The sequence below is a fragment of the Alphaproteobacteria bacterium genome (assembly GCA_033762625.1).
In the GTDB taxonomy this organism is placed as follows: Bacteria; Pseudomonadota; Alphaproteobacteria; order UBA9219; family RGZA01; genus RGZA01.
In genome coordinates, this window is record JANRLI010000016.1 from 57,672 (window position 1) to 151,749 (window position 94,078).

80 protein-coding genes and 2 tRNA genes (1 of these 82 running past the window's edge) are annotated in these 94,078 nt (G+C 50.8%); 37 read left to right on the plus strand and 45 right to left on the minus strand.

Going from position 1 to position 94,078, the window contains the following annotated elements:
- Positions 1-573 carry the start of an adenylosuccinate synthase gene (locus SFW65_07960; protein MDX1923046.1) on the minus strand. The gene continues 720 nt to the left of window position 1, outside the view, so only the first 573 of its 1,293 coding nucleotides appear in the window; its start codon is at positions 571-573; the stop codon falls past the left edge of the window.
- A 145-nt stretch (positions 574-718) separates the two neighbouring features.
- Here SFW65_07960 and SFW65_07965 point away from each other — a divergent pair, with 145 nt between their 5' ends.
- The gene (locus SFW65_07965; protein MDX1923047.1) at positions 719-1,138 is read left to right on the plus strand and encodes a hypothetical protein; all 420 of its coding nucleotides are present in this window, start codon (positions 719-721) and stop codon (positions 1,136-1,138) included.
- A gap of 64 nt (positions 1,139-1,202) precedes the next feature.
- Complete coding sequence (locus tag SFW65_07970) at positions 1,203-2,102, plus strand: hypothetical protein (GenBank protein ID MDX1923048.1); 900 nt, start codon at positions 1,203-1,205, stop codon at positions 2,100-2,102.
- Positions 2,103-2,233: 131 nt separating this feature from the next.
- Here SFW65_07970 and SFW65_07975 read toward each other — a convergent pair whose 3' ends face one another.
- Entirely contained in the window at positions 2,234-3,364 is a 1,131-nt protein-coding gene (locus SFW65_07975; protein MDX1923049.1) for an ATP phosphoribosyltransferase regulatory subunit, read from the minus strand.
- Between the two features lie 116 nt (positions 3,365-3,480).
- Here SFW65_07975 and hemB point away from each other — a divergent pair, with 116 nt between their 5' ends.
- A complete protein-coding gene (hemB, locus tag SFW65_07980) occupies positions 3,481-4,473 on the plus strand; it encodes a porphobilinogen synthase (GenBank protein MDX1923050.1) in 993 nt (330 codons plus the stop codon).
- Here the strand turns inward: hemB and SFW65_07985 are convergent.
- The 3 genes from SFW65_07985 to SFW65_07995 all read right to left on the minus strand — a co-directional run bounded on the left by SFW65_07985 (position 4,470) and on the right by SFW65_07995 (position 7,400).
- The gene (locus tag SFW65_07985) at positions 4,470-5,306 is read right to left on the minus strand and encodes a hypothetical protein (GenBank protein ID MDX1923051.1); all 837 of its coding nucleotides are present in this window, start codon (positions 5,304-5,306) and stop codon (positions 4,470-4,472) included. The genes hemB and SFW65_07985 overlap by 4 nt on opposite strands.
- A 67-nt stretch (positions 5,307-5,373) precedes the next feature.
- Complete coding sequence (locus SFW65_07990) at positions 5,374-6,138, minus strand: PIG-L family deacetylase (GenBank protein ID MDX1923052.1); 765 nt, start codon at positions 6,136-6,138, stop codon at positions 5,374-5,376.
- The gene (locus tag SFW65_07995) at positions 6,138-7,400 is read right to left on the minus strand and encodes a glycosyltransferase (protein ID MDX1923053.1); all 1,263 of its coding nucleotides are present in this window, start codon (positions 7,398-7,400) and stop codon (positions 6,138-6,140) included. Before SFW65_07995 ends, SFW65_07990 begins: the two co-directional genes overlap by 1 nt.
- Positions 7,401-7,507: 107 nt before the next feature.
- On the opposite strand from SFW65_07995, the gene SFW65_08000 reads away from it, so the two are divergent.
- The gene (locus SFW65_08000; protein ID MDX1923054.1) at positions 7,508-8,911 is read left to right on the plus strand and encodes a hypothetical protein; all 1,404 of its coding nucleotides are present in this window, start codon (positions 7,508-7,510) and stop codon (positions 8,909-8,911) included.
- 23 nt (positions 8,912-8,934) lie between these two features.
- Here SFW65_08000 and SFW65_08005 read toward each other — a convergent pair whose 3' ends face one another.
- Complete coding sequence (locus SFW65_08005; protein MDX1923055.1) at positions 8,935-9,834, minus strand: alpha/beta hydrolase; 900 nt, start codon at positions 9,832-9,834, stop codon at positions 8,935-8,937.
- Between the two features lie 88 nt (positions 9,835-9,922).
- Between SFW65_08005 and SFW65_08010 the strand changes: the two genes are divergently transcribed.
- A complete protein-coding gene (locus tag SFW65_08010; GenBank protein MDX1923056.1) occupies positions 9,923-10,783 on the plus strand; it encodes a DMT family transporter in 861 nt (286 codons plus the stop codon).
- A gap of 51 nt (positions 10,784-10,834) precedes the next feature.
- On the plus strand, positions 10,835-12,058 hold the full coding sequence (gene mnmA, locus SFW65_08015) for a tRNA 2-thiouridine(34) synthase MnmA (GenBank protein MDX1923057.1): 1,224 nt from the start codon (positions 10,835-10,837) through the stop codon (positions 12,056-12,058).
- Between the two features lie 28 nt (positions 12,059-12,086).
- Here the strand turns inward: mnmA and SFW65_08020 are convergent, their stop codons facing one another.
- Positions 12,087-12,698, minus strand: a complete 612-nt coding sequence (locus SFW65_08020; protein ID MDX1923058.1) for a hypothetical protein — start codon at positions 12,696-12,698, stop codon at positions 12,087-12,089.
- Between the two features lie 181 nt (positions 12,699-12,879).
- On the opposite strand from SFW65_08020, the gene SFW65_08025 reads away from it, so the two are divergent.
- Positions 12,880-12,954: transfer RNA gene (locus SFW65_08025), tRNA-Met, on the plus strand.
- Positions 12,955-13,046: 92 nt separating this feature from the next.
- The gene (locus tag SFW65_08030) at positions 13,047-13,931 is read left to right on the plus strand and encodes a hypothetical protein (GenBank protein ID MDX1923059.1); all 885 of its coding nucleotides are present in this window, start codon (positions 13,047-13,049) and stop codon (positions 13,929-13,931) included.
- Between the two features lie 89 nt (positions 13,932-14,020).
- Here SFW65_08030 and SFW65_08035 read toward each other — a convergent pair whose 3' ends face one another.
- The 6 genes from SFW65_08035 to SFW65_08060 form a co-directional block, all read right to left on the minus strand.
- Positions 14,021-14,512: a GNAT family N-acetyltransferase gene (locus tag SFW65_08035; GenBank protein MDX1923060.1), complete on the minus strand. Its 492-nt coding sequence runs from the start codon at positions 14,510-14,512 to the stop codon at positions 14,021-14,023.
- Positions 14,513-14,532: 20 nt separating this feature from the next.
- Positions 14,533-14,829 (minus strand): DUF1778 domain-containing protein, encoded by a 297-nt coding sequence (locus SFW65_08040; GenBank protein MDX1923061.1) that lies wholly within the window; start codon positions 14,827-14,829, stop codon positions 14,533-14,535.
- Between the two features lie 139 nt (positions 14,830-14,968).
- Positions 14,969-15,178, minus strand: a complete 210-nt coding sequence (locus SFW65_08045; GenBank protein ID MDX1923062.1) for a hypothetical protein — start codon at positions 15,176-15,178, stop codon at positions 14,969-14,971.
- A 342-nt stretch (positions 15,179-15,520) separates the two neighbouring features.
- Positions 15,521-15,778: a GlsB/YeaQ/YmgE family stress response membrane protein gene (locus tag SFW65_08050; protein ID MDX1923063.1), complete on the minus strand. Its 258-nt coding sequence runs from the start codon at positions 15,776-15,778 to the stop codon at positions 15,521-15,523.
- A gap of 42 nt (positions 15,779-15,820) precedes the next feature.
- The gene (locus SFW65_08055; protein MDX1923064.1) at positions 15,821-16,423 is read right to left on the minus strand and encodes a hypothetical protein; all 603 of its coding nucleotides are present in this window, start codon (positions 16,421-16,423) and stop codon (positions 15,821-15,823) included.
- Between the two features lie 32 nt (positions 16,424-16,455).
- A complete protein-coding gene (locus SFW65_08060) occupies positions 16,456-17,187 on the minus strand; it encodes a SprT family zinc-dependent metalloprotease (GenBank protein MDX1923065.1) in 732 nt (243 codons plus the stop codon).
- Between the two features lie 81 nt (positions 17,188-17,268).
- Here SFW65_08060 and ybaL point away from each other — a divergent pair, with 81 nt between their 5' ends.
- From ybaL to SFW65_08080, 4 genes are all read left to right on the plus strand, one after another.
- The gene (ybaL, locus tag SFW65_08065; GenBank protein MDX1923066.1) at positions 17,269-18,933 is read left to right on the plus strand and encodes a YbaL family putative K(+) efflux transporter; all 1,665 of its coding nucleotides are present in this window, start codon (positions 17,269-17,271) and stop codon (positions 18,931-18,933) included.
- A gap of 96 nt (positions 18,934-19,029) precedes the next feature.
- The gene (locus tag SFW65_08070) at positions 19,030-19,677 is read left to right on the plus strand and encodes a hypothetical protein (protein ID MDX1923067.1); all 648 of its coding nucleotides are present in this window, start codon (positions 19,030-19,032) and stop codon (positions 19,675-19,677) included.
- Between the two features lie 112 nt (positions 19,678-19,789).
- Positions 19,790-20,926, plus strand: coding sequence for a glycosyltransferase family 4 protein (locus SFW65_08075; protein MDX1923068.1), 1,137 nt, complete (start codon positions 19,790-19,792; stop codon positions 20,924-20,926).
- A gap of 148 nt (positions 20,927-21,074) precedes the next feature.
- Positions 21,075-22,520: a hypothetical protein gene (locus SFW65_08080; GenBank protein ID MDX1923069.1), complete on the plus strand. Its 1,446-nt coding sequence runs from the start codon at positions 21,075-21,077 to the stop codon at positions 22,518-22,520.
- A gap of 11 nt (positions 22,521-22,531) precedes the next feature.
- Here the strand turns inward: SFW65_08080 and msrA (SFW65_08085) are convergent, their stop codons facing one another.
- The 4 genes from msrA (SFW65_08085) to msrB (SFW65_08100) are packed head-to-tail and all read right to left on the minus strand — an operon-like array spanning position 22,532 to position 24,602.
- Positions 22,532-23,116, minus strand: coding sequence for a peptide-methionine (S)-S-oxide reductase MsrA (gene msrA / locus SFW65_08085; protein ID MDX1923070.1), 585 nt, complete (start codon positions 23,114-23,116; stop codon positions 22,532-22,534).
- 1 nt (position 23,117) lies between these two features.
- Positions 23,118-23,597 (minus strand): peptide-methionine (R)-S-oxide reductase MsrB, encoded by a 480-nt coding sequence (msrB, locus tag SFW65_08090; protein MDX1923071.1) that lies wholly within the window; start codon positions 23,595-23,597, stop codon positions 23,118-23,120.
- Between the two features lies 1 nt (position 23,598).
- On the minus strand, positions 23,599-24,102 hold the full coding sequence (gene msrA, locus SFW65_08095) for a peptide-methionine (S)-S-oxide reductase MsrA (GenBank protein MDX1923072.1): 504 nt from the start codon (positions 24,100-24,102) through the stop codon (positions 23,599-23,601).
- 8 nt (positions 24,103-24,110) lie between these two features.
- Positions 24,111-24,602: a peptide-methionine (R)-S-oxide reductase MsrB gene (gene msrB / locus SFW65_08100; GenBank protein MDX1923073.1), complete on the minus strand. Its 492-nt coding sequence runs from the start codon at positions 24,600-24,602 to the stop codon at positions 24,111-24,113.
- 87 nt (positions 24,603-24,689) lie between these two features.
- On the opposite strand from msrB (SFW65_08100), the gene SFW65_08105 reads away from it, so the two are divergent.
- Both SFW65_08105 and SFW65_08110 read left to right on the plus strand, forming a co-directional pair.
- Complete coding sequence (locus SFW65_08105; protein ID MDX1923074.1) at positions 24,690-25,259, plus strand: sigma-70 family RNA polymerase sigma factor; 570 nt, start codon at positions 24,690-24,692, stop codon at positions 25,257-25,259.
- Positions 25,256-25,915 carry a DUF1109 domain-containing protein gene (locus tag SFW65_08110; protein ID MDX1923075.1) on the plus strand — a complete coding sequence of 220 codons (660 nt, stop codon included), beginning with the start codon at positions 25,256-25,258 and terminating at the stop codon, positions 25,913-25,915. Before SFW65_08105 ends, SFW65_08110 begins: the two co-directional genes overlap by 4 nt.
- Positions 25,916-25,968: 53 nt before the next feature.
- On the opposite strand, the gene SFW65_08115 is transcribed toward SFW65_08110, so the two are convergent.
- Positions 25,969-26,226: a DUF2282 domain-containing protein gene (locus tag SFW65_08115; GenBank protein MDX1923076.1), complete on the minus strand. Its 258-nt coding sequence runs from the start codon at positions 26,224-26,226 to the stop codon at positions 25,969-25,971.
- A gap of 243 nt (positions 26,227-26,469) precedes the next feature.
- Here SFW65_08115 and SFW65_08120 point away from each other — a divergent pair, with 243 nt between their 5' ends.
- The 5 genes from SFW65_08120 (at position 26,470) to SFW65_08140 (ending at position 30,362) form a co-directional block, all read left to right on the plus strand.
- A complete protein-coding gene (locus tag SFW65_08120) occupies positions 26,470-26,784 on the plus strand; it encodes a hypothetical protein (protein MDX1923077.1) in 315 nt (104 codons plus the stop codon).
- Positions 26,785-26,951: 167 nt separating this feature from the next.
- Positions 26,952-27,209 (plus strand): hypothetical protein, encoded by a 258-nt coding sequence (locus tag SFW65_08125; GenBank protein ID MDX1923078.1) that lies wholly within the window; start codon positions 26,952-26,954, stop codon positions 27,207-27,209.
- 96 nt (positions 27,210-27,305) lie between these two features.
- Complete coding sequence (locus SFW65_08130) at positions 27,306-28,988, plus strand: DUF692 family protein (GenBank protein MDX1923079.1); 1,683 nt, start codon at positions 27,306-27,308, stop codon at positions 28,986-28,988.
- Between the two features lie 14 nt (positions 28,989-29,002).
- Positions 29,003-29,428, plus strand: coding sequence for a DoxX family protein (locus tag SFW65_08135; protein ID MDX1923080.1), 426 nt, complete (start codon positions 29,003-29,005; stop codon positions 29,426-29,428).
- A 160-nt stretch (positions 29,429-29,588) separates the two neighbouring features.
- Complete coding sequence (locus SFW65_08140) at positions 29,589-30,362, plus strand: hypothetical protein (GenBank protein MDX1923081.1); 774 nt, start codon at positions 29,589-29,591, stop codon at positions 30,360-30,362.
- 2 nt (positions 30,363-30,364) lie between these two features.
- Here the strand turns inward: SFW65_08140 and SFW65_08145 are convergent, their stop codons facing one another.
- The 7 genes from SFW65_08145 to SFW65_08175 form a co-directional block, all read right to left on the minus strand.
- Entirely contained in the window at positions 30,365-32,737 is a 2,373-nt protein-coding gene (locus SFW65_08145; protein ID MDX1923082.1) for an autotransporter domain-containing protein, read from the minus strand.
- An 85-nt stretch (positions 32,738-32,822) separates the two neighbouring features.
- The gene (locus SFW65_08150) at positions 32,823-33,242 is read right to left on the minus strand and encodes a hypothetical protein (protein ID MDX1923083.1); all 420 of its coding nucleotides are present in this window, start codon (positions 33,240-33,242) and stop codon (positions 32,823-32,825) included.
- A gap of 11 nt (positions 33,243-33,253) precedes the next feature.
- Positions 33,254-38,872 (minus strand): autotransporter-associated beta strand repeat-containing protein, encoded by a 5,619-nt coding sequence (locus SFW65_08155; protein ID MDX1923084.1) that lies wholly within the window; start codon positions 38,870-38,872, stop codon positions 33,254-33,256.
- 250 nt (positions 38,873-39,122) lie between these two features.
- Positions 39,123-41,606: a response regulator gene (locus tag SFW65_08160; protein MDX1923085.1), complete on the minus strand. Its 2,484-nt coding sequence runs from the start codon at positions 41,604-41,606 to the stop codon at positions 39,123-39,125.
- A 13-nt stretch (positions 41,607-41,619) separates the two neighbouring features.
- On the minus strand, positions 41,620-41,994 hold the full coding sequence (locus tag SFW65_08165) for a group 1 truncated hemoglobin (GenBank protein MDX1923086.1): 375 nt from the start codon (positions 41,992-41,994) through the stop codon (positions 41,620-41,622).
- Positions 41,995-42,006: 12 nt separating this feature from the next.
- On the minus strand, positions 42,007-42,888 hold the full coding sequence (locus SFW65_08170) for a response regulator (GenBank protein ID MDX1923087.1): 882 nt from the start codon (positions 42,886-42,888) through the stop codon (positions 42,007-42,009).
- 28 nt (positions 42,889-42,916) lie between these two features.
- Positions 42,917-43,780 (minus strand): response regulator, encoded by an 864-nt coding sequence (locus SFW65_08175; GenBank protein ID MDX1923088.1) that lies wholly within the window; start codon positions 43,778-43,780, stop codon positions 42,917-42,919.
- Positions 43,781-43,989: 209 nt separating this feature from the next.
- Here SFW65_08175 and SFW65_08180 point away from each other — a divergent pair, with 209 nt between their 5' ends.
- From SFW65_08180 to SFW65_08190, 3 genes are all read left to right on the plus strand, one after another.
- Complete coding sequence (locus SFW65_08180; GenBank protein ID MDX1923089.1) at positions 43,990-45,381, plus strand: sigma-54 dependent transcriptional regulator; 1,392 nt, start codon at positions 43,990-43,992, stop codon at positions 45,379-45,381.
- 382 nt (positions 45,382-45,763) lie between these two features.
- A complete protein-coding gene (locus SFW65_08185) occupies positions 45,764-47,425 on the plus strand; it encodes a POTRA domain-containing protein (GenBank protein ID MDX1923090.1) in 1,662 nt (553 codons plus the stop codon).
- Positions 47,426-47,592: 167 nt separating this feature from the next.
- Complete coding sequence (locus SFW65_08190; protein ID MDX1923091.1) at positions 47,593-54,723, plus strand: MBG domain-containing protein; 7,131 nt, start codon at positions 47,593-47,595, stop codon at positions 54,721-54,723.
- Between the two features lie 337 nt (positions 54,724-55,060).
- On the opposite strand, the gene SFW65_08195 is transcribed toward SFW65_08190, so the two are convergent.
- From SFW65_08195 to SFW65_08205, 3 genes are all read right to left on the minus strand, one after another.
- Positions 55,061-55,136 (minus strand) — tRNA-Lys (locus tag SFW65_08195).
- Positions 55,137-55,270: 134 nt separating this feature from the next.
- Positions 55,271-57,511 (minus strand): hypothetical protein, encoded by a 2,241-nt coding sequence (locus tag SFW65_08200; protein MDX1923092.1) that lies wholly within the window; start codon positions 57,509-57,511, stop codon positions 55,271-55,273.
- Positions 57,512-57,720: 209 nt separating this feature from the next.
- On the minus strand, positions 57,721-61,140 hold the full coding sequence (locus tag SFW65_08205; protein ID MDX1923093.1) for a phosphoenolpyruvate carboxylase: 3,420 nt from the start codon (positions 61,138-61,140) through the stop codon (positions 57,721-57,723).
- Positions 61,141-61,315: 175 nt separating this feature from the next.
- On the opposite strand from SFW65_08205, the gene SFW65_08210 reads away from it, so the two are divergent.
- Both SFW65_08210 and hemF read left to right on the plus strand, forming a co-directional pair.
- Positions 61,316-61,777: a tRNA (cytidine(34)-2'-O)-methyltransferase gene (locus tag SFW65_08210; GenBank protein ID MDX1923094.1), complete on the plus strand. Its 462-nt coding sequence runs from the start codon at positions 61,316-61,318 to the stop codon at positions 61,775-61,777.
- Complete coding sequence (gene hemF / locus SFW65_08215) at positions 61,777-62,718, plus strand: oxygen-dependent coproporphyrinogen oxidase (protein MDX1923095.1); 942 nt, start codon at positions 61,777-61,779, stop codon at positions 62,716-62,718. Before SFW65_08210 ends, hemF begins: the two co-directional genes overlap by 1 nt.
- On the opposite strand, the gene aguB is transcribed toward hemF, so the two are convergent.
- Entirely contained in the window at positions 62,719-63,573 is an 855-nt protein-coding gene (gene aguB / locus SFW65_08220; protein MDX1923096.1) for an N-carbamoylputrescine amidase, read from the minus strand.
- Positions 63,570-64,595, minus strand: coding sequence for an agmatine deiminase family protein (locus SFW65_08225; GenBank protein MDX1923097.1), 1,026 nt, complete (start codon positions 64,593-64,595; stop codon positions 63,570-63,572). Before SFW65_08225 ends, aguB begins: the two co-directional genes overlap by 4 nt.
- 77 nt (positions 64,596-64,672) lie before the next feature.
- Here SFW65_08225 and SFW65_08230 point away from each other — a divergent pair, with 77 nt between their 5' ends.
- Complete coding sequence (locus SFW65_08230; protein MDX1923098.1) at positions 64,673-65,923, plus strand: hypothetical protein; 1,251 nt, start codon at positions 64,673-64,675, stop codon at positions 65,921-65,923.
- A gap of 35 nt (positions 65,924-65,958) precedes the next feature.
- Here SFW65_08230 and SFW65_08235 read toward each other — a convergent pair whose 3' ends face one another.
- From SFW65_08235 to hslV, 7 genes are all read right to left on the minus strand, one after another.
- Positions 65,959-67,383, minus strand: coding sequence for a type III PLP-dependent enzyme (locus tag SFW65_08235; GenBank protein ID MDX1923099.1), 1,425 nt, complete (start codon positions 67,381-67,383; stop codon positions 65,959-65,961).
- Positions 67,384-67,856: 473 nt separating this feature from the next.
- Positions 67,857-70,211 (minus strand): NADP-dependent malic enzyme, encoded by a 2,355-nt coding sequence (locus SFW65_08240; protein ID MDX1923100.1) that lies wholly within the window; start codon positions 70,209-70,211, stop codon positions 67,857-67,859.
- A 172-nt stretch (positions 70,212-70,383) separates the two neighbouring features.
- Positions 70,384-71,940: a ribose-phosphate diphosphokinase gene (gene prs, locus SFW65_08245; GenBank protein ID MDX1923101.1), complete on the minus strand. Its 1,557-nt coding sequence runs from the start codon at positions 71,938-71,940 to the stop codon at positions 70,384-70,386.
- A gap of 133 nt (positions 71,941-72,073) precedes the next feature.
- The gene (locus tag SFW65_08250; GenBank protein MDX1923102.1) at positions 72,074-73,003 is read right to left on the minus strand and encodes a hypothetical protein; all 930 of its coding nucleotides are present in this window, start codon (positions 73,001-73,003) and stop codon (positions 72,074-72,076) included.
- A 93-nt stretch (positions 73,004-73,096) separates the two neighbouring features.
- Positions 73,097-74,191, minus strand: coding sequence for a hypothetical protein (locus tag SFW65_08255; protein ID MDX1923103.1), 1,095 nt, complete (start codon positions 74,189-74,191; stop codon positions 73,097-73,099).
- Positions 74,192-74,241: 50 nt separating this feature from the next.
- Positions 74,242-75,645: a vWA domain-containing protein gene (locus tag SFW65_08260; protein MDX1923104.1), complete on the minus strand. Its 1,404-nt coding sequence runs from the start codon at positions 75,643-75,645 to the stop codon at positions 74,242-74,244.
- Positions 75,646-75,905: 260 nt separating this feature from the next.
- On the minus strand, positions 75,906-76,469 hold the full coding sequence (hslV, locus tag SFW65_08265) for an ATP-dependent protease subunit HslV (protein ID MDX1923105.1): 564 nt from the start codon (positions 76,467-76,469) through the stop codon (positions 75,906-75,908).
- Positions 76,470-76,563: 94 nt separating this feature from the next.
- On the opposite strand from hslV, the gene hisD reads away from it, so the two are divergent.
- Positions 76,564-77,907, plus strand: a complete 1,344-nt coding sequence (hisD, locus tag SFW65_08270; protein ID MDX1923106.1) for a histidinol dehydrogenase — start codon at positions 76,564-76,566, stop codon at positions 77,905-77,907.
- A 218-nt stretch (positions 77,908-78,125) separates the two neighbouring features.
- The gene (gene hisC / locus SFW65_08275; GenBank protein ID MDX1923107.1) at positions 78,126-79,796 is read left to right on the plus strand and encodes a histidinol-phosphate transaminase; all 1,671 of its coding nucleotides are present in this window, start codon (positions 78,126-78,128) and stop codon (positions 79,794-79,796) included.
- A 17-nt stretch (positions 79,797-79,813) separates the two neighbouring features.
- Here hisC and SFW65_08280 read toward each other — a convergent pair whose 3' ends face one another.
- A complete protein-coding gene (locus tag SFW65_08280; protein MDX1923108.1) occupies positions 79,814-80,104 on the minus strand; it encodes a hypothetical protein in 291 nt (96 codons plus the stop codon).
- A gap of 400 nt (positions 80,105-80,504) precedes the next feature.
- Here SFW65_08280 and SFW65_08285 point away from each other — a divergent pair, with 400 nt between their 5' ends.
- The 4 genes from SFW65_08285 to hisA all read left to right on the plus strand — a co-directional run bounded on the left by SFW65_08285 (position 80,505) and on the right by hisA (position 83,462).
- Positions 80,505-81,056 carry a hypothetical protein gene (locus tag SFW65_08285; GenBank protein MDX1923109.1) on the plus strand — a complete coding sequence of 184 codons (552 nt, stop codon included), beginning with the start codon at positions 80,505-80,507 and terminating at the stop codon, positions 81,054-81,056.
- Between the two features lie 44 nt (positions 81,057-81,100).
- Positions 81,101-81,754: an imidazole glycerol phosphate synthase subunit HisH gene (gene hisH / locus SFW65_08290; GenBank protein ID MDX1923110.1), complete on the plus strand. Its 654-nt coding sequence runs from the start codon at positions 81,101-81,103 to the stop codon at positions 81,752-81,754.
- Between the two features lie 233 nt (positions 81,755-81,987).
- A complete protein-coding gene (locus SFW65_08295; GenBank protein ID MDX1923111.1) occupies positions 81,988-82,590 on the plus strand; it encodes a hypothetical protein in 603 nt (200 codons plus the stop codon).
- A gap of 140 nt (positions 82,591-82,730) precedes the next feature.
- On the plus strand, positions 82,731-83,462 hold the full coding sequence (hisA, locus tag SFW65_08300; protein MDX1923112.1) for a 1-(5-phosphoribosyl)-5-[(5-phosphoribosylamino)methylideneamino]imidazole-4-carboxamide isomerase: 732 nt from the start codon (positions 82,731-82,733) through the stop codon (positions 83,460-83,462).
- Between the two features lie 2 nt (positions 83,463-83,464).
- Here the strand turns inward: hisA and SFW65_08305 are convergent, their stop codons facing one another.
- Complete coding sequence (locus SFW65_08305; protein MDX1923113.1) at positions 83,465-83,821, minus strand: hypothetical protein; 357 nt, start codon at positions 83,819-83,821, stop codon at positions 83,465-83,467.
- 7 nt (positions 83,822-83,828) lie between these two features.
- Positions 83,829-84,275, minus strand: coding sequence for a hypothetical protein (locus tag SFW65_08310; protein ID MDX1923114.1), 447 nt, complete (start codon positions 84,273-84,275; stop codon positions 83,829-83,831).
- Positions 84,276-84,375: 100 nt separating this feature from the next.
- On the opposite strand from SFW65_08310, the gene hisF reads away from it, so the two are divergent.
- The 4 genes from hisF (at position 84,376) to rph (ending at position 86,755) form a co-directional block, all read left to right on the plus strand.
- On the plus strand, positions 84,376-85,137 hold the full coding sequence (gene hisF / locus SFW65_08315) for an imidazole glycerol phosphate synthase subunit HisF (protein ID MDX1923115.1): 762 nt from the start codon (positions 84,376-84,378) through the stop codon (positions 85,135-85,137).
- 88 nt (positions 85,138-85,225) lie between these two features.
- On the plus strand, positions 85,226-85,555 hold the full coding sequence (locus tag SFW65_08320) for a phosphoribosyl-ATP diphosphatase (protein MDX1923116.1): 330 nt from the start codon (positions 85,226-85,228) through the stop codon (positions 85,553-85,555).
- 94 nt (positions 85,556-85,649) lie between these two features.
- Positions 85,650-86,015: an HIT domain-containing protein gene (locus SFW65_08325; GenBank protein ID MDX1923117.1), complete on the plus strand. Its 366-nt coding sequence runs from the start codon at positions 85,650-85,652 to the stop codon at positions 86,013-86,015.
- Positions 86,016-86,038: 23 nt separating this feature from the next.
- A complete protein-coding gene (gene rph, locus SFW65_08330) occupies positions 86,039-86,755 on the plus strand; it encodes a ribonuclease PH (protein ID MDX1923118.1) in 717 nt (238 codons plus the stop codon).
- Here the strand turns inward: rph and SFW65_08335 are convergent.
- The 4 genes from SFW65_08335 to SFW65_08350 form a co-directional block, all read right to left on the minus strand.
- Positions 86,752-87,036 (minus strand): hypothetical protein, encoded by a 285-nt coding sequence (locus SFW65_08335; GenBank protein MDX1923119.1) that lies wholly within the window; start codon positions 87,034-87,036, stop codon positions 86,752-86,754. The genes rph and SFW65_08335 overlap by 4 nt on opposite strands.
- Positions 87,037-87,045: 9 nt before the next feature.
- Positions 87,046-87,282 carry a hypothetical protein gene (locus SFW65_08340; protein MDX1923120.1) on the minus strand — a complete coding sequence of 79 codons (237 nt, stop codon included), beginning with the start codon at positions 87,280-87,282 and terminating at the stop codon, positions 87,046-87,048.
- A gap of 241 nt (positions 87,283-87,523) precedes the next feature.
- Entirely contained in the window at positions 87,524-87,811 is a 288-nt protein-coding gene (locus SFW65_08345) for a hypothetical protein (GenBank protein ID MDX1923121.1), read from the minus strand.
- Between the two features lie 150 nt (positions 87,812-87,961).
- Positions 87,962-90,982: a hypothetical protein gene (locus SFW65_08350; GenBank protein ID MDX1923122.1), complete on the minus strand. Its 3,021-nt coding sequence runs from the start codon at positions 90,980-90,982 to the stop codon at positions 87,962-87,964.
- A 197-nt stretch (positions 90,983-91,179) separates the two neighbouring features.
- Here SFW65_08350 and rdgB point away from each other — a divergent pair, with 197 nt between their 5' ends.
- Both rdgB and hemW read left to right on the plus strand, forming a co-directional pair.
- Positions 91,180-91,866 carry an RdgB/HAM1 family non-canonical purine NTP pyrophosphatase gene (gene rdgB / locus SFW65_08355; GenBank protein MDX1923123.1) on the plus strand — a complete coding sequence of 229 codons (687 nt, stop codon included), beginning with the start codon at positions 91,180-91,182 and terminating at the stop codon, positions 91,864-91,866.
- The gene (gene hemW, locus SFW65_08360; GenBank protein MDX1923124.1) at positions 91,863-93,026 is read left to right on the plus strand and encodes a radical SAM family heme chaperone HemW; all 1,164 of its coding nucleotides are present in this window, start codon (positions 91,863-91,865) and stop codon (positions 93,024-93,026) included. Before rdgB ends, hemW begins: the two co-directional genes overlap by 4 nt.
- Here hemW and SFW65_08365 read toward each other — a convergent pair.
- A complete protein-coding gene (locus SFW65_08365) occupies positions 93,023-93,898 on the minus strand; it encodes a hypothetical protein (protein ID MDX1923125.1) in 876 nt (291 codons plus the stop codon). The two genes, hemW and SFW65_08365, sit on opposite strands and share 4 nt — an antisense overlap.
- Between the last annotated feature and the right edge of the window lie 180 nt (positions 93,899-94,078).

Below are 94,078 nucleotides of genomic sequence, written 5' to 3' on the forward strand. Positions count from 1 at the left end.
CATCAATTCGCCATACAATTGGTCAACGCTGACCGTTTCCGCGCCATAGCCTTTCAGCAACAGATTATGATGATCAAGCAATTCCGCAATCTTGGTCTTTAAATGCTCCGGGTGCTGCAAATCGCAAACCCTTATCGCGCGGCGTCCAACCTTGTCTTCATAGGCGGGGCCAATGCCGCGGCCAGTTGTGCCGATTTTTGAATTTCCTTTGGATGCTTCGCGTGCGCGGTCGAGCATGCCATGCACCGGCAAAATGAGCGCGGCATTTTCTGCCAGCAATAAATTCTTGGGTGTAATCGTTACGCCCTTTTCGGCAATGCCATCAATTTCTTTGAGCAAGGCAACCGGATCAACCACCACGCCATTGCCGATAATCGAAAGCTTGCCGCCGCGCACCACGCCCGATGGCAGCAATGATAATTTATAGGTTACGCCATCAATTACCAAGGTGTGCCCGGCGTTATGACCGCCTTGAAAACGCACCACGACATCTGCTCTGCTTGAAAGCCAATCAACGACTTTTCCTTTACCTTCATCGCCCCATTGGGCTCCGACGACGGCGACATTTGGCATGATTTTTCCTTAAGATAATTAACAGGCAGTTCAAAGAAGGGCTTAATAAACCAAAGCTAATCGTAAAGAACAAGCAAAAAGGGCTTTTTGGTTTCACATCATATGATTAAGCTTTGCGCGCTAACATTTTAAACCGAGAAAGATTATGTCTACCTATGCAAACCGTGGTGCCCGTGCCGGATGGTCATCCTTCAACCCCGTAACATTTTGGACCAATCAGATATTTGGTCACCAGATTGATGGCGTGTGGACTCCCTCCCTGAATGTCTCTGTCTCGGATATGGGCGGCTTTCCCGAGGTTACGTTTTCATATGTCGGTGATGCGGGGGATGAAGGCGGACCTTACGTTCCTGCCAAAGAGCAATTCATCACATTCATGTCCAACCCGAAAGTTGCTGAACAGGCGCTCGATTTAATTGGTCAGCACCTTGGCTGGAAAGCAAAGCATTATATCAGGCTGTTTATTGATTTAGAGACCACCGCATTACCGCCGCGCCCGCAAAGCCGCGAAACAGGAATTGAAAAATTACGTGCGATTGCAAAAGGCACACCGCCAAATCCTTAAACGATTTTGATAGTTATTATTCATGTTTGATTTTGAAACCCTAACCCAAGCGATCCTCGATCGCATGAATAAACGTCCCTCGCAGACGGTGATGGAAAGCAGCTGCATTCCATTTAACGTGGCATGGAATATGTTTTTAGAAAGCCCTGCCGATAATCCTTCCGATTTCACCGCGCGGTTTTATGCAACGCAGCGCGGGGTATCCCGCGCGCTGCCCGCGCTGCAAAGCATCGAAGGTACCATCCAGCATGCAACGCGCTATGCCTCCATGGGCTATATTACCTGCGGGATTATCAAAGCGATGCAGCACAACAGCAACGGCACAGCGTCTGATTTATTCGTTGCCACCGATATTGGCGCGACCGCAGTTCTGCTGATGGATTTGAATGAAAAGGTCAAATCCTTCATGAACAATCATCGTCCGGTGGACTCTGCACCACTTGACAAAAAATTGCTTGCCGCGCTCAGTGATTTTTATACCGTGTTGCTGATTGCGCTTAATGAAACCAAGCCCATCGCCAGCCGTAACAAGGATACCGCAAAACAAATTGATGATGCGATCGCCGATTGTCTTATGATTGCAGATACCAATGAACTCAGACTGCATATTCCGCGTGAGCTTGCGCGCCGTGTATCAGGCGATTTACTGGGCAAGCAACAAATGGGGGCAGACAGCGAATTTAAACTTCCGCTTGAAGATACCCCTTCTTATCAACCGGTTCCGCATGACCATGCGCTGGTTCCGCACCGCCCCGAACTGGCCCGCACGGGTTTTTATGGCCGCCCGCCCAAAGCCGCAGCAAAATCCGCAGCACCGCAGGGCAGTGGCGCGGTTATCTTGCAATTAGACGATGCTGCACGTGAACGAATTCGCAGAACGAAATTAGTCGAAGCGGCAAAGCGCAGAAATCCCGCCGATCCCGGAAAGCCGCCAAAGCCGGATGCACCACCTACACCAGTCTAATCAACCATAAGTTACGTCAGAATGAGACGAAAATGCGTGGTTCCGAGAACCGGAGCGCAGCGTACATTTAAGTACGTGAGCACCGGAAGCGGAGGAACAGCGCATTTGCAGTCCATTATCACGTAACTTTTTTAGATCATCTTGGCTTTATTGTTTTCGTAAATTACATGGCACGCCTGACGTTTTGCTTCTGCGGTCAAATCAGTGTCCTTGGAAAGATTGCGCAGCACGACATACCCTTCCTTCACCAAGGCCGCGGTTTGCGCGGGCGCGGTATCAAACGGCACCAGAATACGCGCGCGGGGTTTGGCGCGCGGCAACACCGGCATCAAACTTTCGGCATAGAATGTGAAACCGGTTGCAGGTTCATTGGTGGCGGTGCGATATCTGCCGCCGCGTCCCAATTCGGCGCGAATGGCCTTGGAAAAAAGCGCAAAGCTCAATCCGGTTTGGTATTCAAAGCCGCGATATTCCACAAGATCGACCGTCATGGTGCTGCGCAGATCATGCGGCAATAAATCATATACACGTTGCAAGCGTGTGCGGTCCAATGCCGCTTTTTCGGGTAAATCCATCGCGGCCAATGCGGCAAGCGCGTCTCCGGCATCACCGCTTGCACGCAATAATCCCACTGCAAGCGCGCATGCTTTTTCCATTCCTGCGGTTTTACCCAATCCCTGCACCAAGGCTTCATTCTTGCGGTCGAGTGCGGCGTGTAATTTTGCCCGTGCATCGCCTTCTACATGAAATGCTTCGCAAATACTTGGAATAAGCGTGGGCAAGGTAATGTCGAGCGCAACACCGGTCACGCCAATACGCGCCAAACTTTGCATCGCCAATAAAATAACTTCGGCATCCGCTTCGGCATCCAGACTACCGATGATTTCTGCGCCCACTTGCGTCACTTGGCGCGCGTGGTTTTGTTCATGGCCTGTGATGCGTAAAATGGGCCCCGCATAGGATAAGCGCAAAGGGCGCGGCGCGGTGGAAAGACGCGTTGCGGCAATGCGGCCGATTTGCAAGGTGTGATCGCTGCGGCATGCCAGCATGCGCTGCGAATTGGGGTCCATCACGCGGAAGGTGGTGCGGTTCAAACTGGCACCGGGGCCCGATAATAATGTTTCTTCAAATTCCATAATGGGCGGCGCAACGCGTCCATAACCGTTTTCGGCAAACACCGCTAACAGCGTTTGCGTGGCGGCGGCTTCGCTTTCCGCATCGGGGCTTAATACGTCATAAAATCCGGCAGGAAGAAGGTTCATGGCAAAAACATTCGCTAAAACGCTGATTATTAAACTCTGGTAGAAAATAAAGATATTCAGTAAAAATACCAGTGCTTAAAAGCCAAGCGCCAAAAATATAACAAAGCAGCATATTTATGAACCCGTCATTCCCCTCCACCCGCCTTCGCCGCACCCGCCAAACGCCATGGCTGCGCAACCTTGTTGCGGAAAATACCGTCACCGTGAACGACCTGATCTGGACGGGTTTTGTGATCGAAGGCAAAGCTGTGCGCGAACCCATTCATTCGCTTCCCGGTGTTGCGCGGCTTTCTATTGATGAATTGGTGGCCGAAGCACAAGAGCTTAAATCATTGGGCATTAATGCGATGGCGATATTCCCCGCGCTTGATGCCAAATTGAAAAACGCAAAAGGCAGCGAAGCGGTTAATCCTGACAATTTAATTTGCCGTGCGGTTGCTGCGGTGAAAAAAGCCGTGCCGGAAATGGGCATCATCTGCGATGTAGCATTGGATCCGTTCACCGATCACGCGCATGACGGATTATTGGTGGATGGAAAAATCCTCAATGATGAAACCGTTGAAATTCTATGCCAACAAGCCTTGGTGCAGGTAAAGGCGGGCTGCGATATCATCGCTCCATCCGATATGATGGATGGGCGCGTTGGTGCTATTCGCAAGGCATTAGACGCAGCGGGCTTTCAAGACAAACTTATTTTGTCCTATGCCGCCAAATACGCATCGGGTTTTTACGGCCCGTTCCGCGATGCCTTGAATAATAAGGGCAGTTTGAAGGGCGATAAAAAAACCTATCAGATGGATACCGCGAATAGCGATGAAGCCTTGCGCGAAGTGGCCATGGATATCAACGAAGGCGCGGATATGGTCATGGTGAAACCCGGCCTGCCATACCTTGATATCGTGTCGCGCGTGAAAACCACATTCAACATGCCCACCTTTGTGTATCAGGTGAGCGGTGAATACGCGATGATGAAAGCCGCAGCCGCCAATGGCTGGATCGATGGCGACCGCATTCTCATGGAAACCATGCTGTGCTTCAAACGCGCGGGAGCGGATGCTGTGTTGACCTACGCCGCAAAAGACGTGGCGAAGTTGCTAGGAAAAATCTAGGAAGAAAGTGTCCGGTCTTTGCGCCATGGCGCAACCCATGTGCGGGTGCGTTTTGGTGGCTCTTGAACATTGAGCGCGCCGGAAAGGCTGGCTGATTCAATCGCCAACACCCCATATAATCTACTTTTACTGCTAAAGGGGCTGCGCGTGACACTGCCATCAGGATTAAACGTGATAAAGCGTCCTTTTTGATGGAATAAAAGTGAAGTCGCGCCGCTGATGCGCACATTATGCTTCATCGCAGCTTCACTCACCACCGCGCATAAATCCTGCTGCTCATCACGGCCTCTGAAATGAATACTCGAAAACACGTCACATGCCGCCAACACAATATGCTCCGCAGGTTTTTTGCCATTTGCAAACAGCTGATCCAGTAATTCTTTGATGGTAAACGCCTCTTCAGCCCTCAGCGTAGTGCTCATCAGCCCATCCGTGCCATGCCCTGCAATAACCAATGTCTTGAACGGCGCTGCCCGCTTATTCCGCAATTCATCAATATGCGCGATTGCATCTTCAAGCTTGGTCACATGGTCTGGAACAACACTGATGCTGCTGCCATAAAGAAGCGGTAGATTGATAACGTGCTTCGTTGCGCCATCTTTTTTGAGGTGGCTCATGGCGTCCCCTGGCAACTTCACTTCCATAATATCGGGGTCGGGCCTGCGGAAGCGCGAATAGAACATATGGCGCGGTATTTGAACAGCATAGCGATTTAACATTGTGCTGTTATGCACGATTTCGGTACGCGCCCGGTGATACATGCTGGTGAACAGTCTTTCCAGCCGTCCTGTGAGCGATTTATCTTCAACGCCAAGAATTTTTGGTTTGCGCATACCGACTATTATACATGGCTAAACCGAAAGTAATGCGCCGCACCGGTTTTATATTAACCATACCACGCTATTTTTTTCCCAAAAATTCCGTGATCGCCTTACTCACGGTTGCCGATTTTGTGAAATCCACCCGCGGGTGGCGGAACGGCACCCATTGAAAGCGTTCATACCATAACGTGCCTTCATGCGGCGGTTTGGCATAATCATACTGCGCGATGGGCCGGAAGCTTTCATAGCGCACATCGATATCGCCCAGATTTTTTTGTTCCGATGCGTATAATGCTAACGCCGCGCGTTTCATGTTCTGTTCATCCGGCGACAGCGTCAGCGTGGTTTCATTGCCTTTAATTGCCAGAAATGCGTTAGAATGCGGAATACCGCTAATAAAATTATATTCGGCGACTTCATAAACGGGCACGTTTTTGATGGTCGATGCCAATGCATTTAATGCGTCATGGTCGGGGTTGCCACCTTCATAGGCTGGCACCCATATGCAATCGGGCGCGCAGTGCTGCATCGCTTGCATCACTTCGCCATACACGGTTTGCAAATCGGGCCAGATTTCACGCGCGGCGCGCGCATTATTTCCGCCCACCATTTTTATGCCCAGAAAATCCGCCACACGTGCAAATTCGCTTAGGCGTGTTTCAACATCGCGTTCGTAATTGCCGCGTTCCCACCACCACATGGTTTGTTTGGCCAAGCACCCATGCGATAGATTCACACCATACACCCGCGCGCCCTGCGCCCGTGCACGCGCGATTGCGGCAGCGCAGCCCACGACTTCATCATCCGGATGCGGGATTAAAATTAAAATGCGTTTGCCGAACATTATCTGCGCTTTCGTACAGCTTGCCAGACGGGAATTAAATCTTCCTGCAACGCCTCTAGCCAGGTGGGGAAATGCCTATCCGCCAGCAGCATCGCATTATCACGCAAATTGGTATTGCCGCGAAGGCCATCGGCCTGATGCAATGCCTGCGCCCATGCGCGCGCGGTATCTTCATGCACCAGCTCTCCCGCATGGCTATCGCCAATGAAACGGCCAACGCCGCTTTGCGCGGCGGCAATCACCGGCAATCCGCATGCCATCGCTTCGGCCGCGACCATGCTCCATGTCTCCACATGCGATGGCAGCACCATGAAATCCGCGCAACAATAAATATCGGCAAGTTCGTGCGGCGCAAGAAAGCCGACGCATGCCGCATTCTCGTGCAAGCGTTGTTCAATTACATTGGCCGCAGGGCCAATCCCCGCAGCAATCAGGAACACGGGTAACCCTTCGCGCAACGCCCGTTCAACGGCATCAATCAGCACATAAATATTTTTACCTTCATCAAGGCGCCCGACAAATACAACCACAAGCGAATCATCGGGAATATTATATCGTTCATTCAACTTGGCGCGGCTGCTGCGATTTGCTTTAAACACCGTGCGGTCAATGCCAAGACGCAGTGTGCCAAGCTTATCGGGTGAGACATTATGCATGGCGACCTGCCGGTCTTCCTCGCGCGATGTCAGCACGCGCGCACACAGGCTTTGATGCTTGTTCAAACGCATCTGCATCAATCCTGCCACGCGCTTTGGAACACGCAATTTATCAACCAACATGCGGTTTAAACCGAATATATTGAAGTTTTCTTCCAGCGTGGTTTTTGTAAATAATTCGGAATAGGCCACGCTATCGGTATGCACCGAATGGACCAGCGGAAGCAGCGTTTGCGACGCAATACGTTCCGCTGTTTTGGCAAATGCAAAAAACGCATCCGTGGTATGAATAACATCTGCCGTCATCAACTGGCGCGCAAGTTCCGGGTGAAATTGCCCCATATCGGTATGGTCTGGCACATGGCCCAGAAACGGAATACGCCGCGTGCTAAATACCGGTTCGTGAATTTCAAATTTGACATGCGACGATAATTGGCGGCGCTGCGCCTTTTCACCGGAAAAATGCACGGTTAAATCCAGATCCGGAACCTTGATGGCGGCTTCGGCAAATCGTTCCCAACATTTCACATGCCCGCCTGCCTGCGCAGACCATTCAAGATCAACGAGCACATGAACATTCACAGGTGATTGGGCAGTTTTACGCATGATTCAGGCGCATGAATTGTAGTGACTTTGGTTTGGAGCGAGGACATTATCAAATAATGAGACGCAATCCACCATCAAAACCTCTGCCTTTGCTTTGCGCCGCTTTAATGTTGGTTTTTGTGGGTTTTGTGTGGGTAAATCATGCGGGTGCGGAAGATATCCTGCCTTCCTTGCATCCTGCGCAACCCCAAGCACAACAACACGCACAACAACAAGCCGCACCTCAAAAACAGGGCGAGCTGTCGCTGGTCGATAAATTGCTCAACATTCTCACCAACCGCGAAATTCCGCGCATTGATATTCCTGCAAAAAAATTACCCGAAAAAAATGTGCGCGAGGTTATCGTCAATGATGTACCGCAACCGCCCGAACCTACCGGCACAAAACAATCCGTTCCATCCTCAGGCCTTGAAATCGGGCAAAGCTTTTTGCCGATTTATTCGTTTGATAGAAATGATGATGAAGAATCTCCGCCTGTCTTGCCGTTCTTCAGCACATCGCCCGTGAATGAAGTGCACCGGAAAATCCAGACCATTATCGTGTTCATTCACGACCAAAGCCGTGAAGCGGCGCGGGCTTTTGCCTTTGCCCGCAGCGCGCAAGAAGAAGCGATTGCACGTCATCCCGAATGGAATGCCGATTCCACTTATATCTTCGCGCCGCAATTTTTAAACAGCGAAGATGTGGAAGCGCACGCCAAAACCTGGCCCGATGGCGGGTCCGCCATGCTGCGCTGGGTCAACAACAACTGGATGTATGGCATGAACAGCGTTACGTCCGATAAAACCGGCATCTGGCAAGGCAAGAACGGCATGAGCAGTTTTACGGTACTGGATTTTGCTTTGCTGCTCATGGCGCGGCCAAAACTGTTTCCTGATTTGCAGAAAGTGGTGATTGCGGGAACCGCAAGCGGCGCGGATTTTGTGCAGCGTTATGCTGCGCTTGGCGTTGCACCGGCCGTGCTGATGGATGAAGGCATTGATGTGCGTTTTGTTGCCGCGCAAACGCGCACCTTCTTATATATGGATAACCAGCGCTTTGTGCCACGCCGCGATGATCCGTTATCCGCAAAAATCCAAAGCGATAGCTTTGCGCCCACTAAACCCGATGCATGCCGTGCCATGAACTCCTATCCCTACGGGCTTGACGAAATGATGCCCTATGGCCGCAAGAATGCCGTGAACGAAGTGCGGTTGAATTACACCGGCAAACGGATTGTGTATCTGGCGGGCGCTGGCGCAACGCTGCCGATCCATGAAACCACACCCGATGCCTGCGCGCTTATTGCGCAAGGGCCGAATACCGCCAAGCGCGCGGAGATATTTTTTGCCAGCCTGAAACGCCTTTACGGGGATGAAGTTGACCGTTTGCAAAAACTCTATCTCGTGCAAGGTGTCAATGAAGACGGCCTAAGCCTGTGGCGCAGCGCATGCGGTACCGCCGCATTATTTGGTGATGGCGTTTGTAATGCCAATGATGTTGGCGGCAAAGCCATGCAAATTGTAAGATAGGTAAATTGTAAGATAGGCGAATTTTACGATAAAAACTTCTCAACGACTGCAATTTGCTCTGGGTCAATCAGTGCCGGCGCATGGCCGCAGTTCTCGAACTCCACCAATTGTGCTTTTGGCCCGCGCTGCGTCATATCCACCGCCACCGCTTTGGTCAGCACATCGGAACGCACGCCGCGCAACAACAACGTGGGGCATGAAATACTCTCATACATCGGCCATACGCTGATGTCTTCTTTGATATTGCCAAATGCAATTGCGATTTTCGGATCGTAATGCAATTCAAACCCGCCGCCCTGTTTCGCACGCACAGTTTTTTCCGCAAAGAAACGCCAATCCTTATCGGCTTTAATTCCAAAATCGGCATAAATCGCGCGGCAATGACGTTCCGCTTCTTCCACACTCGCGAAATTCAGCGGGCGACCGGCATAAAGCGCAATCCGCTGCACCGCAGATAAGGGCAGGAACGGGCCGATATCATTCAATACCAAACGACGGATTAATTTAGGCGCATCTTTTGAAGCCGCATCAAGCGATGCCACCCACATGCCGATTAATCCGCCCATGCTGGTGCCCAGCCAATCAACCTGCGAAAGCTTCAACGCTTCCTTGATGATATAAATGCAGTCCGCTGCGTAATTGGGATAGGCATAATGCATCGGGTCGGTCAGCCAATCGCTTTCCCCGCGCCCGGCCATGCTGAAGGAATACACATCACGGTTTTGCGAAAGTTTTTGCGCGATATCGACAAAGTCATAAGCCATACGCGTCAGGCCATGCACGCAGACTAGCGCAGGGGCGGTTGCGCCATTTGGCGCAGAGCCTTCGCGCACATTACTATTCTTCCACTTCAGTACATGGATCTTATGCGGGGTGGGAATGGGGCATAAAACAAAAGAAGATTCAGGCTGCAAAGAAGTCATCTCCGGTTAAACTACTGATGCTGCACTACAGCATATTTTATTGGTAAATACAGCTTTGTTACGACTGAATCGCGCCTTATAAACGCGCATGCCCACACCTTCCCCCACCTCCATGCCGCTGGTTGTTTTTCTTGCTGTGCTCACGGCGGCACTGGGTCATGCGGTGTGGAATGCGCTTTTAAAAAGTAGCGGCAAGCCGTGGGATAATGTAACGGCGCTGTGCTACGCCACCGCCTTCACCTCCGCGATTGTTTTATTGTTCTTTCCTGCACCCGCACCGGAAAGCTGGCCCTACATGTTCGCATCCGGCGGCACGCAATTTTTTTACATGTATATGGTTTCCAAAGTTTACAAAAAAGGTGATTACGCGGTTGGCTATCCGCTAATGCGCGGGCTATCGCCGCCCTTTGTCGCGCTGTTCGGATTTTTGTTTTTGCACGAAACCATGACCGTCAATGAAATACTGGGGCTTGCCTGTATTTCGCTGGGCGTGCTGACCATCGGTTTTGGTGCCATTCACAATTTCCATTCGTTCAGAAAGCAGGGAATTCTTGCACTGTACTGCGGCCTGATGATTGCGTATTACGCGCTGGTCGATGGCACGGGCGCGCGGCTTTCCAACTCATCCATCGCCTATACCATGTGGGTATTTGTGCTTCAGGGCATTGGCGTATTTATCTTTCGTGCCTTTAAAAAACACGATTTATGGATACCGCTTGATACCTGGAAACCATGGGCGGGCGCGGTGCTTTCTTCGGCCGCTTATGCCGTCGCCTTATGGGCGATGACGCAGGCACCCATCGCCATGGTGGCGGCCTTGCGCGAAAGCTCGATTTTATTTTCAGCGCTGGTCGGCTTTCTGCTGCTTAAAGAAAAACCCAGTCTTTTCCGCATCATGGGCGCTGCCCTTGTTGCCGCAGGTGTCATCACCTTCCGCTTATCGTTCTAGGCAAGTAAAATAAGCCTTTCCCCGCAGCATCCTTCGCACTATTTTCTGCCCATGAATAGCTTGGGCTTTAACAAAGAACCGAAAGATACACGCGTTGTCGTCGCGATGAGCGGCGGCGTGGACTCGTCTGTTGTTGCCGCCATGCTCAAAGATCAAGGCTATGATGTGGTCGGCATCACGCTGCAACTATACGACCACGGCGCTGCTACGCAATCATCCTGTGATGTCACGCAGCCAGTTCAGTCGCGCTCAAAAACCTGCTGCGCAGGCGCAGATATATATGACGCAAAAACTGTCGCAGCCAAAATCAACATTCCGCATTATGTATTGGATTATGAATCCGCCTTCCGTCAAAGCGTGATGGATGATTTCGCCGATAGTTATCTAAAAGGCGAAACGCCAATCCCCTGCGTGCGCTGCAATCAGAAAGTAAAATTCCGTGATCTGCTCATCGCCGCAAAGGATCTGGGCGCGGATTGCCTTGCAACCGGCCACTACGTACAACGCATCGTTACGCCAAATGGCAGCGAGCTCACCCGCGCGGCTGATGCAAACCGCGACCAAAGCTATTTCCTGTTCGCGACCACGCAAGAGCAGTTGGATTACCTTCGCTTTCCCTTGGGCCATTTGCCGACCAAAGCGGAAACCCGCGCGCTTGCCGCGAAATACGAATTGGTGGTTGCCGAAAAACCGGACAGCCAGGATATTTGCTTTGTGCCGCAAGGCAAATATGTGGATGTCGTTGCCAAAATGCGCCCCGGCGCCATTGAACCCGGCGATATTGTGCTGGCCGACGGCACCGTGCTTGGCCGTCATGAAGGGATTATTCATTATACGATTGGCCAGCGCAAAGGGTTGAACTTGCAACAGCGCAGCGGCGAAAACCGCGAACCGTTATTTGTGATTGGCCTTAACGCTGCAAAGAAACAGGTGATTGTGGGCAACCATCATGCACTGGCAGTTACCGCGATTGATTTGAAGGAAACCAACTGGCTTGCCACAACGCCATCACAAAATTTACTGGTGCGTTACCGCTCCAGCATGGAGCCTGTGCCTGCGCAAATCATATTTAACGATAATGGCTCGGCAAAAATCGAATTCAATGATCCGCAATTTGGCGTCGCGCCGGGGCAGGCCTGCGTGGTCTATGATGGAAACCGCGTGATGGGCGGCGGATGGATTGCAAAAACCCATGCCATGGTAAATCCTAATGGGCCAAAACCAGCAAATACATTATTATCCGAGCGCGAGACGGGCGTTTTTGCCACCGCCTGATCGTTTTAGAATTATCCCAGTTTTAGGATTATCCCAATTGCAAATGGTTTGCCGGGTGCAGCAATTCATAGCCGGGGCGCAAGCGTGGCTGCCAGCGGCTGCGCAGCATCGCCAGACTGCTGGGGTTTAACCGCATTCGCATATCAGGTGAACGCGCATCGGTATGCGGGATGATAGTAAATCCGGAATGCTCCCACAATGTACGCGCGCGCGGCGATGCCACTTCCATCATCCGCAATTCCACATCACGCGCATTGGCGCTGCGATATAAACGCTCCACCACATCCAGCGTGATGCTGGCGGATAATCCCAATCCCTGAAACCCGTTATCAACCGCAACCAGTGCGATTTCAATGCGCGGCGCATGGCGGACAAGATTGACCGCATCCCATGTCACAACGCTGCCGCTGGCGCATGCGATAACGGGCGATGATATATCTTGCGCCGTGCCGTTGATAAACACGGATACAACTTCGTTGCTATCGGAATAAATCTCGCCAAACCCGCCTATTTCCATCACCAGCGTGTTGATGGATTCATTCCCCCAATCAAAATCATAGAGTGAATGCTGGCCGCGATTGAATGCGGTAGGGCCCGTGAGGATGATGGGCGCGTGGGTTGGGGAGGCAGGGCTGTGCATGGGGGAAAAATATAAGCGATGCCCCCACCCATCTGCCAAGAAGCATAATAGTTTCAACCATCGCCATTATCGCGCTGGCGCGGGCCGCGCGTAATCGGCGCACAAAGCCTTGACTCATTACCAATGAAACGCCTAAAACACTGCATCTTTTCAAGGGATAACCCTTAAAAGCAAATGGTGCGGCAGCGTAGCTCAGTGGTAGAGCAGAGGAATCATAATCCTTTGGTCGGGGGTTCAAATCTCTCCGCTGCTACCATTTCTTCCAATGATTTCAATGATGATGGTGCTACCATCACCTCACGCACATAGTAAGAGCGATTTGAAGTCCACAGACATGAAAGAAGCCGCATGAAACTACTCGATGACATCATCGAGATTGCAACCTCCAAAGAAGCATCAGTTGCGGATGTTTTAAGAAAACTACTTGTGCTGTCTTATAAGCTAAAGAATGAGCGCTTAAAAACTTGGGCACAAAATGAGTTAGATGGATACAGGAAGAATGAAGAAGTCATTCCTGATTATAGAAAAATTACGGCTCATGCCAAAGGCATTTTCCTGGGCCCATTCGGACAGCAACTTAATGACCAACCTATTCCAGCAGGCATACTAAAAAAAGAACATCGGCATTTTGCAGAAAGCGCCATCCTCAATCAACCTATTGCTGCGTACGAAGGCAATAACGACCCTAAAAACAAATGTATAATTGAATGGCCTGGAAATCTTGTAGTTTTATATCAGGCCAAGTTTTTTGACGGCGACCTCGCCTTAAATCGTGCGTGGCAAGAAATACCGAATAGCGTCATGATTTCTTTGGTTGAGACAGTCAGAAACAAGGTTCTAAAGTTTGCGCTCGAGCTTGCCGACGAAATCGGAGATCAGCCTGAAGAAGCCATACGTACAGTACCCGCCGAAAAAATTGATCGTTTGGTAACTCTTCAAATTTATGGTGGACAGGTAATTTTTGCTGCTAACACCGGCGATATCGTTTCAGATTCAAGTGTGAAGGTTATTTCGGGCGATTTAAAGTCTTTAAAAGCCGCTCTTAAGTTGGCGGGCGCCAGTGAGGAAGAGCTGGTCGCCTTAACCACTGCTATAGAAGAAGATAAAAAGCATCAAAACGCTGAAAAGCCATCAATTGGCTCAAAAACCCTCAAATGGCTAAGCGATGTGAGTGGTAAAGTTGCAGGAAAAATTGCCGAACGCTTAATTGCTCAATACTTAGGTCTTCCATAAAATGCTAGCTCTAGGGCTACAATCAATAGCAGCATATGATTACGAATTATTTTTTATCGAATAAAGTAATCGCCAAAAATAAATCAAGGTTATTGCAAGATAGCTTTCGCATCTTTAAGCGGGATCATGAGTAGATTTGGCTCTGCTGGAGACTCTTGAAATCCACAGTTTTCATAAAAGCGTTTTGCTTCTGGCGAAAGAGCATGCACGAACATACCACGCACACCAAAATTTTCTGAAGCTTGCACAGTGCGTAGAATTGCGTCGCGCAAAAGCCCTCTACCCAAACCTTGTTCTTGATGATTTATGTCAATGGCCAAGCGACCTAACAAAGCCATAGGAACAGGGCTAGGCATACCCCTGCTTAATCTACCTGTAGATTGCTCTCTAGTAACTGCGCCCATCGCGAGACAGTAAAAACCGATAACCTTGCCTTGCTCACATATTACAAATGTGCGCGATGCGCCTTCAGCTTGGTTCTTTAAAGCATGGCGACGCAACCAGTCATTGAGTGTGTCTTCGCCACAATCAAATGTTGAGATATCATGCTCATCAGATAGTTTTTCAGGTGCTGAAACCATTTTTTACGCATAGCATGGATTTATTCCCAAGGCGACTTGGATTCCATTAATTTGCGTAGTTTTGCATTTGGTTGCGGCGGCGCATCTAGTAAAGCCATGAATTGCTTATAGGCCTTACTACTGAACTGGAAGAGCCTCTGATCTAGCAAAGCATTTACGGCTGCATGGTATGAAGCTTCCAACATAAAGTCGGAGCGGTTCTTTCCTTGCGTTGCCGCCGCTTGATCTATCAGATTACGCTCAGCCGATTTCACTCTAATATTGATTATATCAGTTCGGCGTTCTGCCGAAATTTTTTGAGCTGCTGCGGTAGACATTTTATTCCTCTTCATGAATAATAGTATATGAAAAGTGTGTTTACAATGTGTATACAATGCTTTTTTAAAAAATTTATCATTTTTGATAAATATCAAACACTTAAGTGATTTGGTGCTATGTGCCATATTTCTAATATAGTTAAATTGATTGTCTTTTTAACCTCTTGAGCATTTTAGCTTTTTCTAGCTCATAGTCCTGTTTAGCCATCTGCTTGGCTAAAAAATCTATAATGACCTCTAGCTGTGGAAGTAATGGACCCTTGTTTGGAAAAGGGTTTGATTTTTTCTTAGGTCTTCTGCGTTTTCTTTTAGTGTTAACTGTCTCGCTAACAAATTTTTCTTCACTCATATCTCTCTCCCTCACAGTGAATGTTGAGGGTAACACTTTTGGAGCTATCGAGTCTGGGGAGTCAAATCACCTAGACGGCAATTTGGAAAACCATGTTTTGATTGGATATTTTATTATTGTGGGGTTGTTGGTAACGGCGGTATCTTTCCGCTGCTACCATTATATAAAGGGGCATTGCCCCTTTATATAATGGTAATAATGCGCGGGATTTGAATGACGTTCACAAAATGCCAACGGCATTTTGCGCGAGGCGCAGCCAAGGGTGAGCAAAGCGAACCCAAAAATATGCAATAAGCATATTTTTGCAAATCTCGAAGCTGCTACCATTTTCAAATGCTTGAATTAAACACCGATTTTTCTGGCAATCCACACAACCACCATCGCGCCGATGGCGGAGGTAATAATGGCATCAGCAAGCGGATTGCCCGGCATGATGCTGAGGCCCAGAACGCCCAGCATCCAATAGCCAACCACGCCGCCCAATAATCCAGCAATCAGATGACCGAGGATTCCGCTGCGCAGCCGGCCCATCACCAAACTGCCGAGCCAGCCGCCCGCTATGCCAATCCCCGCGGTGATAGCAAGATGCTGAAGGGTCATGGCACGCTCCTGATATATAAGTGATGGGATTATTTTTGGGGCTTATTCTTGGGGCGGGGCGACGGAAACCCGTTCAAAATTGGTTACAATCGCTTGGCCACCTGGCACCTGATTATCAGTGTTTTTCAAATCCACTTCCGTACCGTAAGGCACAATCAGCGTATCGACGCCGCCGCCGCCATCAATAACAATCGCATGCGCTTCATACACAATCGTGTCATCGCCGCCATTGCCGTAAATGCTGTCTGCCCCGCCTGCGCCGGCAATTTTATCCTCACCCGGCCCGCCAATGATCGTGTCATCGCCCGTGCCGCCAATCATCACCGTGCCGTTATTTCCGGCTTTGAGCGTAATGTGCGTTCCATTTGCAACCGATAATGCATCCTGACCATAGGGGCTGGCAACCAAGGTCTGCCCGTCATCCCCCGCGATCAGCGCATTGCGCGTGCTCACCGTGGCGATAATGGTGCTGTCGGGGCTTTCCTTATCGGTAAAATCATATACGCCGGCGGTTGTTCCTTGAATAATACTGCCCGGCGCGATTTTCTGGAAATTCGCGAATTGATCGGCGGTAAGCTTCACATCTGCATGTGCAGGCAACGAAGCACTCATCAGTACGAAAAGAAAGGCAGCAATTTTTTTCATGCTAAAATGGTATGTTAAGTCCGCCAGAAAAGTCAATTTATATGAGCGTTATTCAGCGCGGTTCGCAATTCGCGCCAGTTGGGGAGATATTTATCCATCACTTTTTTAAAGGCGGGGCCATGACCACGCTCGAAAAAATGACATAATTCATGCACCAGCACATATTCAAGATATTCGGGCGGATGCTTCAATAATTCAAGGTTGATGCGGATGCGCCGCTTACCGGGCGTGCAACTGCCCCAACGCGTCTTCATCTTCAGTACCGTCACGCGCGCAACCTCAATTCCCATCACTGGCTCCCACCGGTCAAGCAGCAACCGGATGGCACGCGTTAGCTGCGTTTTTTGCCATTTATTTATCAGGGCCAGCAGCCGTGCATTCTGCTTTTTCTTTTTTGCTTTCGGACGAAGCAACACCTTCAACGTGCCATCGGCAAAAAGAACGCGCGATGGGCCATGCGTTTCAGTAATCACCACCGGGCAAGCCTTACCCCACAACCATTGCACATCGGGATCCGGTTTTTCGCGCGCTGGAACGCGGATGCGACGCATGCGCGTCTGCTGCTTTAATATCCAGCCCAGTTTTGATAATGCAAATGCGCGGATGTTTTCAATCGTCATGCGCGCATTGTGTTGTAAATGCGGCGCCGCAATCCGGACGCGCCCTGTTTGCGCATAAATGCGCACATTGATATGCTTGATGCGTTTTCGCACCAGATCTGCCGTAATGCTGCCAATCGTCATCTTGGAATGCATATCAAACATGTCTTGAAGGTTGGAGGATTTATGCCAAAGTTCTATAGAATGATTCGATAGATAACAGCATATCCTTTTCGAAAGTCCACGATGTTTCACGAAACGCCGCTCATTGCCATGGTTATTATCGGCCTCACGCTGGCGGCGTTGTTTGGCACGATTGCGCATCGTTTAAAAATATCACCCATCGCCGGCTATTTGCTGGCGGGTATTCTTGTTGGGCCGCACACGCCCGGTTTTGTTGCCGACCAATCGCTGGCGCTGGAACTGGCGGAACTTGGCGTTATCCTGCTGATGTTCGGGGTGGGGTTGCATTTTTCCATCAAGGATTTGCTGTCGGTGCGCGCCACCGCCATTCCGGGCGCGATTGCGCAAATCCTGATTTCAACTACGCTCGGTATGGGCCTTGGCATGTTCTTTGGCTGGTCGCTGGCAACGGCGCTGATATTTGGCCTGTCATTGTCGGTTGCCAGTACGGTTGTGATGATGCGCACGCTGCGTGAACGCCGTTTGCTCAATTCCGATAACGGGAAAACCGCTATCGGCTGGCTGATTGTGCAAGATGTGATGATGGTGTTTTCGCTGGTGTTGTTGCCCACCATCCTGCCCTTGATGAACAACTCCACTATAGCCAGCGGCATTACCCCAGAAACTGTCAAGGATATTGCTATCACGCTTGCCATCACCTTTGGCAAGATTGTTGGCTTTGTCGCCTTCATGATGATCTTTGGCCGCAGGATTATTCCATTCGTGCTGCATTACGTGGCGCATACCGGCTCGCGCGAACTTTTCCGTCTCTGCGTCTTGGCGATTGCGCTAAGTGTTGCCTTCATGGCCACACAACTATTTGGCGTTTCGCTCGCACTTGGCGCATTTTTTGCCGGCATGATTTTAAGCGAATCCGAACTTAGCCAGCGCGCCGCTGAAGAAACCCTGCCGCTGCGTGATGCATTTGCGGTGCTGTTCTTTGTTTCCGTCGGCATGCTCTTTAACCCCGTCATCCTCTTGAACCAGACATGGCATGTAGTGGCGACGGTTTTCGTGATTATTCTGGGCCAGTCGTTGGCGGCCTTTGGCGTGATGCTGGCTTTGCGAAAACCATTGACCAGCGCGGTGTTTATGGCAGCAGCGCTTGGCCAAATAGGTGAATTTTCATTCATTCTCGCCGGGCTTGGCGTTCAGATGGATGTGCTCACGCAAGAGGGGCGCGACTTGATTTTAGCGGGCGCCATTTTCTCCATCCTGCTTAACCCTGTCTTTTTTGCTGTTCTTGAACGGCTCGTTCCGACGATAGGCAAGAAAGAACACCACCATCACAAAGCACACGCCGCTGAAATCACCACGCTTGAAAACCATGTGGTGCTGGTGGGCTATGGGCATGTGGGCGGTAAAATCGGCAAAGCGCTTATCGAACGCGGCGAAGCATTATATGTGATTGAAGAACGCAGCAAAACCATTCAGGAACTCGCCGCGCAACATATTGAAGGGGTGCATGGCAACGCGCTCACCCTTCTTCAAACCGCCAATTTGAAAAAAGCCAAGGCCTTGCTGGTTGCCATTCCTGACAGTTTTGAAGCAGGGCAAATTGTATCAAAGGCGCGCGCAATCAATAAGGATTTGTTCATCGTCGCGCGCGGGCACAGCATTGCGGAAGGTGAACATTTGCGCAATTGCGGCGCCAGCAAAACCATCATCGGCGCGATGGAAATCGCACACGCTATGGTCGATAACGCAAAATCGGTTATACGCAGCTAAACAAACCCCGTATCGTTTTCCATCATTTCACCTTCAACCCGGTGATTTTTTAAAAATTTACCATTCGCTTACTGCATGCGGTTATCATGCGGCGCGATGAAGCTCACAATCGCCCCTGCCCATATGACCATCATGCGTAATGCATGGGGAACCATTGCATTCGCCATGATTATCGGCACCTTATGCATTGCAATCAGCATTGTGTTTTTTAATGCACTTTACCTTGATCCAGATCCGGAACACCACGCGCCGGTTATCTTTGTGATACTGTTTTGCGGATTATTTTTTCTGGCCGGTACTGCCATCCTCCTTCGCTTGCCCAGGCAAGGTCGCACATGGCTGGCCAATGGCGGCGCACAAATCATCAAAGCCGAAGCACAGGGAATGATCATCACACCTACGCTTGGCGGTCCGTCGTATGCACTGCCATGGGAAGCCATTACCCAAATTGTTTTAGCAAAAACACTCAAATGCATTGAGCTTGATGAAACATCCTACGCATGGAATATGGTAATTGTGCATCTCTCCCCCGACTATAAAACGCTTTGCCCTGAACTGGGCAAACCTTTTGCCGGCGCATCCCTTACGGGCGACGGTGTTGCCTATATCAGCGCCAGCTATCCTTCACGGCAACAATCCGATACGCATTTTGCACTCCGTCAATTCGCGCCCACCCGCATCGCAATTCAGTCGTGCCGCACCCTGACCTTTGACTACAAATCCAGACACAGCGTCATGGATTAGCCACGGGTTCAACCCGCGAATTATGCATGTTTTATTGGGTTATATTGCTCTTTACCATTCCTTTGCAAAATCAGGGCTAATCTTATGGCCTCTTTTCTAAGGAACTTTCTCGATGCTTAAATCCCTTGAAGGTAAAACGATTTTGCAAATTGTTCCCTCGCTGGATGTCGGCGGGCCGGAACGCTCTACGCTCGACGTTGCCGCTGCCATTGTGCGCGCAGGCGGACGGGCATTTGTAATCTCGGCAGGCGGGCGCATGGTGGATGAGCTGGAAAAATCCGGGGCAACCCATTTCAGCTGGGAAGCGGGAAGCAAAGACCCGCGCATCATCTGGAAAAACCATTCGCTGCTGAAAGATTTCGTGAGGATGGAACGCGTCAACCTTGTGCATGTGCGCTCGCGCGCCCCCGCATGGTCGGCTTATTTGGCAACGCGCCAATCCAACGTGCCCATGGTCACCACCATGCATTCCAGTTATGATACGCCATTTCCATGGGAAAAATTCTATAACTCCATCATGACCAAGGGGGAACGCACCATTACCCTTTCGCGCGCCATGGCCTCGTATGTGGAAAAAAATTACAATGTCCCGCCCGAACGCATCACCGTCATTCCGCGCGGCATCGATTTAAACACCTATAACCGCGATAATGTCAGCGAGGAACGCAAAGAAAAGCTTGCACAGCAAATATTGTTGCCTGAGGGCGTTCCGTTCATTTTATTCCCTGGCCGTTTGATGAAAGCCAAAGGTCAGGAAATTGCGTTGCAGGCATTGGCAAAAATCCAGGAACCGTTTTTCTGCCTTATCGTCGGGCCCGACCATGAACATGTCGGCTACCGCGAACATTTAAAAGCGATGAAGCAAAAACTGTTTTTGCAAGATAAAGTCACCTTCCTTGATCATGTGGATTTGCCCGCTGCCTATATGCACGCGAATGTCGTCTTATGTCCTAGCCAGATTCCCGAAGCCTTCGGCCGCGTAGCAGCGGAAGCGCAAGCGATGGGCATGCCGGTGATTGCCAGCAATCTGGGCGCGATGTCAGAAACCATTTTGGATGGCCAAACCGGATGGCTGGTCGAGCCGGGCAATGTCGATGAATTGGCGGACGCCATTCGCAATGCGTTGCAGCTTTCGCATTCCAACCGTCTGGCCATGGCGGAAAAAGCGATTATGCATGCCCGTGCCAATTTCAATATGGAACGCATGTGCGCTACAACCCTTGCGGTTTACGCAGAATTGCTTAAATAACCCTGCCCCTGCCCCACACGAAAAACCCTTTAAATAGGCGTTTTTTTGCCTTGAAACTAATTTTGCCGTTTCTCCTGCCCGCACAAAAACGGTAAAAAATGCGCCATATCACTACGCTATTTTTTAAGATTTTTTGTAAAGGTTCACCATGGCCAAAGCTATTCGACGTGACAGCAAGCCCGAGCGCACCGCTATCGTTTACACCCATTGCGTTGATGTCTTATCCGCCATGCGATTTGGCAAGGGCAGCAATACCACTCGCCTGAGCGATGCGGATATTAAAAAAACCGCGCGGCAGATTTCCCGCGCCTTTGGTCATTTTCTGGGCGATAAAGCACTAACGCGCGAAAGCGAAGTGTACCAGTTCCAGCGCAAATACGATGCATTCATTGCCGGCCTTGAAAAACGCGGCCTGAATTTTTCTCCCGAAAAAATTGTACGCATCGCAGTGCTTGCGCCAAATCTCATCACCGGCGATCCGGAAACCACGCTTGGCAATCTATTTGGCACCCGCGACAAAAAAACCGGCTTGCGCATCAAAGGACTTATCGAACGCATTCGTGATAACGGCATCACCCTTACGAATGAAGATCTGGAACGTATTCTGGTGCGCGCGCCGCAATGGGCTTATTTAAGTCCCGATACCGTCATTGCCAAATTATTTGGCGGTAAAGACCGTGATGGCCATACGCATATCGGCGTTTTTCCTGCACTGGAAACACAGTTTGGAAAAACCAAACTGACCGAACGGCAAAAACACGATATGCTGGTGCGTAACCCGCAGCTTGCCTACCAAACGGGGATGATTACTAACCTCTTTGGTAAACGCAATGCCAAGGGCAGACGCACCCGGCTTGGCCTTTATGACAAGCTGGCAGCATTGGGCGCAAATCTGTCACCACAGGAAAAAGTCAAACTGCTTGCCGATTTTCCGCAGCTTGGCAGCCAGCGCCCCGAAAGCAGCATCAACCGTTTTCTTCTTAAACGTCACTTGAAATTTATCTCCGGCGTGCGCGCCCGCGCGCAAGCTCCCGTCAATGGTCAGGACATGACCAACGGCGTTGGCTATTATCTTTTCGGAATTGTTGCGTGCGAATTAATGGGAAATACCAGCAACACAATTGGCAGCGTCAATACCTATGAAGGAACGCGCAACGGTATTCTGCGCAGCTTTGGCTATCTCACTCGTGCGGGGCTTGATGCTGCGGTTGCAAAACATCTGGGGCTTGATGCAAAAACTGCAAAACGCATCCGGAATGCTGCCGCGAATGACAATCGTGAAGACAGTGTAAAAAGCAGATACGCCCTGTCTAACCGCCAACGAAACCGTCTTCTGGATGGCTTTGTACGCGCCGAGCGGCAGATCTGCGAATACAGCCGCGCCAATATCCAGCACCAATTACGTCACGGCGAAGATGCGATTTACGGCGAAGATAGACCCCATGCGGCAAAAATTATTTTTGGCGCCAGATTAGTCAACCTCGCGCAAAGCGGCGAAGACAGCGCGGCCGCACAAAAAGCGCGCGAGGAGCTGTATTACCGCATGCACATTATGATGAATACGCGCCGCCAAACCGCGCTGAATAACGGCTAAAAAAACAACCATCACGGTTTATATAAATCGGGATAGGTCAAACGCAGTTTTGCCAGCTTTGGCAGATCATGCATGATGATGTAAGGGCTCGTCATGTTCCGCGGCAGATAATTCTGATGATAGTCTTCTGCCGGATAAAACGCCTTTAACGATTCAACCTTCGTCACAATCTTATCCGAATATCGCTTTGCTTTTGTCAGCTCGGCAATTTTATCCTTCACGGCCTTTTCCTGTTCGGGATTGCTGGTAAATACCTGTGACCGATATTGCGTGCCACGATCTGGCCCTTGGAAATTCAATTGCGTCGGGTCATGCGCCACATTGAAATACACATCCAGCAATTGGTTTAACGATACCACCTTGGGGTCATAGGTAATTTCAACGCTTTCGGCGTGCCCTGTATTCCCATCACTGACCTGTTCATAATTCGCTGTCTCCGCGCTACCGCCCGCATAACCAGATACTGCTTTGGAAACGCCCTTCACATGTTCAAATACAGCTTCCACACCCCAGAAACAGCCACCCGCCACGACAAGTGTTTCGGCATGCGCTGGCACAGCGAGTAACAGCGAAAAAATCAATAAAAGTTTTTTCATATTATGCCTGTTTGCTGCTGGGTTTGAAGGTCAGCACCGCGCCATTGCTGCAATAGCGTAATCCCGTCGGCTTTGGCCCGTCATCAAACACATGGCCATGGTGTCCGCCGCAGCGCGCACAATGATATTCGGTGCGTTTCATGAACATGGAGTTGTCTTGCTTTGTTGCAATATGACGTTCTATGGCAAAATAAAAACTGGGCCAGCCCGTGCCGCTATCGAACTTGGTATTCGATTCAAACAGCGGGTAATCACAACCAACGCAGTGAAATGTTCCTTCGCGGTGTTCATCCACCAACTTGCTGGTAAAGGGCGCTTCCGTGCCTTCTTCGCGCAAAATGTGGAATTGCTCGGGCGTCAGAATTTTTTTCCATTCATCCTTTGTCTTGGTCACCTCAAACGCATCCCCCGCCAGCAGTTTACCTGAACCTAAAAGCCCGATTGCAATCACGCTGCCCACCAAAAATTCCCGTCGTTTCATATTAGCTTACCTTCCAGTTTGGCCTGATATAATGGCACGTATAACCATTGGGGTGCTGCATCAGATAATCCTGATGGTAATCCTCAGCTACATAAAACTTCGTTGCGGCGGTAACTTCGGTTACAATCAGCCCCGGAAATTTCTGCGATGCGTTAAGTTCGTTGATCAACTGGCTCGCGGTTTTGCGTTGTTCCTCGCTCACATAAAAAATCGCAGAACGATAGGACGGGCCCACATCATTACCCTGACGGTTTTTGGTGGTGGGGTCATGAATTTGAAAAAAGAATTCCAGAATTTTGCGGTATGAAATCACATCGCTGTCAAAGGTAATTTCAATGGCTTCCGCATGGCCGGTGTTTTTCGATGTCACATCCTTATATGTCGGGTTTTCAAATGTGCCGCCGGTATATCCGACATCGGTATTGGTCACGCCCGGAAGCTTGCGGATTAAATCTTCCATGCCCCAGAAACAACCGCCTGCCAAAATTGCACGTTCAACCGCCATATCCACTCCTAAAACAATTGTGCATATTCGCCGTATCCTTCTTTTTCCAAATCTTCCTTTGGAATGAACCGCAGCGAAGCTGAATTGATGCAATACCGAAGACCGGTCCCCACACTTTCCGCCCGAGCGGTTGCGCCATCTGGCGCAGAGCGAATGGCGCCTATGGGCCCGTCATCAAAGACATGGCCTAAATGGCTGTCGCCGTGACGCGAACGCACTTCAACGCGCACCATGCCATGGCTGGCATCGCGTTTTTCAACAATGTGCTGTTCGTTCAATGGCCGTGTAAAACTGGGCCAGCCCGTGCCGCTATCAAATTTATCGGTTGAAGAAAATAACGGTTCACCCGAAACCACATCCACATAAATCCCGGCGCGCTTTTCATTCCAGAACGCATTGCGAAAGGGGGGTTCGGTTCCGCAGGCCTGCGTGACATAGCGCTGGAGTTCATCCAACTTGGCCAGATTGGCAGGGTTCTTGGTGTAGGATTTTGGGCTCATGGCGCACTCTATTACGTTAAAATAACAGATGAATTAATATATAAGTCTGATAGGCTATTTATCAATTCATTCGACGATAAAGGCCAAATGGTTACCGAACTAAATAAATATGGCGAATTTGCCGAGTTGCTACGCCGTGCGAATGACGGTGACAAGGCCTGCTACCAACGCTTTCTTGAAGGGATTGCGCCATTATTGCGCCGCCAGATTGCCGCGCGCATTCCCGTTGCAGATGTGGAAGATGTATTGCAAGAGGTACTGATTTCAGTGCACAAAGCCCGCCATACCTATGACGGGGAACGCCCGATTATGCCTTGGCTGGCTTCCATCACCCAGTTCCGGATGATTGATTATTTACGCAAACACTATATCGCCATGCGCCACCAAACCACCGATATAACGGAGGTAGAGGATATTCTGGCAGATGTAACCCAGACCCCCGCTTCGTCCGAATCCATAGATGAGCTATTGATTGACGTGCCCGAAAAGCAGAAACGAATTTTAACCCTGATGCATGTGGAAGGGTTTACGGCAAAGCAAGTTGGGCAAAAACTTAACATGTCTGAAACGGCTGTAAAAGTTGCCGCCCATCGCGCCATGAAGAAAATACGCATCCAAAAGATGCGCACTGAACAACGAAAAGTACAATCGCAATGACCGGTAAAACTGACACAACCCTTAACCTTATTGCTCAGCTCAGCGCGGCTGCCCCTGCACATAAGCGCGCCGTCAAACCGCGCCGCCTCGCCCTATACCTATTGGCAGTTTTTACGGTCTATGCGCTAGGCGCGCAGGCCATCACGGGTCTGCGCCCTGATGTGACGGCAAAGTTAACCGATATTTGGTTTTTGGCTGAAATCACCAGCCTGCTGTGCCTTGCCTTGGCTTCGGCAGCTGCGGGCATTATGCTCATGGCGCCCGATGCATTTCAAAAACCCACGCTGCTCAAACTGCCTTATATCGTATTTGCTGTAATTATGGGGTTGATTATATCCCAATACACCATGGCAATTGATATCACGCATCCGGTGGTTGGTATCGAAACCCAAGGGCTTGAGTGCGCGCTATGCCTTGCCGGTCTTTCCGCTATTCCATCAGCACTTATGTTTGCTGTGATAAAACACGGCGCTACGGTTCATCCCTTTCAAGCGGGTGCGTTTTCAGTCTTTACCGCTGCGGGTATTGGCTGCCTTACCCTGCGCCTTGCCGAGCAAACCGATAACATGATGCATCTTGCGCTTTGGCATTATTTGCCGACATTGCTTTTTGCCATGCTGGGCGCATTCATCGGCAAACTTGTCTTGAAATGGTAATAAAAAAAGGGAGAGGCATTGCCTCTCCCTTTTCACACGATATGACTTACTGCTTATTCTTTGGAAGCGCCAGCAATTTTATCGCACGCACCCTTTGGAAGATAAATCCACACATTCGGGTCAGCATCTTTTTTGGCTGAACCAGCGCAGCTATTTTTACCATCCTTCGATGCGCAATCATTCTTTCCGGCCTTAGCCACCCCATAGCATTTTTCGCGTTCAGGGGATTTACCGCCCATCTCTTCGGCATGGGACAGGTTTGCAGCCATCAATCCGGCAAGGACAGCAGCAGCGACAAGGGTCTTTTTCATGATTTACTCCATAAGGTTAGGCAATAGATGGTAAGGCGGGAAGCCCGAGGATAGCCCAAAAAACTGGGCTTTGCTCACTCATTCGCAACCTAATGCACTTTGGTTACATATGGAACAATTTAATAACCGGGGACTCATTTCCTACTTGTAACCACTTTTCAAATGGCTGCGAATAAGGTGATATGGCGTCTCAATGCCACACCACCTGTGGCATGATTTAACATTCCATCCGGAGAAACCCTTATGAAGACTTCAAAAAAACTTGCTGCTGCTGCGCTTGCTGGCGCAATGGCCGTTATGACCACTGCTGCATTTGCTGGTGATGATTTCCCATCCTTGTACCCACAAGGCTACAAAGGAAATGGCTCTTCCTACTCGGCAGAAAAAGCTTCCTGCAAAGGCGCTGGTTCATGCAAGAGCGGTGCAGGTTGCAACGCAGAAAAATCATGCGCAGCTGCAAAGCCAAAGCATCACAAGTCACACAAGAAAGCAGCTCCTGCCGCAGCACCTGCGCCAGCAGCAGCGATGAAGCCAGCTGAAAAGCCAGCCAAGCACTAATTCGATACGTCTTAGGCTTGTTAACAATTGAAAGTGGAGGCAGCAATGCCTCCACTTTTTTTTATGATAAATGGCATGTAACCATCCATTGCAACACTGCGAATACACAGACATGCCACGCGGATTATCTTGCATGCGCATTCAACACTTAACATCTGGAGAATATAATGTCTGGTCATTCAAAGAAACTTGCTGTCGCTGCACTTGCCGGCCTTCTCACCATGGGCTTTTCAGTCGCCCCAGGCCAAGCGCACGCAACCACTGACAATGCGGCAGCGTCAGATACCCAAATCGAAAAGCATGCCTGCAAGGGACAAAATTCCTGCAAAGGCAATGGCGGCTGCAAAACCGAACGTAACGCCTGCAAGGGACAAAATGCCTGCAAGGGACTTGGCGGCTGCGCTACCGACGGCAGCAAGAAATAATAATTCGATCTAGGTGACCCATTCATCCGCATAATACATGATGAAGGGCACAAACCGGCGGTGGCAACGCCGCCGGTTTTTTTATATGGTAGCGGCATGTCCAACCCGTCTTCATCACCTGTTCCGTATCTTGGTTTTGGTCTTGGCCTGCGCATTCCGCATTACGCGCATATTCTGGAAACGCGCCCTGCGGTGGACTGGTTTGAAATCATCTCCGAAAATTTTATGGATACGGATGGCAGGCCAAAACGCAATCTGGCCAAATTCCGCACGCTTTACCCCATCGTCATGCACGGCGTTGCCATGTCGATTGGCACTGCCGATCCGCTCAATTCGGAATATATGCGCAAGCTAAAAGCGCTGAAGAATGAACTGAACCCTGCATGGATATCCGACCATTTATGCTGGACGGGCATTGCGCACAAAACCACCCACGACTTGTTACCCGTCCCCTATACCGAGGAAGCGCTCAAACACATCACGCAGCGCATCAAGGACGTACAGGATTTTCTGGAATGTCCAATTGCGCTGGAAAATCCATCCACTTACCTTGAATTCAAATCATCGCAAATGCCGGAGGCCGAATTTATCGCGCGCATGGCAACGGATTCCGGCTGCCATTTGCTGCTTGATGTGAACAATGTCTATGTAACCTGCTATAACCACCGCCTTGATGCGAAAGCATATATCGACGCACTACCCCTAAACCATGTGGCGCAGATCCATTTATCGGGCCACAGCAATATGGGCACCCATATTATCGATACGCATGACGACCATGTGGTTGACGATGTATGGGCGCTTTACAAATACGTGATGCACAAGGCGGCGCGCCCCATCAACACCATGATTGAATGGGACGACAATATCCCCGAATTCGGCGTTGTGTTTGCCGAACTTGAAAAAGCAAAAGCCGCTGCCAAGGATGCGCAGAATTACGCCCCGCTGCCGGATTTGGCTGCGCCGCATGCCGCCTACCGCGCCAATCATGTGACGGGACTGGCACATTCCCAAACGCACATGCAGGACGCCATATTAAACGGCGCCGATGATGAACCAGCCGCGTGGATTAAAGAAAAAGAAAACTTCAGCGCCAGCGACCAGCTGGATGTCTATATCAATGGCTACCGCTACCGCCTTTATAACGTCACATCAGAAGATTATCCGGTTCTAAAATACGCATTAGGCACAGATACCTTTGATACAATGCTTATGGATTGCATCAACAAAATCCCCGCAACCCATTTTAACATTGCGCGCTATTCCATTCATGTTCCGGAATTTCTGGCAAGCCACGAAACCGCAACACCCTTTGCACTTGAAATTGCGCAGCTGGAATCAGCAATCGCGCAATTAATGGATGCGCCCGAAACACCCCCCCTCACGCCCCAGCATTTAAGCCATCTCACCCCCGAAGCATTGATGGAAAGCACCCTTGCGCCGCGCAAAGCCTTGCAGCTTTTTGCCTTCAGCTATCCCGTTAATGATTATTTTCAGGCCGTCAAAAATGATCAGTCTCCACCGCGCCCTGAAATGCAGAACAGCTTTCTTGCGGTGTACCGCCACGAGGATGATGTCTGGCGCTTGCCACTGGAAGAGCACGAATATCATTTGCTTCGCAACATCTTTAGCGGGTTGACGATTGGCGATGCGCTGGAAAAAACCCAGAACGACATGGCCCTTGATGATGAAGCATTGCCTTTGCAACTAACCCACTGGTTTGCGCGGTGGATGCGTAACGGTTTGCTCGCATCTTACGAAGATAACCATATCCACTAACCAAAGGACCTTTTATGAACAAGGCTATACTATTCTACACGCAGCGGGTTTTGCCTGCATTGAATAATCTTTCATCCTTGCCGGTACTCGGCCTGCGGCTATGGATTGCAGATGTTTTTTTCCAGTCGGGCCACACCAAATTACTGGATTGGCAAGGCACGGTTGCACTGTTTGCCGATGAATATAAGGTTCCGGTTTTACCACCGGAAATTGCGGCATCACTTGGCACCGCAACGGAACTTGTTGCACCTGTCTTGCTCGCCATCGGACTAGGTGGCCGTTTTGCAGCCTGCGCTATGCTTTTCATGACCGGCGTGATCGAATTCACCTATATGCATTTTGATGTGCATGTCATCTGGGCGTTAACCCTTGCCCTGATTATCCTGCAAGGGCCTGGAAAATTGTCGTTGGATTACCTGTTAAGAAAGCGTTTTGGCTAGGTTTTATGACCCAAATGTACAAATCCTGAGGGCACTTCCCCTTTAATATTATTATCGTTTTACTTTCGAAACAGGCGTGCTTCTATATGCCCAGCAGGACACGCTCCGCTGTGTGCGGCCTGCATAGCGCTCAAGCCCTATTTTTCGAAAGGTGTATTTCATGCGTCTTCTTGCATTAGCTGTTGTTTTATTTTTCGCGCAGCCAGCGTTATCCGCGCAGATTCAATTTTTCCCGCCGCAAGGCCCGTGCAATGCCGATAACCCGATTTTGGCATGGAACGGAAATGGCAGCACCTATTGCACCCGTTTTCCAACCGCCGCTATTCCTGATTGCGGTGATGGCGAATTCCTTACCAAGAAAAACGGCAATCTTGCTTGCGTGAAAGTTTCCACCGGCGCTGTCTCATCCTCAACGCCTGCTGCGCCAACCGCGCCAACCACCACGACTTCATCCGGCAACACCACAACACCAACGCCTGCTTATAATTCAAACGGCACACCAACTGGCGCAGCGCCAAGCGTTGCAGCAAGCAATGGCAAAACCCAAACAACACCGGTAACCATACCAAATCCGGTACAGCGCACAGGTAACAATGCCTGCCCCGACATTACCATTCCGGTTTGCGCTTCTGATTCCGTGCTCGTAAATTACGGGCTTGATTTCAATGGCTGCCAGACATCCCCGCAATGCAAATATATGGGGTCAACCGCAGCAGCGCAGGCAGCTTACGCCAGCTATGCCAATGGCGGGTTATCGAATAACAGCGTCGCCAGCAGCAACGGTTATGGCTACTACGACCCATACGCCAGCTATTATTCGGGATCGTCCTATTACACAACTCCAACCTATGTGGATGAAGTTTACGTCGAACCCGAGCCAGTGTATTACGAAGAACAGCCTAGCTATGCTTCTGAGCCTTATTATGAAGAATAAGCTTAGAACGTAAACTTCAAACCTGCTGCAAAGGTTTGGTCAAAGCGGTTACCAATCGGCGCGCCAACATCATAGGTTGCAAACGCGCTGAATGTTTCATCCAGCGTCACGTCAAAGCCCATGCCAAGCGTAAGGGTGTGGCGTGCAGCGGAAACACCCTGCAAGCTTGCAGCCACCCCGATAATGGTTGCCTGCGTATTATTTGATGCGTCAAACACATCATAGCTGTATTTCACGCGCGCATTGGGTATGAATGCATATTCGCCAATCTTTTTAGCAGGTGCGGTGAAATTCAATCCCGTATAAAGGCGCAGCAAATTGTTCGCACGCGAAGCAACGCTGATATTCGAAATGCCAGCTCCGCTTTCGCTAAATGCATCTTCATAGACATAGGCGTAATTGGCGCCTACACGCGGGGTAATACCAAATCCGTTCAGCTTCATACGCTTTGATACATGCAATCCTGTGGAAAGTTCATGCGCGGCATGATTGCTATTGGCGGCAATGGCTGGCGCAATATAACGCGCATTATCAATATCGTGATGCGCATAACCCATCTGGCCATCGAGCGCGATATCATCCCACACCTTGCTGCCATACAAAGCAAAACGCACAGTGTTGGCTTCACCTTCGCTTCTGGTCGCGGCATATCCCGTCAGGCCCGTATGCTCATATCCGCCTGCTGCACCAAAGCGAAGACCTTTTTCAATTTTCCTATCCACACCAAACATAAATCCGCCGGTTTGCGTTTCATATCCTGCGGCGGAACTATTACTGGATACTGAACCCAAATTGCCTATTGCCTTGAACCAGCCGTTATTGCGTTTCATTACTGCTGGCAATGCCTTAGCCAGTGCGTTCATGCCTTGAATATTTTCAGAATGCGTTACAGTCGTATCACGCAAAGATGTAAAGGTGAGATCACTGCCCGCATCGCTGCTTGAGCCTGTATCACCCAAATGGTCAAACATCACATCGCTTGCGCGCGCACCTGAATCAAATGATGTACTGGTGGTCGTAGTCAGACTGCTGGTAGCAGGAAGCTTGCTGGCATCTGGAACCGTTAGACTAATTGTAACATCGGTTGGGTTGTACATCACATTGCCAAACGTAAAACCCGTCGGCGCACTCGTTACCACGCTTGTAAATTCACCTGTAATGCTTCCTGCTTTGATGACTGTGTATTTAGATTGTGGATTATCGCTATTTAGTAAATTTAAAATCAACCGTCCACCAAGTATTGCATTCCCCATAACCGTTAGCGCAGGCGCTGCATCGGTAAGACCGACTATCAATATAGATTGCGGCGGTGTGGGCGGTGGCGTTGGTTGGTAAATAGAGATATTTAATGTGAGTGATTTTACCGTTTGATGAAATCCCCCAAGATCAAGTGTTGAGTCTTTAGTAACATACACATCCGAGTTGGGGCTTAAGGTATTTTCTGCGCCCGCCAGTAATGCTCCGTTACCATACAGTATTTGATTAGCTTGCGGGTCAGCAGCGTAGTTTCCCGTAGCAATATATGTTGGACCGGAATAGCTGTTAGCTCCATGAAGTGTTGTTGTGGTTCCAAGAATATTTACATTAACGGCACCGCCAATCTGATTAATGGTTCCACCTACTGAAGTAATAATCCACGGACCATTGAGAATGCCATTTTGTACGGTACCGCCAAACAAACGTACAGGACCCGAGCTGTGCGTAGTGCCGCCATAATCAACAATACCGCCACTATAAACTACCGAGCTGTAAGAAATCCAAGACGCCAGATTAGCAAGATTAAGCGTGCCGCCATTAACAGTTGCCTCGCCAGTAACTACACCCACCAAATTGGTTGTGCCCGAGTTTACATTTAAGTTGAGGCCATAATTGGTAGAGATGTTTTCAATTGTACCGCCTGTTGAATTAACTTGCGGAAAAAAATAAATAGAGTACCCAAACGGATCTACAAGCAATCCATTTCGAAGTGTGCCGCCATTAAGATGGATTAGATTAATTGCTTCGCTGCGCCCATCAAAATCAAGCGTTGCACCTGTACTAATAGTGGTGACTGACGTTCGACTAAATACAAAATTAGCACCTAATTTCAGTATACCATGATTCACATTCGTATCACCCGTATATGTATTGGCACCTGATAGCGTCAGGGCACCAGAACCCGTCTTGGTAATTGCTGTACCACTTCCTGTAATCGCACCACTTTGTGTCGCTTCATCGAAATTGTTGACCTGTAATGTCTCCGTAGTTGTAATCGGGGTTGCTCTGTTTTGTCCGTTAGTATAAACGATGGTCGCCGATGCAGGTACAGCGATGCCGCATAATAATGCGGCGCTTAATACCAATAATATGGAAGAACGATGGAACGATGTGCGCATGAAAACCAAATGAACAAGCTGGTTTCAGCAGCTTACCCAAAGATACGCTTTTCATGCAATCCTATTAAAATGTCACTTTTTAATGCTATTTCAAAAGCGTCTGAATTTTCTTGAAGCGTTCCATTTGAACCGTCTGGCCAAGATTGCGAGCTTTTTCCTTATCGCCTTCTTGCGCGGCGGGGATCATCTCGCCATCACGGGTCTGCACAAACTCGGCCCAGACTGACTTGAATTGCAGCAGTCTCTGCTTGGTTTCCTCTGGTGTTTTATCATCGTTGATCATGGTATCGGTACGCATATCCACTTCAATGGTTGATGCGCTAATCTCGCTGAGCAGCGTTGAACGGACATTTTCGTCATCGGTTGACAAAAAGCCTGATACTTTGGCCCGCGAATTTTGAACCAGTTCAAGAATATCCGCCGTGGTCCCTTCCGCCAGCGCCGCAAAAGGGCTGGCAACGCACAACAGAAAACCGGCAAAAGCCAAAGCAAATTTGTTTTTCATGTATTCTCCTATTACCAGCGATACTTCATACCGCCGAACACACCGTGGGTGGTTTCGTTGTTGCGGAAGCGGCCACTATATTTCCCGAATACCGAGAAATCGTTATTAAGTCTTAGCTGCATGCCTGCGCCGGCCTGCAATGCGCTTGGCTCGATATTGGTGCCATCCACCTTGAAGCGTGCGGTTGTGCCATCAAAGGTTTGTGTCGCATTCGCTTCGGGGCGGTATGCATCATACAGATAGGCTGCCGTCAGCTCGGGAATAAGCATCGAACCATCTGCCCTGTCGATATCAAAGCGCTTGGCCACATGCACTTGAAGGGTATTGCGCAACGCATGGGTGCTTTCGCTATCCACCGCAAGGTTGGCAGCATTCGCGCCCGTTTCAACAAACGCATCCTGATTATTGTAAAGGTAGGATACGGTATCAAAGATGCCGAGTTGAACATCGCCATCATCCGCCTTATAGCCGAGCGTACCCGATGCGCTGAAGGTCTGGCCTTCGGGTGAACCCTTGGCAGTTCCGGTGAATGTGCCAACGCGGATATCGCGTTTGGTATCGCCCTTGTCAAAGCCGATACCTACCGCGCCGCCAACATAAATATTGCTATCCAGATTCTTCTGGCCATAAACGCCAAGCTGATAGCTGTTCAAGGATGCAGTATTGTTGTTCTGCTTCAGCTCCAATTCGTTATTGCCATATCCGAAGCCGATACGCAGCAGCGTGTCGCGTTCAGGCTTGAATTCCAGACCGACCATACCGCCAACCTGTGTTCCCTTAATGTCGCTGACATTGCTGTTTCCGGTCAGGGTTGCGAACTTGCCATACGCACAACCCCACGCCGCAACATTCTGGCGCATGAAATTACGTTTGAGCTGAACCTGTTTGCGCTCGCCCTGATTAACCCGTTGGCTATCGCGCGGCAAGATAAGCGGCATTTGCTGATAGCGCTGTTCCTTGCGTTCATAATATGGCGGTGGTTCTTGCTGCACAGGCGGCATGGATGCGTATTGTTGCGGCTGCACCTGTGGTACCACTTGTGGCACAACTTGCGGCTGCATTTGTGGTTGCTGCATCACTTGCTGCGGCACGTATTGCTGCTGCATATATTGTTGTGGCTGCTGCGGCACGTATTGTGGCTGTACCTGTGGTGCCACTTGCGGCACCACTTGCGCCTGCTGTGTCATGACCTGTACCGGTTGCTGCGGCACAGGAATGTTGGTTTGCGAATACAAATTCTGACGCGGTGCGCCGCCATAAGGCGTGTTCATATTCGATTGCGCATAATGCTGGTAGGACGGCATCATCTGCGGGGTAGGCATTGGGCCAGGCATATAACCCGATGATTGAACCACCATGTAATTTACAGCCGGCGGCGCAGCTTGCGCGACCATGCCTTGCGGCGCATAGATTTGTGAATATAATCCCAGCGGTCTATATCCGCTCTGAACCTGTGGCATGGCTTGCATTACGGGTTGCGGCGCAGGGATATAGCCATTTGGCATTCCATTATTGATGCCTGAACGTGCATGCATCAGTGCCTTGTAATTATCCGGCGCATAATCCATCGCAGTCAAGCCAATGGGCCGTGCCAGCATACCGCGGCGGGTTTCATAAGCAATCGGTGTATAGCGCGAATTGGGCATAACCGTGCGCGTGGGTTGCTGCAATTGCGGCGCTACGTAATCGCTACCATCGGCGGTATCGTAATCGTAATTATACATCGTATCGCAATTACCGCTGCCGGGATTGGACAAGATTTCATCAAAGGTGAAATGGTTTTCACGCCATCCCTGCCCGATATCGGCATTCACCTGACCGGATAATGTTTCAAGCGCAGCCGCTTGACCCGTTGGCCCAACAGCACTTAATGCGTTTAACAAGGTATCCATTGAACTGCCATTCGCGGTTGTTTGCTGAATACCATCCAGCGCGCGGCCCGTTGCGGCCTGATTTTTGGTGGCGCCGGGCGCATTACCAAATAATTCAGCCTGCACAATTTTCATCTGGGTGGCGGTTGGGCTGTACAATGTTTGCAAGGCAAGCAGCGGGTTCGATGAAGCGGCAATCTCCGCATCATTTGACGCATTTACAATATTATCCGCGCCAATCGTCGCGCCGGATGATGTTGTGGTAAAGCGGCCCGTGCCGCTACCTGCTGGGCTTGAAATAATCGTATAGGTCGTGCCGCGCACATAGCGTGATGACGGCGTAAGCGGCTTGTAATGGATTTTTCCATCCAGCGATGCAGGTGATCCCGTCACAATCAACTGGTCATGCACCGTATCGCTAAACTCCACTTCAAACGTACCGCCTGAATTTTGCGTAAATCCGGCAACGGTCAATGTGCCGGGGCTATCGCCGGGGGCAACAGTACCGTTATTGACAATCTGGCCGGTGAACGTCCCAATACCCTTTAAGCCCGCGCCGGAATTTACAGTCACGGTGCTGCTGGCAACGCTGCCATCATTTTGCAAAGTGGATCCGCTGATAATGGTCGTTGTACCCGTATAGGTATTATTGCCGGTAACGCGCCATGTGCCGTTACCTGTTACGATCAAGCCGCCGCCGGTTGGTGATCCATCGCCCACGCTGCCGGTAAAGGTGTTGGTACCGTTTTGTGTAATCGTACCGCCATCCAGCAAGATGCTGCCCGACCCGCTTAAATTCGTAAGCGTCTGGCTGGTGGAGTTAACATCCAACACGCCATTAATCTCAACATCCGAACTGGTTGCAATCGCATCATTCACAGTAAGGCTAAGGGTTGAACCCGAACCAATCGTCGTTGTGCCGGTATAGGTATTGACGCCCGATAACGTCCATGTGCCAGTACCGGTGGTTGCCACATTACCTGCGCCGGAAATCACGCCGCTAAAGGTGCCGGTACCGTTTTCGGTCAACGTATGGCCACTATCCGTCACAATACTTCCCGAACCTGAAAGGTTACGAAGGGTTTGGTTGGTACCCGCCATGTTAATGGTGCCGTTATTGGTCACGGTGCTGCTGGTTGCAATCGTGTCATTGGTGGTCACAAGACCAAGCGTTGTGCCAGAGCTAACCGTTGTCGTTCCCGTATAGGTATTGGTGTTGGTCATGCCAACTGTGCCGCCCGAACCCGACACGGTCAGATTACCTGCACCCGAAATCACACCGGAAAATAAATCGGTATTCGCGCCAACATTAATCGTATTGCTGCCGGTCAGCGCAATCGTCTTGCTGATGGTGGAATTACCCGTCAATTGCAAGGTGCTGCCACCCATCAAAATACCGCTGGTGCCATTGATATTGCTTTGACCCGCGATGCTTAAGGTTGTGCCGCTGCCGATTGATGTTGTGCCGGTATAAGTATTGGTGCCTGTCAGCGTCCATGTACCGGTACCGGTGGTTGCAACATTACCCGCACCGGAAATCACACCGCCCCATGATGCAGTTCCGATTTCGGTCAAGGTGTGACCTGTGTCGGTTACTACACTTCCAGAACCCGCCAGTGCATTAAAGGTCTGGTCGGTGCCTGTCATATTAATGGTGCCATTATTGGTAACGCCCGAGCTCGTCGCAATTTCATTATTGGTCGTGGAAAGCGTCAGCGTTGTACCCGACCCAACCGTTGTTGCGCCGGTGTAGGTTTGCGCGGTTGTAACAGTCCAGTTGCCGGAACCAGCAGTAGTTACATTGCCTGCGCCCGAAATTACACCGGCCCAAGTCGCCGTACCATTTTCGGTAAGCGTATTTCCTGTGCTTGTCACCACGCTGCCTGACCCTGCAAGACTGCGCAAAGTCTGGTTGGTGCCGGTCATATTCACGGTGCCATTTACCGTTACGCCGGAACTATTGGTAATTTCATCATTGGTCGTGGAAAGCGTCAGCGTCGTGCCAGAACCCACATTGGTTGTGCCTGTGTAAGTCTGTGCGGTTGTAACAGTCCAATTGCCCGTGCCGGTGGTTGCAACATTACCCGCACCGGAAATCACACCAGCCCAAGTCGCTGTGCCGTTTTCGGTCAAAGTATTGCCGGTAGTAACGGTCACACTACCGCTACCCGCAAGATTACGAAGCGTCTGATTGGTGTTGTTGATGGCAAGCGTACCATTCACCGTCACAGCGCTGCTGGTTGCAATTTCATCTGCGGTGGTTGAAAGCGTAAGAGTCGAACCAGATCCGACATTGGTTGTACCCGTGTAAGTTTGCGCGGTTGTAACAGTCCAATTGCCCGTACCCGTGGTTGCAAGATTACCCGCACCGGAAATCACGCCGCCCCAACTTGCCGTGCCGTTTTCGGTAAGCGTATTGCCTGTGCTTGTCACCACGCTGCCTGACCCTGCAAGACTGCGCAGGGTCTGATTGGTGCCAGTCATATTGACTGTACCATTTACTGTTACGCCGGAACTGGTCGCAATTTCATCATTCGTCGTTGAAAGCGTCAGCGTTGTGCCCGAACCCACATTGGTTGTGCCCGTGTAAGTTTGTGCAGCCGTCAGCGTAAGATTACCAGTGCCGCTGGTTGCAAGATTACCTGCGCCCGAAATCACGCCGCCAAAGGTTGATGTTCCAATATCGGTCAAAGTATTGCCGGTGGTAACGGTCACACTGCCGCTACCCGCCAGATTATTCAGTGTCTGGTTGGTGTTGTTAATAGCAAGCGTACCATTCACGGTTACTGCACTGCTGGTTGCAATTTCATCTGCGGTGGTTGAAAGCGTAAGGGTTGAACCTGCGCCCACATTGGTTGTACCCGTGTAAGTTTGCGCGGTCGTAAGCGTCCAATTGCCCGTACCGGTGGTTGCAAGATTTCCCGCACCGGAAATCACACCGGCCCAAGTCGCCGTGCCGTTTTCGGTCAGTGTATGGCCCGTATCGGTTACCACGCTTCCAGAACCCGCCAGCGCATTAAACGTCTGGTCGGTGCCCGTCATGTTCACTGTGCCGTTAACAGTCACAGCAGAACTGGTCGCAATGATATCATTGGTGGTTGAAAGCGTGAGTGTAGTACCCGACCCTACATTGGTTGTGCCAGTATAGGTCTGTGCAACGGTAATGGTCCAGTTACCTGTGCCTGTTGTTGCAACATCACCCGCGCCAGAAATCACACCGCCCCAGCTCGATGTTCCGGAATGAGTCAAACTCCCGCCAGCGCTGGTCGTCACGGTGCCGCTGCCTGATAATGCCTGCAATGTCTGTGTGGTTGCTGCGATATTGATGCGGCCATTGTTTACAACACTGGCACTGCTGGCGATTACGTTATTCGCGCCAAACGCAAGCACTGCGCCGCTGGTAATGGTCGTGGTGCCGGTATAGGTATTCGCACCCGACAATGTCCACGCATTCACATTGGGGCTAAGGGATGTTGAGCCATCAATCGTCACATTTCCGGCACCGCTGATAACTTTGGTATAAGTGCTGCCTGCGCTAATCTGATCGGTCAGGTTGCCATCGACATTGGTGTTATACCCACTTGCAAAATCGACGATAACAATAAAGCCGCCCATACCATCGGGTACGGTGATCTGGCTGGTGTCATTAATATCGGTGAACGTATTATCAGCGCGCGCAGCGTTAAACGCAGAGGCTGATAAGGCAATAATGATAGCAAGCGATGCAGAAAATTTATTGAAACGATAATGGGCTGGCATAAAGGGTCCTTTGCATACTGCACTAACCCTAGCCTTACCTTTTTTGTTACATCGTTAACGAAACCACATAAAAACCACGATTCGTCATTTTCTATGCTCATGATTCAAAAAAGGCACAACTCCCATTTCATGAAAAAAATGTAATGATATTAAATGGTTAAAAGCACAGTCGGGGACACCCAACACTAGACCACATATTCAAGGCGCGCATAACGCATCAAAAACCATGCGCAATTATTAATCCCATCCCCTAGCTTAATTGTTCCAGAAACACCGTCACTTCCTTATAGGACTGTGACAGATCTAGGAACAACGCCTGCTTGGTCGCACTATCGCTTTCGAACTGGTCTTCCGCTTGCTTGCATATATGCGACAGCGGCACCGCGCCGAAATTTGCTGCCGAACCTTTCAATTTATGCGCGGCCTTTTTCCAGCGGATATTTTCGCCATCCATCATATTTCCTGCTAATGTCGCCAAGGATTCCTCGGCGCCTTTGGTGAACATATCGAATACCATTTTGCGTTCGGCCGGGTCATCACCCACATATAAACTCAAATGCGTCAGGTCAACGGGCGGCAGACGCATTTCGGTTTCCTTTTCTTCATTCATACCTTCCTCCTGCTGTTCACCATCACGTGTTTTGTTGATTTTTGGTAAAGGCTGTACCGGCAAAGGCTCGCTACTGGTCAAATATTTCACCAATACTTCCATCAAGCGATTACTGTTAATCGGCTTGCTCACGTAATCATCCATACCTGCATCGATGCATTTTTCGCGGTCGCCAATCATGGCGTTGGCAGTCATGGCGATAACAGGCATGCGTTTGCCGGTAATAATCTCGCGCTGGCGAATGGCACGGCTTACTTCATACCCGTCCATTTCCGGCATCTGGCAATCGGTGATGACGATGTCATACCGGCCTTTTTCGATCATCTGCAACGCGGTCTTGCCGTCTTCCGCCGTATCCACCGTGCCAAATCCGAATTTGGTCAACAATTTTTTGGCAAAGAACAAATTCACGGGATGATCATCGACGACAATGATGCGGCGCTTGCCAAAATCCATATCCGTCATATCGCTAGATTGCGCCGCGCGGTTTTCCTGCATCAAGCGTTCGGTCTGTTCGGCATTGGCAACTTGCAATGGCAAGGTAAACCAGAAACTTGAGCCTTTCCCCAGCAAGCTTTCAACGCCAATCGTGCCGCCCATCGCTTCAACAAGCAATTTGCACACGGTCAGGCCAAGGCCGGTGCCGCCAAACCGGCGCGTGGTGGATTCATCGGCCTGTGTGAATTTCTGGAAAATCTTGCCCAGATTTTTTTCCGAAATGCCGATGCCGGTATCATCCACACGGAACAGGAATTCGATAACACCATTTGGCATACGGCGCGATGAAACATCCAGTTTCACATAACCCACTTCCGTGAACTTCAACGCATTCCCGACCAGATTGGTTACCACTTGGCGAATGCGCGCGGCATCACCAATGACGCAATCAGGCGTAGTCGCGTTATAAAAATGATTAAGAGCGATCCCTTTGTTCTTTGCCAAGGGGTCTAACAAGCGCACCGCTTCATGAATGGTGGCATTCAAATTGAACGGGATATCTTCCAGCGTGAGCTGCCCCGCTTCGATCTTCGATAAATCCAAAATATCATTCAAAAGGGAGAGTAAACTTTCGCCGGAATTGAAAATGGTTTGCACCAATTCGCGCTGTTCGGGCGTTAAGTGCATATCTTTCAATAACCCCGCCATACCCAGCACACCATTCATCGGCGTACGCAATTCATGGCTCATATTGGCAAGGAAATCGCTTTTTGCGCGGCTGGCAGCTTCGGCCTTCAAGGATTCTTCACGCAAGATTTCTTCGGTCTTTTTCAGTTTGGTGATGTCATAGCTATACACATTGGCAGTTTGTTCGCCGGCCAGAAAATTCGCGGTGACTACTTGCTGATAGGTAATTTTTCCGACCACCACTTCGCGGGTAACGGGCTTGCGTTCATCATAGGCCTTGCGTGCATCGCGGATGATTCCTTCCAGCAACGGATGGGCCATACCTTTTTTCAAAATATCCGAATATTTATTATAGGCAGCGGGGTTCACGAACAACAACGCTTCCTTATCGATATCGATTTTCATCAACGGGTCAGGATTGTGTAGCGGAAATTGCGCAATTTCTTCCGCCTTCTTTTGCGCTTTTTCGGCCGCGGTTTTGGCTTGCACCAACTCGGCTTCAAAATTCTTGCGCTCGGTGATATCGCGTTCAATTGCAGCAAAATGCGTAATGCGGCCATGCACATTGCGGATCGGCACAATATTGATGTTGAGCCAGTATTCTGCCCCATTTTTGTGATAATTCAGTAGCTCGCCCTCAAAGGGCTGGCCGGCTTCCAATGCGCTGCGTATTTTGCGCAAGGTATCCTTATCCGTTTTTTCTCCTTGCAGGATGCGCGGGGTTTTGCCCACCACTTCTTCGCGGCTATACCCGCTGATACGGATAAACGCATCATTCACATAGACAATGCTGGGACCATCGGCATCAGCGAAATTCGCCTTGGTGATGATCACGCCGTCTTTGGAATTACGTACCACTTCTTCAAACAGCACCATGCCTTCCACTTCTTGGCGCAGGATTCTTGTTTCTTCCAGACTTTGCTTCAAATCCAAAGCGAGCGCTTCGGATTTCATATGAGCCATTTTAAGGGCGATTTCGGATGCAGATTCGTCACTCATACATCCTCCATCATTATCGGTTCAATACATCGGGGCGCGTGGTCTCGACGATACTCAAAGCCTCGGTGATTAATCCTGGCGGCACTCCCAGATCTTCCATGGATGTTTTCAAATGCAGCGCTACTTGGTCAAAATGCACATCGGATAATCCGCGTTCAACCAGCCGTTCATGGGCTCTGCGCATGGTTTCACCGCTGTAGTGTGTAGGCCCGCCAAATGCCATGCTGACAAAAGCAAACTGGCTGGTACGCAACCGTTCCACATTAATGTCTTTGAAAAACGGAATCAGTAACGGGTCTGAAAGAATTTTGTCATACAGCAGTGCAACTGTGGCCTGCACCGATTGCGCCCCGCCGATCCGTTCATAAAGTGACATGACATGGTTCATGGTTTTTCCTTTTTAATTGGCGTGCGCGATATCCGATTTACACATATCGATATACCGGTCAAACGCGCCGCGGTTGAACGGTTTACCAATAAACCCAACCGCCCCCGCCGCATAGGCCTTCACGCGATTATCCACATAACTATTGCTGCTGAACATGATGACCCGGCAATGCGGATCATACGCTTTTATGTAATTCAGCAGCATAAACCCGTCACATCCCGGCATTTCAATATCCACAAATACGATATCGGGCGTGAGCAGCAAATGCTTTTCGATCGCTTCCGGAACCGATGCCGCGGTTGCCATGGGATATTCGTTTTTAAATGCCTTGGAAACAATATGCCGCGTCGTTGCATCATCATCCACCACCATCACGCAGGGCTTTGCGTTGCGCAGACGCTGTTTATGGGTTGCCATCCATGCTTTCAATAGATCACTGATGTGCGGCACCATTGCTTTGAGTGAATCGAATTCAATCGTATCGACCGTGTTCATGCGGTCATGCGGGGTTGCATACAGGCGTGACAGCTCATCAATCGTATCCATATCGTCCAGCAGCACAAAATGGCGGAAGCTAAAAAACGGCCGCATGCCATTCAATTCGTCAATGTCATGGCGCAGATGTTTTAAATGGTCCTTGGTCAGATGCTCGGCGATGACCACCACCATATTCGTGCCCAATTGCAAGATCACGCCGTCGCATCCGCCCAATGTCGCACGGCTCACATGGCACAGATGACTGTGGATCATGGGGTCAAGCGCGTCTTGCGGTTCCGTTGCCGCAGATATCACCACCGCATGCCAGCCTTCCCACGATGCAGGATCGGCAGCAAGGCTGATGGAAAAATTGCCGATAAAACGGCTAACGGCATCGGGTTCGTTCAAAATCTGCATGACGATTTCCTTTTAAAAAACAGCTAAATTAAATCGTGTGATAGGTGGGCGCCTGCGCGATATATTGCAGCAGTTTCGATTTGGAGAACGGCTTGCCGATAAATCCTTTCGCACCGATCTGCATCGCACGCATGATGTCGCTGCGTGTGCTATTCGCGCTCAGCATCACTACATAAGCAGTTGGGTCGATGACAAGAATTTTTTGTAGCACCTCGTGCCCGCTAATATCGGGAAGTCCGATATCCAAAAACACAACGTCTGGCGCATATTTTTCATACGCCTCGCATGCCTTGGTCCCGTCTTCTGCTACAAATGTCATGCAATCGGGCTCGACAGCTTTTTTGGCAATGAACACCGATAACGGATCATCTTCGACAATCAATACGCAATTGCGCGAACGCTCAAAGCGACGGGTCAAGATATCCTTGCTCACTTTGGTGTTGGCATGGTCGTGCTCGGCTGCCATGCGGATATTGCCGGTGGTTTCACGGCGGGCTTCGGCGACATTCAATTTGTCACATGCGGTTTCGAATAATTCCTGCCAGCTAAGGCCAAGATCATATAAAACACTCAGCGGTAACATCATCTTCAGACGCAATTCTTCGCTGACATGGAAATTGATTTCATGGCTGATGGCTTCGAAATCCTTGCGGGTAATGGCTTTACCCACCACGATGATGTCATCATCATTCATAAAGAATATGGTGCCTTCATATTCGGACAATTCATTGGTGATGATTCCAAAGGCAATTTTTTGAATGTCGGTGACGCTGGTAAATTCTTTGAGAAGGGAGAAATTGAAACTCATCGCACGCCAGGATGCACGGGTGGCTTTGATCGAAGTGAGCGTCTCTTTCAGTCTTAATTCGCTCTCTGCTCTCACGGTCATCATGGCATTCTCTCCTGTTTCAGCCTTGTGATAGGCAATACATTGCAGCCACCGTGCCAGAAGATTTGAAATGCTATTTCATTGAATTTTCATAAGATTTTATTTGAATATCAAAATAGCCTCATAATATTTCTCGATTTGGGACATTCATTTTTGGAATTTTTCTCATTTTGGTAAGGAAGATTTAATCCCCGATACCTATTATACGAAGCATGAAACCTCGCATTCTGGTCGTCGAAGACAGCGAAACGCAACGCTACCTGCTGGCAAAATTACTCGGCTTTCGGCTCGGCTATGATGTGGTGGAGGCGGAAAACGGCCTGATTGCGTTGCAAAAATTAGCCGACGATAAAACGGGCAGCATCTCTGCCGTATTGCTCGATCTGGAAATGCCGGAAATGGATGGCCGCGCAGCCTTGCCCAAAATACACGCGCTGCGTCCTGAACTTCCGATTATTATTTTAACAGCCACCGAAGACATCAACGATGTGGTAGATGTGATGAAACTCGGCGCAACCGATTTTCTGATTAAACCGCCGGATGCCGACCTTTTGAAAAGCGCGCTGGATAAGGCGATTAAAATCCAAACCCTGCGGCATGAAGTGGAACGCCTCACCCGCGAACAAAAGGGCAAGCGCGCCTTTACCGATATCATCGGTCATGCGGGTGACTTGAAAACCGCGATTAAACTGGCGCGTAAAGCCGCAGCTTCCGATATTTCCGTACTCATCAGCGGGGAAAGCGGTGTGGGCAAGGAAGTCTTTGCGCGGGCCATCCACACCGAAAGCGCGCGGGCGCAAAAGCCGTTTGTTGCGGTCAATTGCGGCGCACTGCCACGCGAACTGGTAGAAAGCATTCTATTCGGCCATAAAAAAGGTGCGTTTACAGGCGCTACCAGTGACGAGATCGGTAAATTCCGCGAAGCCGAAGGCGGCACATTGTTCCTCGATGAAATCGGCGAATTACCGCTGGACGCGCAGGTAAAATTACTGCGCACATTGCAACAACGCGAAGTCGAACGTGTGGGCGGCGGCAAACCCATTCCGGTCAATATCCGCGTCATCGCCGCTAGCAACCGTTCGATTACACAAGAAGTGAAACGCGGTCATTTCCGCGAGGATTTATATTATCGTTTGAATGCGTTTCCCATCCATATTCCGGCGCTGCGCGAACGTAGGCATGATATGAATGAACTATGTGAATTCTTCCTGCGCCATTATGCAATGGTTGAACAACGCGACATTGATGGCTTTGATGCTTCGGCCAAACAATGGCTGCTGCATCATTCATGGCCAGGCAATGTGCGTGAACTGGAAAATAAAATTTACCGTGCCGTATTGCTGTGTGAAGGGCGCACCATTCATCTTGAACATATCGTCATGGATGAAATGCAATCCGCCACAGTGCAAGGCTTATCCGCTACGCCCGCACCGGGCGCTATTCAACTGGTTGATGTCAATGGCGCAATCAAATCCATGGCCGCGATCGAACATGAAGCCATCCGCGCCGTGCTGGATATGCACGATCAAAACATCCGCGCTACCGCCGATGCGTTGCATATCGGCGCATCCACCATCTATCGTAAATTGGAAAATAAGTCGTAAGCTATAATCGCAGAGATAAAACCCGCCCGAACGGTTGTGCCCACATTTTTTTAATTGGGCACAGCGTAGTCGGTCTAAATAAAACTGTGGACAATATAGGGTGTCAACCTGCGACCTGTTGATAAAGCGAACGGCCACGCACGACCTATAACGCATTTCTTCATCGCATCACAAAACCAAGCTGTTGTTTTCATTGAGTGCAAACGGGGTTCGTCGCACCAACCATGCTTTTATACACCGCGCATGTGCGTCAATCGCAGCAAGCACGCGCGGCCGTCAGATTATTTGAGTTCAATGGCTTTTTTGCTAGGCTCGCCTGCTGCCATTTCATGCCTGCACCTTATTTTATTACCGTTGAATGTTCTTCAGGAATTCTGCCTTTTTGCTGCTATGTGCACTTTGCCTGTGCATGCCGCTTGGCGCGGTGGCACAGGTAGCGATACCCAATTCCGCCGATATCAGCCGCATCAAACCCGAAGAACATATTCCGTCACTATCCCACACGAATGACGGTAAAATATCCATCCCGTCCGGCAAGGGCGCAGCGCCAGTCCCGGATGAAGCAAAACGCGTGAAGCTCACTCTGAAATCCTTGAAGATTATCGGTGCAACCGTTTATGCTCCAGCCGAACTTGATGCGCTGTATGCAACCAACATCGGTAAGGACATCACCTTGGATGCGGTTTATAAAACCGCATCCGCCATTACCGAAAAATACCGTAATGACGGCTATTTCCTGAGCAGGGCATTCGTTCCAGAACAGGAAATCGAAGATGGCAACGTCACCATTCGCGTCGTCGAAGGTTATGTCGGCGCAGTGGACGGCACCAGCACATTTGCGGATTCAGCAATCGTCAATGATGCGATTGAACGCCTAACGCATAAACGCCCGTTGACCTCTGATGATATCGAGCGATTTTTATTATTGCTGGATGATCTGCCGGGGTATGAATTTGGCGGTACATTATCACCGCTTGAAGATGCGCCCGATGGCGCGGTCAAGCTGACGCTCACCGTCAAAGAGACCCAAGGCACCGGTTCCATCAATTTCGATAATCACTCATCGCGCTTTCTGGGGCCGAATGAAATTTCGGCATCCTATTCCAAAAGTTTTATCCCGTTTCAGCAAACAACCATCTCTGCATTGTCGGATGTTGACCGCACCAAATTGCGTTATGGCACGATTGATCATTCCATCGCGCTTAGCACGGATATGAAGCTGAATATTGCCGGCGGCGTTACGCAAGCCATGCCCGGTTACTCGCTGGAAAGCTCGGAAATCGACAGTATTTCAATCTTTGCCAGCATCGCGCTCAACTATCAATTGCTGCGCACTCGTCAGCAAAATCTCGGCCTAAAGGCATGCGTTGATGGACGCGATGTCAAAAGCGATATCCTTGGCGCGCCGCTGACACGAGATTATATCCGCGCATTCCGCGCCAGCGCAAATTACGATCTCGCCGATGGCTGGCATGGCTTCAATAACGCAACCATCACACTCGCCCACGGTGTGGACTGGCTGGGCTCCAGCCATCCCAATGATCTCAACCTATCGCGCATCGGCGCATTGCCGGATTTCACCAAGGGCGAATTATCACTCTCGCGCCTGCAAAGCATTACGCAAGACTGGTCGGTTCTTATCGCTGGCGAAGGTCAATGGGCATCGGGCGTTTTATATTCATCTGAACAATTCGGATATGGCGGACAAAATTTTGGCCGTGCGTATGATTCATCCGACATCACGGGCGATCACGGCATCAAAGGTTCTGTTGAAATGCGTTACGGCGGATGGACAGGAGAACGCATGGTCAATCTGCAGCCTTATGTGTTTTACGATATCGGAAAAGTGTGGAACGAGGCGGTCGGCCAACCGTCGAATATTTCTGCATCGACAGCGGGCATTGGGCTTCGCTTCAATACGCAATGGAAACAATCGGGGAACCTGGGGGTTGCATTCCCGCTCGACCGTGATATTACCACCCCCATTTACGGGTCGGGCGAGCGCGGCCCGCGCTTCATCCTGCAAATAAGCCAACAATTCTAAAGCCTTATATAAAGGCGACGGTGCACGTGAATAGTGTTACCAAAAATTAATCAATAAAAATAACGACTTATACATTTTTTAATGGCTTTTGACGCAAATTATACGCGTATAGCCCGTATATAGAGTATGCGCTTTAAAAAAAAGGCGCATACGAAACACGTTCAGCGATGACCGATTTTCGTTTGAGATCACTGCCAAAAACTGAATTCGCCCGTATGTTGCGCACGGGCAAAAAGGCATTGTGCTGTCTCGTGTCGTTTGCATTCTTTGCCATGCAGACAATGCCATTGCTCGCCAATCCGGTTAATGGAACGGTAAGTGCGGGCAGCGCCAATATCAGCTCTGCTGGAAATACCCTCACAGTCACCCAAACAACCGATAAAGCCGTCATCGACTGGCGCGGCTTTGATATCGCGAAGGGTGAAACCACGCGCTTTGTTCAGCCATCCTCTTCGTCCATGACATTGAACCGCGTGAGCAGTAACGCGCCGAGCTTCATCGACGGCAATCTGACTGCGAATGGTAATCTGGTTGTTGTAAATCCGAATGGCGTGTGGTTCGGACCCAATGCACGCGTCGATGTCAACGGCCTCATCGCCAGTACGGCGAATATCAGCAATAACGCGTTCATGAACAATACCGGCATCCTAAATTTCGATGAAGCCGGAAACCCTGATGCAGCGATTATAAATGATGGCCTTATCACCGCCAAAGATGCAGGACTTGTCGGGCTTGTTGCACCAAATGTCATCAATCGTGGCATCATTTATGCTCGCCTTGGCCGTGTAGCACTCGCATCCGGCGATACGGCGACGGTGGATTTATACGGCGATGATCTGATCAAGGTTGCGGTTTCGGACAAAGTCAAATCACAACTCGTCAGCAATAGCGGTGTGATTGCTGCCCCTGGCGGAACCATCGCGCTGACCGCCGCCGCCGGAAAAGACATCGTCAACAGTTTGATAACCGTGCATGGCGAACTGGCTGCGCCCAGCATCCGCGAACATAATGGCAAGATTATCATCGCAGCCCAAGGCAGCAACAAGACAACCAAACAAGGCCATAGCACTGTCCTCGTCTCTGGCATTCTCGACGCATCGGGCCGCAATGCAAGTGAACATGGCGGCAGCATTCAGGTAACGGGTGATAATATCGGCTTATTGGCTGGCACCCGCATCGATGCATCGGGCAGCGATGGATTATCCGGAACAACACTTGGCAAAGCAATTTCTTCCATGCGCATCGGTGCAGCCGGCGGGGATATCCGCATCGGCGGTGATTATCTGGGCGGCGGTCATACACCCACCGCGCTGAACCTTTACGTCGATAAGGATGTGTTGGTGTTGAATGATGCCCTGAATAGCGGCGATGCAGGCCGAACCATCTTCTGGTCGGATGGCACGACACAATTCTACGGCAATGTCTATGCGCGTGCACTGGGCGGCAAAGGCATTCATGCCACCACATGGAATGCGATTGCGGGCGGCAATGCCGGTGATGGCGGCTTCATCGAAACATCCGGCCACGGACATCTGGACGCTGGCGGCTATGTTGATCTCACCAGCAGCAACGGTTCACGGGGCACCTATTTCCTTGACCCGACCAACATCACCATCTACGGGAACTTCGCACCGAACTACGCAACGGTCATCACAGGTTCAACCGGCGCGCTTTCCGCCAGCTTGAAACTATGGGTGGATTCAAGCGATACCGCCAATGTCAATCTCACCTACAGCGCACTGACCACAGCAGGCGCGAATAGCTGTGCAAGTTCATGCCTAACCGCGAACGGCACATCCGGCGCAACAACCATCACCACAAGCGCTAACATCGCTTCTACACTTCAGGTCGGCCAACGCCTTCGCCTTGGCGCTGCCGGCAGCGTAACAGCCGCCTCCACGCTTGGCACAGACACCTACACCATCAGCTCCATTTCCGGCACCACTATCACATTCTCCAGCGCACTCACCGCGACATACACAAACGCAGTGGTCTATGCCGGCTACGTATCACAAATGACTGATAAAAGCGGTCTGGGTAATAACGCGACGCAGGCAACGGCCGCGAACATGCCGCTATGGATAAGCAATGGGTTTAATTCAATCGGGACCACGAATTACTCTGGCAGCTCCTACCTCAATCTCCCGAACCTCATGTCAGGCGCAACAGCGGGCAGCGGTTTTTTCAGCGCGATCAATGCGGCCGATCCGCCGGGTACCGGAAGCCAGACAGGTATGCCTTTTGGTAATTGGGGCACCGGCATTCAATCCCACTATGTCTGGACGGACGGCGTTGTATACGATTCATTCGGCTCCAATCTCAGAAAGACCGCTGCAAATCCTGTTCCGGCATTGACGACAGCCAATGTGTATGGGGTCATCTCTGCGGCGAATGACTGGCGCGACTATATCAACGGACAAGCTCTTTTCTCGACCACGACGAACACCGTCGCATGGGGCACAACGCCGACGATTGGTAATAATGTTGGCTCGTATTTCTTTACAGGAAAACTTGGTGATGTTTTTGCCTATAACAAAGCTGTATCCGCGAACGAACAGACGCTGTTGAACCAGTACATATCCGGAAAATGGAATGTTGCACTTCTTCCTCCGGGTAGTGGCGCAACTGAAGTTGCGCAGGCAACCGCAAGCGTGCAGAAAGGCGATGCGGTTGATGGGTACAGCGTCTTTACAACCCGTTATTTACAACGCTTATCGCAATCCGCAAATATCAGCTTGCAATCGTCGAATAACATCACCCTTGATTTTCAGGGCGATAATATGAATTTCACGACGGCAGGTCGCACCCTCACCCTGACAGCAGGAAATCAGATTACAACAGCATCTACCGGAACCATCACGACCAATGCGGGGGCGATCACCTTGAATGCCACCAACGGCATTTTAATCAATAATGCCTTCACGATTAATTCTGCAAATGGCGCGGTCAATATCAATAACGCTGTTACGCTTGCCGCGAATTTGAGTGTGACATCCGGTTCAGGCACACTAACCTTCGCCAGCACCATCGATGGCGCAGGTGGTTTGACCACAAGCTCTACCAATGGTGCAACAATCTTCAACGGGGCTGTTGGTGGCACAACGCCGATTACCAGCTATACCGGAACAGGCCGCGACCTTACCATCAATCAAAACATCACCAGTAGCGGCAATATCAGTGCTGCATTCACGCGTGACATCACCCTTGCCGCAACGAAAACGATTACAACGGGCGCCGCAGGCGCGCTCACACTCACCGCTGCCGGTAACAGCGTAAACGGCACAGGAAATCTGAACCTCAATGGTAATCTCAGTGTTGGCACCGGCGCTTTAACACTATTATCTGGTGTGAATGGCACGCGGCCAAGCTGGACCGCGACGACAAGCAACCTTGTCCGTCAAGGCGCAACTTTTGGCACAGTGTCCATTCAGGGTTTTCTCGATACCACGATCTCGCGCGACATTAACAGCAGCGGCAACATCACACTTCTTTCAAATCGCGATCTGACCTTAAGCCCCGCAAACACCCTGACAACCAGCGCCACAGGCGCCCTCAGCATGACCGCTGCAAACGGTTCAACAGCTGGCACGGGCAACCTTACGATCAATGGCAACCTTAGCGTGGGTACAGGCGCGCTCACTTTCCTGTCGGGAATTAATGGCACACGGCCAAGCTTAACGGTCACAACCACAAATCTTGTGCGTCAAGGCGCGACATTCGGCGCGGTCAGTATCCAAGGATTCAATGCCTTCACACTCAATCGCATTTTGAATTCAACGTCATCTGTGCTCTTTGCCAATAACACAACAACGACACTACAGAACAACGTAACAAGCACGGCATCAACCATCACATTCAGCAATCCGGTCATTATCGCGGAAGCTACGAGCATCAATGTTTCCACAACCAATCAGGCAATCACGTTTGGCAGCACCATCACCGATACGGCAGGCGGCGTTACCGAAACCCTTACGGTCAATCCTGGCACATCTAGCGCGACCTTCACTGGCGCCGTGAACGGTGTGGCCATAACGGTCAGCGCAGGGTCTGCAACGCTTTCATCGGCATGGGGCGCAACCTCGGCGCTGGGCGCAACCAGCATCACCACCACAAGCTCTCTCACATTACCTGCGATTACCGCTGCATCGCTTAGCGTCAACACATCTGGCGCAAGTTCAAGTTTGCAAGTCAGCGGCAGTCTTTCAACAACGCTCAGCGGCGGCGCGCTGAGCCTGACCAGCGGCGCATTCATCGTCAGCAATGCTGCATCCACAATTTCCAGCACCAATGGTGCCATCACGTTCAATGCAGGAAGTTCGCTGTATCTTGCAACCGCATCGGCCGCGATCAACAGCACGGGCGGCGCGATTACCTTTACGGGTACCAATGGCATAATTGTTGGCGCGGACACTTCGGTGAATAGTGGCGGCGGCAATATTAATTTTAATCAGGCTGTCACCATGGCAGCTCCGCTCAGTCTGACGCTTGGAACCGGCACACTCACTTTTGCGAGCACGATTGACGGATCCGCACCATCCTATAGCACCTTCAGCGTTCTGGCAGTTGGCGCGGGCGGTGGTGGTGGTGGCATGGATGCTGCAACACGAGGCTCTGGCGGCGGCAGCGGCGCTGCAGTTGATGCGGTCGTGAATGTGTCGGCTGGCGCTGTTTATACCGTTGCGGTTGGCGGCGGCGGCGCTGGTGGTACAAATTCGCTTTCATCAGCTGCAGGTGGTGCAGGCGGTGTGAATGGCGGCGGCTCTGGCGGTGCAGCGGGTGCATCGGGTACCAGTGGTGGCGGTGGCGGCGGTGGCGGATTCTCAGGAATTTATATCGGCGGAACCTATTACGTGGTCGCTGGCGGTGGCGCGGGCGGTGGCGGCGGTAATGAAGGCTTTGCAAAAAGTGTTGGCGGCGCAGGTGGCGGAACGCAAACCTCCAATACTGGCACGACATCGGGCGGCGTTGGACAAAGCTATTCGGGTGATGGTGGCGGTGGTGGCGGTGGCGGTGGTGGCTTCTTGGGCGGCGCCGGACAAACCGGTATTGCCGTATCGACACCGGCAGCCTTCAGCAATGGCGGCAGCAATTATTCGAATCCCGGCAATGTCTCCGCCACGATCACGCTGGGTAATGCGGGTTCCGCCAACGCGGTAAGCACCGGCGGCGGCGCAGCGACCATCGCAGCAGGCAGAGCGACATTCTATAGCTATGGCAACAATCTAGGGGTGGGTGGTACTGCCGTAGGTAGCGGAACGGCAGGCACAAATGGTGCTGTCATCATCCGTTACACAGGCACGACTGCGCAAGCATTGGTGGTGGGCGGAACCATCACAACATCGGGCGGCGATGTCATCGTGACCTATGCCAACACCGGTACAAATAGTTCATTCAGTCCGATCGCCGGATGTTCGGGAAATTGTAATCTGACCATCAATGCCGGCACCGTGAATTTCGGCGGGAATGTGGGAAGCACACAGGCGCTCGATGCCGTATCTGTAACAACCACCAACGGCTTGACACTACCAAACATCACCGCCTCCAGCGTGATAGCCCGCACAACAGGTGTCGCAGCAGATCTAACCATTGCCGCAGCGAAAGTCATCACCGCAAGCGGCAGCGGCGACGCAATCAAATTGGCGGCGGGCAGGAACTTCATCAATAATGCGGGATCAGGTGCGCTTGTCACTCCATCCGGCAGATGGCTGGTATATTCAACCAATCCTTCAAATGATACGATTGGCGGCCTCAGCAATTCATTCCGCCGCTTCAGCTGCACCTATGGCGGTTCATGCCCATCTTTCCCTGGAACAGGTAACGGTCTTCTCTATACCACCACACCTCTACTGACGATCACCCCGAATGCGCTCAGCAGTATCGTCTATGGCGCAGCAGCACCGAATTTGAGCGGCTATGCGTACACAGCAACGGGATATCTGGGTTCGGATTCCAGCGCCGATACGTTGACAGGATCATTGACCGGCAGCAGCAGTTATATAGCGGGTTCGAATATCGGCACCTATAATATCAACTACGGTCTTGGCTCGCTTTCATCGGTATTGGGTTATGGTTTTAGCTATGCGAATAACGCAAGCGCATTCACCGTCACACCGCGTCCTATCACCATTACCGCTGATGCAAAAACCAAAACCTATGGCGCAGCCGATCCAAGCCTGACCTATCAATTAACAAGCGGCTCGCTCTATGGCAGCGATAGCTTGACAGGTACGATTGCGCGCACGGCTGGTGAAAGCGTGGCAGGTGGTCCATACTCCATCAACCAGAACACACTTTCAGCTGGCAGCAATTATACGATTACCTATGTATCCGATAATCTGTCCATCACACCTGCAGCCCTGACAGTGACGGCTGCTGCAAAAACCAAGACCTATGGCGCGGCTGATCCTGCACTCACTTACACCTATTCCGGCTTGACGAACGGCGATACCGCATCGGTATTCACTGGTGCATTATCGCGCGCGGCTGGTGAAACCGTGACAGGTGGACCATATGCCATCAACCAGAACACACTTACAGCTGGCAGCAATTATACGATCACCTATACCGGAAATAATCTATCCATCACACCGGCAACACTGAACATCACCGCCAATGCGCTGAGCAAAGTATATGGCACCAATGATCCAACACTTACCTACACCATGTCGGGTGGAACGAATATCGCATTCACCGGGGCACTCTCCCGCGCGATCGGTGAAGCCGTGAACAGCTATGCTGTCTCCCAAGGCACGCTGAGTGCAGGCAACAACTATCACCTCAACTTTGTAAGCAGCACATTCGCTATCACACCGGCGACGCTCTATGTCGCGGCCAACAGCATCACCAAGGTTTACGGCGCGGTTGATCCTGCGCTCACCTATTCGGTATCGGGTCTGGCAAATGGCGACATCCTAGGCAACGTATTAACGGGTGCATTATCACGCGAAAGCGGAACCATGGTCGGCTCCTACCGTATCACCAAACATACACTAGCCTCTAACAGCGCTAACTATACGCTCGATTACACTTCTGCATTATTCAATATCATCAGCAATGACATCCCCGTAACCGTGACGCGCGTATCGCAAGACCCGACCTTGAACATGCCAACAGCCGTGCATACAACCGAGCCAAACAGTCCGACGACAACGACAACCCAAAGCCAAACCAGCACAACAAGCAATAACCCGAATGTCTCTGCGTCTGAAGTACCAACAGATTCACAAGGCGCATGGCTGCGCATTTCACCTGCACTGGCTGCTGCACTTGGCGAAGCACCCGTTTTCATCAAATACTAAATTTTAGTGGTCGGTCTTAAAACCCGCCCGAACGGTTGCGCCACCCGCGAAGCGGCAAGCGCAGAGTGAATGGCGGAAAATGGTGCAGTCACGGTTGTGACCACATTTTTAAATTGGGCACAGAGTAGTCAGTCTAAAAGCAGGGCGGGTTGCGGGAACCGCAGACGCATCGCGTCGATATAATGGTGGGCGATGGTGGATTCGAACCCCGTTTGCGAAGCAAACAAAACAATGCCGTAGGTTCGATGAAGATTTGAGAATGGTGGGCGATGGTGGATTCGAACCCCGTTTGCGAAGCAAACAAAACAATGCTGTAGGTTCGATGAAGATTTGAGAATGGTGGGCGATGTAGGATTCGAACCTACGACCTATTGATTAAGAGTCAACTGCTCTACCAACTGAGCTAATCGCCCGCACCATGGGTAAAACATGAAGCCAGGTTTCAGCGCCATGTTTTTCGAAGGCAGTGATTTAGCAAGGTACAGTATGAATGTCTAGCCATCATTCTGGGCCACAACAGATGCTAAAACCGCGTTTTTATTATGGGTTAATTGCTGCCACTACCTGGATGCGGGTCTGCGGGCTTTGCGACATGCCCATTACCGTTCCCGTTTGTTTTCGGACGCGTTGCCGATCCCCATATACTAGTTGGTTCGCCATCATTGGCTGCACGCTGGGTCAACCCCGCCATCCAGCCTTGGCTTCGGGCGCGCATCAATTCAGCATGGGCCTCGGGAGCTTTTCTCGCCAAGTCCGACAAGCTACGCACTTTATATTTTTCTGCCTGTACGCGGGCAGCTTCAAGCCAACGGCGCTGCGCCCCTGAGAACATGGTTACATCAAGACTATCAAGGTATTCATAAGGATGTGTGGTGCGCGGCGTGCACATCATACGCACCGCATCGGTCGTGGGTCTGCCCATGCCCAAATTACCGCTGATGAGGGTTGCAAACACTGCTTCCTCTTCACTTACGGTTACGCCTTCAACCGATTTCACAGCGCTGCGCGCTACTGCCAATAATGGCTTCTTGGCGAGATCGCGGCGGGCTTCGGCTTTACCGATATGCGCTTCAACAAAGGCTTCGATTTTATCAGCCGGAACTTTTGCGCGGCGAAGGAATGCGCGTGCTTTGCTTTTATCGGCCGGGTCGCTGAGCAAATGACGGCGCACCGCAAGGTAGGAGCGCTCTGGAACCACATCTTTTAATGCGCTTTGCGCATAGGCTTCAGGCAACAAGCCCGACAGATAGTTATAACAAATATGCTTTAGTAATCGGGGGTCCACTTCCTGCGGCATTTGTCCGCGGAAATAGGCCGTTGGTCGTTTATCCGGCATATCCCGCAAGGCATCATAATAATCGCGGATATCATCCAGCAATCCGGTCAATAAGCCGTGCTGTGAAAAACGCTTGGTCAGATCAAGTCCCATGGATTTCATGCGCTTGAAGAAGCCACGTTCCAACATCGCTTCGATAACCACTTTCGAACAAAGGGTCAGATAGAGTGCGCCAGGCGTGACCGAGCTGGCATTACCAAAATCAATCGACAGCCGACGGTTCACATCAAGAAATGCGCGCGCCGCCATCATCATTGCTGCACTTTCGGTTTCGGCCAGCCCCTTAGCCATGAAACTTTGGGCAAGCGGGTTAATTGCATACACCATCGCCGATGGCACCGCGCCGCCCGGCAAGCGCGCATAGCGCAATTCTTCGCCAGTAAAAATATTGCTATCCGCGCGGTAGGCACGCTCCAGCTTGGCAATTACACCTTCCATACGATCAAGAATTTCCAGCTGCGCTTCGCTTGGCATGGCGCCATAGCCGAATTTCGCAGCCTGCACCATCAATGCCTTGGTATCGGCAAATCCGCGTCCACCTGGAATACTATCCAAAGTTAAACGGCTGATCGCAGCTTCACGGCCTTCATTATGCTTGATATGGCTAACAGCCGCAGCAGCAGCCATGGTATTCGCGCCCAGCGCGTCATCGGTCTGGTGAGTGTGAATGCCAATTTCCAAAACGCGGTTATATTTTTCTTTGAACTGTTCGGCGATCATCAACAACACGTTGGTCACCGAATAGGCGTTGCCGTCCTTCACTTCGCCGGGCTTGTCATTCAATTGGCCGATCATATCCTTGATACTGATACGGCTGATCACATCGGGGTCAACGGCTTGTGCGATCAATGCGCGTTCGAACAGATGGCGATAATGTTCTGAGGTAAAACTGTCATCTGCCGTATAGCAAATAGCTAGCTCGCAGCTGACATTATATCCCTTAGCGCGCATCGCGGTTAAAATCCGCAAGGTGGCGGCGTATTCTTCGGGGTTATTTTGTGCTTCGAATAAACGGAACACCACTGGGCGGCCCTTAACATCACCCTTATTCTGTGCGCCGGCTTTTTGCGCCATGGTTTCCAGAACATAGGTCAGATCATCTTCGTGCAAAGCTTCCAAACCCACGGCAAACGGGCCGCGCACCAACAAACGCATTTCCACATCGGGTGGTAATTTCTTATCCATATGCACAATCGATTCCAACGGTGGACGGCCAAGCATCACATCGCGTTGTGGCTGTGCGCCGCTTGGACCCTCGATCGCAGTGATTTTTGCAGGGCCGGCTTGGTTGAATTGACCCACTAAATCATAAAACAAATCCAGCTTTTCATGGTTTAGCGGGATGCGATTTCCATAGGATGACTGGCTCCAGTCACGAATGACGAGCACATGGCCAAGCGAAAACGCACTTTCATCGGAAACGGACACAGCAGAAGAAACAGTATCAACCATAATGAAATTTCCTAAATGAATAGATCAGTTTGAAATACGTCGTGAACCTTATGGAACAAAGCTAATCATAAATGAGGAGGGCAAAAAAGCGTTTTTTTATCCATAAGGGTATCAGTATGCCCTTTAAGCCTAAACAACACCTTTATGTGCGTAAAATTGCGCCAATACCCTGATATTACGGGCATTTCTTAACGCCCCTTAATACAATATTATGCTGCCGCCAATGCAGGCGCCCAATGCTCGCGCTGCGCACGTTTTTCAACGCGGCGCACACCCATGGAGTGGTCGGATGCGCCATCATAAATCTGATGTCCTGAAAGCCCGCGCGCAATACCCGCCAAGCGGAACATATATTCCGCATCCTTGCTATACGGCTGGTCCGGCGTTTCCATCGCCTTGATATACAGCGTTTCCCGCGCGATGCGCGAAAAGTCCTGCATGCGTGCGCCCATGCCCATTTGTTCATCGATATGCTGCATGGTGATCTTGCGGATAAGGAAAGATAACTTGCTGCATGTTTCGGGGTTTGGGTTTGCTAATTCATCCTTGCTGATGAAGCCTTCGGGAATTTCAACGCCCTTGGCCTGCAAATACGGAACGGCCGCGCCCACAATATCCAACGGCAAACTCTTGGTGAAGTAATCCATCGTCTCAATGCTTACCTTTGGCGCGCCGCGCTCCTCGCGTTGCTTCAATAAATCGACAGTGAACTGCACATTGCTGATCGCCACACCAAACGCGGGGAAATCGGCAACCGCCGCGCGGTAAATAGGCGATACTTTATACAATGTTTGCAGGCCTTTTGGCGTTAAGGCATCGTTCTCGAAGATCACCACATCATCGCCAAATGCCTGCTGCGCATCACGCAATAATTCAGCGCGCAGATCAGGGCGCGTGCCATATAGCTGGTTGATGTATTTCGCCATATTGCGCATTGGCAATACGGCAAAGCCAACCCCCATATCCAATCCCGTCGTCGTAAAGCCAATCGTGCGCATATCGCCGGGCGCAACCGGTTTGGTGTTCGGATAAACGGCTTTGATACCGCCGGTTTCACTACGGCCTTGGCGTGAACCGGGATTATTCAACGTATGGTTCACATCATAAAAGCCAACTTCGCCCATGGCTTTGCCCAATTGGTTTTGTGCGCCATAATGGTTTTCCAGATAATCCTCAATGGAATTGTCGATCGCATCATTCAATGCGTGTTCGCGCCCGTAATTCCACGATGCGCCATTGCCCTTCGATTTTTTAACCAGCTCCAACGCGTTGCGCGCCACCAATGTTGTCTGCAAACGCTGGAAGCGTTCGCATAGACGCAATTCGGGATTATCGCCGCCTTGATGCGTGTCCTCCATCCAATCGGCCAAGTTCGCGTCCTTGTTGAATGCGGTCGTGGAACGCACGCCGCCACGCGCCGTATCGCTTTTGCTGCCGCCATGGAACTGGCGCACATGATAGGCGGTTGGGCGTTCGTTCATTTGTTTTAAAATACCCGAAACATCCTTGGCTTGAATACGCCCATCGCGCACATAAGCTTGCAGAATTTTGGGGAATAATTCCTTCATACCCGGCACCAGCAAATTGGCCTGGTCATAAATATTGCTGCGTGCGCGGGGCAAACCGCCACGGCGCATGCAATCGCTGTGCGCGAACTGGATTTTCAGCAGATTCACGATGCGGGTTGGGTCACCTTGCGCCATTTCCCACATATGGTCACGCCATGCGCGCTGCTTGAACACATCTTCGAAAATGGGCACCGCCTGTGTCAGCGTTTCAATATCTTCGAGCAACGGTACAATAACCATATTCACGCCGGTCATTTTGGAAACCAACAATGTCTCCATCATTTGCAATGCGCCCTGGCATTCTGCCAATACGTGGTCGGTGATCAGCCCATCCTGCATCCCCCCTACTTCAAAGCGTTGCAGCGTGTGCAGCGTGATGACATCTGCGTCGTGTTTGCTGTAATTGCGCATCGTATCTGCGGTCTTACCTTCGCTCTTCAACCGCGCAAAGAAATCGGTTTTCAGTTTACCCAGTACATCACCGCCCTTGCCCAGCGCACTATTCAGCAAGGCAAGTTTTTGCGCATCTTCCAAACCGGCATAATCCTCGATTTTGTAACCGAACAGTGTTTCATTGCCATTCAACAAGGTGGCCATCACCGGCTCATACACTTCTGCGGTTTCGCGCAAATGGAAATTCAAAAGCCCAAGGCCTAGCATTTTCGATTTACGGATAAGCGATAGCGCGGCTTTTTGCTGTGCGCCTTGGGTTGTGTGATACGCGGCAGTAAGCGATTGTTGGAACTTCGCATTCACTTCGTTGATATTGCCGCCATCAAATGCATAGACATTTTTAATTGCAGTCAACGCGCCTTCATATTCTTCGCGTGATAAGGGCAGATCAACGCCATTACCTGCACCTGCAATGCGCTTTAACAATGGCTCGATGATATCGGCCATTTCTGCGTTTTTAGCGGCCAGATAATCATTCCATGTACCGCCATCTGGCGCGCCATCCACCACCAAACCACTGTCATTTAATTGCTGCGCATACAATTCCGAAGCCTTATGACGGAACAGCGCCGTGGCAAGCAATAAATGCTCGGAACGAATGTTGTTGTTGCCATCCTTATCGCCCATCACCCATGTGGCGAAACGCAAACTAAGCTCGGTCAGCAGGCGTTCCTGCGCGTCATATTCATAGGGCAGTATTTTCGCATCCGATAAACGCTGCATCGCGTTATCGTTCTTGCGATAGATCTCGTCGATGTTACGGGTGAAGTCATCGGTAATATCCGCAAGCGACGCCATAATCTCCCCAAGCGGCGTCAAATTCGCCAGATTGCCGTCGTCATCCTTGAACGTCAGATCGGCTTCCTTCATGCGCTGCAACGCTTCGAACGCTTCGCCGCGTCCGTTCATGTAATCAAGCAGCAAATGGGTTTCACCCGCATTCACGCGGCGGGTCATTTCGCGCTGCGCCAAGGCGAACACACGGCGCGCATCGGTGAATGCGCTGGTCGTGTACCGTGTGGGGTGCGATGTGGAAACGGATGTGATCACGGGCGTCGCCAGTGCCGCGCGCATTTCCGCGCCGTTGGTGATCTCGCCAATACGGATGATTTCGCTTAGATAATGCTCCAATCCTTCAGGGATGATGGTTGAAAAATCGGCCGTGCCGCGTCCATGCTGCACAATAAAATCAAATGCGCGGTCACGTTCTGGGCGGGCATCTTCCACCACATTGTCATGGCTGTGGGGCGCGGCGACTTTGATAACCTGCCCGATGAATACCACATGTTCCATCACGCGGCGCAGGCGCGCGGGTTCGTTCTTGTATTTCTGGAATACACTGTCGAACACACCGTGGCGGCGTGCTTCCACGGCTTTTTCCATGCCGTAGAGTGTATTCAGAAAATTCGCATCGGCGAATTCATGCGCGCTATAGACACTGCTGTCGATGACCGGTGTGATCAATTCATCCGCGATCACTTCAAGATCAGGGATAAGATCGGCATCTTCTTCTGGAACCAGATGCTGCAAGATAGGGGCAATGAATGCCTTGGCGGTGCGCGCTTGGTAATAGGAGCGCAGATCTTCATTACTAATTCCGTCGAGCACGATGGGTTATTCCTTTAAAAAATCAGACACTGAATTTGGCGTTAAAAAATGCTTCCACTTCAAACCGGCCAACCTTATTGCCCGGAAAGCTTAACGGCTAAACCTTGCAACTAAAGAGCGTTATTTTGCAGTTGCAAAATATGGGGAATTCGCCCAAAAACTTGACTAAATGAGTATGAATTCAATTCGCCCCTCCATTGCCTTGTATCAGCCCGATATGCCGCAGAATTGCGGGGCAATCATGCGGCTTTGCGCATGTTTTGGCGTGCCGTTGCACCTTATCGAACCCTTTGGCTTTGTATGGGATGACGCAAAGGTTAAACGCGTGGCGATGGATTATATTAATTTTGTGAACATGACCCGCCACAAGGATTGGGACGCGTTTCTTAACGCCAGCAAAGGCCAACGCTTGGTGCTCCTGACTACAAAATCCTCCGCGCCCTATACCGAGTTTAAATTCGAACCATCGGACATCCTGCTTCTGGGCCGCGAAAGCGCAGGTGTGCCTGATGACGTGCATGCCATCGCCGATGCCCGCGTGGTTATCCCGTTGCAAAAAGGCCTGCGTTCTTTAAATGTAGGCATGTCCGCCGCGATTGTACTTAGCGAAGCCTTACGACAAACGAGAAATATGTAATGGAAACGTCCCGCATCCAACCCATCACCGCTGCTGTGCATACCTTCCCAACACAGGAACAAAAAGAACGCGCCGCCGCATGGTTTAAAGAATTGCGTGATAGGATCTGCGCTGAATTAGAAAAGATTGAAGCAGAATATGCTTCTTCCGCCCGAGCGGTTGTTCCATCGCCAGATGGAACAGAGCGAATGGCGAATGAACCAGCGCGCTTTATTAAAAAATCATGGGAACGTGAAACGCCTGATAATCTTCCGGGCGGCGGCGGGGTTATGGGTCAATTACGTGGCCGCGTCTTTGAAAAGGGCGGCGTGAATATTTCCACAACCTATGGGCATTTCTCGCCGGAATTCCGCAAACAAATTCCAGGCGCCGCCGAAACCGGCGCATTCTGGGCCAGTGGCATCAGCCTTGTGCTGCATCCCACCAACCCGCATGTGCCGCCCGTGCATATGAATACCCGCCACATCGTCACCACACGCGGCTGGTTTGGCGGCGGCTCCGATTTAAATCCGAACATCCCGAATGATGCGGATACCACGGCGTTCCATGCACGGCTGAAACACGCATGCGATGCACATTCACCCGATTATTATGAAAAATATAAAGCATGGGCGGATGAATATTTCTTCAACAAACACCGCAACGAACCGCGCGGCGTGGGCGGCATTTTCTACGATTATCACGATAGCGGCAATTGGGATGCGGATTTCAAATTCACGCAGGATGTAGGGTTGGCGTTTCTGGATATTTATCCAAAACTGGTGCGCCGCCACATGTATGATGCGTTTACACCCGAAGATAAACAGCAGCAAAGCATCCGGCGCGGAAGGTATGTGGAATTTAATCTGGTTTATGACCGCGGCACAAAATTTGGCCTGATGACCGGCGGTAACACCGAAGCCATTTTGATGAGCCTGCCGCCCGACGCGAAGTGGATTTAATTACTTAAAACTTTTTTCGTATAAATCCGTGCGGCGATCGCGGAAAAAACCCCAATCCGCGCGGTAGCTTTCAATCAACTTCAAATCGAATTCCTGAACCAGAACACCGGTTTCGGTCTTGCCGAATTCCTTCACCAGAGTTCCTGCGTTATCAGCAATGAATGAATGCCCGTAAAAGTGTTGTTTTACGCCATCATTATCTTCAAGGCCAATGCGGTTGGATGCAATGACCGGTACGGCATTGCTCACTGCGTGGCCCTGCATCGCGCGTTGCCATGGCGCATGCGTATCCAATGCTGCATCATAGGGTTCTGAACCGATGGCGGTTGGATAGAATAATAATTCTGCGCCCTGCACCATCATCGCGCGTGCGCATTCGGGGTACCATTGGTCCCAGCAAATGCCAACGCCAATGGTAGCGAATTTTGTTTTCCATGCTTTAAATCCGGTATCGCCCGGGCGGAAATAATATTTCTCCATATATCCGGGGCCATCGGGGATATGGCTTTTGCGGTAAACACCCAAAATGCTGCCATCCGCATCGGCGATTGCCACGCTGTTGTAATAACGCGGGCCATCTTTTTCGAAGAATGAAATAGGAATAACGACTTTTAATTCTGCTGCCAATTTTGCCAGCGCGACGACGCATGGATGTTCGTTTGCGGCGAATGCCGTTTCAAACCATTTGGGATTTTGCTGCGTGCAGAAATAAATTCCCTGAAACAGCTCAGATGGCAAAATAATCTGCGCGCCTTGTTTGGCAGCTTCACGTACCAGTTTTTCAGTGGCCGCGATATTGGCGCGCATATCATTGCCATACTGCGTTTGCAATGCTGCGACAGTTACCTTGCTCATAACGGCTCCTGCTGGGTGATGCAATGGAACGAACCACCGCCCGACCCATCGCTGCCCAATAATCCCTTGGACGATACGCCAATCACTTTACGGGTTGGGAACATTTTTTGCAATTCTTGAAGCGCTGCTGCTTCAGTCTGCGTACCATAAACAGGTACAACCACCACGCCATTGCCGATGATGAAGTTCATATGGGATGCAGGTGAAATTTCGCCCAGCTTATCGTAATAAAGCCCGGGGCTTGGAATGCGGATCACCTCCAGCTTCTTGCCCAACGCATCGGTTGCGTTCTCCAATGTTCTGGCAATATGGTTCAATGTTTCGGCATTGGGGTCATTATCGCCAACTGGCGCTTGGCATACTACGCGCCCCGGCGCAACAAACCGCGCAATATTATCGATATGCCCATCGGTATGGTCGTTCAATAACCCCTCATCAATCCAGATGATTTTTTTTGCGCCAAGCGCACGCGCCAATTCGGTTTCTGCTTGCTGTTTGGTCCAGCCATTGCGGTTGGGGTTCAAAATCGTTTGCGCGGTGGTAAGCACGGTGCCCTGCCCGTCGTGATCGACTGCGCCGCCTTCCAATACAAAATCAAAATGCGCCGCTGGTTTATTGGCTAATTCTGCAATACGATCACCTACTGTTGCATCATCGGGCAAATCATATTTACCGCCCCAGCTATTGGTTTTAAAGCGCAATGCAATTTGCCCAGCGCCGCTTTGTGCAAAAATTGGCCCCGTATCACGCAACCATATATCGCCATATTTGGCTGGAATTAATTCCGCAACATCGCCAATTTTTTCGCGCGCGCTGTTCATCGCGTCTTCACCGCCCATGGATGTATTCACCAGCACACGCACCTTGTTCGTGGGCGCAAGCGCATGAACCATCGCAGCAACGTCTGCGCGCGGCGACGCTAAATCACCGTTCCATTCATCATGGTTTGCTGGCCATGCGGTCCATATGGCGCGCTGCGGCGCCCATTCGGCAGGGATGAGTGGTAGTGGCTTCATCATCATTCAAATGCTTAGATGGTTAACGAATGCCGGAAAACTAGAAGGTAATTAGTTGCTGTGCAATCGTGTATTTTATACCTATGACACAAGGATTTCCTAAACATATCAGGGAACTGGCACAGCGCTGCGCAGGCCGCGTTAACGAGGTGGATGTATTCAATCATCCGGAAGGTGACACGCTTTTTACCGATGCCGCTGGCAAAACCCACGCCATCACCTTGCACACCAAAAACGTGTTATGTATCGAAGAAGCGTTTAACGAAGTCATGGCCGCATCATGGGCCAGTATTATCGGCGCGCCGCTGGCGCCTGTTATGTTCGATTACCGCAAAAGCGATGACAAACTGCGCCGCGATAAAAACGGCTATGGCAGCTTCATTACATCAGTGCAGGTTCACAAGCACGCGCTACGCGCTGAAACCGTTCTGGAATATGCGCAGGCGCGCGAAAAAGGTAAGCCATACAAAATACATTCATATGATGGCACGATGTGGCGATCACTGGCGCATGAAGAGGAAATTCCGCCTCTTTTGGATATGGAACGCGCCATCTTCCACCACGCCATTACGCCGATTAGCGAAGCAGTGACCATTATGGAGTGGCTGGGCAGCGGCGATTTAAATCCCAGCAACCAGATGATGGATATCCGCAAAGTCCTGCAGATGATACGCGATGATACCTTCAACCCGTACAACAATCTTGGATTTTATATCTGTGATTTTGCCAATGGTGTCATGGATGTCGAGGATGTGCGAAAAGGAATTCCATCGCATATCGACCCGTGCATGCCGTCCTATGCACTTATCAGCGTTGTTGAAACCTATCCCAGCTTGAAGGCCGCCGAACGAAAACTGGTGCGCATCACGGGTAAAAAGGATTGGTCAGACATTAATGAAGATTATCCCGAAACGCTCTTATCCCATGTCTTTGCTCCGCATCTTGATTTCAAGGCCATGCATAAAATCATGGCGCATATCGGGGCACTCGATGATGCAACCATCCGCGCGGAAATGACGCGACTTGCAGATACGATGGCAAAGGTTATTACCGATGAAGATGTTGTGGGGCGCCTGAAAGCCTATGCAAGGTACATGGCGGATGCGCTTATCCTGCGCCGCGATATTCTGCCGCAAATCCTTGAGAGCCAGCTGGTGCATGAAGAGGCGCCGCATGCGCGCACCAATAACCCCTTTGAAGTCTTTCAGGATTTAGTGGGCGAAGAAGCGGCACGTCTGCGCGAAGAAAAGCGCATGAAGAACATACCCAAAGCCAAGCGCCCAAAACCCGCACAAAAGCCCAAGCCAAAACAAGGCCGCCGCAATGAAACGTAATGTGCGATTTAAAGTTGTGCCTAGGCTCGAGAGGCTTAGAATGCCACCAGCGTTGCGGGAATTTCCGCTGTTTCATCGCCTGACTGTGAGGCAGCATCGTCCTGCCAGAAGCCCGGTGTCTGTAACATCGGCATATCGCGCACCACAACGGGTTTGGCGTCTGCGCCAAATCCATTGAAGCCCGATTGCAGCGCGGCGGCATACCCACCGGTCTGACCGAATTCCAGATAATCGCCTTCTTCAATATCCGCAGGCAGAACCAATTGCGTTTTCAGCACATCAATGCTGTCGCAGGTTGGGCCAAACACGGTGAAGCGTGCGGTCTTGTGGCTGAGCGACCCATTGGCGCTTTCAGCGGTGCGGTGGACGCGAACCGGATAGGCCAGTTTGCTATAACCGGCATCGAACAACGCGCCATAGAACCCGTCATTGATGTACAACCGATTACCCTTGCGCAGCTCAACCTTCACCAGCAATGAACCGGATTCTTGAACCAGCGCGCGGCCGGGTTCGCACCATAATTTGGTCTTCTTGGGAAGGTTCAGGCTTTCAAACGCTTCTTTAATGCTGTGCATATAGCCGTGCATATCTGGCGGCACAAGGCCGGGGAATGCCACAGGGAAGCCGCCGCCCACATCGATGATGTCGGGGTTTACTTTTGCCATGCGGATCACTTCACCCACTTGCGCCATGGCTGCAGCATACGCTTTGCTATGCATGGTTTGCTGGCCGACATGGAATGCGATGCCCAAACGCTGCGAAACCTTGCGCGCCTGCTGCAATAATTCTGCGGCTAAACGATTATCCGCGCCGAACTTGCCATCAAGGCTGTGAAAGGCATGGCCGTTCGACACAGCAAGACGCACCACAATACCCAGATCCTTGGCGCCTTGTGTTTCTTCTAAAAGCTTGAACAATTCCTGCGCGCTATCCACCACGAAATCGCGCACACCGTAATTGAAATACGATTTGCGGATCGCCTCGCGCGATTTGACGGGATGCATGAAGTGCAGCTTCGCTTTCGGGCATAGGCTGGCAACCAGCTCCACTTCCGCCAAGCTTGCAACGTCAAAATGGCGAATGCCCGATGCCCACAATTCTTTGATGACCGCAGGGGATGGGTTGGCTTTTACCGCATATAAAACGGTACCTGGGAAATTGCGGATAAACCATTGTGCCGCGCCGCGCAGAACATGCGTGCGCAAAAAGTGCACAGGGTTCGATGGGCGGGTTTCTGCAATATAATGCGCAGCATCGCTGTAAACCTGCGGGCGGTTTGCCGAAGGGCGTGCTTTAAGCGCAAGGTTTTTGGATGCACTGCGTGGACGCGCGTGGTGGCTTACCGCCTGCGCGCTGTCTTGGGTTTCGAGATCTGAAAGTGCATACGCGTTTTGAGCCGGGCCCGAAGACCCCGGAGGTTCTTGTACTTCTTCAATCAATGACGGGGTGTTCTTGCCCATACATCTCTCCATTAATCAGATATCTGGGATAAGGCTCCAGACCACCAACCAACAATGAGACGCGTCGTTACATAAACACCGATGGGCCAGGGGTTCGTGCGCGTTCACGTGACATGTATCACGATGATGGAAAGATTCAATAAGTTTTTTAGTTTGCAGCCCAAAAACTGTGGGAAATTTCCAGCAGTGTTGCGTTGCTGATACTAAGCGACGCTGCGAATCTTAACGCTGCGCTTACGCAAGCATGCGCGCCGCGCGCCGAAGTACGCGCGCGCACAAAAACAAAAAATGCAGATTCATTGGCATTTGCGTAATTTTTTTGTTGGCCAGCCCGCGCAAAGCAACGCAAAACTGCCGCGCATAAATCTTAAAATCGCCGGCAGCCGTTAAGCATCCGGCAAACGACGGCGAAAAAGAAAAAACCCGCCTCAGCAGGAGCCAAGGCGGGTTTTGAAACGTCAAACCGTTAAGGGTTAGGCAGCTTTACCGCCTTTGACCACTGTTGGCTTCGCCTTCTTGTCGGCTTCGGCATTGCCAATCGCTTCATGGGCAGCAAGCGCCGCCATGGTCACGATTTCCGACACGGTTGCGCCCATGCCCACGATTTGTGCGGGGCGCTTCAGGCCTTGCAGCAATGGGCCAATCATATTGCCATCGCGGCTATTGACCATTTTCTGCATCAGCTTGGTTGCGATATTGGCAGCTTGCAAGCTTGGCATAATCAGCACGTTCGCAGGGCCAGTTAAACGGCAGAACGGATAGAGGCGCTTCATCAAATCATGATCCAGCGCAACGTCCGGTGCCATTTCACCTTCATACTCAAAGCTCACTTCATGGTCATCCAGTTTGGCCACAACTTCACGCATGAAGTTGGCGCGTTCATCATTCATCTGCTGACCAAAGGTCGAATAGGAAATGAGCGCCACGCGTGGCTGATGGCCCATTTGTTCCGCGAACTCTGCTGCGCGGATTGCAATTTCCGCATGACGGTCAGGATTGGTGGATGGGTTCACGGCAGTGTCCGCGAGGAAAATGGTGCGGCCAGCCGAAATGCTCATCGACAAACCGAATGCGCTGTATTGCGTGCGCGCATCAATCGCCTTGCGGATATCTTCATAGCACACATTAAAGTTACGCGACAAACCGGTCACCATGGCATCGGCTTCACCGTGGGCAACCATGCAGGCTGCGAACACGTTGCGTTGCTGGTTCACCATGCGCTGGCAATCGCGTTCCAGCAAGCCGCGGCGCTGCAAGCGCTTGAACAGATATTCGGTGAACCGCTTATTGTGCTGCGATACACGGGAATTGTGAATCTCAATTCCCTTCATATCGGCAAGGCCAAGCATGCCGATTTTTTCTTTCACCACTTCTTCACGCGCAATCAAAATCGGCGTGCCGTAACCGGCATCGCGGAATGAAATCGCTGCGCGGATCATGCGTTCTTCTTCACCTTCGGCAAAGACAACACGCTGCGGATTATTGCGAACTCTTGTAAAGATGAGCTCCATGGTATCCGCTGTGGGGTCAAGGCGGGCGCGCAATGCCGAACGGAATGCTTTTTCATCGGTAATGGGTTTACGGGCAACGCCGCTTTCCACCGCTGCCTTGGCAACTGCGGTTGGAATTTCCACAATCAAACGCGGATCGAAGGGCACAGGAATGATATAGTCAGGGCCATAACGCAGACGGCGACCATAGGCTGCATCCACTTCATCGGGCACGTCTTCACGGGCGAGTGCCGCAAGTGCTTTTGCCGCTGCAATCTTCATTTGATCATTGATGGTGCGCGCACGAACATCCAATGCGCCGCGGAAGATATAAGGGAAGCCCAAGACGTTATTAATCTGGTTCGGGTAATCCGAACGGCCAGTAGCGATGATCGCATCGGGGCGAACTTCACGTGCCAGCTCAGGGCGGATTTCAGGGTTGGGGTTGGCCATCGCGAAAATCGCGGGGTTCTTGGCCATCGCCTTGACCATTTCCGGTGTCACGCAATTCGCAACCGATAACCCCCAGAATACGTCAGCGCCGCGCAACGCATCAGCCAAGGTTCTGTCCTTGGTATTTGCAGCATGGGCCGATTTCCACTGGTTCATATCTTCGGTGCGGCCTTTGTAAATCACGCCTTTGGTATCGCACATAATCACGTTGTCATGCGGCAAGCCCATGGTCTTGATCAGCTCAACGCAGGCAATCGCCGCCGCGCCCGCACCGTTGACAACCAGCTTAATGTCTTTGATGTTTTTACCGGTGATATCCAGCGCGCTCACCAAACCCGCTGCTGAAATAATCGCCGTGCCATGTTGGTCATCGTGGAATACGGGAATGTCCATCAGCTCGCGCAAACGCTGCTCGATCATGAAGCATTCGGGCGATTTGATATCTTCCAGATTGATACCGCCAAAAGATGGACCAAGGTATTTTACTGCATTGATAAATTCTTCGGGATCTTCGGTGTTGATTTCCAAATCGATACTGTCCACATCGGCAAAGCGTTTGAACAATACGCTTTTGCCTTCCATCACAGGCTTACTCGCCAGCGCGCCAAGGTTACCCAGACCCAGAACAGCCGTACCATTCGAAATAACCGCAACCATGTTGCCCCGCGCCGTATAGTCATAGGCCTTATCGGGATTCTTGTGAATTTCAAGGCACGGCGCCGCGACACCCGGCGAATAGGCCAGCGACAAATCGCGCTGGGTTTTCATTGGCTTGGTTGGCACGATTTCCAGTTTTCCCGGACGGCCCGACGCGTGCATGATGAGCGCTTCTTCATCAAGGCTGTGGTTGGACTGTTCGGGGTTGATGTCGTTGTTCTTAGCCATGGGTTTTTCCTACTAATTTGGGGTGATATGTTTTCCACGATTAGCGCACGGAATCCAAGTGTTTTATTAGGATTACGGCGAAATTATTTCTTGCGGTGCAATAAGCATGCAGCCCTATTGGGTTATTTCAGCCATACGAAAACAGAAGTGACCATGATTGCGCCCTTAAAACCTATGCGGCGAGTTTTAAAATGCTGCGCAAATGTGCTTCCACGCGCGGGCGTAAATCCGGCGCTGGCGGCGTTGCAGTATCATTTAATGTCTTGAGCGATGCATCTTCGGTTGATGTTTTAAGCCACCATGCCCATTCGCGGATGTTTTGCGCAAGCCAGTTTGAATTGCTCATGATGTCAATCTTGTGCAGCTTATGCATCTCCGGCGTCAAATCGGCAACCGTATCAAGTCCGATGAGCGCATCCAGCGCGCCCGATGTTTCCAGCTTGGCGATATTCAGCATCTTGGTATCGGGGTTCACCGCCGATACCACATGGGTCACAAAGCCGATAACCGTTTTTACGCCTGCGACCTTGGCTGCTTCGGCTGCGCCCTTGAATGTGCCACCGCTATCAGTCATGTCATCGACAAAGAACATGATTTTACCGGGCAAGATATCCTTATGGCTGATATCTTTTACTTCGCTGGTGCCATTTGGGTCACGGCGCTTATCCACGGTTGGAATATCCGGGCTGATATCAATGCCGTAATTTTCTTTAAGTTGCCGGCGCAATTGTGTGGCACGGCCAATCGCACCTCTGTCCACTGCGCCAATCAGAATATCCGCAGGATTGACCTTATTATCCTTCACCAGTTTGGCGATTTTCGCCGCGATCAACGCGGTTGAATAAATCGGGTCCACATGGGTTTCACGGCCCAATCCTTGAATGGCGGCTTGGTGTAAATCCTGCGTTAAAATGCAATTCGGGCGAAAGACGTTTAATAATTTGCCGATCAACGCCGCCGAAATCGGCACGCGGCGGTTATCGGTGCGTTCCTGACGCGCATAATGCCAAAGCGGCAATACCACATTGATAAAGGCTGCGCCGCGCTGGCGTAAATTGTAAATCATCGCGGCTGTTTCCAGCACCGCTTGGTTCGGGTTACCTGCGCTGGATGCCAGCGCAATCACGTTTGTGCCAGCAAGACTGCTCTTGCGGCGCCAATCCACCACCTGCATACCATCCAGCTCGGCAGAAATTTCGCCTGCCAGCTTTTTGGCGGAATGACCACGCGCAATCACGTTGCGCTCCCCTGGCTCCAATGGAATTTTTGGAAATTTGATACGCTCGAAATTTACTTTTTGTCCTTTATGATCACGAATGGTTGTCACTTCATGGAACATCTTGATGAAGAACGCAAACATCGCTTCGGTAATCGGGCTATCCTTGATAGCCTTGCTATTGAATTTGATCAGTTCATCCGGCAGGAATACGGCGATTTTCTTTGCGCCATGGCGGTGCAGCGCATCAAGGGTGATCAGCGTTTCCATCATGTCATCATAGATATTGCCGCTGTTGGGCGCGAAATAGGTGATGTCACGGCCACGGATGTTCTGTTTGATTTCCAGCTTGATCTCGCCGTTGGAGAATTTGCCAACATCACGATGTTCTATCAGCTCAAGGCGGTGGCTGGCCGCAAACGCTCTGCCAACTTCTTCTACACCTTTTGAACCGAAAAATACCGCTGCGGCGCGAAATTCGGAAACGATATCGCTTGAACTAATATCACTCATCCTAATGACCTGAAAACCTTGCTTTAATTCTTAAAAAATGTGCTCTGTTCTAACATGCGGCGCTTGAAAGCAAAATGCCTTTATCGCCACGATTTCACGGCATTTACAGCATTAACCATACTTTTAAATACCCCTATTGCGGTTGTGGGCGCAGACCCTTTATGCCAACTGCCAACCCATCCAATCCCATCATACGCGAAATTTCAAGCCCGCTATGATCCTGCTTGGTGTCAAAGATAAACAATTTCGCCGGCGATTTATCATAGGATACCGCCGTTGATAGCCCTTGCTTTGCTGCCTTATCTTCCAGTTCCCCGACATTAATTCCACCCGTCACGCCAAGTGCGATGAAGCGCGAAAAAATCTGCATGGCATCGTGGCGGTTTTTCAACGCTTCCTTGAAGCGGTCATTGAATAAATTGTCATTCTGATAGGTGTGTTGTAATGCCATCAGCATTTCAGTTCTAACCGAAAACCCGTCTGGCGAATGATCACGTATTGCTCCTGTATCAACAATCACAACCTTGCCCTTATGAACACCCACATTATCCGCGCGCACTTCTTCCCAGTAATACCGGCCTTGCGCATATAAAATAAGCCCCGCCAATACAGCGTTTTCAATAGGGTCATGCACATAATCAAATTCAGGCTCGCCGACAATTGCAGCGCGCGGCAGCATTTCATACACACCGCCAATGCGGGCATCGATATTCCCGCTTGCTTCGACAGGTAGGAATAATGGATTATTTTTTACGTCATCCACAGTGACCATGTAGTGCTCAATATCCATGAAGCTGAGCCGCACCACTTTTGCCGGATGGTCATCGCCAACTTTATCGCCGCGCACAACCAATGTGTAGTTACCGGCACCCTGCCGTCCCCAATTGGTCAGGCCCAGATGCGCCAGTGATTGTTCAAGAATGGTGATCGGGTGACGTTCATCGCCATCGGGGATGCCGGTAATTTCCGCTGCTGCCATTTTCGCATTCAGATGCGAAACATATTGGCACAGCGTATAATTCATATTGGAATGTATGTTTTTGAAAATATCTGCAAACGCCATTCACTAACCCTTGAAATACCGGGTTATTTTAACATGCTTTCGTGAAACTAAAGCCGATTGGAAGCTGGCTTATTAACCATAGAACCGCCACAGCTACTGCATCGTATTCGCTTTGGGGTTCGTTTTATTGGGCGGCTTTGCGCTGGCTGCTGCTGCATCGGGCGCTGGCGCGGCGGCGGGCGCGGCATCGGCGGCAGGTTCGGTTGGGGTTACTTCCGCCGCGGGTTCATTTATTTTTTGCCCTTCGCAGCTATCCTTGATCAAGCTGCGGGTCGTGGTTCCTTTGGGGCACATGGTCTTTTCATACATAATCACATCGCCGGCAGTGCCTGCGGGGTAGCCCATCATCTCGCACGGATAGGCGCGGTTGTTTTCATATGGCACACAAAAATTCTGCAAGGTCACGGGTGTCCATTGCTCATGCGTGCAATTCACCGTGAAGCTGACATACAGCACATCGCCATTGCTGGCGGGGTTTTCATCGCCTTCGGCCACGGGCGTTGGGGTTGCGGCGGTGGGTTCATCGTTCGAACACATCCAGCGCGCAGAAAAATCCTTGATGCCGTCAACCGTAAAAGCTGTGTTGTCATCATCGCGGGAAATCGGCAAGCTTAAGGGCGCGCCATTGCTGCTCAGCATCGCATCGCCGCCGCCAATTTTCATTTTCTCATCAATAATCTGTTCGGCGGGGTTGGCGCCTTGGCCAAGGCTGGCGGTTGAAACCACTTGCTGCAACGTCCATCTGCCTACGCAGGGCGATGTGGGTTCCGGAATATCACGAACGGTCAGCGTGCGCGGCACACAGCATCCCGCAACCTTCATAATCCCCGGCACCAGCTTGTTAAAGGTAAGCCATTCATCTTCGGTGCCAAACGGCACCAGCACATCTTGCGAAGGCGAACGGTTATCGACATAACGGCAAACATTGTGCACCCAAATCGGTTGCTTGCTTTTAATCGTGCCGCGATCAATTCGGGCAATCATGAAGCCCTTCATCAGCAGCGCATTATTTTCCGGCGCGGCATCGCAGGATTGAAAGGTCTGCCCATCCACCGCCTTGGTTTTATCAACGATGCAAATTCGGGTATTCAGCGGCGGGCCGGGCTGCACAGCAAATTGCGGGTCTTGCGCCAAAGCGGGAGACACACCAAACAGCAAGGTCAGGAAAAAAATACCGGTAAACCGCATAAGCTCACAAAGCAGGAGTGAAAGATTAGCCCAAAGACTAACCTACTCACCTACTTCTTGCAATTCTGTTGGTCGAAGTTGAAATCGCGGTCGGTTTCAATTACCTGATTGATGAAGGTTTGCTTGCCGGTGCAGTAATCAACGACCGCATCATAGGTACCGCGCTTTACCTTCACGGTCTGACCCGCAAGGATGGTGTAAAGCTCGCTGCCCGTGGTCTGGCCGGGTTTATACAAACGCAAGGTCGGCTTGCAGGAATTTTCGGTTACGTTCTTGACGATGCTTTCCATCGCAGCCGTAATCTGGTCTTGCGAATTGGCTGGCGAGAAGCTGTTCATCGCCTTGAAGAAGGCTTCGGCTTCCGCATCCTGGCCTTCGCCGTAACGGATACCATACACTTCGATACCCTTGGCGCGCAGCTGCTGCACGGCAAAGGCCGCATTACCAAAACAGGTTTCATAGCCATCCGACAACACCAGCATCACGCGGCGCTTGCTCTTGTCCTGGAAGAAATCGGCGGTGTAACGCAGCGTCGTATCCAGCGGCGTGTTGTTGGTTGCAAAGGTGGAGCTGACGGCTGCGTTGATTTGCGTTGCATTAGCAGCCAGAGGTCCATACAGCTTGCCATAGGTGCAATTTTCCTTCGATGGATCGTTCAGCACATTGGAATAGCCATCGCCGCCAATCACCGTAACCGTCACAGGAATATCGCTGCGCGGAACAAGATATTTGCCAACCAATGAACGCAATGCGTTTTGCGCGCCGCCCAGCAATTGATCCATCGATCCCGAAGCATCCAGCACAATCGCCAATTCAACGCTCTTGCTTTGCTGGGTGCAAATCGCGCCGTTGAAGGTAAGGCCGGCGGATTCAATGCAGCTTCCGGTTTCTTTCACCTGCCATGCGCCGCAATTCACCACCGGCTGTGTGGTTTCAATACCGGTTTGCTTATTGGTGACTTTGATTGTTGCTGGGCACGAAAACTCAACCGAATAATCGCCGCTGGTTGCAAAGTTATATACATCTTTCGGGTCATCGGAAACGCGCACATCGGGCAGCGTGTATTCATTGCCGCAAGGGTCTTGCTTGATGCCGCCTTCGCAGCCCACAATAATCCGCACATCCGGCGGGGTGTTGTTGGTATCAGCAAATGCGAGCCATTCGGTCGCGGTGTTCATCGGTACAAAGTAACCCTGATCACCGTCATTATCGAGATAGGCGCAAACCTTCAACCCGTTCTTATAGGTTGCTTTCAGCATATCCTTGCCTGCGCCATGGCATGACCATGTCGAAACACACAAATCGGTGCCAAGTACTTTTCCTTGCGGGCAAAGTGATGGAATAACGCCGGTTGGAAAATTGCATCTACCTTGCACGTGGAAATAATCACTGGCCTTGCCCGAGAACTGCAAGCTGTCATCGGCAACAGGCGCTGCGAAAGCTGGAGCGCTCATGATAAAAAACGCTGCCAAAATTGCAGCAACCCAATTTCTAATCGCCAATTTTTTTACCAGCATATGAGGCCTATCCGGATTCGTAATTAATTCAGGCTAGTGTAATTGATATGCAGGATAAAGGTCAAACTACGTAATCATTTCAGCGTAGCGATTTTGCCCCTGATTTGTGGCATTTATGCGTAGCATTGCAGTAACAAACCATTAATGAATCTTAATTCAAAACTCGGAAGCTGGCATTTTCACAGCGTTCTAGAAACTTAAAGCTTCTCGACCGTCACATTTTTATTAGTGTAAATGCAAATATCGGCTGCGATATCGAGCGCTTTGCGCGCAATCGCCTCGGCGTTCATGTCCTTGTTGTCAATCAATGCACGCGCAGCCGCCAATGCAAACGACCCACCCGACCCAATGCCAATAATCCCGTCTTGCGGCTCCAGTACATCGCCCATGCCTGTCAAAATCAGTGACACGTCTTTATCCGCCACCGCCATCATCGCTTCAAGGCGGCGCAAATATCGGTCAGTGCGCCAGTCCTTGGCCATCTCAACGCATGCTCTGGTCAATTGCCCCGGATGTTTTTCCAATTTGCCTTCAAGCCGTTCGAACAACGCAAATGCATCGGCGGTTGCGCCGGCAAAGCCGGCAATCACATCGCCCTTTGCACCAAGGCGGCGCACTTTGCGTGCATTACTTTTCATCACGGTGGCACCAACGGTGACTTGTCCGTCTCCGGCGATCACCACGTCACCACCTTTGCGGATGGCGATGATGGTTGTGCCATGCCAATTGGGATTATGTGCGGGGTTCTTATCTTCACTCATGGATATACAAATAGTGCGTCTTGCAGCGTTTGGCTAGATATCACTTCACCGAATTGCTGTTTCTTTTTTGGCTGTTTTTTCCTATCATCACGCAATGAAACTGAATATCTGGAAGCTCGAAACCCTATCACCATCTGAAAAAGCGCGTTTATTACGGCGCAGTGAAACCGCTATTGAACACGTGATGGATGCCGTCAAACCCATCATCGAAGATGTGCGCGTGCGCGGGGATGCGGCGCTCATCGACTATGCCAAAAAATTCGATAAAGCCGAACTTAAAGGCAGCCTCAAAGCCACCGATGCCGATTTTGAACGCGCCTATCAATCCCTTCCCGCAGAACTGATTAGCGCCATCAAAACCTGCGCGGGAAATGTGACAAAGCATCACCAGCAGCAAATGGCGCGGGTTGAAAAGGAATGGATGGAAGAAGTTGCGCCCGGCGTTTATGGCGGCGAAAAAGTTACCGCCATTGACAGTGTTGGCATTTACGTGCCGCGCGGTAAGGGCGCTTTTCCGTCCATGATGTACATGCTGTGCGCCCCTGCAAAAATTGCGGGCGTTAAGACCATTGCGGTGGTCACGCCGCCAACGCCAAACGGCGATTTTGATGCAGCATCGCTTGTTGCTGCTGATGTTTGCGGTGTACGCGATATTTATAAAGCGGGCGGCGCGCAGGCCATAGCCGCGCTTGCCTATGGTACCGCCACCATCCCCAAAGTTGCCAAGGTCGAAGGGCCCGGAAGCCCTTATGTGGCAGCGGCCAAACGTCTTTTATCTTCGGTCATCGATCCCGGCATGCCCGCAGGTCCATCCGAAGCGATTGTGCTGGCCGATGACACCGCCAATGCGTGGAACACCGCATTGGATATGATGAATGAAGCCGAACATGGCGATGACAGCGCATGCCTGCTGGTCACCGATTCCGAAAAATTTGCCGCTGATGTTGCAGCATGTTTGCCAAAAGTTTTGGAAGCGCTTCCCGAACAACGCCGGAAATATTGCGAGACCGGTTTTTCAACATTCGGCGGCATCATGATTTGCAAGGACATGGATGCAGCGATTGATTTCTGCAATGAATATGCGGTTGAACATTTGCTGATTAAGACGAAAAACCCGGAACAGATTTTACCGCGCATCACCAATGCGGGTGAAATCCTGCTCGGCGAAACCACGCCATCCGTTCTTGGCAATTTTGGCATCGGCATCAATGCGGTATTACCAACGGGCGGCGCAGCGCGCACCCATTCCTGCACATCGGTCTGGTCATTTTTAAAACGCTCCAGCCTTTCTTATGTGACCGCAGCGGGCTACCAATCCTTGAAAAAGCCGGTTGAGATTTTGGCGGAATATGAAGGCTTTGTTGGCCATGCGCATGTCACGCAAAAACGCGATGAAACGGCGTTTAAGCCTGTAACCATTGCGCTTAACAAGAAATAACCGCGCTCTATTACAATCTGAAATATCAAATTCATTGCGTGCATAGTGATGTTCCTTTAATTTCATCACTTATTATCAAAGATTATGAATAAATAGTAACAAAACGTCATTGCGAGCCCCTTTAGGGGCGTGGCAATCCAGCAAACACAACACTGGATTGCTTCGTCGGCCTAGCCTCCTCGCAATGACGAAGCAGACACAAAGTTTCTGGAGTTTTTATGAAGTGGTTTGAGAAATTAGTCCGTCCCGATTTATTGTCCATTCCCGTCTATTCCTCGGCGATTGTGGAAGCGGGCGGCTATGTTCCGCCCATTAAAATCGATGCGAATGAAAGCCCGTGGCCACCCTTTGGCGCGGTAAGCAAGCTTGTCAAATCCAACCGTTATATCGAAGACCAGCAACCCCCCGAACTCTTGCAACGCCTTGCGGTGCAATGGAACGTAACGCCCGATGAAATCATGCTCGGCCGTGGCAGCGATGAAGGGATTGATTTGCTCATCCGCCTTTTGTGCAATCAGGGCAAGGATAGCATTATCATCTGCCCGCCAACTTTTGCGATGTATGAGCATTCGGCAAAACTGCAAGGCGCGGAAGTCATCAAGGTCCCTCTTAATACCAAATGGCAACTTGATGTAGCGGGAATTACCAAAGCTATTCAACCAACCACCAAACTGGTTTTCTTCCCGTCGCCCCATGCGCCGATGGGTCATTTGATGAACCGCGCGGATATTCTGGCTCTGCTTAAGGCCACAGCCGAAAAAGTTCTAGTGGTGGTGGATGAAGCCTATATCGCCTTTTCCGATGACCCGTCAGGCTTGATTGCGGAATTAAAAAATCACAGCAATCTTGTTATCCTGCGCACACTTTCAAAAGCCTATGCGCTGGCGGGCGAACGCATTGGCGGTGTGCTTGCGCATCCTGATATTATTGCAAAGCTACGCAGCATTCTTGCGCCCTACCCCTTGCCGCAATCTTCCGTTCGTGCGGCACTGGATGCGTTAAGTCCCAACGGTTTGGTCGATGGCGCGGAGCACCGCCGGATCTTGGTTGCCGAACGCAAGCGGCTCGAAAAACTGCTGCCCAAATCGAAATTTGTCGAAAGCATTTTCCCGAGCGATGCGAATTTCCTGCTGGTCAAGGTGAACGATCCAGCGGAAGTTTTAAATACATTAAAACGCGCGGGTATTCTTGCGCGTAACCGCTCCAGCGCCATTCCCAATACCATCCGTTTCTCGGTTTCAACGCCGGAAGAAAATGATCTGGTCTTGCGCGCCATGGGCGTTGAGCTAACACCGCAAACCAAAGGCGCGATGCCACGCCTTTATTCATCATCGCGCGGTACCAAAGAAACGCAGATTGATGTAACCGTGAATCTGGATAAGCCGGATTTTCTTTCCATCCATACCGGCATCGGCTTTTTCGACCACATGCTCTCGCAGCTCGCATCGCATGGCGGGTTTGGCCTTGCGCTGCACTGCAATGGCGATTTGCATATCGACCAGCATCACACCATCGAGGATTGCGCATTGGCATTGGGCGAAGCACTTAAGCAAGCGCTGGGCGATAAGCGCGGCATTGCGCGCTTTGGCTTTACCGCCCCGCTGGATGAAGCGCTGGCCCAGGCAACCGTTGATTTATCGGGCCGTCCATTCGCAATGTTTAACGGCAAGTTTCCTGCCGAACAAATCGGCGGGATGAGCGCGGAAATGATCCCGCATTTTTTCCAATCCTTGGCGGTTGCCATGGCCTGCGCTATTCACATTACGGTGACTGGCGATAACGCGCATCACATGGCGGAAGCTTCGTTCAAAGCAACGGGCAGAGCACTGCGTCAGGCATTCCAGCCCAGCGGTAGCGCCGCCATCCCATCAACCAAGGGCGTATTGTAAAAACTGTTTGGATTGGCTTATTTGGGTGCGGCGGGCTTATAAATTTTACTTACATCCGTCTCTGGCAACGAGCCACGGTTCAAGATTACAGAGCCAGCATCTTTAATCCCGCCCACAACGGTCATGACCGTGCCTATGACTGCCGAACCGACCGCGCGACCATAGCTGGATTCAAGACTCTCATTTGTTATACGTTTTCCAATATCATATCCCACCGCCGTACTCGAAACCCGCGGGTTAGTCAGCGTCCGGAAGTATTGCAAAAACGCTTCACTCGGATTTGGTAATTCATTCGATGAACCAGCCATGCACCATCCTTAAAAAATGCCCAGAGCCTAATTTAGCCTCGAGCTTTTGATATACAGTTAAAGAACATGGTTAAGGTTGGTTTACTGTTGTAAAAATCGCTCTGAAAACCGCTTTTTTATACTCGAAACTATTGTTTTGATTGCTGACCTCCTCTGCCATGTTAAATTTCATTATGTATTTTTTAAGAGGAATTTAATGGACGACTTTTTTAAACGTGCCGCAGAGCAATTTCATCTTCGCGCCCACTCCCTTGATAACATAGAGGTTTTCGGGGACAATCTTCTAAAGCATCTACGCACGGGTCAATCTTCGCCGGCTTTTGAAAGTCAATTAGGGTCTTTTTTTCCAGATCATTATGGCCCGCATGCAACCCAACGCGGTTTCGCACCGGACGCAAAAATGGGAATTTTATTGACGATTGCAGCATATCGTCTTGCCCATGACACGCGCCCGGATGCCGCACCAACTGGTTTTGCGATTAATGTTCTCAAAAACTCTGTATCCTATTTTGCCGATTGCGGTGATATCCGCCAAATCGAAATATGGGGTAAACTCCATTCCGCACTCTCACGCATTCCGGATATGAGTGATAGCGCACGCACCCTTGCATTCAATGCCGCAATTCCGCAACGCATCACCGAACGTAACATGCCTTTTTTGAAAGAAGCGGCTGAACGCTGGGGCGAAGCCCTAGACCGCTGGATACATGGCGGCGATCAAGAAGGATATGAAACCCGCCTGAAAACGGGTGGTCCAAATGCCGCTCGTCGTGCACTTGGTCATCTCGATCAACTTAATGCGCCTGCTGATTTTCCATTACGCATCGTGGCAGCCAACCGCATTGCATCTTATAAAGCTGGCGAAATTCCAACTCCTCCGGTCGAACGCCCCGGCTATTTAGCTGCGTTCGTTGGCCTACTTAAAAGAGCTGCTTCACTTGGGCGCGCTTAACGGCTAGCAATACGGTTTGAAATAAATTTCTTCCCAGAGGGTTTATGCTCATTACCGTTATCGACTATGGCTCCGGCAATTTGCGTTCGGCGACCAAGGCGTTTGAAAAAGCCGCGGCGGACGCATCTGATATTCGGGGCAATGTTCGCGTCATCCTCACCAATAAAGCAGAAGATGTTTTAAAAGCCGACCGCATTGTATTACCGGGCCAAGGCGCATTTGCCGATTGCATGAAGGGGTTATCATCCGTTCCCGGCATGATCGAAGCCTTGAACGAAGCGGTGATTAAAAAAGCCAAACCGTTTTTCGGCATTTGCGTGGGCATGCAATTATTGGCAACGCGTGGGTTGGAACATGGTACGCATGCGGGGCTGAACTGGCTTTCGGGTGAAGTGCGCAAATTACCCATCAACAATCCGGATTTAAAAATCCCGCATATGGGCTGGAACACCATCACCCCATCCAAACCAAACCACCCGCTACTCAAAGATCTGCCCACAAACCCTTACGTCTATTTCGTGCATTCTTATGCGTTATTTTTAGAAGATAAAAATCACGAACTTGCCGCGTGTAACTACGGCGGCAGTTTCACCGCCGCCGTTGTCAAAAACAATATTGCCGGCACACAATTCCACCCTGAAAAGAGCCAGAAAATCGGCCAGCAATTGGTACGCAATTTTATTAACTGGTCGCCCTAAATTAGAAAAAAGTAAAAAAAAGAGTTACTAGTTTTTTTGTAACCTTTTATTTGTACTTCGTTTTTTGCATTGCGAGATAATGCACATCCTTGAAAGTAATTATGGGACTTCACCATCTAGGCAAGGCCTTTTTGGCTTGTTAGCGTCAAGCCTCTTTCAAACCAACGCTGCCGGATTTTTGTAATAATTTTTTATTCAAAGTTTAAAGCAGATATTTAATACGGAGTATTACTATGAGCGCACGCCCCGATAATGATGACGATGTAGAACCACAATCCTACGCTCCTTCAAAATCACAAATTGATCCAACCATCGCGGAGGTTGCCGCACAAAACGAAGCGGTAAGAACATCACTCATCGGGTTCAATACGCTGGGTCATTTTCCATCAACTGGCGTGAACGCTTTCGCTAAAATGGAAGGCCGCATTCTGCATGCAATCGCCAATGCATCACGCGAAGATGTGATCATTCAAATTGCGCCGCCCGTCAACGACATCGCCAATACTAACAAAGTGCTGCTACGTCGTGGCAATTATAATTCGCTGGAAGTCTATGCAGTGGTTTCAGAAAACATCAATCTGGTACGCGCATTCAAAGAACAGGTGCTGCCAGCAGTTGCCGAAAGCTTCCCGGGCGTGACCCATATTTCGATCACGGGTTACAACACCGGCGCATTCAACTTCCTTGCCAAACATCTGGCTGCCGATGTTGACAGCGTTCCAGCAGCTGATGGTCTTATCCGTTCCTTTGGTATTCCAGTACCCGGCGCGCAACCGCTTGCGCCAAAACCCCAAGCCAAAGGCATAGAAGCCCCTGCACTTACTGGCGCAAAATAATACCGCTTATTTAAGGTATTAATCGCATTACTAAACCGCCCTGGGCTCAATCCTTGGGCGGTTTTTTATTTTTTAATTGGCGAAAACAGCGGAAAATGCTCTAACCCTCCAACGAAACACCTTTTTTAAAAGTCTGTGCCATGATTTTATTCCCAGCGATTGATTTAAAAGACGGCGAATGCGTTCGCCTTGTACGCGGCGACATGCAACAAGCCGTTGTATTCAACGCAGATCCGGCAGCGCAGGCGAAGGAATTCGAAAGTCTGGGCTTTGAATGGCTCCACCTTGTTGATTTAAACGGGGCGTTTGAAGGCAAGCCGATTAACGCCAGCGCGGTTGAAGCGGTGTTGAAAACCGTGAACATGCCGGTGCAGCTGGGCGGCGGTATCCGTAACATGGATACGATCGAGCTGTGGTTGAGCAAAGGCGTGACCCGCGTGATTTTGGGAACCGCCGCCTTGCAAAATCCTGACCTCGTGAAGGACGCCTGCAAAAAATTCCCCGGCAAAATCGCGGTGGGCATCGATGCACGCGAAGGGTATGTCGCGGTGCAGGGCTGGGCGGAAGCAACCCGCGTCAAGGCATTAGACCTTGCATTGAAATTCGAAGATTGCGGCGTTGCCGCCATTATCTATACCGACATCAACCGCGATGGCGCGCTGCAAGGCGTGAATGTGGAAGGCACCGCGAATTTAGCGCAACACCTTACCACCCCCGTCATTGCATCGGGCGGCGTTTCAACCATGCAGGATTTGATCGAGTTGAAGGAAGAAGAAGAAACCGGCATTTGCGGCGTTATTGCCGGCCGCGCGATTTACGATGGCCGCATTCAAATTGCTGAAGCGCTGGCATTATTGAAAAAAGCCGCTTAAAATTACGGTCGAAGTGATGGTGCTGTATTAAAACGCTTTAATGCTTCGCTAATCGCATCAACCATATCGGTTCTATTTTCGTCTCTATATATCTGCATAATATCGCTGAGCGCGCCGCGCATATTTATTCCTGGCGCGGTAACAAGTCCCATCGATTTACCTTTCCCATCAAATTCATAAACCTGAGCGCCACCATATATCTCACGCATCTGAGTTTGTATTGATCTAAATTCTGGATTATTGCGGTCAGGATAAAATGCAATATCGGCGGGTGATTTTGTACTGCCATCAGGGTTAGTTTCTGTGCGGTCTTCATCAATACGATAAAGCGGTTTATGTGGTGTGATTGTGTTTAACACAGCAGGTTTAAGCCCCCATCATCGGCGTGCGCGGCAAAGGGCGTTTGCTTGACTGAAGGCTGGACAGTTCCATGCATGATGCTTGCGTAAAACTACTGGTGATATTATTCACCGCTCTCAGTGATAAGCTCATGGGCGGGTTGCCCGCTTCACGGTCTTCAATGTTTAATTGCTTTGCAGCACGCTCGGCTTCGGAAACTAGATTCGCAATGCTGCCTTGATGCTGGGTGTTCAGCTGTTGCAACCTCAGTTTTTCGTCAGGTGCCAATGCAGAATTATTGGCAATATTAAAAGGGATATTGCCTATGCCTTCGCCATATTTGTTCTGCAACGCTTTTACATAACACGCCTGCGCCGCAAGCGCCTGTTCAAAACGCTCAACCGCGCCCGTACGCGAAATTGCTAACTGGATGGTGGTAATACTGGCAAGGTCTTGGGCTGTTAAATCGGCCATGCGTCCTATAACCGCGTGTTGCTAATGTGTTGGCAAATAGTCTAAATTGGGCGCATTGAAACACTGTTAATTTGAAATACGCCTTGAATAACGGCATCTTATGACCCTCACCACCCGTATCATTCCCTGCCTTGATGTGAAAAATGGCCGCGTGGTCAAGGGCATCAATTTCCTTGATCTGATCGATGCAGGTGACCCCGTGGAACAGGCCAAAGCCTATGATGCACAGGGCGCGGATGAACTTTGCTTTCTTGACATCACCGCAAGTTCGGATGGCCGCGCCACATTATATGATGTCGTGCAACGCACAGCGGAACAGGTGTTCATGCCGCTGACCGTTGGCGGCGGTGTGCGCAGCGTGGACGACATCCGCAAACTATTACTATGCGGCGCAGATAAAGTGTCCATGAATTCCAGCGCGGTGGAACGCCCTGCCCTCATCAAAGAAGGCGCAGAAAAATTCGGCAGCCAATGCATCGTGGTTGCGATTGATGCGCGGCGCAATCCCGAAGGATCGTTCGATGTTTATGTAAAAGGCGGGCGCGAAAACACCGGCCGCGATGCCATCAAATGGGCGCAGGAAGTGGCAAGCTTGGGCGCGGGCGAAATCCTGCTCACCAGCATGGATAAGGATGGCACGAAGTCCGGTTTCGATTTGAAACTGACGCGTGATATTGCGGACGCCGTGAACATTCCCGTGATTGCATCGGGCGGTGTCGGCACGCTTGATCATTTGGTGGATGGTGTGCGTGAAGGCCACGCCAGCGCGGTTCTGGCCGCCAGCATTTTCCATTTTGGCACCTTCACAATTGCACAAGCAAAGCAGCATTTGGCAAAGGCCGGCGTAGCTGTTAGAATTTAACGTAAGACTTAACTTGCCCTAGCGGTTGCGTCACCCGCGATAGCGGCAGACGCAGAGCGAATGGCAAATAACACTTACATAGAAAATCATGTCCGATCTATCCATCCTGAACGAATTATTCGAAACCATCGAAAAACGCAAAAAAGCCGATCCGGAAAAATCATACACCGCAAAATTATTCGCCAAAGGCCGCGCCAAGATTGCGCAAAAGCTGGGTGAGGAAGCCGTGGAAAGCGTCATCGAAGCGATGCGCGGCGATAAGCACAAACTGGCCGAAGAATCCGCCGACCTGCTCTATCACCTGTTGGTCGTATGGGCCGATGTGGGCATTGCACCCGCCGATGTTGCCGTCGTGATCAAAGACCGCATGGGCTATTCCGGCGAAGAAGCCAAGAAGCACAAAAAGGGCGGGGATTAACCGCACAGGCACGGTTGGTTGACTATAACATAACATCGCCCGAGCGGTTGTTCCGCGCAGCGGAACAGAGCGAAAAGCGAAAAAAGGATTTGATATGTCCTACGATAACAACAACATCTTTGCGCGTATTTTGCTTGGTGAAATTCCGTGCAAGAAAATTTATGAAAGCGAATACGCCCTCGCCTTTCACGATATCCACCCCCAAGCGCCGATTCACGCGCTGGTTATTCCCAAAGGCAAATTCATCGATTTTGCTGATTTTGCAAAACGCGCCACCATGGAAGAAAGCGCGGGCTTTACTAAAGCGATCGGCATTGTTGCCGAAACCCTTGGCGCGCATCATCAAGGTTACCGCATCATCAGCAATTGCGGCGTTAATGCGCATCAGGAAGTGCCGCATTACCATGTGCATATTCTGGCTGGCCGTCCGCTCGGCCCGATGCTAAATAAGCAACCTTAAAACCCATTTAGAAAAGAAAACCCATGACACGCCCATCCGGCAGAGCGCTTGACCAACTTCGCACCATCGAACTCATCCCCGGCTTTGCAAAATATGCCGAAGGCAGTTGTTTGATCAAATGCGGTGAAACCCATGTGCTGTGCGCAGCAACCGTGGAAGAAAAAGTTCCCCCCTTCATCAAAGGCACGGGCCTTGGATGGGTCACTGCCGAATACGGCATGTTGCCGCGTGCAACCTTGGAACGCACCGACCGCGAAGCCGCGAAAGGAAAACAATCCGGTCGCACGCAGGAAATCCAGCGTCTGATTGGCCGCAGTCTTCGCGCGATTACTGACCGCGCTGCCCTTGGCGAAATCCAGATCAAGCTGGATTGCGATGTATTGCAAGCCGATGGTGGCACGCGCTGCGCATCCATCACGGGGTCCTATGTCGCGCTTCACCTTGCCTGCCAGACCTTACTTAAACGCGGCAAGATTAAACAAATCCCGCTAACCGATACCGTCGCCGCAATTTCATGTGGCATTTATAATGGCGCAGCCGTGCTCGATCTGGATTACGCCGAAGATTCCACCGCGCAAGCCGACAGCAATTTCGTACTCACCGGCGCAAAAGGGATTGTGGAAATTCAAGGCACCGCGGAAGAAAAACCGTTCAGTCAGGAACAATTCACGCAGCTATTAACCCTTGCGCAAAAAGGCATTGCCGAGCTAACGGAAAAACAGAAAAAGATTTTAGGTTAAGCGTCGAGTGGGCCTTTGGGCGCCGATCTGAACGGCGTTTCCAGCGAAGCCTGCTGTATTCTTGCATTGCCGCGCGGCGCACCTTCAACAGGCGCTTCAGCTATAGCAGGCATGATGCCAAAACCTGGTGTTTGCTTATGTGCCAATACCTGCTCATCTGTCATGGCTTGAACCTTCATTTTTGCCATTAAATAGGCCGCGCCCGGTTCACCCAAACGCCCTGTTAGGCTGCTATTCGCAGCATCTGAAGCGGGACGGGGAAGATTTTGAAAAAATGACATCACTAATCCTTATGCTGCTCGGTTGCCAACGGCCGCTTTGGCCAAACTTACACCGCAACTCGATGCAATCAGTTCACAACGATTAAAATCTACAATTCCGTCTTTCTTACAACGATCCAGCGCATACGCAAACCCTTTGACAAATTGCGTGTAGGGTTCTGGCCACTCGCCCTTTAAATGTTCATACGGGTTGCGTCCCTGATAAAAATCAAGAACCGCGCTTTCTGCTTTTTTAATGTCAGGCAAGCTCAGGCGCTCCTTTAATTCGTCTAATGCGCTTTGTGGTCTTCGTTTTCCAAACCCAAACATGGCTTCCGCGCATCCCTAAAAACGGTAAATCAACATAGCTAAAATTTGATATTTCAGCTTCCAGTTTACCCAGATACGGTTATTAGAAACTTAATTTCACGTCTCTAAACCATGTATTATTTTAAAAGCAGTGCATCAAAAAACTCGGCAGACACAAGCAATACTGCCATTTTTTGAACTAGTGTGAAGGTTTGTTAAGGAAGTCTTCGTTACCCGGCATATATTTATCGGCCATGGTGTACATCATTAATTGCATATCGGCGATGCGCATAGTCTGCGCGTGCTGCAACTGGGCGGCCTTTTCATTCACCAGCGATAATGCGGCGCTAAGCAGCTTCACTTCGGTTTGCAGTTTTTGCAACACATGACGCTGCTCGGCCAGTTCCTGCTTCAACAAGCGGTTTTCATCACGCAGCATCTGGCGAAGCTGTTGCTCTTCATTGGCGCCGTAAGTGGGTTTTTTCAAATTCGCCCCATTTATAAAATGCGAATTTGTATTACATCAAATGTTCATCACTAAATCGCTAAGGACACATATATATATATGCGCTTTAGAAAAATATTTATCGCCAACTATGCTTAACAGCGCTTAAGCATACGCCTTAAGTGACCATTATTATGCTACGCGGGGACCAGCTGATGCCGGACGCGCTGTAGGCGCGGCTGTTGCGCTTGCTACTTGTTCCGGTTTTGGTGCTGATGACGGCGAAGATGATGGCGATGCTGCCGCGACCTGATCCGGTTTTGGTGCCGAGCTTGGCGCACTGCTTGCCGTTGATGCAACCACCGTGTTTGCAGCCGATGGCGTACCTTCAATAACATGTGGCGCGGCATTTTGAATGGTATTGAAAGTTGCCAGACGCGCGGTAGAGCTTTGCGACTGAAGAATCGGGCTATGGCTTGGCAAACTTGCAAGATTACGGCGCGACATTAAGCCACGCGGCACAACCGATGCCATCGGCCCAGCCGTCGGCGTGCTGCTTGGTGTACTATCAGCTTCAACCTCGATTGGGTCGAGCACAATAGTACTTGTAGGAACGCCGCTTGGCGTACCCACTGTCGCCGATGGAGTGGAAGACGGTGCTGATGATGGCGCTGATGATGGCGCTGATGACGGCGCTGATGACGGCACTGATGACGGGGTTAATCCAGCAACGCTTTGGAAATCCTGCGGCTTATAATTATCTACTTGTGTCGTTGTAATCCGGCCATCCAATCCTTTGGTACGGATAGTAGCTCTACCATCGCGGTCCACACTTACATGTTCTACGCGGCCATCTGGGTGGCGTGTCCATATCACTTGTCCGCCATCATCATTCGATGTGAAGGTTGTGCGTTCAACGCCATTTTGTCGCTCTGTAACCAATGGCCCGCCATGCTTTTGTTCAATCGTGCGTGTCGCTGTTGGCGTTGAGCTTGGCGCAGAGGTTGGAGACTGGTCTGCCACAGCTGAAGGTGTCGAGCTTGGCGCTGAAGTTGGAGATTGGTCTGCCACGGCAGATGGCGATGCGGATGGTGCTGAACTTGGCGCAGACGAAGGAGCAGATGTCGGGGCATTTGCAACTGCTGTTAATGGCTCTTCCGTTCCAGGATAGAATTTGGTCGGGTCGCTTTCCAACACATACTGGCCTTGTGAATTGCGAACATAGCGGTCCTTACCCTTCACAATTTCAGCTGTCCATGTTCCATCCGGACGGCGTAGAGGATTCCAGATGGTACCATCATCCTTTCCAATAAGGCCTTCCATGCCGGGGCTAAAGCCACGCAAGCGTGTATCGTTTTCAATCGTTGGCGGAACAGTTTCATCCACCACCACCCGCGGGCGCTCCGGCTCTCTATGAAGCAGCGCATTTGGCGGAATTGGCGTTGCATTCGTTGGCGTTTCTAAACGCGAGAAACGGCGGAATGAACGTGGAACGCTTGGCGTTGAACGCGGCGCCTGTGTTGGCTCGGAAGTTGGCGCTGAACTCGGCGCAGATGATGGTGCCTGTGTTGGTGCCTGTGTTGGCTCGGAAGTTGGTGCCGAGCTCGGCGATGAACTCGGCGCTGAACTCGGCGCAGATGATGGCGCGGAGGAAGGTGCAGCGGTCGGTGTTTCAGCTTTTGGTTCTTCAGAACGGCTAAACCAGCCCCAAACCGTTCTACCCCAACCTCTGACCCGGTCCAGAATACCCGGGCTTTGTGGTTCAACCTGTTCTGCGCGTGGCACTCCAGAGGGTGTTGCGCTTGGAGTTGCTTCTGCTTTTGCGCTTGGCGCAGAGCTTGGCGCTGCAGTTCTTGGCTCCGAGCTTGGCGTTGAAACAGGTGCTTCGCTCGGTGTGTTATCTGCTGCTTCGCTTGGCGTCGAAGATGTTGGTGTGGAATAATTTGGTGTTGCGGTTGGCCGTGATGAAAAATTCTGCGGCGCTCTGCTGAACGGTCTCAGCAAACTCGGGACGCTTGGTGTTGCCGTTAAGCTTGCACGCGGGCGCGAGAACGGGGCGCCAGATTGCGGATCAATATCGGTGACATTCTCGGGCGCTTGTTCAACGCCGCGTTCTTGTTCAATTCGCTCAGCTTCTCTGCGACGGCTAGGCGTACGCGGATCAGCGTCAATCCGTTGCGAAAATGGTGCGCCAGAAGGTGTAACACGTGTAACAGCGCCGGGCTGCTGCACAACGCCGCGCTCGCGTTCAATCCGTTCCGCTTCGCGGCGTTCTTCTTCGGTGCGCGTATCGCCTTGCTGTATAAGCGGCGCAGAAAACGGTGCGTTCGATTTCGGATCAATGCGCGTCACCACATTGGGAACGACATGCACAACGCCACGTTGTTTCTCAATCTCTTCTGCTTTTCTACGCTCTTCTTCGCCGCGCGGATCAACATAGGCTGGTGGCGCTGGCGGTCCATAGACATCACGCTCTGGCGCTGGCGGGCCATATACGTCAAACTCTGGACGATAGCGCGAAGTATAATGCGACGGCGGAATATAGACGGTGCTCACAGCTGCTGCGGCAAGCACCGCGGATGAACCCACATCATCGCCCACGCCGCGCGACATGTTACCACTGAGTGTACCGGTTACCGGTACAAACCCATCGGAATACGCTGCCGCAATCAAGGCTGCTTCCGCTGTCTGACCACGTCGTCTGCGTTCATAATTTGCCCATGCTGCTGCAATCTTGTCGCTGCCTCCCAGCAACAAGGCGGCAGCGGCCATCGCTTCGGCAGAGCCCACATTTGCTGCACGAATACGTATCCATGCCGCGCGAATTTTTTCTTCCTGGGTGCGTGCTTCCTGCTGGCGCTCTTGTTGCACCTTGCGGGTCATTTCTTCCTGTTTGAGCCGCTCGCTTTCAATCGCATTGTCGGTAATCGTCACCGCATTGGTAGATTGCGCATTGACCTGTAGGGCATGAAGAAAATCACGCGCATCCTTGGGGTTCATCCCACGCAGCAATCCTTGAACCGCAGCAATCACATGCGGCGCATGTGCATGTTGTGCGCGCGGTAATTGCGACATTACCGCTTCGGTGATTTTGTTGGTGTTGTAATTATTATCCGGATCGTCTTCGTCACGCGGATGCCACAACGCGTCAACGACACCGCGCGCGCGGTATCTATGTTGATCGGTGATATGCGGTCCGAAATTTGGTGGCATCACGTCTCGTAAAAAAATAAAATCTAAAATTTTATCTACTGTGTTTATTCACAGCAAAAAATCATCGGCACAAAATTTTCGCCAAATGCTCTAAATGCCTTTAAATTATGCGTTATATTGCTAACTAAGACGTTAATTTTACCAAGCATTCATTTTCTTTTAACGCTATATTAACCACGATTGGAGCAGACGCACACATGACACCCCTTTTCGCTGAAAAAAAACTGGTTATCGCCACACATAACGCAGGTAAGGTTAAAGAATTCGCGGTTTTGATTAACCAAGATGGCCTACACCTGCTATCGGCGGGAGAATTGAATTTACCCGAACCGGAAGAGACAGGGCTGACCTTTGCCGAAAATGCGTTGCTCAAATCACGTGCCGCCGCATCTGCCGCGCAGCTTCCCGCGCTTGCGGATGATAGCGGATTGAGTATTGATGCACTGGATGGCCAGCCAGGAATTTATTCCGCGAGATGGATGAAAGAAACAGGCGAAGGTGCGGTTGTTCCAAGTGCAGGTTCGGTTGTGCGAAGCACAGAGGCTTCGCACCAACAGGGAACAGAGCAGTCGCGCCAAACAAATCCTGCATTTCAAAAAATTCAAACCATGCTTGAAGAGAAAAACATCAATCCAAATGGCGCAACGGCATCGTTTATTGCCGTGCTTGCCCTTACCCTGCCAAGCGGAAAAACCTATATGGCAGAAGGAAAAATTACAGGTCAGCTATGTTTCCCGCCGCGCGGTGATCACGGCCATGGGTATGACCCCATTTTCATTCCCGATGGTGATACCCGAACATTTGCCGAAATGACCATGGACGAAAAAAACAATTACAGCCACCGCGCGCGTGCCGTTTTGGAATTGAAAAAACAAATCGGATGAAACCTCTCGCGCTTTACATTCACTGGCCTTTTTGTTTAGCCAAATGCCCCTATTGCGATTTCAACAGCCACGTCAATGCGCGCATCGATGAACGGCGCATGGTGAATGCGTTGCTGTCCGAAATGCGCTATTGGCATGAACGGATTAATGCGCGTCCCCTCACCTCGATCTTTTTCGGGGGTGGCACACCTTCCCTGCTCGCGCCGTCCAATGTCGCGCTGCTGCTCAATGAAGCGCAAAAATGTTTTGGCTTTGCAGCGGATATCGAGATTACCCTCGAAGCCAACCCCACCAGTTCGGAAGCAGAAAAATTCAAAGGCTTTGAAGCTGCGGGTATCAACCGCCTATCCATTGGCGTGCAATCGCTGAATGATGCAGATTTAAAGGCGTTGGGGCGTGAACACAGCGTTGCGGAAGCCATTGGCGCGATTGAAATGGCGCAGCGGATTTTTAGGCGTCATTCCTTCGATCTGATTTATGCACGCAAGAACCAAACCTTGCAGCAATGGGAACATGAACTGCGCGATGCACTAAAACTTGCCGCCGCGCATTTATCACTTTATCAACTCACCATCGAACCCGGCACGGTGTTTGCGCAAAAAACGGCTGCCGGCCAGCGCTTTACCGCGCAGGATGATGTTGCGGATGAGATGTATCGCCTAACACAGGATATCTGCGCGGATGCAGGCCTTCCTGCCTATGAAGTTTCCAATCATGCGAGGCGAGGGGAGGAGAGCAGGCATAATCTTTCCTACTGGCATTACGATGAATATATCGGCATCGGCCCCGGCGCGCATGGTAGAGTAAGAATGGGACGCGTGAGTATAAACGATCATTATTTCTCGACCAATACACTGCGTGCACCAGAGATGTGGCTACGCGAAGTGGAAGCCAAAAAAATCGGCCTTGAAACCCAAACCGAATTATCGCAAAAAGACCAGAAAACCGAGCATTTATTGATGAATCTGCGGCTTTTTTCCGGCATCGATAAAGCGGATTGGCAAGTGCGATACGGCGAACCGCTCGATGCGTTTTTGAACAAAGCGAATAAGAATTTTTATATCAGCGAACATTTTCTAATCGAAGATGATAAGGTCTTGCGCGCCACGCCGCAGGGAATGATGATGCTAAATGCATTGACCGAAAAACTGGTGGCTTAAACAGGATGCGGCGCAGGCCACTGATCATGGTCACGATTTCTTGCACGGCCTTGGAAATTGTAATGCTCGGCTACGGCGGCAATCTTTTCCGAACCCGTGCGGATCATATCATTGAACATTGTGTGTGCACTGCCCAGAACGCGCGGGGCAACTTGTGTTGCATATTCAAGTGTATGCCGCGCAGCTGCAACAATACCGCCGATGTTTTGTCCACCCACTCTGCTATCGCCCGTCACATGCGCTCCGGAAATATCTGGCGTTACGGCACCGCGCACATTCAGCGAGGCATTATGTATGCGTGCATTATTCAAACGCGTTCCGGCACTTGCTTCAATGGTCAAAGCACTTCCGGCAAAATTCGTATGATCAAAAATATTCGGGCCCAATTTTACATTACCGCGTGTATTGCTACCAAATCCTGCTGCGCCATGGGTGTTCAAATACACATTATTCAAGCTCGCGTCATGGAAGCTCGGCGATATTCCGCGGAACTCAATATTATTGATTGCGCCACTCAGCGTCGCGGCTTTGCGCAAATTCACAATCGGGTGCAAATTGCGCACCGTACGGACACGGGACTGCACACGTGTAATGGCCTGAACCATCTGCTGGTAATAATCATCCTTGCCGTTCGAATAGAATACAATCGGAATATTGGTACCTTCAGTCGTGGAGATGAGTTCACGGTACTGCCGCACACCTCTGCCCATCATTCGGTTATAAAGCGTACTGCTGCGCGGTGAATTGACGGGATCATGTCCCATCAACAGCATTTCATTTTGATAGTGGTGCGCGGCAAGAGCAGAGTCATCAGGGCGCGGCACCGCCATACGGCCATTCCATGTTCGCTGTATTGATGCACTTCTACTCATCAACTCGCCTATAATAAAAAACTTTAAAAAACTCTGGTTAAATCTGACCCTGTGGGCCATTTCCAACCGCTTGATTTAAAACACTAAATTCGACGCATACAGTAAACTTTTAAGCCTAATATCGACATACTAGACCAAAATCATAGGAATTGCAAAACTTTCATGGTGAATATTTTAAGC

Bases quoted from the DNA above. Each gene is read 5' to 3' on its own strand.
- SFW65_07965 (MDX1923047.1), top strand. From the start codon at position 719: ATGTCTACCTATGCAAACCGTGGTGCCCGTGCCGGATGGTCATCCTTC.
- SFW65_07970 (MDX1923048.1), top strand. From the start codon at position 1,203: ATGAATAAACGTCCCTCGCAGACGGTGATGGAAAGCAGCTGCATTCCA.
- SFW65_07975 (MDX1923049.1), bottom strand. From the start codon at position 3,364: ATGAACCTTCTTCCTGCCGGATTTTATGACGTATTAAGCCCCGATGCG.
- hemB (MDX1923050.1), top strand. From the start codon at position 3,481: ATGAACCCGTCATTCCCCTCCACCCGCCTTCGCCGCACCCGCCAAACG.
- SFW65_07985 (MDX1923051.1), bottom strand. From the start codon at position 5,306: ATGCGCAAACCAAAAATTCTTGGCGTTGAAGATAAATCGCTCACAGGA.
- SFW65_07990 (MDX1923052.1), bottom strand. From the start codon at position 6,138: ATGTTCGGCAAACGCATTTTAATTTTAATCCCGCATCCGGATGATGAA.
- SFW65_07995 (MDX1923053.1), bottom strand. From the start codon at position 7,400: ATGCGTAAAACTGCCCAATCACCTGTGAATGTTCATGTGCTCGTTGAT.
- SFW65_08000 (MDX1923054.1), top strand. From the start codon at position 7,508: ATGTTGGTTTTTGTGGGTTTTGTGTGGGTAAATCATGCGGGTGCGGAA.
- SFW65_08005 (MDX1923055.1), bottom strand. From the start codon at position 9,834: ATGACTTCTTTGCAGCCTGAATCTTCTTTTGTTTTATGCCCCATTCCC.
- SFW65_08010 (MDX1923056.1), top strand. From the start codon at position 9,923: ATGCCCACACCTTCCCCCACCTCCATGCCGCTGGTTGTTTTTCTTGCT.
- mnmA (MDX1923057.1), top strand. From the start codon at position 10,835: ATGAATAGCTTGGGCTTTAACAAAGAACCGAAAGATACACGCGTTGTC.
- SFW65_08020 (MDX1923058.1), bottom strand. From the start codon at position 12,698: ATGCACAGCCCTGCCTCCCCAACCCACGCGCCCATCATCCTCACGGGC.
- SFW65_08030 (MDX1923059.1), top strand. From the start codon at position 13,047: ATGAAACTACTCGATGACATCATCGAGATTGCAACCTCCAAAGAAGCA.
- SFW65_08035 (MDX1923060.1), bottom strand. From the start codon at position 14,512: ATGGTTTCAGCACCTGAAAAACTATCTGATGAGCATGATATCTCAACA.
- SFW65_08040 (MDX1923061.1), bottom strand. From the start codon at position 14,829: ATGTCTACCGCAGCAGCTCAAAAAATTTCGGCAGAACGCCGAACTGAT.
- SFW65_08045 (MDX1923062.1), bottom strand. From the start codon at position 15,178: ATGAGTGAAGAAAAATTTGTTAGCGAGACAGTTAACACTAAAAGAAAA.
- SFW65_08050 (MDX1923063.1), bottom strand. From the start codon at position 15,778: ATGACCCTTCAGCATCTTGCTATCACCGCGGGGATTGGCATAGCGGGC.
- SFW65_08055 (MDX1923064.1), bottom strand. From the start codon at position 16,423: ATGAAAAAAATTGCTGCCTTTCTTTTCGTACTGATGAGTGCTTCGTTG.
- SFW65_08060 (MDX1923065.1), bottom strand. From the start codon at position 17,187: ATGTTTGATATGCATTCCAAGATGACGATTGGCAGCATTACGGCAGAT.
- ybaL (MDX1923066.1), top strand. From the start codon at position 17,269: ATGTTTCACGAAACGCCGCTCATTGCCATGGTTATTATCGGCCTCACG.
- SFW65_08070 (MDX1923067.1), top strand. From the start codon at position 19,030: ATGAAGCTCACAATCGCCCCTGCCCATATGACCATCATGCGTAATGCA.
- SFW65_08075 (MDX1923068.1), top strand. From the start codon at position 19,790: ATGCTTAAATCCCTTGAAGGTAAAACGATTTTGCAAATTGTTCCCTCG.
- SFW65_08080 (MDX1923069.1), top strand. From the start codon at position 21,075: ATGGCCAAAGCTATTCGACGTGACAGCAAGCCCGAGCGCACCGCTATC.
- msrA (MDX1923070.1), bottom strand. From the start codon at position 23,116: ATGAAAAAACTTTTATTGATTTTTTCGCTGTTACTCGCTGTGCCAGCG.
- msrB (MDX1923071.1), bottom strand. From the start codon at position 23,597: ATGAAACGACGGGAATTTTTGGTGGGCAGCGTGATTGCAATCGGGCTT.
- msrA (MDX1923072.1), bottom strand. From the start codon at position 24,102: ATGGCGGTTGAACGTGCAATTTTGGCAGGCGGTTGTTTCTGGGGCATG.
- msrB (MDX1923073.1), bottom strand. From the start codon at position 24,602: ATGAGCCCAAAATCCTACACCAAGAACCCTGCCAATCTGGCCAAGTTG.
- SFW65_08105 (MDX1923074.1), top strand. From the start codon at position 24,690: ATGGTTACCGAACTAAATAAATATGGCGAATTTGCCGAGTTGCTACGC.
- SFW65_08110 (MDX1923075.1), top strand. From the start codon at position 25,256: ATGACCGGTAAAACTGACACAACCCTTAACCTTATTGCTCAGCTCAGC.
- SFW65_08115 (MDX1923076.1), bottom strand. From the start codon at position 26,226: ATGAAAAAGACCCTTGTCGCTGCTGCTGTCCTTGCCGGATTGATGGCT.
- SFW65_08120 (MDX1923077.1), top strand. From the start codon at position 26,470: ATGAAGACTTCAAAAAAACTTGCTGCTGCTGCGCTTGCTGGCGCAATG.
- SFW65_08125 (MDX1923078.1), top strand. From the start codon at position 26,952: ATGTCTGGTCATTCAAAGAAACTTGCTGTCGCTGCACTTGCCGGCCTT.
- SFW65_08130 (MDX1923079.1), top strand. From the start codon at position 27,306: ATGTCCAACCCGTCTTCATCACCTGTTCCGTATCTTGGTTTTGGTCTT.
- SFW65_08135 (MDX1923080.1), top strand. From the start codon at position 29,003: ATGAACAAGGCTATACTATTCTACACGCAGCGGGTTTTGCCTGCATTG.
- SFW65_08140 (MDX1923081.1), top strand. From the start codon at position 29,589: ATGCGTCTTCTTGCATTAGCTGTTGTTTTATTTTTCGCGCAGCCAGCG.
- SFW65_08145 (MDX1923082.1), bottom strand. From the start codon at position 32,737: ATGCGCACATCGTTCCATCGTTCTTCCATATTATTGGTATTAAGCGCC.
- SFW65_08150 (MDX1923083.1), bottom strand. From the start codon at position 33,242: ATGAAAAACAAATTTGCTTTGGCTTTTGCCGGTTTTCTGTTGTGCGTT.
- SFW65_08155 (MDX1923084.1), bottom strand. From the start codon at position 38,872: ATGCCAGCCCATTATCGTTTCAATAAATTTTCTGCATCGCTTGCTATC.
- SFW65_08160 (MDX1923085.1), bottom strand. From the start codon at position 41,606: ATGAGTGACGAATCTGCATCCGAAATCGCCCTTAAAATGGCTCATATG.
- SFW65_08165 (MDX1923086.1), bottom strand. From the start codon at position 41,994: ATGAACCATGTCATGTCACTTTATGAACGGATCGGCGGGGCGCAATCG.
- SFW65_08170 (MDX1923087.1), bottom strand. From the start codon at position 42,888: ATGCAGATTTTGAACGAACCCGATGCCGTTAGCCGTTTTATCGGCAAT.
- SFW65_08175 (MDX1923088.1), bottom strand. From the start codon at position 43,780: ATGATGACCGTGAGAGCAGAGAGCGAATTAAGACTGAAAGAGACGCTC.
- SFW65_08180 (MDX1923089.1), top strand. From the start codon at position 43,990: ATGAAACCTCGCATTCTGGTCGTCGAAGACAGCGAAACGCAACGCTAC.
- SFW65_08190 (MDX1923091.1), top strand. From the start codon at position 47,593: ATGACCGATTTTCGTTTGAGATCACTGCCAAAAACTGAATTCGCCCGT.
- SFW65_08200 (MDX1923092.1), bottom strand. From the start codon at position 57,511: ATGGTTGATACTGTTTCTTCTGCTGTGTCCGTTTCCGATGAAAGTGCG.
- SFW65_08210 (MDX1923094.1), top strand. From the start codon at position 61,316: ATGAATTCAATTCGCCCCTCCATTGCCTTGTATCAGCCCGATATGCCG.
- hemF (MDX1923095.1), top strand. From the start codon at position 61,777: ATGGAAACGTCCCGCATCCAACCCATCACCGCTGCTGTGCATACCTTC.
- aguB (MDX1923096.1), bottom strand. From the start codon at position 63,573: ATGAGCAAGGTAACTGTCGCAGCATTGCAAACGCAGTATGGCAATGAT.
- SFW65_08225 (MDX1923097.1), bottom strand. From the start codon at position 64,595: ATGATGATGAAGCCACTACCACTCATCCCTGCCGAATGGGCGCCGCAG.
- SFW65_08230 (MDX1923098.1), top strand. From the start codon at position 64,673: ATGACACAAGGATTTCCTAAACATATCAGGGAACTGGCACAGCGCTGC.
- SFW65_08235 (MDX1923099.1), bottom strand. From the start codon at position 67,383: ATGGGCAAGAACACCCCGTCATTGATTGAAGAAGTACAAGAACCTCCG.
- SFW65_08240 (MDX1923100.1), bottom strand. From the start codon at position 70,211: ATGGCTAAGAACAACGACATCAACCCCGAACAGTCCAACCACAGCCTT.
- prs (MDX1923101.1), bottom strand. From the start codon at position 71,940: ATGAGTGATATTAGTTCAAGCGATATCGTTTCCGAATTTCGCGCCGCA.
- SFW65_08250 (MDX1923102.1), bottom strand. From the start codon at position 73,003: ATGGCGTTTGCAGATATTTTCAAAAACATACATTCCAATATGAATTAT.
- SFW65_08255 (MDX1923103.1), bottom strand. From the start codon at position 74,191: ATGCGGTTTACCGGTATTTTTTTCCTGACCTTGCTGTTTGGTGTGTCT.
- SFW65_08260 (MDX1923104.1), bottom strand. From the start codon at position 75,645: ATGAGCGCTCCAGCTTTCGCAGCGCCTGTTGCCGATGACAGCTTGCAG.
- hslV (MDX1923105.1), bottom strand. From the start codon at position 76,469: ATGAGTGAAGATAAGAACCCCGCACATAATCCCAATTGGCATGGCACA.
- hisD (MDX1923106.1), top strand. From the start codon at position 76,564: ATGAAACTGAATATCTGGAAGCTCGAAACCCTATCACCATCTGAAAAA.
- hisC (MDX1923107.1), top strand. From the start codon at position 78,126: ATGAAGTGGTTTGAGAAATTAGTCCGTCCCGATTTATTGTCCATTCCC.
- SFW65_08280 (MDX1923108.1), bottom strand. From the start codon at position 80,104: ATGGCTGGTTCATCGAATGAATTACCAAATCCGAGTGAAGCGTTTTTG.
- SFW65_08285 (MDX1923109.1), top strand. From the start codon at position 80,505: ATGGGAATTTTATTGACGATTGCAGCATATCGTCTTGCCCATGACACG.
- hisH (MDX1923110.1), top strand. From the start codon at position 81,101: ATGCTCATTACCGTTATCGACTATGGCTCCGGCAATTTGCGTTCGGCG.
- SFW65_08295 (MDX1923111.1), top strand. From the start codon at position 81,988: ATGAGCGCACGCCCCGATAATGATGACGATGTAGAACCACAATCCTAC.
- hisA (MDX1923112.1), top strand. From the start codon at position 82,731: ATGATTTTATTCCCAGCGATTGATTTAAAAGACGGCGAATGCGTTCGC.
- SFW65_08310 (MDX1923114.1), bottom strand. From the start codon at position 84,275: ATGGCCGATTTAACAGCCCAAGACCTTGCCAGTATTACCACCATCCAG.
- hisF (MDX1923115.1), top strand. From the start codon at position 84,376: ATGACCCTCACCACCCGTATCATTCCCTGCCTTGATGTGAAAAATGGC.
- SFW65_08320 (MDX1923116.1), top strand. From the start codon at position 85,226: ATGTCCGATCTATCCATCCTGAACGAATTATTCGAAACCATCGAAAAA.
- SFW65_08325 (MDX1923117.1), top strand. From the start codon at position 85,650: ATGTCCTACGATAACAACAACATCTTTGCGCGTATTTTGCTTGGTGAA.
- rph (MDX1923118.1), top strand. From the start codon at position 86,039: ATGACACGCCCATCCGGCAGAGCGCTTGACCAACTTCGCACCATCGAA.
- SFW65_08335 (MDX1923119.1), bottom strand. From the start codon at position 87,036: ATGTCATTTTTTCAAAATCTTCCCCGTCCCGCTTCAGATGCTGCGAAT.
- SFW65_08350 (MDX1923122.1), bottom strand. From the start codon at position 90,982: ATGCCACCAAATTTCGGACCGCATATCACCGATCAACATAGATACCGC.
- rdgB (MDX1923123.1), top strand. From the start codon at position 91,180: ATGACACCCCTTTTCGCTGAAAAAAAACTGGTTATCGCCACACATAAC.
- hemW (MDX1923124.1), top strand. From the start codon at position 91,863: ATGAAACCTCTCGCGCTTTACATTCACTGGCCTTTTTGTTTAGCCAAA.
- SFW65_08365 (MDX1923125.1), bottom strand. From the start codon at position 93,898: ATGAGTAGAAGTGCATCAATACAGCGAACATGGAATGGCCGTATGGCG.